The 113672-nt window shown below is 62.1% G+C and carries 104 protein-coding genes and 3 tRNA genes (1 of these 107 running past the window's edge); 64 read left to right on the top strand and 43 right to left on the bottom strand.

The window, feature by feature from the left end; genetic code table 11:
* Positions 1-339, top strand: partial view of a COX15/CtaA family protein gene (locus FHR70_RS12010; RefSeq protein WP_246408182.1) — the 3' end only. 702 nt of this gene lie to the left of the window's left edge; only the last 339 of its 1041 coding nucleotides appear in the window; its start codon lies beyond the left edge, outside the window; it ends in the stop codon at positions 337-339.
* 50 nt (positions 340-389) lie between these two features.
* On the opposite strand, the gene FHR70_RS12005 is transcribed toward FHR70_RS12010, so the two are convergent.
* Positions 390-800 (bottom strand): DUF1236 domain-containing protein, encoded by a 411-nt coding sequence (locus FHR70_RS12005; RefSeq protein WP_183450470.1) that lies wholly within the window; start codon positions 798-800, stop codon positions 390-392.
* Between the two features lie 484 nt (positions 801-1284).
* Between FHR70_RS12005 and FHR70_RS12000 the strand changes: the two genes are divergently transcribed.
* Positions 1285-1956: a ParA family protein gene (locus tag FHR70_RS12000; RefSeq protein WP_183450468.1), complete on the top strand. Its 672-nt coding sequence runs from the start codon at positions 1285-1287 to the stop codon at positions 1954-1956.
* Positions 1957-2075: 119 nt separating this feature from the next.
* On the opposite strand, the gene FHR70_RS11995 is transcribed toward FHR70_RS12000, so the two are convergent.
* The 3 genes from FHR70_RS11995 to FHR70_RS11985 form a co-directional block, all read right to left on the bottom strand.
* Positions 2076-3359: an O-acetylhomoserine aminocarboxypropyltransferase gene (locus FHR70_RS11995; RefSeq protein ID WP_183450466.1), complete on the bottom strand. Its 1284-nt coding sequence runs from the start codon at positions 3357-3359 to the stop codon at positions 2076-2078.
* 148 nt (positions 3360-3507) lie between these two features.
* The gene (locus FHR70_RS11990) at positions 3508-3915 is read right to left on the bottom strand and encodes a VOC family protein (RefSeq protein ID WP_210277599.1); all 408 of its coding nucleotides are present in this window, start codon (positions 3913-3915) and stop codon (positions 3508-3510) included.
* A gap of 155 nt (positions 3916-4070) precedes the next feature.
* Positions 4071-4595 (bottom strand): CoA-binding protein, encoded by a 525-nt coding sequence (locus FHR70_RS11985; RefSeq protein WP_246408118.1) that lies wholly within the window; start codon positions 4593-4595, stop codon positions 4071-4073.
* 51 nt (positions 4596-4646) lie between these two features.
* Between FHR70_RS11985 and FHR70_RS11980 the strand changes: the two genes are divergently transcribed.
* A complete protein-coding gene (locus FHR70_RS11980) occupies positions 4647-5084 on the top strand; it encodes a PaaI family thioesterase (protein ID WP_183450462.1) in 438 nt (145 codons plus the stop codon).
* A gap of 16 nt (positions 5085-5100) precedes the next feature.
* Here the strand turns inward: FHR70_RS11980 and FHR70_RS11975 are convergent, their stop codons facing one another.
* Positions 5101-5727, bottom strand: coding sequence for a glutathione S-transferase family protein (locus FHR70_RS11975; protein WP_183450460.1), 627 nt, complete (start codon positions 5725-5727; stop codon positions 5101-5103).
* Positions 5728-6022: 295 nt separating this feature from the next.
* Here FHR70_RS11975 and rplM point away from each other — a divergent pair, with 295 nt between their 5' ends.
* The 3 genes from rplM to FHR70_RS24330 all read left to right on the top strand — a co-directional run bounded on the left by rplM (position 6023) and on the right by FHR70_RS24330 (position 10363).
* The gene (rplM, locus tag FHR70_RS11970; protein ID WP_183450458.1) at positions 6023-6487 is read left to right on the top strand and encodes a 50S ribosomal protein L13; all 465 of its coding nucleotides are present in this window, start codon (positions 6023-6025) and stop codon (positions 6485-6487) included.
* Between the two features lie 3 nt (positions 6488-6490).
* Complete coding sequence (rpsI, locus tag FHR70_RS11965; RefSeq protein WP_183450456.1) at positions 6491-6967, top strand: 30S ribosomal protein S9; 477 nt, start codon at positions 6491-6493, stop codon at positions 6965-6967.
* 741 nt (positions 6968-7708) lie between these two features.
* Positions 7709-10363 (top strand): calcium-binding protein, encoded by a 2655-nt coding sequence (locus FHR70_RS24330; protein ID WP_343058794.1) that lies wholly within the window; start codon positions 7709-7711, stop codon positions 10361-10363.
* A gap of 162 nt (positions 10364-10525) precedes the next feature.
* Here FHR70_RS24330 and FHR70_RS11945 read toward each other — a convergent pair whose 3' ends face one another.
* Positions 10526-11032 (bottom strand): hypothetical protein, encoded by a 507-nt coding sequence (locus FHR70_RS11945; RefSeq protein WP_183450454.1) that lies wholly within the window; start codon positions 11030-11032, stop codon positions 10526-10528.
* A gap of 299 nt (positions 11033-11331) precedes the next feature.
* On the opposite strand from FHR70_RS11945, the gene argC reads away from it, so the two are divergent.
* Complete coding sequence (gene argC, locus FHR70_RS11940; RefSeq protein ID WP_183450452.1) at positions 11332-12300, top strand: N-acetyl-gamma-glutamyl-phosphate reductase; 969 nt, start codon at positions 11332-11334, stop codon at positions 12298-12300.
* A 132-nt stretch (positions 12301-12432) separates the two neighbouring features.
* Here the strand turns inward: argC and FHR70_RS11935 are convergent, their stop codons facing one another.
* A complete protein-coding gene (locus tag FHR70_RS11935) occupies positions 12433-13323 on the bottom strand; it encodes a fumarylacetoacetate hydrolase family protein (protein WP_183450450.1) in 891 nt (296 codons plus the stop codon).
* A gap of 382 nt (positions 13324-13705) precedes the next feature.
* Between FHR70_RS11935 and FHR70_RS11930 the strand changes: the two genes are divergently transcribed.
* Positions 13706-15007 carry an OmpP1/FadL family transporter gene (locus FHR70_RS11930; protein ID WP_183450449.1) on the top strand — a complete coding sequence of 434 codons (1302 nt, stop codon included), beginning with the start codon at positions 13706-13708 and terminating at the stop codon, positions 15005-15007.
* 76 nt (positions 15008-15083) lie between these two features.
* Here FHR70_RS11930 and FHR70_RS11925 read toward each other — a convergent pair whose 3' ends face one another.
* Positions 15084-16889: a PHA/PHB synthase family protein gene (locus tag FHR70_RS11925; protein WP_183450447.1), complete on the bottom strand. Its 1806-nt coding sequence runs from the start codon at positions 16887-16889 to the stop codon at positions 15084-15086.
* A gap of 118 nt (positions 16890-17007) precedes the next feature.
* Here FHR70_RS11925 and FHR70_RS11920 point away from each other — a divergent pair, with 118 nt between their 5' ends.
* The 10 genes from FHR70_RS11920 (at position 17008) to FHR70_RS11875 (ending at position 26015) form a co-directional block, all read left to right on the top strand.
* On the top strand, positions 17008-17409 hold the full coding sequence (locus FHR70_RS11920) for a hypothetical protein (RefSeq protein WP_183450445.1): 402 nt from the start codon (positions 17008-17010) through the stop codon (positions 17407-17409).
* A 42-nt stretch (positions 17410-17451) separates the two neighbouring features.
* Positions 17452-18672, top strand: coding sequence for an LL-diaminopimelate aminotransferase (locus FHR70_RS11915; protein WP_183450443.1), 1221 nt, complete (start codon positions 17452-17454; stop codon positions 18670-18672).
* Between the two features lie 111 nt (positions 18673-18783).
* Positions 18784-20106 (top strand): homoserine dehydrogenase, encoded by a 1323-nt coding sequence (locus FHR70_RS11910; protein ID WP_183450441.1) that lies wholly within the window; start codon positions 18784-18786, stop codon positions 20104-20106.
* Positions 20107-20162: 56 nt separating this feature from the next.
* Complete coding sequence (gene glpX, locus FHR70_RS11905; RefSeq protein WP_183450439.1) at positions 20163-21161, top strand: class II fructose-bisphosphatase; 999 nt, start codon at positions 20163-20165, stop codon at positions 21159-21161.
* A 197-nt stretch (positions 21162-21358) separates the two neighbouring features.
* On the top strand, positions 21359-21802 hold the full coding sequence (locus FHR70_RS11900; protein ID WP_183450437.1) for a GNAT family N-acetyltransferase: 444 nt from the start codon (positions 21359-21361) through the stop codon (positions 21800-21802).
* Between the two features lie 75 nt (positions 21803-21877).
* Positions 21878-23689 (top strand): single-stranded-DNA-specific exonuclease RecJ, encoded by a 1812-nt coding sequence (recJ, locus tag FHR70_RS11895; protein WP_183450435.1) that lies wholly within the window; start codon positions 21878-21880, stop codon positions 23687-23689.
* Between the two features lie 80 nt (positions 23690-23769).
* Positions 23770-23844 (top strand) — tRNA-Glu (locus FHR70_RS11890).
* A 295-nt stretch (positions 23845-24139) separates the two neighbouring features.
* Positions 24140-24766: a peptidoglycan-binding protein gene (locus FHR70_RS24515; protein ID WP_210277598.1), complete on the top strand. Its 627-nt coding sequence runs from the start codon at positions 24140-24142 to the stop codon at positions 24764-24766.
* A gap of 179 nt (positions 24767-24945) precedes the next feature.
* Positions 24946-25443 carry an invasion associated locus B family protein gene (locus FHR70_RS11880; protein WP_183450432.1) on the top strand — a complete coding sequence of 166 codons (498 nt, stop codon included), beginning with the start codon at positions 24946-24948 and terminating at the stop codon, positions 25441-25443.
* A gap of 50 nt (positions 25444-25493) precedes the next feature.
* Complete coding sequence (locus tag FHR70_RS11875; RefSeq protein ID WP_183450431.1) at positions 25494-26015, top strand: SH3 domain-containing protein; 522 nt, start codon at positions 25494-25496, stop codon at positions 26013-26015.
* A 56-nt stretch (positions 26016-26071) separates the two neighbouring features.
* Here FHR70_RS11875 and FHR70_RS11870 read toward each other — a convergent pair whose 3' ends face one another.
* The 7 genes from FHR70_RS11870 to FHR70_RS11840 all read right to left on the bottom strand — a co-directional run bounded on the left by FHR70_RS11870 (position 26072) and on the right by FHR70_RS11840 (position 33283).
* Positions 26072-27283 (bottom strand): VWA domain-containing protein, encoded by a 1212-nt coding sequence (locus tag FHR70_RS11870; protein ID WP_183450430.1) that lies wholly within the window; start codon positions 27281-27283, stop codon positions 26072-26074.
* Positions 27280-28194 (bottom strand): AAA family ATPase, encoded by a 915-nt coding sequence (locus FHR70_RS11865; RefSeq protein WP_183450429.1) that lies wholly within the window; start codon positions 28192-28194, stop codon positions 27280-27282. The genes FHR70_RS11870 and FHR70_RS11865 overlap by 4 nt, the downstream gene beginning before the upstream one ends.
* Before the next feature lie 78 nt (positions 28195-28272).
* Positions 28273-29079 carry an FAD binding domain-containing protein gene (locus FHR70_RS11860; protein WP_183450428.1) on the bottom strand — a complete coding sequence of 269 codons (807 nt, stop codon included), beginning with the start codon at positions 29077-29079 and terminating at the stop codon, positions 28273-28275.
* Between the two features lie 12 nt (positions 29080-29091).
* Complete coding sequence (locus tag FHR70_RS11855; protein ID WP_183450427.1) at positions 29092-31455, bottom strand: xanthine dehydrogenase family protein molybdopterin-binding subunit; 2364 nt, start codon at positions 31453-31455, stop codon at positions 29092-29094.
* A gap of 138 nt (positions 31456-31593) precedes the next feature.
* The gene (locus FHR70_RS11850; protein WP_183450425.1) at positions 31594-32088 is read right to left on the bottom strand and encodes a (2Fe-2S)-binding protein; all 495 of its coding nucleotides are present in this window, start codon (positions 32086-32088) and stop codon (positions 31594-31596) included.
* A gap of 176 nt (positions 32089-32264) precedes the next feature.
* Positions 32265-32726: an SRPBCC family protein gene (locus FHR70_RS11845; protein ID WP_183450423.1), complete on the bottom strand. Its 462-nt coding sequence runs from the start codon at positions 32724-32726 to the stop codon at positions 32265-32267.
* A gap of 101 nt (positions 32727-32827) precedes the next feature.
* Complete coding sequence (locus tag FHR70_RS11840; protein ID WP_183450420.1) at positions 32828-33283, bottom strand: iron-sulfur cluster assembly scaffold protein; 456 nt, start codon at positions 33281-33283, stop codon at positions 32828-32830.
* A gap of 187 nt (positions 33284-33470) precedes the next feature.
* Between FHR70_RS11840 and FHR70_RS11835 the strand changes: the two genes are divergently transcribed.
* The 4 genes from FHR70_RS11835 to FHR70_RS11820 are packed head-to-tail and all read left to right on the top strand — an operon-like array spanning position 33471 to position 36093.
* On the top strand, positions 33471-33794 hold the full coding sequence (locus FHR70_RS11835) for an XdhC family protein (RefSeq protein ID WP_183451609.1): 324 nt from the start codon (positions 33471-33473) through the stop codon (positions 33792-33794).
* A gap of 6 nt (positions 33795-33800) precedes the next feature.
* Positions 33801-34493: an XdhC family protein gene (locus tag FHR70_RS11830; protein WP_183450418.1), complete on the top strand. Its 693-nt coding sequence runs from the start codon at positions 33801-33803 to the stop codon at positions 34491-34493.
* Complete coding sequence (locus FHR70_RS11825; protein WP_183450416.1) at positions 34490-35509, top strand: molybdopterin-binding domain-containing protein; 1020 nt, start codon at positions 34490-34492, stop codon at positions 35507-35509. The genes FHR70_RS11830 and FHR70_RS11825 overlap by 4 nt, the downstream gene beginning before the upstream one ends.
* Entirely contained in the window at positions 35506-36093 is a 588-nt protein-coding gene (locus tag FHR70_RS11820; RefSeq protein WP_183450414.1) for a nucleotidyltransferase family protein, read from the top strand. Before FHR70_RS11825 ends, FHR70_RS11820 begins: the two co-directional genes overlap by 4 nt.
* A 28-nt stretch (positions 36094-36121) precedes the next feature.
* Here FHR70_RS11820 and FHR70_RS11815 read toward each other — a convergent pair whose 3' ends face one another.
* Positions 36122-36424 (bottom strand): hypothetical protein, encoded by a 303-nt coding sequence (locus FHR70_RS11815; RefSeq protein ID WP_183450412.1) that lies wholly within the window; start codon positions 36422-36424, stop codon positions 36122-36124.
* A gap of 192 nt (positions 36425-36616) precedes the next feature.
* On the opposite strand from FHR70_RS11815, the gene FHR70_RS11810 reads away from it, so the two are divergent.
* Entirely contained in the window at positions 36617-36841 is a 225-nt protein-coding gene (locus tag FHR70_RS11810; RefSeq protein ID WP_183450410.1) for a DUF6894 family protein, read from the top strand.
* Positions 36842-36895: 54 nt separating this feature from the next.
* Here FHR70_RS11810 and FHR70_RS11805 read toward each other — a convergent pair whose 3' ends face one another.
* From FHR70_RS11805 to FHR70_RS11790, 4 genes are all read right to left on the bottom strand, one after another.
* Positions 36896-37153 (bottom strand): hypothetical protein, encoded by a 258-nt coding sequence (locus FHR70_RS11805; RefSeq protein ID WP_036352564.1) that lies wholly within the window; start codon positions 37151-37153, stop codon positions 36896-36898.
* A gap of 95 nt (positions 37154-37248) precedes the next feature.
* Positions 37249-37875 (bottom strand): 2-dehydro-3-deoxy-6-phosphogalactonate aldolase, encoded by a 627-nt coding sequence (locus FHR70_RS11800; RefSeq protein ID WP_183450408.1) that lies wholly within the window; start codon positions 37873-37875, stop codon positions 37249-37251.
* Between the two features lie 91 nt (positions 37876-37966).
* Positions 37967-38242, bottom strand: coding sequence for a hypothetical protein (locus FHR70_RS11795; RefSeq protein WP_183450406.1), 276 nt, complete (start codon positions 38240-38242; stop codon positions 37967-37969).
* Positions 38243-38429: 187 nt separating this feature from the next.
* Complete coding sequence (locus tag FHR70_RS11790; protein ID WP_183450403.1) at positions 38430-39422, bottom strand: acetyltransferase domain-containing protein; 993 nt, start codon at positions 39420-39422, stop codon at positions 38430-38432.
* A gap of 88 nt (positions 39423-39510) precedes the next feature.
* On the opposite strand from FHR70_RS11790, the gene FHR70_RS11785 reads away from it, so the two are divergent.
* The 7 genes from FHR70_RS11785 to FHR70_RS11755 all read left to right on the top strand — a co-directional run bounded on the left by FHR70_RS11785 (position 39511) and on the right by FHR70_RS11755 (position 43169).
* Positions 39511-40224, top strand: a complete 714-nt coding sequence (locus tag FHR70_RS11785) for an SIR2 family NAD-dependent protein deacylase (protein WP_183450401.1) — start codon at positions 39511-39513, stop codon at positions 40222-40224.
* 127 nt (positions 40225-40351) lie between these two features.
* Positions 40352-40972: a cold-shock protein gene (locus FHR70_RS11780; RefSeq protein ID WP_183450399.1), complete on the top strand. Its 621-nt coding sequence runs from the start codon at positions 40352-40354 to the stop codon at positions 40970-40972.
* Positions 40972-41439, top strand: coding sequence for a DUF192 domain-containing protein (locus tag FHR70_RS11775; RefSeq protein WP_183450397.1), 468 nt, complete (start codon positions 40972-40974; stop codon positions 41437-41439). The genes FHR70_RS11780 and FHR70_RS11775 overlap by 1 nt, the downstream gene beginning before the upstream one ends.
* Positions 41440-41444: 5 nt before the next feature.
* On the top strand, positions 41445-41876 hold the full coding sequence (locus tag FHR70_RS11770) for a hypothetical protein (RefSeq protein ID WP_183450395.1): 432 nt from the start codon (positions 41445-41447) through the stop codon (positions 41874-41876).
* 777 nt (positions 41877-42653) lie between these two features.
* Positions 42654-42730 (top strand) — tRNA-Pro (locus FHR70_RS11765).
* Positions 42731-42767: 37 nt separating this feature from the next.
* Positions 42768-43073: an ETC complex I subunit gene (locus tag FHR70_RS11760; RefSeq protein WP_183450393.1), complete on the top strand. Its 306-nt coding sequence runs from the start codon at positions 42768-42770 to the stop codon at positions 43071-43073.
* Between the two features lie 19 nt (positions 43074-43092).
* Positions 43093-43169: transfer RNA gene (locus tag FHR70_RS11755), tRNA-Arg, on the top strand.
* 55 nt (positions 43170-43224) lie between these two features.
* On the opposite strand, the gene FHR70_RS11750 is transcribed toward FHR70_RS11755, so the two are convergent.
* Entirely contained in the window at positions 43225-43944 is a 720-nt protein-coding gene (locus tag FHR70_RS11750; protein WP_183450391.1) for a Crp/Fnr family transcriptional regulator, read from the bottom strand.
* 179 nt (positions 43945-44123) lie between these two features.
* Here FHR70_RS11750 and FHR70_RS11745 point away from each other — a divergent pair, with 179 nt between their 5' ends.
* Positions 44124-44837 (top strand): VTT domain-containing protein, encoded by a 714-nt coding sequence (locus FHR70_RS11745; RefSeq protein ID WP_183450388.1) that lies wholly within the window; start codon positions 44124-44126, stop codon positions 44835-44837.
* Here FHR70_RS11745 and FHR70_RS11740 read toward each other — a convergent pair whose 3' ends face one another.
* Positions 44838-45557: a GntR family transcriptional regulator gene (locus FHR70_RS11740; RefSeq protein ID WP_183450386.1), complete on the bottom strand. Its 720-nt coding sequence runs from the start codon at positions 45555-45557 to the stop codon at positions 44838-44840.
* Positions 45558-45656: 99 nt separating this feature from the next.
* Between FHR70_RS11740 and FHR70_RS11735 the strand changes: the two genes are divergently transcribed.
* From FHR70_RS11735 to FHR70_RS11720, 4 genes are all read left to right on the top strand, one after another.
* Positions 45657-46586, top strand: a complete 930-nt coding sequence (locus tag FHR70_RS11735; protein ID WP_183450384.1) for a dihydrodipicolinate synthase family protein — start codon at positions 45657-45659, stop codon at positions 46584-46586.
* Between the two features lie 71 nt (positions 46587-46657).
* A complete protein-coding gene (locus FHR70_RS11730) occupies positions 46658-47674 on the top strand; it encodes a 4-hydroxyproline epimerase (protein WP_183450381.1) in 1017 nt (338 codons plus the stop codon).
* Positions 47675-47701: 27 nt separating this feature from the next.
* Positions 47702-48937: an NAD(P)/FAD-dependent oxidoreductase gene (locus FHR70_RS11725; RefSeq protein WP_183450379.1), complete on the top strand. Its 1236-nt coding sequence runs from the start codon at positions 47702-47704 to the stop codon at positions 48935-48937.
* A 120-nt stretch (positions 48938-49057) separates the two neighbouring features.
* The gene (locus FHR70_RS11720; protein WP_246408116.1) at positions 49058-49798 is read left to right on the top strand and encodes an SDR family NAD(P)-dependent oxidoreductase; all 741 of its coding nucleotides are present in this window, start codon (positions 49058-49060) and stop codon (positions 49796-49798) included.
* A 196-nt stretch (positions 49799-49994) separates the two neighbouring features.
* Here the strand turns inward: FHR70_RS11720 and FHR70_RS11715 are convergent, their stop codons facing one another.
* Positions 49995-50192 (bottom strand): hypothetical protein, encoded by a 198-nt coding sequence (locus FHR70_RS11715; RefSeq protein ID WP_183450375.1) that lies wholly within the window; start codon positions 50190-50192, stop codon positions 49995-49997.
* Between the two features lie 258 nt (positions 50193-50450).
* On the opposite strand from FHR70_RS11715, the gene FHR70_RS11710 reads away from it, so the two are divergent.
* Positions 50451-51224 carry a DUF2243 domain-containing protein gene (locus FHR70_RS11710; protein ID WP_183450373.1) on the top strand — a complete coding sequence of 258 codons (774 nt, stop codon included), beginning with the start codon at positions 50451-50453 and terminating at the stop codon, positions 51222-51224.
* A gap of 15 nt (positions 51225-51239) precedes the next feature.
* On the opposite strand, the gene FHR70_RS11705 is transcribed toward FHR70_RS11710, so the two are convergent.
* Positions 51240-51614 carry a hypothetical protein gene (locus FHR70_RS11705; protein ID WP_210277597.1) on the bottom strand — a complete coding sequence of 125 codons (375 nt, stop codon included), beginning with the start codon at positions 51612-51614 and terminating at the stop codon, positions 51240-51242.
* 150 nt (positions 51615-51764) lie between these two features.
* On the opposite strand from FHR70_RS11705, the gene FHR70_RS11700 reads away from it, so the two are divergent.
* Together FHR70_RS11700 and FHR70_RS11695 are read left to right on the top strand one after the other, a co-directional pair.
* A complete protein-coding gene (locus tag FHR70_RS11700; protein ID WP_183450369.1) occupies positions 51765-53810 on the top strand; it encodes a prolyl oligopeptidase family serine peptidase in 2046 nt (681 codons plus the stop codon).
* 320 nt (positions 53811-54130) lie between these two features.
* A complete protein-coding gene (locus FHR70_RS11695) occupies positions 54131-56557 on the top strand; it encodes a helicase-related protein (protein ID WP_183450367.1) in 2427 nt (808 codons plus the stop codon).
* On the opposite strand, the gene FHR70_RS11690 is transcribed toward FHR70_RS11695, so the two are convergent.
* The gene (locus tag FHR70_RS11690) at positions 56554-57723 is read right to left on the bottom strand and encodes a M20 aminoacylase family protein (RefSeq protein ID WP_183450365.1); all 1170 of its coding nucleotides are present in this window, start codon (positions 57721-57723) and stop codon (positions 56554-56556) included. The two genes, FHR70_RS11695 and FHR70_RS11690, sit on opposite strands and share 4 nt — an antisense overlap.
* 98 nt (positions 57724-57821) lie before the next feature.
* Between FHR70_RS11690 and FHR70_RS11685 the strand changes: the two genes are divergently transcribed.
* From FHR70_RS11685 to FHR70_RS11660, 6 genes are all read left to right on the top strand, one after another.
* Positions 57822-58511, top strand: a complete 690-nt coding sequence (locus FHR70_RS11685) for a phosphoribosyltransferase (protein ID WP_183450363.1) — start codon at positions 57822-57824, stop codon at positions 58509-58511.
* 164 nt (positions 58512-58675) lie between these two features.
* Positions 58676-59716, top strand: a complete 1041-nt coding sequence (locus tag FHR70_RS11680; protein WP_183450361.1) for an ABC transporter substrate-binding protein — start codon at positions 58676-58678, stop codon at positions 59714-59716.
* A gap of 10 nt (positions 59717-59726) precedes the next feature.
* Positions 59727-60575, top strand: coding sequence for an ABC transporter permease (locus FHR70_RS11675; RefSeq protein ID WP_183450358.1), 849 nt, complete (start codon positions 59727-59729; stop codon positions 60573-60575).
* Positions 60575-61363 carry an ABC transporter permease gene (locus tag FHR70_RS11670; protein WP_210277596.1) on the top strand — a complete coding sequence of 263 codons (789 nt, stop codon included), beginning with the start codon at positions 60575-60577 and terminating at the stop codon, positions 61361-61363. The genes FHR70_RS11675 and FHR70_RS11670 overlap by 1 nt, the downstream gene beginning before the upstream one ends.
* Before the next feature lie 6 nt (positions 61364-61369).
* A complete protein-coding gene (locus FHR70_RS11665; RefSeq protein WP_183450354.1) occupies positions 61370-62437 on the top strand; it encodes an ATP-binding cassette domain-containing protein in 1068 nt (355 codons plus the stop codon).
* Positions 62437-63762 (top strand): amidohydrolase family protein, encoded by a 1326-nt coding sequence (locus FHR70_RS11660; protein WP_183450352.1) that lies wholly within the window; start codon positions 62437-62439, stop codon positions 63760-63762. Before FHR70_RS11665 ends, FHR70_RS11660 begins: the two co-directional genes overlap by 1 nt.
* Before the next feature lie 2 nt (positions 63763-63764).
* Here FHR70_RS11660 and FHR70_RS11655 read toward each other — a convergent pair whose 3' ends face one another.
* Positions 63765-65639 (bottom strand): adenine deaminase C-terminal domain-containing protein, encoded by a 1875-nt coding sequence (locus tag FHR70_RS11655; protein ID WP_183450350.1) that lies wholly within the window; start codon positions 65637-65639, stop codon positions 63765-63767.
* Positions 65640-65740: 101 nt separating this feature from the next.
* On the opposite strand from FHR70_RS11655, the gene FHR70_RS11650 reads away from it, so the two are divergent.
* The gene (locus tag FHR70_RS11650) at positions 65741-66679 is read left to right on the top strand and encodes a nucleoside hydrolase (RefSeq protein WP_246408114.1); all 939 of its coding nucleotides are present in this window, start codon (positions 65741-65743) and stop codon (positions 66677-66679) included.
* A complete protein-coding gene (locus FHR70_RS11645) occupies positions 66676-67206 on the top strand; it encodes an ankyrin repeat domain-containing protein (protein WP_183450346.1) in 531 nt (176 codons plus the stop codon). The genes FHR70_RS11650 and FHR70_RS11645 overlap by 4 nt, the downstream gene beginning before the upstream one ends.
* An 11-nt stretch (positions 67207-67217) precedes the next feature.
* On the opposite strand, the gene FHR70_RS11640 is transcribed toward FHR70_RS11645, so the two are convergent.
* From FHR70_RS11640 to FHR70_RS11615, 6 genes are all read right to left on the bottom strand, one after another.
* Entirely contained in the window at positions 67218-68066 is an 849-nt protein-coding gene (locus FHR70_RS11640) for an SAM-dependent methyltransferase (protein ID WP_183450344.1), read from the bottom strand.
* On the bottom strand, positions 68063-69217 hold the full coding sequence (locus FHR70_RS11635) for an NAD(P)/FAD-dependent oxidoreductase (protein WP_183450342.1): 1155 nt from the start codon (positions 69215-69217) through the stop codon (positions 68063-68065). The genes FHR70_RS11640 and FHR70_RS11635 overlap by 4 nt, the downstream gene beginning before the upstream one ends.
* Positions 69214-69927 carry a methyltransferase domain-containing protein gene (locus FHR70_RS11630; RefSeq protein WP_183450340.1) on the bottom strand — a complete coding sequence of 238 codons (714 nt, stop codon included), beginning with the start codon at positions 69925-69927 and terminating at the stop codon, positions 69214-69216. Before FHR70_RS11630 ends, FHR70_RS11635 begins: the two co-directional genes overlap by 4 nt.
* Before the next feature lie 7 nt (positions 69928-69934).
* A complete protein-coding gene (locus FHR70_RS11625) occupies positions 69935-71026 on the bottom strand; it encodes a 3-oxoacyl-[acyl-carrier-protein] synthase III C-terminal domain-containing protein (protein ID WP_183450338.1) in 1092 nt (363 codons plus the stop codon).
* Between the two features lie 126 nt (positions 71027-71152).
* Positions 71153-72073 carry a DMT family transporter gene (locus FHR70_RS11620; RefSeq protein ID WP_183450336.1) on the bottom strand — a complete coding sequence of 307 codons (921 nt, stop codon included), beginning with the start codon at positions 72071-72073 and terminating at the stop codon, positions 71153-71155.
* Positions 72074-72165: 92 nt separating this feature from the next.
* Complete coding sequence (locus FHR70_RS11615; protein WP_183450334.1) at positions 72166-72477, bottom strand: hypothetical protein; 312 nt, start codon at positions 72475-72477, stop codon at positions 72166-72168.
* 314 nt (positions 72478-72791) lie between these two features.
* On the opposite strand from FHR70_RS11615, the gene purT reads away from it, so the two are divergent.
* Positions 72792-73964 carry a formate-dependent phosphoribosylglycinamide formyltransferase gene (gene purT, locus FHR70_RS11610; RefSeq protein ID WP_183450332.1) on the top strand — a complete coding sequence of 391 codons (1173 nt, stop codon included), beginning with the start codon at positions 72792-72794 and terminating at the stop codon, positions 73962-73964.
* 9 nt (positions 73965-73973) lie between these two features.
* On the opposite strand, the gene FHR70_RS11605 is transcribed toward purT, so the two are convergent.
* The gene (locus FHR70_RS11605) at positions 73974-75344 is read right to left on the bottom strand and encodes a peptide ligase PGM1-related protein (protein WP_343058793.1); all 1371 of its coding nucleotides are present in this window, start codon (positions 75342-75344) and stop codon (positions 73974-73976) included.
* Between the two features lie 407 nt (positions 75345-75751).
* Between FHR70_RS11605 and FHR70_RS11600 the strand changes: the two genes are divergently transcribed.
* From FHR70_RS11600 to FHR70_RS11590, 3 genes are read left to right on the top strand one after another with little or no spacing between them, the layout of a single operon-like run.
* Positions 75752-77830 carry a PAS domain-containing sensor histidine kinase gene (locus FHR70_RS11600; protein WP_183450328.1) on the top strand — a complete coding sequence of 693 codons (2079 nt, stop codon included), beginning with the start codon at positions 75752-75754 and terminating at the stop codon, positions 77828-77830.
* Positions 77831-78262, top strand: a complete 432-nt coding sequence (locus tag FHR70_RS11595; RefSeq protein WP_183450325.1) for a response regulator — start codon at positions 77831-77833, stop codon at positions 78260-78262. It begins immediately after the preceding gene.
* Complete coding sequence (locus tag FHR70_RS11590) at positions 78259-79311, top strand: sensor histidine kinase (RefSeq protein ID WP_183450323.1); 1053 nt, start codon at positions 78259-78261, stop codon at positions 79309-79311. Before FHR70_RS11595 ends, FHR70_RS11590 begins: the two co-directional genes overlap by 4 nt.
* Positions 79312-79399: 88 nt before the next feature.
* On the opposite strand, the gene FHR70_RS11585 is transcribed toward FHR70_RS11590, so the two are convergent.
* Positions 79400-81856 carry an SdrD B-like domain-containing protein gene (locus FHR70_RS11585; RefSeq protein WP_183450321.1) on the bottom strand — a complete coding sequence of 819 codons (2457 nt, stop codon included), beginning with the start codon at positions 81854-81856 and terminating at the stop codon, positions 79400-79402.
* A gap of 958 nt (positions 81857-82814) precedes the next feature.
* Here FHR70_RS11585 and FHR70_RS11580 point away from each other — a divergent pair.
* Positions 82815-84458, top strand: a complete 1644-nt coding sequence (locus FHR70_RS11580; protein ID WP_183450319.1) for a Na/Pi cotransporter family protein — start codon at positions 82815-82817, stop codon at positions 84456-84458.
* A 4-nt stretch (positions 84459-84462) separates the two neighbouring features.
* Here the strand turns inward: FHR70_RS11580 and FHR70_RS11575 are convergent, their stop codons facing one another.
* On the bottom strand, positions 84463-84666 hold the full coding sequence (locus FHR70_RS11575) for a hypothetical protein (RefSeq protein ID WP_183450317.1): 204 nt from the start codon (positions 84664-84666) through the stop codon (positions 84463-84465).
* A 139-nt stretch (positions 84667-84805) separates the two neighbouring features.
* On the opposite strand from FHR70_RS11575, the gene gcvA reads away from it, so the two are divergent.
* Positions 84806-85732 carry a transcriptional regulator GcvA gene (gcvA, locus tag FHR70_RS11570; RefSeq protein WP_425487868.1) on the top strand — a complete coding sequence of 309 codons (927 nt, stop codon included), beginning with the start codon at positions 84806-84808 and terminating at the stop codon, positions 85730-85732.
* A 17-nt stretch (positions 85733-85749) separates the two neighbouring features.
* Here gcvA and mdoH read toward each other — a convergent pair whose 3' ends face one another.
* Entirely contained in the window at positions 85750-87945 is a 2196-nt protein-coding gene (mdoH, locus tag FHR70_RS11565) for a glucans biosynthesis glucosyltransferase MdoH (protein WP_183450313.1), read from the bottom strand.
* Positions 87921-89441, bottom strand: a complete 1521-nt coding sequence (locus tag FHR70_RS11560; protein WP_246408108.1) for an OpgD/OpgG family glucan biosynthesis protein — start codon at positions 89439-89441, stop codon at positions 87921-87923. The genes mdoH and FHR70_RS11560 overlap by 25 nt, the downstream gene beginning before the upstream one ends.
* A gap of 235 nt (positions 89442-89676) precedes the next feature.
* Here FHR70_RS11560 and glmU point away from each other — a divergent pair, with 235 nt between their 5' ends.
* Both glmU and glmS read left to right on the top strand, forming a co-directional pair.
* A complete protein-coding gene (gene glmU, locus FHR70_RS11555) occupies positions 89677-91050 on the top strand; it encodes a bifunctional UDP-N-acetylglucosamine diphosphorylase/glucosamine-1-phosphate N-acetyltransferase GlmU (protein WP_183450311.1) in 1374 nt (457 codons plus the stop codon).
* Positions 91051-91161: 111 nt separating this feature from the next.
* On the top strand, positions 91162-92988 hold the full coding sequence (gene glmS / locus FHR70_RS11550; protein ID WP_183450309.1) for a glutamine--fructose-6-phosphate transaminase (isomerizing): 1827 nt from the start codon (positions 91162-91164) through the stop codon (positions 92986-92988).
* Positions 92989-93096: 108 nt separating this feature from the next.
* On the opposite strand, the gene recG is transcribed toward glmS, so the two are convergent.
* Complete coding sequence (gene recG / locus FHR70_RS11545; RefSeq protein ID WP_183450307.1) at positions 93097-95214, bottom strand: ATP-dependent DNA helicase RecG; 2118 nt, start codon at positions 95212-95214, stop codon at positions 93097-93099.
* 88 nt (positions 95215-95302) lie between these two features.
* Here recG and FHR70_RS11540 point away from each other — a divergent pair, with 88 nt between their 5' ends.
* From FHR70_RS11540 to FHR70_RS11530, 3 genes are all read left to right on the top strand, one after another.
* Positions 95303-95599, top strand: a complete 297-nt coding sequence (locus tag FHR70_RS11540; RefSeq protein WP_183450305.1) for an FAD assembly factor SdhE — start codon at positions 95303-95305, stop codon at positions 95597-95599.
* Positions 95600-95682: 83 nt separating this feature from the next.
* Positions 95683-99204, top strand: a complete 3522-nt coding sequence (gene mfd / locus FHR70_RS11535; protein ID WP_183450303.1) for a transcription-repair coupling factor — start codon at positions 95683-95685, stop codon at positions 99202-99204.
* Complete coding sequence (locus FHR70_RS11530; protein WP_183450300.1) at positions 99204-100079, top strand: serine hydrolase domain-containing protein; 876 nt, start codon at positions 99204-99206, stop codon at positions 100077-100079. The genes mfd and FHR70_RS11530 overlap by 1 nt, the downstream gene beginning before the upstream one ends.
* On the opposite strand, the gene FHR70_RS11525 is transcribed toward FHR70_RS11530, so the two are convergent.
* On the bottom strand, positions 100076-100420 hold the full coding sequence (locus FHR70_RS11525; RefSeq protein WP_183450298.1) for a hypothetical protein: 345 nt from the start codon (positions 100418-100420) through the stop codon (positions 100076-100078). The genes FHR70_RS11530 and FHR70_RS11525 overlap by 4 nt on opposite strands.
* A gap of 127 nt (positions 100421-100547) precedes the next feature.
* A complete protein-coding gene (locus tag FHR70_RS11520; RefSeq protein WP_183450296.1) occupies positions 100548-102356 on the bottom strand; it encodes an extracellular solute-binding protein in 1809 nt (602 codons plus the stop codon).
* A gap of 213 nt (positions 102357-102569) precedes the next feature.
* Between FHR70_RS11520 and FHR70_RS11515 the strand changes: the two genes are divergently transcribed.
* Positions 102570-103382 carry an invasion associated locus B family protein gene (locus FHR70_RS11515; RefSeq protein WP_183450294.1) on the top strand — a complete coding sequence of 271 codons (813 nt, stop codon included), beginning with the start codon at positions 102570-102572 and terminating at the stop codon, positions 103380-103382.
* A gap of 69 nt (positions 103383-103451) precedes the next feature.
* Here FHR70_RS11515 and hspQ read toward each other — a convergent pair whose 3' ends face one another.
* A complete protein-coding gene (gene hspQ, locus FHR70_RS11510; protein ID WP_183450292.1) occupies positions 103452-103781 on the bottom strand; it encodes a heat shock protein HspQ in 330 nt (109 codons plus the stop codon).
* Between the two features lie 207 nt (positions 103782-103988).
* Here hspQ and FHR70_RS11505 point away from each other — a divergent pair, with 207 nt between their 5' ends.
* Positions 103989-104960, top strand: a complete 972-nt coding sequence (locus tag FHR70_RS11505; RefSeq protein ID WP_183450289.1) for an AEC family transporter — start codon at positions 103989-103991, stop codon at positions 104958-104960.
* Here the strand turns inward: FHR70_RS11505 and FHR70_RS11500 are convergent.
* Positions 104957-106183 carry a UbiH/UbiF family hydroxylase gene (locus FHR70_RS11500; protein WP_183451605.1) on the bottom strand — a complete coding sequence of 409 codons (1227 nt, stop codon included), beginning with the start codon at positions 106181-106183 and terminating at the stop codon, positions 104957-104959. The two genes, FHR70_RS11505 and FHR70_RS11500, sit on opposite strands and share 4 nt — an antisense overlap.
* Positions 106184-106367: 184 nt before the next feature.
* Between FHR70_RS11500 and FHR70_RS11495 the strand changes: the two genes are divergently transcribed.
* From FHR70_RS11495 to pncA, 5 genes are all read left to right on the top strand, one after another.
* Positions 106368-107915 carry an ATP-binding cassette domain-containing protein gene (locus tag FHR70_RS11495; protein WP_183450287.1) on the top strand — a complete coding sequence of 516 codons (1548 nt, stop codon included), beginning with the start codon at positions 106368-106370 and terminating at the stop codon, positions 107913-107915.
* Positions 107905-108981: an ABC transporter permease gene (locus FHR70_RS11490; protein ID WP_183450286.1), complete on the top strand. Its 1077-nt coding sequence runs from the start codon at positions 107905-107907 to the stop codon at positions 108979-108981. Before FHR70_RS11495 ends, FHR70_RS11490 begins: the two co-directional genes overlap by 11 nt.
* Positions 108978-109895 carry an ABC transporter permease subunit gene (locus tag FHR70_RS11485; protein WP_183450284.1) on the top strand — a complete coding sequence of 306 codons (918 nt, stop codon included), beginning with the start codon at positions 108978-108980 and terminating at the stop codon, positions 109893-109895. The genes FHR70_RS11490 and FHR70_RS11485 overlap by 4 nt, the downstream gene beginning before the upstream one ends.
* Positions 109896-109998: 103 nt before the next feature.
* Positions 109999-111081, top strand: coding sequence for a BMP family ABC transporter substrate-binding protein (locus FHR70_RS11480; protein WP_183450282.1), 1083 nt, complete (start codon positions 109999-110001; stop codon positions 111079-111081).
* A gap of 107 nt (positions 111082-111188) precedes the next feature.
* Positions 111189-111821 (top strand): bifunctional nicotinamidase/pyrazinamidase, encoded by a 633-nt coding sequence (gene pncA / locus FHR70_RS11475; RefSeq protein ID WP_183450280.1) that lies wholly within the window; start codon positions 111189-111191, stop codon positions 111819-111821.
* Between the two features lie 12 nt (positions 111822-111833).
* On the opposite strand, the gene rimO is transcribed toward pncA, so the two are convergent.
* Positions 111834-113150, bottom strand: a complete 1317-nt coding sequence (gene rimO, locus FHR70_RS11470) for a 30S ribosomal protein S12 methylthiotransferase RimO (protein ID WP_183450278.1) — start codon at positions 113148-113150, stop codon at positions 111834-111836.
* Positions 113151-113672 lie beyond the last annotated feature (522 nt).

Below are 113672 nucleotides of genomic sequence, written 5' to 3'. Positions count from 1 at the left end.
GGCGCCTTGGTGCCGTCGGCTTCCGCTCTGTTCTCCGTGTCGCCCTGGATCGAGAACTTCGTCGACAATGTCGTGCTGGTGCAGTTCAACCACCGCTTGGTCGCCTATGCCATCGTGGCCTTTGCCATATGGCATGCCTGGACCACGCGGCGGAGAGCATCGGGCTCCAAGGCTGCCAGTCGGGCCACGGTTATGGCCGGTCTGACCCTGGCTCAGATGGTGCTCGGCATCGTGACCCTGCTGCTCGTGGTGCCTCTCTGGGCCGGTCTCGCACATCAGGTCTTCGCGATGGCTGTTCTCGCCATGGCTGCGGTTCATGCCCGGGTGAGCGTCGCCTGATATGAAAAGGGCGGCCTTTCGGCCGCCCTGATCTTCAACCGCTTTGGTGATTAGCGAATGACCTGGACGATGCGGCGGGTGCCGGGCTCGACCAGAACCGGGGTGTCGTTGACCACGGTGTAGCGGTAGTTGGTGACGCCGTACTGCTGCGGGACCTCGTAATACTGCACGCCAGAGGCTGGCAGGGTCGCGCCGACGCGAACCTCTTCCTGGTAACGGTAGGACGGAACACCCTGCGTCACAACGTATTGGCGGAACTGCGGCTGCTGCTGCTCGGCAAGGCCGCCCACGATCGCGCCCGTCACGCCGCCGATGGCTGCGCCAACCGGACCGCCCACGATAGCGCCGCCAACCGCGCCGGTGGTCGCACCGGCCGCAGCGCCGCCGCCGGACTGAGCGAAAGCGCCAACCGGCGCAAGAGCCACGAGAACAGCGCCTGCAAACAAGATCTTCTTCGACATTTGTCAGCTCCTCACTGGTGAAGTCTGGAGCTTAACGGCCAAGCACAAGGGTGGTTCCGAGTCTCGAAAGCAGGTTTGAACACAAAATGTGAAAAATTCCCACGCCCTTTCTGCGTAGCCGCGACGTTCAGCGTTCAACGTTAGGGAAGCATGGGCCCTCAGTGAATATCAAGATTCGATGGCTCATATTTCCTGAGGCGTTGCAGGCGCCAACCGGGCTGCCTTCATCGAACGGACTGCTACAGGGTGCAAATCAAACAGCACTTTGTAGTCCTCTTCGGCTGCCAAGCTTCGTGCAGTCACGCTCAATAGTCCCTCGCATAGGAGAAAACGAGCGGCTCCGCCCGAAGACCACTGAAAAATCACAGTGGGAACAGTGCAGGAATTAGGAAATCAGTACTTGCTCTGATACAGGTGAACAATATTAAGATAGCCTCAACCCTCAAGCGCAGTGCTGTAGGAACAGGCTGATAAGGAGTCAGGCATGAACGTGCTGGTCTTTGCTTCGCGAAAAGGCGGCTCGGGTAAGAGCACGCTCGCTGCTCACCTCGCGAGTTATATCGCCAACCCTTCACGCCCCACATTGCTGATCGACAACGACCCGCAGGGGTCCCTGTCCTTGTGGCACAAGATCCGGAACCAGGAATACCTTGGCCTCAGGCACAACGTCCGCAACATTGCGGATGCGATCCGGGATGCCAAGCGCGAGGGCTACGAGTGGATCCTTGTCGATACGCCGCCGAACAAGTCATCCATCGTTGCCGAGGCGATCAAGCAAGCAACCCTCGTGATCATTCCGACCCGGGCGAGCCTGTTCGACATCGCGGCCCTTCAGGATACCGTGGCCATCGCCCGCGAGCATCGCAAGCCCTATGCGGCCGTAATCAACGCCGCCCCGGCCAAGCACGGGGATAACGAGGCCGCCGTCGTGGCTGACGCGCGTGGCGCTCTGAATGCGCTTCAGGTTCCGGTCTGGGCCGGCCAGATCACGCACCGGCCGGAACTGACGCTCTCCCTGGCAACAGGCGAGGGCGCTCGGGAATACGATGCCAATTCACAAGGCGCCGATGAGATCGGACGCCTTTGGACGGCTCTCGAGCGTTCGCTCAACGCGATCCACAACACCTACAAGAAGGCCGGCTCCCGCGCCGCGTAAGTGTTGCTTTCAATTCAATGGAAAAGGCGGCTCTCGGGCCGCCCTTTTTTTGTTTTTGTCCCGCTGTCATTCCGGGGCGCCGGAGGTGAGCCCGGAATGACAGTGGGGGCTAGGTCCAATTAAGCCGCGTCGAGCGCCTGGTTGAGGTCGTCGATCAGGTCTTGCGTATCCTCGAGGCCGATGGACAGGCGCACCACCTCAGGGCCGGCTCCGGCCTGGGTCTTCTGCTCATCCGTGAGCTGGCGGTGCGTGGTCGAGGCCGGGTGGATCACCAGGGAGCGCGTGTCGCCGATATTGGCCAGATGCGAGAACAGCTTGAGGTTCGACACCAGCTTCACACCCGCCTCGTAGCCGCCTTTCAGGCCGAAGGTGAACACGGCACCAGCGCCCTTCGGGCAGTATTGCTTGGCGAGGTTGTGGTATCGGTCCGAGCGCAGGCCCGGATAGCTGACCCAGGAAATCTTGCTGTGGCCTTGCAGATGCTCGGCGACCGCCAGCGCGTTGTCCGAATGACGCTGCATGCGCAGCGGCAGGGTCTCGATACCGTTGAGGATCAGGAAGGCGTTGAACGGTGAGAGGGCCGGGCCGAGGTCACGCAGGCCGAGGACGCGGCAGGCGATGGCGAAGCCGAAATTCCCAAACGTCTCGCCCAGCACCATGCCGGCGTATTCAGGGCGCGGCTTGGAGAGCATCGGGTAGCGGTCATCGCCGGCGAAGTTGAACGTGCCGCCATCCACGATCAGGCCGCCGACGGAGTTGCCGTGGCCGCCGAGAAACTTGGTGGCCGAGTGCACGATGATGTCCGCGCCATGCTCGAACGGGCGGATCAGGTAGGGGGAGGCCATCGTGTTGTCGACGATGAAGGGGATGCGGTGCTTCTTGGCAATCGCCGCAATGGCCTGCAGGTCAACGATCACGCCACCCGGATTGGCAATGGATTCGACGAAGATCGCCTTTGTCTTCGGGGTGATGGCCGCCTCGAAGGAGGATGGATCGTCCGAATCGGCCCAAACCACGTTCCAGCCGAAGTTCTTATAGGCATGGTTGAACTGGTTGATCGAGCCGCCATAGAGCTTGCGCGCGGCCACGAACTCATCGCCCGGCTGGAGCAGGGTATGGAAGGTCAGGAACTCGGCCGCGTGGCCTGAGGCCACCGCCAGTGCCGCCGTGCCGCCTTCAAGCGCCGCAACACGCTCTTCCAAAACTGCGCAGGTCGGGTTACCGATGCGCGAATAGATGTTGCCGAAGGCCTGGAGCCCGAAGAGAGAAGCGGCATGATCCACGTCGTCGAAGACGAAGGAGGTCGTTTGATAGATCGGTGTCGCCCGGGCGCCGGTCGCAGCATCAGGAGCCGCTCCGGCATGAATGGCGAGCGTGTTGAAGCCTGGCAGACGGTCGGTCATGGTCGGAGCCCGTTCCTGTAAAGACATGAATGCGTTCTATTTAAAGAACGTATCGTTCTTCCGTCAAGGCGTTCTTCAATTGCCGAGAGCGTTTGGGATGCCCAGTGTCCTGCCCCGCGAGCGCACCGCGTGAAGCGGAACCATCGCTTTAATCACCCTTTGCGTTGATCTCCACGATATGCCCATCCGGGTCCAGGAGATAGACTTGAGGGAAGCCCGCGGGCCCATGGCGTTTCACCAGCAGCCTCTTCCCGCTGTCTTCAGAGGCGTTTTCGGCATAGCCGTGTCGGTTCAGGTGATCGAGTGCAGCGTCGAAATCCTCCACCTGCAGGGCGAAGTGGCAGTCGTTGTTGTCGATCCCAGAATTGGCCCGGAAGGTGGCCTCCGGGTGAACCACGAGATGGACCTGCGAGGAGCCCATGTCGAGCCAAGCGCCTGCCACGGGGAAATCGGGCCGGGCCGCAGGCATCAGACAGAGGACTCCGCTGTAAAAGGCCAGAGACCGCTCAAGGTCCCGCGTTGCGATGGCGACATGATGAACGGCTTGGATCTTCATCCTCTGCGCCTCCTGAAGAGCATCCGCGTTTTCACAAGGTACAGTAACCCAGCCGGATGCGCATGGGACGTTTCGCGTTTCCAGGTCCTGACCTTAGATCGCCGGCCCCTTCAACAGCGGATCGCTCGACTTGTCCCTGGAACGGGGCACGCCGATCAAGGCCGGTTGAGGCTGAGCTTCTGAAAGCCCTTGCCTGAGAGAACCGGCTTCTTCGCGCTGATCATCCGGGAATTGACGCCCTGCCACGAAATCTCCCCGGAAAGGCGGCCGAACTCGATCTTCGGGCAGCGGTCCATGACCACTTTCAGACCCTTCGCTTCTGCCTTGGCCGCTGCGTCGTCGTTGCGGACGGAGAGCTGCATCCAGAGAACCTTCGGCAGCGGATCGAGTGCGAGGGCCTCGTCCGTGATCGGACCTGCGGCCTCCGAGTTGCGGAAGACCTCGACCATGTCGATCGGGACGGGCACGTCCTTCAGGGAAGCGTAGACCGTCTTGCCCAGAAGCTCGGTGCCGGCCAGTCCCGGATTGATCGGGATCACGTCGTAGCCTCGCTCCAGCAGGTACTTGGTGACGATCCAGCTCGGGCGTGCCGGATTCTGCGAGGCGCCGACCAGCGCGATGGTCTTCACGCTGTTGAGGATGCCGCGGATGTAATCGTTCGGATAATTGTCGTGATTCATGAAGGGAACGTATGGGATAGGGCAGGGCAGTTCAATGAGCATCGCAGATTCATGGCATCGCACCATCCCATCATGACCCGAGACGAGCTCGCGGCGTTCCTCGACCAGGAGTTCCCGCAGATCCACATCGGAGGGCAAACCTATTTCGTGGATGAGGTCGGACCTCTCTCTGCCAGGATGCGGATGGCCTACCACGACCGTCATATCCGACCGGGCGGAACGATCTCGGGGCCGGCCATGATGGCCCTGGCGGATCTCGCCCTCTACGTGGCGATCCTGGCGCATATCGGCCCGGTGGCGCTCGCCGTCACCACGAGCCTGAACTTCAACTTCCTGAGGAAGCCCGAGCAGCGCGACCTCATCGCCGATTGCCGGCTCTTGAAGCTGGGCAAGCGTCTGGCGGTCGGCGACGTATCTATTTACTCGGACGGCAGTTCCGATGTGGTCTGTCACGCGACCGGGACCTATTCGATCCCGGAGCGTCGATGACATCAAAGGCCTGGATCTATGCTTTCGGCGGCAAGAGCGCGTCATCAATCCCGCGAGCGCGGATCGCCGCTGGACGATTGCCGATCCGGTTCCAGTAGGCCTCGAAGGCGGGCCGCTTCTCCAGGGTTCCGAACATCATGCCCCAGCCGATCTGGGAGCCCACATATACATCGGCGGCGCTGAACTGATCACCGGCGATGTATTCGGATTGGGAGACCGCATATTCGAGGGCGCTCAGCACATCGCCGATGGAGCCATAGCCCACCATACGTTGGCGCTCATCTGGCACCTCGAAACCGAGGGACTTGTTGCTGATGGCAGCCTCCACCGGCCCGGCCGCGAAGAACATCCAACGGTAATAGGTGCCCCGGCGGGGATCTCCCGGAGGCGGCGCCAGCCTTGCATTGGGGAAGGCATCGGCCAGATAGGCGCAGATCGCCGCCGCCTCGGTGACCACCACGCCCTCGTGAAGGATCGCCGGCACCTTGCCCATGGGATTGATGGCCCGATAGCCGGGTGCCTTCATGTCGGAGCCGAAACCTAGAATCTCCGCCCGATAGGCGCAGCCCGTTTCCTCCAGCATCCAGCGCACGATACGGCCGCGCGACATGGGATTCGTGAAGAAGATCAGTTCGTTTGCCATGGATGGCCTCTTGTTATCGTTGTGGGCTGATTGTGCCTCAGACTTACAGCCAAGCATAGTCTCTGCCGGTATGAGAGAAGCAGCATGTGGTTTTTTACTACCACATATGTGGTGTCTTATTACCTTTATAGTCCAAGATGCTGGTTTATATGATATTTTCAGTGCTATGAAGCCTGCCGTTTGCGGTTGACTTCTGCATTCGCAGTCACTAAACAGCCCTCACTCGCCGCCGCATCTCGCGGCGGTTTGTCATTTTCAGAACCTGAGCCTTAGGGCTCTAACGGGATACAGCGCAATGAAGACTACAACTTCGCTGAAGCCCGCCGAGGTCGAGAAGAAGTGGGTTGTGATCGACGCGAAGGGCCTCGTTGTAGGCCGTCTTGCGACGATCGTGGCTATGCGCCTGCGCGGTAAGCATAAGCCCAGCTACACGCCCCACGTCGACTGCGGCGATAACGTCATCGTCATCAACGCCGACAAGGTGGTGTTCACCGGCCGCAAGCGCGAGCAGAAGGTGTACTATCACCACACCGGTTACCCGGGCGGCATCAAGGAGCGCACCGCGCGTTTCATTCTCGACGGCCGCTTCCCTGAGCGCGTGGTCGAGAAGGCTGTGGAGCGCATGCTCCCCCGCGGCCCGCTTTTCCGTCAGATCATGGGCAACCTGCGCGTCTATGGCGGCACTGAGCATCCTCATACCGCTCAGCAGCCGGAAGTCCTGGACGTCGCGGCCCTCAACAGCAAGAACGTGAGGGCTTAATCCATGGCGACCCTTCAGTCTCTCGCAGACCTGCGCACTAACGCCCAGACTGCTGCTCCGGAAGCTCCGAAGCACGTCCAGAAACTCGACTCCCTCGGCCGTGCCTATGCCACCGGCAAGCGCAAGGACGCGGTTGCCCGCGTGTGGATCAAGCCCGGCTCCGGCAAGATCGTGATCAACGGCCGCACGGCCGAGGTGTACTTCGCCCGTCCCGTGCTCCGCATGATCCTGGCGCAGCCGCTCCAGATCGCCCAGCGCGAAGGTCAGTACGACATCGTCGTGAACGTCAATGGTGGCGGTCTCTCCGGCCAGGCCGGCGCTGTCCGTCACGGCCTCGCCAAGGCGCTGACCTACTACGAGCCGGAGCTTCGCGGCCCGCTCAAGAAGGAAGGCTTCCTGACCCGCGATCCGCGCGTCGTCGAGCGTAAGAAATACGGCAAGAAGAAAGCCCGCCGCAGCTTCCAGTTCTCGAAGCGCTAAGGCTTATTCAGCCATATGGTTTAGAAAGGGCGGCTCTCGGGCCGCCCTTTGTGTGTTCCGGAAGGATGCATGCGCCTCAGCTTAACCTTCTACGAGGGCTCGAAGTTTGGAATCCGGTCTTTCTGGTGCGGCTTGGCATGGGAATCGTCCGTTGTCGCCAGATTACAAAAGCCGACGTAGATGCGGCTTCCCTCCAACCATCCTGTGGTGCGATTGCGCACGCGGCGGACGCGTAAGCCGATAATCGCGACACGCTCTCGATTGCAACTCTCGGGCGTAAAGAGGGGTTTGAGGGCCTCCGAAGGCTCGCTCCATGGATGGAAAAGTCTTAATGTGAGCCTTGCGCTGGCAGTTATCCCAAAACACTAGTCTGCAACTTGTAATAAAATTTATCGAGTTCGATCAAGGCCGTACCTTTAAGAGGGCTCTATATTCGGAGAGTAGGAATGCCTTCCGAGACCGGTAACAGATATTAGAAATGTTACTATGTGTCGGTAGAGTTCAATGTCCGCTCCAACTCTAGAGGCTTGGTGTTCTTGGCTCGAGAATCGGTATGGCCGCGCCATCTCGTTTTGTTACATCGGGGTCGGCGGCAAAGTCGTCACTGTTGGGACTGGAAACCAGCAAGGGGAGACAATCACGGTCGGAGAAGAAACCGAACTGTCTCAAATTCAACGTATCCCGCCAATGTCTGTAACGGACGCCGCTGGGAACGACATCGCAATCAAGAATGCCACGCTCGTGAAAAACTGGGATGGCACATATACGATGACCTTTGAGTACTATGACGGCTCGAAGGAGATCCAGAATTACAATCCCCTCATGAATTCCGTCAGTGTCGTTCAATATATGGAAGACGGCCGAAAGCTCGTTCAGAGCCATGACGGAAATGGCAGTTACCAGTTCACTGAATTCGACGCGAACGGCGACTTGATCGCATCCGGGAGAGATGACGGACACTGGAGAGAGACCACTTTCTTCCTGCCGGATGGGGTGGCTTATGAATCTTACGACGGCATAGCCGACACGACGACGACCAGAACCCACTACACGGATGGGAGATCTCGCGAAGAGACGACGGATAACGTCACTCGTGTGGTGAATTATGTAGCCCGCGGGGCAGATGGAAAAATCCAAGAGGAAGGAACGCGAAGCCCTCTGGGGAATGCCACGATCAAGATGTACCTCCCCGACGGTCGCTTTGCTACAATGATCTACGAGAATGGGAACATCGTCTCGGGTGAGATGACGTATCCTATAGGCCCCTGGGGCCAAGCTTTCCGAGACATCGGAAGCCGTCTCAGCGCGAATGCATCGAGCGTATGGGACTTCGTCGCCGGCGGCGGGCCGAAGGCGCCGGTAAAAGGCGCGACGGAGGTGAGCGTCGGTACTCACAAGTACCGGGTCGAGACAGCCCTGGGCACGACATCCGGTGAGGTCCTGAGCGGCAACGGAATTATTGCTGGCGCTGGCGGCAATGACGTCCTGGTTGGCGGTTCGCGTTCCGACATGCTGGTTGGTGGCTCCGGTGACGATATCCTGAACGGCGGCGCGGGTGCGGATCATCTGATCGGCGGTTCGGGCGCAGGCGACATGGCGGCCTATAACGGCCTCAATGGCCAAGGCGTGGTGGTGAGCCTCGCTAACAGCGCCGACAACACCGGTGAGGCAGCCGGCGACACTTATGACGGCGTCGAGAACGTCGCGGGCACCGCCTACAACGACGTGCTGATCGGAGATACCGGCAACAACATGCTCTACGGCCAGGGATCTGACGACATTCTGCGCGGTGGGGCAGGCGCCGATGTGCTCGATGGTGGCGCGGGCTTCGACTGGGCTTCGTATCTGGAGGCGAGCGCCGGCGTGGTGGTCGACCTGACCGCGCCAGCGGCCAATGCCGGCGAGGCGCGCGGCGACATCCACTGCAACATCGAGGCGCTGCAGGGCTCCAACCACGCCGACGCGTTCCTCGGCGATGCCATCGGCAACGCGCTGTTCGGCCTCGGCGGCGCCGACTGGCTGGTCGGCCGCGGCGGCAACGATCATCTCGATGGCGGCGAGGGCAACGATACGCTGAACGGCGGGGTCGGGGCCGATGTCCTCGAGGGCGGCGTGGGCTTCGACTGGGCCGTGTACACCGATGCCACGGCCGGAGTGCGGGTGGACCTGCTCAACCGGGCGCTCAACAGCGGTGAAGCGGCCGGCGATACTCTCATTAACATCGAGGCGCTGCAGGGCTCGAACTATGCCGACCAGCTCGCCGGCACGGACGGCGACAACTGGCTCTGGGCCTTGGCCGGCAACGACGTGCTGCACGGCCGCGGCGGCAACGACGTTCTCGACGGCGGGGCCGGCGACGACATCCTCAACGGCGGCGCCGGGGCCGACACCCTGCACGGCAGCGGCGGCTTCGACTGGGCCTCGTACATCGATGCGACTGCGGGCGTGGTGGTGAACCTGAGCGACCGCTCGAAGAACACCGGCGAGGCGGGGGGCGACGTCTATTACGGCATCCGCGGCGTGCAGGGCTCGAACCATGGCGACAGCCTGACCGCCGATACCAGCACGCAGGGCAATGCCCTGTCGGGGCTGGGCGGCAACGACGTGCTGGTCGGGCGCAAGGGCAACGACCATCTCGACGGCGGTACAGGTGATGACATCCTGCAGGGCAACGAGGGCGCCGACGTGCTGAATGGCGGCGCCGACTTTGACTGGGCGTCGTATATCTATGCGACCTCCGGGGTGGTGGCGAGCCTGCTGAACAGCGCGGCCAACACCGGCGAGGCGGCCGGCGACACCTACATCGGCATCGAGGCGCTGCAGGGCTCGGCCTACAACGACGTGCTCACGGCGGCCGATTATCTCGCCGGCAACGCGCTTGTGGGACTGGGCGGCAACGACGTGCTCAACGGCCGCATCGGCAACGACTATCTCGAGGGCGGGGAGGGCCACGACACGCTCTGGGGCCAGGACGGGGCCGACGTGCTCACCGGGGGCAGCGGCAGCGACACGCTTTCGGGCGGGGCGGGCTCCGACCAGCTCACCGGCGGGGTGGGTTCGGACCTGTTCCGCTTCGACACGGCGTTGGGCACCGGCGGCATCGACCGGATCGCCGACTTCACGGTCGGCGAGGACAAGATCGCGCTGTCGCGCAGCGTGTTCGCCGGGCTCGATCTCGGGGGCTACGCTTCACTGTCGGGCACGTCCTCCTCGGTTGCGGCCTCGGTGTTCACGGTGGGCCGCGGCGCGACGAGCCTGGAGCACCGGCTGATCTACAACAGCGGCACCGGCGCGCTGTTCTACGACGCCGACGGCATCGGCGGAGCCGCCCAGGTGCAGTTCGCCACCCTCGCTCCCAACCTGCTCCTCAACCAGAACTCATTCGTGATGATCTGATCCAAGAAGGTTTGGTTTATTGGCGATTACGAAAGGGCGGTCTTTGGACCGCCCTTTTAATGAGCCGCGCCGACGCCGCGCATATGGAAATAATCCACGGCAACCCGCTGGCGCTATTCGATCGTAAACTGGGGATACCACCCGTTCAAATAGTGCCTGTCTTCAGGCCAGAGCGCGCTCAAGCTCGGCCTTCGTCATCCGCGAACGGCCGGGAATGTTGCGCTTGCGGGCGCGTTCCATGAGCTGGACTTTCGTCGTGGCGGTTCGGTGAGCGCTTTTACGGGCTCTGGCGGCTTTCTTCGCGACGTCGCGGGGCTGTTTCGAGAACTGCTTGCCCGTGCGGGTATCTGCCCGCTTCTTGTCGCTTGAGCGCTTGTATTCGCTGTCCGTCAGCTTTTCACGGCTCTTGCGCGGCAGATAGCGCTCACCGGTCTCCTGGCTCTTCCTGCCTGATTTCGTTCCCCAATCCTCGTCCTGCCACTGCTTGAGGTGGTTGTCCGAGGTCTTCCGGCCCTCGTAGCCGCCGCCTTCCTTCTTGTACTCGGCCACAGCCATCTGGGCCTTGCGGGCCGACCATTGGCCTTCCTTGCCGCCTTTGGCGCTCTTTGTGACCTTGGCCTTCACCGTTTCCCAAAGTCTGGAATTTGTCTTCTTCGCCGTGCCTGCCATCAGAGCCGCCTGCCTGTTGTCCAAGAATTCGAGTGCAACCGCGCCGATCCTCAAGGGTTCCGAAACCTTTGGCAGGCTCATTTCTTGACAAGCCAGGCTGTATGGCTGCATAGATCCAGAATGATTATCGTTTCAGACATCCGACGTAGCCTGTCCGCCGCGCCTGCGCGCCTGCGATGACGGCTGCCTGTCCGTTCGTCTGCCAGCCGCGCCCTCTGCGCGGCTTTTCTTTTTCCTGAAACCTTGCAGGTCTTGAACGCTTCGCCCTATCTCAGCCTCGACGACAGATTGGATCGATCATGACCTCGACCCTCGACAGATCAATGGGCCTCAGCCAGCAGACGAAAACCGTCTTCATCGACGGGGAGGCGGGCACCACCGGCCTCGGCATTCGCGAGCGCCTGAAGGACGTGCCCGGCGTTGCGATTCGCAGCATCGATCCGGAACGGCGCAAGGATCCGGCCGCCAAGCGGGCAGTTTTGGCCGAGGTCGATCTCGTGGTGCTCTGCCTCCATGACGATGCGGCTCGGGAGACCGTGAGCCTTGTCGATGACCTGAACGATCATAAGCCCCGGATTCTCGATGCCAGTACGGCACACCGGGTGAGCCCGGGCTGGGTCTATGGCTTTGCCGAACTCGATTCCGCTCAGCGGGAGGCAGTCGCGAAGGCCGACCGGGTCGCCAATCCGGGCTGCTATCCGACCGGTGCCATCGCGCTCATCCGGCCCCTGGTGGATGCCGGACTCATCCCGGCCGATTACCCGGTCAGCGTGAACGCGGTGAGCGGCTACAGCGGCGGCGGACGCTCGATGATCGAGGCTTACGAGGCCGGCACCGCGCCTGCCTTTGAGCTCTATGGCCTTGGCTTCGAGCACAAGCATGTTCCCGAGCTGCAAAAGTATACCGGCCTGACCCGGCGGCCGATCTTCATTCCCTCGGTGGGTAATTTTCGGCAGGGCATGCTGGTGAGCGTACCGCTCCATCTCGACATGCTGCCGGGCGGGCCGAAGGCCGCGGATCTTGAGGCTGCCCTGATGGCGCACTACCAGGGCGGCGGTCTCGTCAGCGTGGTGCCGACGATCCGGGACGGCAAGAAGATCGAACGCATCGAGCCGGAAGCCTTGAATGACACGGACCGGCTGGAACTCTTCGTGTTCCAGCATGACGACTACAAGCATGCGCTTCTGGTCGCCCGCCTCGACAATCTCGGCAAGGGTGCTTCGGGCGCGGCGGTGCAGAACATTCAGCTCATGCTGGGGCTGATCTGAGAGCAGTTCTGTCCTGGTTCGTCATCACCGGCCTAGTGCCGGTGACTTCGATGGAAAATTTGACAGCACTCTTCAAATCAGGATGGCCGGGACAAGCCCGGCCATGACGTGAGAGCGCTTCTCCTGATGGCTTTAGTGTCCCTTCCAGCTCTTGCTGGCGTCCACAGCACCTGGGTTGTCCTCATATGCCACAAAGCGCTGGCGCTGTTCGCCCAGGCCCTCGATGCCGAGCGAAACCACGTCGCCGGCTTTGAGGAAGCGCTGAGGCTTCATGCCCATGCCGACGCCCGGGGGAGTGCCGGTGGTGATTACGTCGCCGGGCTCCAGGATCATGAAGTGCGAGACGTAAGAGACGATCTGCGCGATGTTGAAGATCATGGTCTTGGTCGAACCGTTCTGAACGCGCTCGCCGTTGACGTCGAGCCACATGGAGAGGTTCTGCGGATCCGGGATTTCGTCCTTGGTCACCATCCAGGGACCGAGGGGCCCGAAGGTCGGGCAGCCCTTGCCCTTGGTCCAGGTGCCGCCGCGCTCGATCTGAAACTCACGCTCCGAAACGTCATTGCAGACGCAGTAGCCGGCCACGAAATTCAGTGCCTCGTTGGCGCCGACATAAGACGCCCGCTCGCCGATCACGATGGCCAGTTCGACTTCCCAATCGGTCTTCTGGGACCCACGGGGGATAATCACGTCGTCATTGGGGCCGACGATGCAGGATGGGGCCTTGTTGAAGACGATGGGCTCCGCCGGAATCGCCGCGCCCGTCTCGGCAGCGTGGTCGGCATAGTTCAACCCGATCGCGATGAAGTTGCGGACCTGGCCGACGCAGGCGCCCAGGCGTTGGCCGGCGGGTGCGACCGGAAGGCTGGACGGATCGGCCTGACGGATGCGGTTCAATGACTCTGAGGACAACGTCGCTCCGATGATGTCGGGAACGAGGCTCGATAAGTCACGAACCTGTCCTTGAGCATCAACCAACCCGGGCTTCTCGCGTCCCGCTTCCCCATATCTCACCAGCTTCATCAAACGCTCCTCTCGTTGCGGCATGTGCATAATTGGCGCGAACGCGCTTCGCTACAATGCATTTTCCTAGCGCAAATATGTTGCCGTTTTGCCACGAGTGCTCACAAAGTGCGCGATATCCCTGCTGCCAAAGGTGTTAGAAAAGTGCCTTCCGTTAGGCGTCAATACATTCGTTTATATATGAACCATTGTTCCATACTTACCATTGCTAAAGTTGTCGATGAGTAAGATGTAGTATTAAGCGCTTCATATACGCTGTGTTTATAAGTTATTAACAGCCTAATCCGGTCTCACAATCATATTGCGGCTAAAATTAAGCATTGGCAGATTGTGCTCAAGGCGGGATTCGCCCGCACAAGAAGCAAATGGGCAGGAAATCTCCATGGGTCGTCTCTCTCGTTCTTTGTCGCTGGCTGCAGTCTCCCTGGCAGCCCTGGTCGCCGCGCAAGGCGGTGCTCACGCCGGTGCCTTCGCGCTCCGCGAGCAGAGCGCCACGGCTCAGGGTTACTCATTCGCCGGCGCGGCTTCGGGCTCCGGCTACCTGTCCTCCATGTTCTGGAACCCCGCTGTCATCACCATGATGCCGGGCTGGTGGAGCGAGGGACATGCATCGCTGATCATTCCTCGCGTTGAGATCGATCCCACGACTGGAACCGCGCCGCTCCTGCTTCCTCTCGGGGCCTCCGGCGATATCGGCCAGGATGCGATCGTTCCTGCAGGCTACAGCTCCTATCAGATCAACGACATGCTGTGGGTCGGTCTGTCGTCGACCTCGCCCTACGGGCTTGTCACCGATCCCCGGCAGAACTGGGCCGGCCAGATCTACTCGCGCTCCTCCAGGATCTTCTCGCTGAACATCAATCCGGTGGTTGGTGTGAAGGTGAACGATTGGCTCTCCGTCGCGGTTGGTCCGTCGCTCCAGTACTTCGACATCACCCTCAAGCGCGCCGGAGCCCCCGTGCCGGGCGCTCCGAGCGTCATCCTCGATGGCGATGACATAGGCTATGGCTTCACCGCCGGTGTGACCCTCACGCCGTTTGCCGGCACGACCATCGGTATCGGCTATCGCTCACGGATCGATCACGAGCTTGAAGGGAATGTGGGCAGTTCCGTAACCGGGGCACCCCGGATTCCGATCACTGCGGACCTCACCACCCCGGACCAGCTCACCATCGGTGTCTCGCAGGTCATCACGCCTGCCGTGACCGTGCATGCCGGCTTCGAGTGGACGAACTGGAGCGTTCTTGAGACACCTCTCGTGGTCGGTCCTGGCGGCGTTACGGTCACCGATCTGCCGCTCAACTACAACGACGGCTATTTCTACTCCCTGGGCCTGGACTACAAGCTGACGAACCAGTGGACCCTGCGTGCCGGTCTTGCCTACGAGAAGTCGCCGATCGACACCGAGATCCGTTCGACGCGTCTGCCCGACAGCGACCGCATCTGGGCGTCGCTCGGTGCCAGCTATCAATGGAACGAGAAGCTGTCGTTCGATATCGCCTACACGCACATCTTCTCGAGAGAGGCTGATATCCGCATCGTCGAGGGCCAGCAGGACTTCGAGGGTGCACCCTTCGTGGCCGATGTGGATGCCAGCACGGATATCCTGTCGGTCGGCCTGCGCTATCGCTGGGACGATCCGAAGATTGCCATCCCGGCGGCTCCGATCGTTCGCAAGTACTAAGCTCTTCAACGAGCAGACAACGAAAAGGCCGGCATTTCGCCGGCCTTTTCTTTTGAGCTTCGACCTGCAAGAGATCTTAGGATTTCGCCAGAACATAGGTTCCGGGTGCGTCGCAGAGCGCTTCGAGCTTGCCGCCCCCCGGTTCGCGTGCGGCCACCATCTTCGGTGCCTGTGCCTTGATCCACTCGAACCAGTAGGGCCACCAGGAGCCGGCCGTTTCCGTTGCCTGCTTGACCCAATCCTCCAGTTCACCTTCGACGGCACCGCCGGTCCAGAACTGGTATTTCGGTTTGCTCGGCGGGTTCACGACGCCGGCGATATGCCCGGACCCGGCAAGCACATAATGCACCGGACCGCCAAAGGCCTTCGAGCCGACGAAGACCGAGCGGGCAGGGGCGATGTGATCTTCCTTTGTCGCGAGATTGAAGATCGGCACCTTCACCTTCTTCAGATCCAGCTTCACGCCTGCAAGCTCCATCTCGCCCTGGGCCAGCTTGTTCTCAAGATAGCAGTTGCGCAGATAATAGGCGTGGTTGGCCGCTGGCATGCGGGTCGAGTCGGCGTTCCAATAGAGCAGGTCGAAGGGGAGCGGCGCTTTGCCTTTCATGTAGACATTGACCACGTAGGGCCAGATCAGGTCCGTGGGCCGCAGCATGTTGAAGGCGTTGGCCATGCGCGAGCCTTCGAGATAGCCGCGCTTCTTCATGGAGGCCTCCAAGCTCTGGACCTCCTGCTCGTCGGCGAACACCTTCAGGTCACCCGCATGGGTGAAATCCACCTGCGCGGTGAAGAGCGTCGCGCTGTCGATGCGCTTATCCCGCTTGGCGGCCATGTAGGCCAGCGTTGTGGCGAGCAGGGTGCCGCCGACGCAATAGCCGATTGCCGTCACCTTCTTCTCGCCCGTGGCCTGCTCGATGGCCTCAAGCGCCGAGAAGATGCCATCGCGCATGTAGTGCTCGAAGCCCTTTTCTGCGTGTTGTTCGGCCGGATTGACCCACGAGATACAGAAGACGGTGAGGCCTTGCGCTACGGCCCAGCGGATGAAGCTCTTCTCCGGGTTGAGATCGAGGATGTAAAACTTGTTGATCCAAGGAGGCACGATCAGCAGCGGCCGCTTGAGCACTTTCTCGGTGGTCGGCGCGTATTGAATCAGCTCGATGAGATCATTGCGGAAGATTACCTTGCCGGGAGTGTTGGCGATGTTCACGCCGATCCTGAAGTTGCTGGGATCGGACTGGCGGATCTTCAACTCGCCACCGCCAGCCTCAATGTCCTCTGCCAGCATGGTAACGCCGCGCACGAGGTTTGCGCCGTTCTCGCGCAAGGTCTCGCGGATCAGTTCGGGGTTGGTGAGGAGGAAGTTCGAGGGCGAGAGCGCGCTGGAGAGTTGCTTGAGATAGAATTGCGCCTTGTGGCGCGTGCGCTCGTCGAGGCCTTCCGCATTCTCCACCAGATCCTCGGCCCAGCGGGACGAGATGAGATAGGCCTGCTTCAGGAAATCGAAGATCGGGTTCTCCGACCATTCGGGGTCCTTGAAGCGGTTGTCCTTGGGCTCGGGCTCGGCCACCGGCTCCACAGGCTCTCCCTGGGCGCGCTTGAGGGTCGAGGCCCACAGGTTCATGAACTGGGTGCCGAGGCGGGTCTGGGCCTCCAGGCTTTTCTGCGGATCGGTCATCCAGACTTCGGCCACGCGGCTTAACGACTTGATCGCCTCCGAAGCATCGGCCGGCGGTTCGGACAGGGTTTTGCCTTCCTGAACAGGCTTGAGATAGGCGGCGGCTGCCTTGCCGGCGCCCTCGATGAACTTGGCTACATTATGGGAGAGTGCCTCGAAGTCCGGCGTCGGGCTTTGGGTCTTCTCTTCACCATATGGCTTGTCCATAAGGCGATCTCCCTCTATCGCAGCAACATTGCCCTCAGGCTGCACTTCCGACATCTTAGCGTTCAGAACGCTGGGTTTGCCAGAGTCATGTTGCCATCCTTAGGTATCAGAAATGCGTATGAAGCTCCTTTCGATCCCTCGCGCCCCGGCCTTTGCGCTGACCTTGTTGGCAGCAGGTGGCGCGGCCGGTTGTAACAGCAATCCCGTGCGAGACGTGGCCACGTCCCTCGGAGCTGGCCCTCAGGTGGCGCCGACGCCCGATTTCGTGGCACGTTCGAGGCCGGCCACCCTGGATTACATGCCGATCGGCACACCCGTTCCCGAGCGTCCGACGCCGGCGCGCTCGGCGGCGGAGATCAAGGCTGCGGAAGCGGAGCTAGAAACATTGCGGGCCCGAAACGAGGCTGCCGGTGCTGCGGCGGCGGAACTGGGCAAGACCCCGCCGCCTGAGCCGATCCGGCTCCCGGCCAACACGTCGCAGCAAACGCGCCAGAAGACGAATTCCAACAGAAGGCCTTAGTGCCTATACGGAATCAAGTGATTCCGCTCGGGGACGAGAACAATGTCTGATTTCTACCGGATCAAGCGCCTTCCGCCTTACGTCTTCGAGCAGGTCAACCGGATCAAGGCCGCCGCGCGAGCCAACGGCGCCGACATCATCGACCTCGGCATGGGCAATCCGGACCTCCAGGCCCCGCAGCACGTGATCGACAAGCTCGTCGAGACTGTGGGCAAGCCGCGGACCGACCGCTACTCGGCCTCCAAGGGCATCGGCGGCCTGCGCCGCGCCCAAGCGGGCTATTACGAGCGCCGCTTCGGCGTGAAGCTCAACCCGGACACCCAGGTGGTGGCGACGCTGGGCTCCAAGGAGGGTTTCGCCAACATGGCCCAGGCGATCACGGAGCCGGGCGATGTGATTCTGGTGCCGAACCCGAGCTATCCAATCCACGCCTTCGGCTTCCTCATGGCAGGAGGCGTCATCCGGTCCGTGCCGGCCGAGCCGACCCCCGACTTCTTCATCGCCGCCGAGCGGGCCGTGATGCACTCGATCCCGAAGCCGGTGGCGCTCGTGGTCTGCTATCCGTCGAACCCGACCGCCTATGTGGCATCCCTCGATTTCTACCGGGATCTCGTGGCTTTTGCGAAGAAGCACGAGCTGATTCTGCTCTCGGACCTCGCCTATTCGGAGGTATATTTCGACGAGTCGAACCCGCCGCCATCGATTCTGCAGGTGCCTGGCGCCTTGGACGTGGCGGTCGAGTTCACCTCCATGTCCAAGACCTTTTCCATGGCCGGTTGGCGCATTGGCTTCGCGGTGGGCAACGAGCGGCTCCTGGCGGCTCTGGCCCGCGTGAAATCCTACCTCGATTACGGCGCCTTCACGCCCGTGCAGGTGGCAGCCACCGCGGCTCTGAACGGGCCTGACGACTGCATCCGCGAGATGCGCGCCGTCTACAAGCGGAGGCGCGACGTTATGGTCGATTCCTTTGCCAAGGCCGGCTGGTCCGTCCCTGTGCCCACGGCCTCCATGTTCGCCTGGGTGCAGATTCCTGAGAAATTCCGTGCCATGGGAAGCCTGGAGTTCTCCAAACTGCTGGTGGAGAAGGCCGACGTGGCCGTCGCGCCCGGCATCGGATTCGGCGAGCATGGCGATGACTACGTGCGCATCGCTCTCGTGGAGAACGAGCAGCGCATCCGCCAGGCCGCCCGCAACATCCGCAAGTTCTTCGACAGCGCCGACCAGACCCTCCACAACGTGGTGCCGATGGTTCGGAGGGTCTGAACCCTCCCGCAGGAATCGATGCCGATGCCTGTGACCGGGGCCCTGGTCTGCATGGACATGGAACCCCGGCGGTCGTAAAAGCAGCCCGAGATTTTCAAGGAGCTGCTGTTCGTGACACGTCCCCTTCGGGTCGGTATTGCCGGCCTCGGCACCGTCGGCGCATCGGTTATTCGCATCCTCGATCGCCAGAACGAGGCCATTGCCCAGCGTGGTGGAAAGCCCGTTCAGGTTACTGCCATTTCGGCCCGCGACCGGTCCAAGGACCGTGGGTTCGACCTCTCTCGGTTCACTTGGTTCGATAATCCGGTGGACCTTGCCGGTGCCGATGACGTGGATTGCGTCGTCGAACTCGTAGGCGGCGCAGACGGACCGGCCCTGGAGACTGTGCGCATGGCGCTCTCCAACGGTAAGCACGTAGTCACCGCCAACAAGGCGCTGCTTGCCAAGCACGGGCTCGAATTGGCGAAGCTGGCGGAAGAGAAGGGCGTATCGCTCGCTTTCGAGGCGTCCGTTGCCGGTGGCATCCCGATCATCAAGACCCTGCGTGAGGCCCTGCCGGCCAACCGGATCTCTCGCCTCTACGGCATCCTCAACGGCACCTGCAACTATATCCTCTCCCGGATGGAGCTGGAGGGCCTGACCTTTCAGGAATGCCTGAAGGACGCTCAGCGCCTAGGCTACGCGGAAGCCGATCCGACCTTCGATGTCGAAGGCTTCGACACGGCTCACAAGCTCGCCATTCTCACCAGCCTCGCGTTCGGCACGCAGATCGACGCTGAGGCGATCTACGTGGAGGGCATCTCGTCCATTGCGCCGCTCGATCTCGCCATGGCCAAGGAGCTGGGTTTCCGCATAAAGCTTCTGGGCGTTGCCGAGCGCACGAAGACCGGTATCGAGCAGCGCGTCCACCCGACCATGGTGCCCCGCACGTCCTCCATCGCCCAGGTGATGGGCGTGACGAACGCTGTGACCATCGATGCCGATGCTGTCCGCGAGCTGACCCTCATCGGACCAGGGGCAGGGGGCGATGCCACGGCATCCGCCGTCGTGGCGGACATCGCCGATGTGGCGACCGGCAATGTGCAGCCCCTCTTTGGTGCTCCCATTGACCAGCTGGACAAGGCGGCCCGCGCCCCCATGCAGCGCCACGAGGGCGGCTACTATATCCGCCTGACCGTCCATGATCGTCCTGGCGTTGCCGCTGGCGTGGCGACGCGCATGGCCGAGGCCGATATCTCGCTCGAGAGCATTCTCCAGAAGCGCTCGGAGATCGCCGCGAACAAGGATCCGCACGGGCGTTCGGGCGCTCCGGTTCCGCTGGTGCTGATCACCTATGCGGCTTCGGAAGCTTCGATCCGCTCTGCTCTGGAAAAGATTATGGGGGATGGTCTTATTGCCGAGCCGCCCCAAGTCATTCGCATCGAACGCGAGTAACCCAAGATCGGGCCGCACGGCCCGGCAATGACCACAATAAGGGAGACGACACGTCCATGTCGCAAGGCATTACCGTCCAACCGGGCCAAATCATCGAGCGCATCCTGACCTTGGAGCTCGTCCGCGTCACCGAGCGCGCGGCGGTGGCCTCTGCCAGGCTGCGCGGCCGGGGCAATGAGAAGGCCGCCGACCAGGCGGCCGTGGATGCCATGCGCCGTGAGCTGAACAAGCTTCAGATCGACGGTACGGTGGTGATCGGCGAGGGCGAGCGTGACGAGGCCCCGATGCTCTTCATCGGTGAGAAGGTCGGCAACAAGCAGGGCCCGAAGGTCGACATCGCGGTCGATCCGCTGGAAGGCACCACGCTCTGCGCCAAGGACATGCCGGGCTCCATCGCCGTGATGGCCATGGCCGAAGCCGGCACTCTGCTGGCCGCCCCTGACGTCTACATGCATAAGATTGCCGTCGGTCCCGGCTATCCCACCGGCGTGATTGATCTGGACGCCAGCCCCGAGGAAAACCTTCACAATCTCGCCAAGGCTAAGGGGGTGAAGGTGAACGAGCTCACCGCCCTGGTGCTCGACCGTCCGCGCCATGCCGATCTGATAGCCGCCATCCGCAAGACCGGCGCGGGCGTCCGCCTGATCTCGGACGGCGACGTGGCCGGCGTGATCTTCACCACGAAGCCGGAAGAGACGGGCATCGACATCTATCTCGGCATCGGCGCCGCGCCCGAGGGTGTGCTGGCGGCCGGCGCCTTGCGCTGCATCGGCGGCCAGATGCAGGCGCGGCTGATTCTCGACACGGAGGAGAAGCGCTCCCGCGCCCTCCAGATGGGCGTGACCGATCCCAACAAGAAATACGACATGACGGACCTCGCCCGCGGCGACGTGATCGTGGCGGCCACCGGCGTGACCGACAGTGCGCTCACCCGGGGCGTTCATTTCGGCAAGGACGTGATCACCACTGAGACGGTGGTCTACCGCTCCGCCACGGGCACCGTCCGCCGCATCTACGGCGAGCACCGGGAGCTGTCGAAGTTCCACCTGGATTAATTCTGTTCAGAACCGTCTCACGTCATGGCCGGGCTTGTCCCGGCCATTTACGTTTTAGCTGCAACGACCTCATCCTGGGGAGCAGCCGGCAGGCTGCGTCTCGAAGGACACTCCTGTGCTCTCTAGGACCTCCTTCGAGACGGTCGCGGTGCGACGCCTCAAGATGAGGGCTCTGCCTGTAAAGACTGGAAAATACGATGCTTCAAACCCGCCCCTTCCGCCCCGACGACAGACAGGCCTGGGAGCCGCTCTGGCAGGGCTATCTGGCCTTCTACAAATCCTCGTTGCCCGCGGAGGTGACTAAGGAGACGTGGCGGCGGCTCAACGACCCGGAGGAGCCCATGCATGGCCTCGCGGCCGTACTCGATGGGCGGATCGTCGGCATCGTGCATTACCTCTATCACCGCTCAACCTGGAGCACCGGCAATTACTGCTACCTGCAGGACCTGTTCACGGCCGAGGAGGCGCGGGGGCGCGGAGTCGGCCGCGCCCTGATCGAGGCGGTCTACGAGAAGGCGAGGGCGGATGGGGCAAGCCGCGTCTACTGGCTGACCCACGAGACCAACACGGCAGCCCAGGCGCTCTACGAGAAGGTCGCCTCCCGCAGTGGCTTCATCCAATACCGGCATCTGCTGGGCTGATGCCCATGTCACTCCAGGCGGGGTGACGATGTGGAGAAGGTGCTTTGACCACAATTCGCGGCTAAGACTCCCGGTGTGACCGAATCATCTCCTCTTCTCCTGCCCAAGCCCTTCCTGGGTGTTGCCAATTCCGCCCTCGGGCGCACCTGGGTCGAGCGCTGCGATGCCGCCCAGAGCACCATTGCACTCGCGATTGCCCAGACTCACGGCCTGCCTGATGTCCTTGCCCGGGTGCTTGCAGGGCGGGGGGTCGGCATTCATGAGACGGACGGCTTCCTGAACCCGCGTCTGCGGGATCTCATGCCTGACCCGCACAAACTCACCGACATGGAGGAGGCGGCCTCCCGTCTCGCCGATACGGTGACGCGGGGCGAGAAGGTGGCAATCTTCGGCGATTATGATGTGGACGGCGCCTGCAGCGCAGCACTGCTCGCCGAGTACCTGCGCGCCTGCGGAGTAGAGTACGTGATCCACATTCCCGACCGGATCACCGAAGGTTATGGCCCGAACGTCGATGCCATCCGGGCTCTGAAGGGGCAGGGCGCCGATATTCTGGTCACGGTCGACTGTGGCACCGCCAGCATCGAACCCTTGGCCGAGGCCCGACGCCTCGGCCTCGACCCCATCGTGCTCGACCACCACCAAGCCCCCGAGCAGTTGCCCGAAGCGCTCGCTATCGTGAATCCGAACCGGCAGGACGACCTGTCAGGCCTCGGCCATCTCTGCGCGGCTGGCGTGGTTTTCCTGTTCCTTGTGGCCCTGAACCGTATCCTCCGCTCGCGCGGCTTCTTCAACGGCCGGGCTGAGCCTGACCTGATGGGCAGTCTCGATCTGGTGGCTCTCGCCACGGTGGCCGACGTGGTGCCGCTTCTTGGCCTCAACCGCGCCTTCGTGCGCCAGGGGCTTGCCATCATGCGGAGCCGTCGACGGGTGGGGCTCGCGGCGCTCCTCGACACGGCAGGCCTCGGCGGGGCGCCGGAAAGCTGGCATCTCGGCTATCTGGTCGGGCCGCGTATCAACGCTGGCGGGCGCATTGGCGATGCCGCCTTGGGTTCAAGGCTTCTCCTGACCGAGGATCCCATCCAGGCCGGCAGGCTCGCCGCCGAGCTCGACCGGCTCAACCGGGAACGGCAGGCCATCGAGGTCGTGGCCGTCGCAGAAGCCGAGGCACAGGCCATGATGGCCCTCGAGCGCATGCCGGACCTGCCGGTTCTCGTCACCGCCTCGGCCGAGTGGCATCCCGGCGTGGTTGGGCTGATCTCCGCCCGGACCAAGGAGCGCTTCCGCCGCCCGGCCTTCGCGTTCACCCTCAACCCGGACGGGACCGCCACCGGCTCGGGCCGTTCCGTGCCCGGAGTGGATCTGGGCTATGCCGTCCGGGCAGCTGTGGAGTCCGGCCTGGCCATCAAGGGCGGCGGCCATACCATGGCGGCCGGGGTGACGATCCAAGCCACGGACCTCCAGCGCTTCCTGGACTTCGTGACCGAAAGGCTCTCCGAGCCCGTAAGCGCCATGCGGCTTAGGGACAATTTCGCTATCGACGCGACTCTGACTGCCGCCGGCGCCCAGCCCTCCGTCGTAACGGCTCTGGAGCGGGCAGGGCCGTTCGGTCAGGGGCAGCCCGAGCCGGTCTTCGTCTTCCCGCAGCATCGCGTGGTCGAAGCCAGGGAGGTTGGCAGCGGCGGGCATCTGCGCGTGAAGCTTCGCGGTGGCGACGGCAGCTTCATTGGCGGGATCGCCTTCCGCGCTGCAGGCCAGCCGCTGGGCAACGTCCTGTCCCAGGCGATCGGAAATCCGCTTCATGTGGCGGGAACGCTGTCCATCGACCGCTGGGGCGGCGCGGAAAAAGCCGAGCTTCGCATCATGGATGCCGCAAGCCCCGAATAATTCAAATCGGGTGCTTGCGATGCGTCACGAACCCATCTATAGGTTCGCCCACTTCGGCGGCACTGCCCCGAAAGTCCTGCGCGCCCTTCGTCTATCGGTTAGGACATCTGCCTTTCACGCAGGAAAGAGGGGTTCGACTCCCCTAGGGCGCGCCACTATATCCAAAGGCCCGGAGGTTCGATGCTCCGGAGCTCGGTTCCCTTTGCTAGAAGTTGATCAGTCAAGGCTCAGCGAGGGCAGGGAGCAGTCCCTCTTTATGGTCCTGACGAGCCTGACGTTTCTCGGCTAGGCGATCACCTCCTTTTGACTGCTGTTCCAAGGCATAGGCAGAGTCACGAAGCGTGCCGAGCTCATTTCCCTCAAGGCATGCCATGCTCTGACCACTTTTCCGTTGACCCTAGCAGGACACCAACTCGACCAATTGCACATTGGAAAATCGAAGGGATTGTCGTGCTTCCTACCTCGGAAAAAACGAGCTTCAGGTCCAACCGCATCGCCGTTTCGATCGTCACCCTTGCGGCCATCACAGGGTGGGGCGTCGGTGGCTATTCCTTTCTCAGATCCTCGGAGCTTGAGAAGCAGTTTGCGGGACATACGGCTGCACTCCAGAACTACCAGGCTCAGTTCCTGACGCAGCGCAAAGCGATTGAGGACAAAGAGCGTGATATTACGCAGCTCCATGAGCAGCTCTCTGCCTCCAAGGCTGAAAGTGACAGCCAATCCACCAAGCTCAAGGAGATGGAAGAGGAGCTGACGAAATCCCGAGAGCAGCTCGCTGCGGTTCAGCCACTTCTTCAGCCGCATGTTGTCGGAAGCGCCCCTGCCTTGATGCGCATCACCCCATTGCCCGCGAAGCAGGACGTATTGGCTGCTCAGGAGGCTCTGACTAAACTCCGGTTTGGAGACCTTGAGGCTGATGGCGTCATTGGATCTTCGACCCGCGAGGCGATCGAGAAGTTCCAGCGGACCGTCGGCCTGCCGGTGACCGGTGAACTCCACCCACAGACGCTTACGGCCCTGATGAGATCCGCCAAAGTCATGGCGGCACAGGGGGAGCAGCCTCAGGAACCTCTCTGATCGCTACCGGCGAGCGGCATCAATTTAGCGGGTTCACAATATCTTGAATAGGAGCCATCTCCTTACGTCCTCTTCAAGAAATTTCCTGCGCCAGAACCATACGGCTCATCATTAACGTTTGCATAACCTCGACTTGGAAGGTTGCGGGCTCCGCAACCACCAAGGTGAGTGTCCTGTAGATGAGAGCCATAAGCACTGCCGCTGCAATCGTCATTCTCTCGAGCACCTACGCTTTTGCGCAGAACCCTCAGATGCTTGGATCGAGCGAAAGCTGGAGTGCATGGAAGGTCAAGGAGGGCGGGGGGGTCGTCTGCTACGTCTATTCCGACGCCGCATCGACGAAGCCGAGGCAGCTCGATCATGGAAGAGTGAGCCTGTTCGTGCGTCGCCTCAGATATGGGAAGGTTCGCACGGAAGCCAGCTTGCAGACGGGCTATGAGTTGGCCCCGACTGCAATCCGGGTTTCTGTCGGCGACAGGCAATTCACCATGATCCCGCGCGGCAAAAATGCTTGGCTGCGGCGCACGGAGCGGGAGTCCGAGTTTATTCGCGCTCTCGAGAAGGGGCGGGTTGCAACCGTTGAGGCAGCTTCGAAACGCGGGAATAAAACAACCTACGATTTTCCGCTCAAAGGCTTTACCGCTGCGCTGAAGAAGGCTCGCCAAGGGTGCCGTTGATTGTCTCGTCTTCGATGATGCGAGCTTCCATCGTCGCAATGGGCTGCTTCTTGATCGCTGCATCCTTCGATGCCCATGCTCAGCCTGCCAAAGGACCGAAACGGGTGGTTCCGCGGTTCGCATCGCTCAAGCGCGTGAAAACCAATGTCCGCGTCGGCCCCGGCACACAGTATCCGATCCGGTGGGTTTACCAGAGGCAGGGTCTTCCGGTTGAGATCATCGCCGAGTTCAGCAACTGGCGGCGCATCAGAGGGAGCGACGGATCCGACGGTTGGGTTCACTCGGCGCTCCTGTCCACGAAAAGAACCGCTCTCGTCCAGCCCTGGAGCGAGACAAGCATCAACCTCCAGGCGCGCCCGAGCAAGCGGTCTGGAACCGTCGCAAGGTTTCAGCCGCAGGTTGTCGTTGATGTTCAGCGCTGCGATCAAACTTGGTGCGCGGTGACTGTGCCGAAGCATGATCTCCGAGGCTATGCCCGGCAGGTGAGGCTCTGGGGTGTGTATCCTGACGAGGTCGTTGGAAGCACCCGCGTGGAACCTCTGTCGCACTTATGGAGGGGAGTTGGCGGGTGAAAATGCTGCCGGCCTCTGCCGATGATCAGGAGGACGCAATGCTGCCTGTTGATCGCTCAAGATGCCTGCAGCCAGCGCCGTGGATTGCTTCCATCCGATGACTCGCCTGAAAGAGCGCGGCAAAGCGCCTGCATCGAGGCCAGGCTGTGTATGGGCCTGAACTCATCGACATGAGGCAGCATCGCCCGAATCCCGGTGGACCGGGCCTCGAAGGCATCGAAGCGCAGGAGGGGGTTCAGCCAAATCAGGCGTCGGCAGGAGCGCTTGAGGCGGTCCATCTCGAAGGTCAGATCGCTGGTGACCTCCCGCTCCAGCCCGTCAGTGAAGAGCAGAACAATCGCGCCTTGACCCAGCACCCGGCGGGACCAGTGGCGATTGAAGTCGTGGAGCGCGTGGGCGATGCGCGTTCCGCCCTCCCAATCCTGCACGCGCTTCGCGGCACGGGCGAGCGCCTCGTCCGGATCGCGGCTCGTCAATTCGCGGCTGATATTCGTCAAGCGGGTCGCGAAGACGAAGGAGTGCACCTTTCGCCTTTTCTCAGCAATGGCGTGCAGGAAGTGCAGGAAGAGCCGGGAGTATTCCGCCATCGAACCTGAGATGTCCATAAGGGCGACCACCGGCGCATGACGCACCGCAGGCGAGCGATGAGCCAGATCGATCACAGCCGCACCACCGCGCAGCGAGCGCCGGAACGTCCTGCGCGGATCGATCCGACGGCCTCGAGAATCGGAGATGAATCGGCGCGTGGTCACTTCGTCGTCCGGCAGGGACATCTCAGCGATCAGCCGCTTCGCGACAGCGATCTCGGCGGCCGACATCTGAGCGAAGTCCTTAGCCTTCAGAACCTCACGATCCGACACGGTGAGGCGGGCGGAGAGCTCGGTTTTCTCGACCGGCTCCGGCTTCTCCTGTCGGGACGTCTCCAAAGCTTCGGCCACGCGCAGGGCTCCAGCTTGTGGCTTCTTCTCTTCCTTGGCCCCGCCGGGTGCGATCGGCGACATCTGGGCAATGAGCTTCTCGATCAGAGCTCTGCGCCGCCAGAAGATCCTGAAGGCCTGATCGAACAGGGTGCTGTGCTCGTGCCGCTTCACGAACGTCGCATGAAGCGTCCAGTAGAAATCCTCGCGCGTGCCGATCCGCGCCGCCTCGACAGCTGCGATCGCATCGAGAACCGCGCCGGGGCCGACCGGAAGACCTGCAGCCCGCAAGGCACGGGCAAAATATGCGATGTTGTCTGCAAGACGCCCCTCACCTTGAGGGACGGTCACGTGGGTGCCCTCAGGGCGCTTTGAACCTGATCGAGCATGTCCTTCGCGCGGCTGCCCTGCATCTTCTGGATGTCGTCCTGGTATTTCAGGAGAACGCCGAGGGTGTCGGAGACCAGCGCTGGGTCGAGCGCTACCGCATCAAGCTCCACGAGGGCCGAGGCCCAATCGAGGGTTTCGGCCACACCCGGCGCCTTGAACAGATCTTCCTTCCGGATCGCCTGCACGAAGGCAACGATCTCCTGCGACAGACGCTCGGCGGCCTGCGGCACGCGGCTTTTGAGGATAGCGAGTTCACGCCCGGCGTCGGGATAATCGACCCAGTGATAGAGGCAGCGGCGCTTGAGCGCGTCGTGAATTTCGCGGGTGCGGTTCGACGTGATGATGACGATGGGCGGCTGCTCCGCCTTGACCGTGCCGAGTTCCGGAATGGTGACCTGGAAGTCGGACAGCACCTCCAGAAGAAAAGCCTCGAAGGCCTCGTCCGTGCGGTCGAGCTCGTCGATCAGGAGAACCGGTGCCCCGGCGGTGTCGGGTTCCAGGGCCTGCAGGAGCGGGCGTTTGACCAGATAGCGTTCCGAGAACAGGTCGCTTTCCAGGGTATCACGGTCCACCGTTCCGCCGGCCTCGGCGAGACGGATGGCCATCATCTGCCCGGCATAGTTCCATTCGTAGACCGCCGAGGCGACATCGAGGCCCTCGTAGCATTGCAGGCGGATGAGGCGGCGTCCGAGCGCTGCCGAAAGGACCTTCGCGATCTCCGTCTTGCCAACGCCAGCTTCGCCTTCGAGGAAAAGCGGGCGTCCGAGCTTCAGGGCCAGAAAGAGCACCGTCGCAAGCGGGCGGTCGGCCACATAGCCGGCGCTCTCAAGAAGCGCCAAAGTGCTGTCGATGGAACCGGGTTTGTCGGCCACGGGCTTTGCTGCTCCTGGAGGGAGTAATGCCCGGGCAGGACCCGGGCATGGTTATCAACGTCGTTCTGGTTTGGCTGTTCAGCCCCGCGCAGCAGCCTCCTGGACGGCGCGGCGGGCCATGACGCCGACGAGATGCGACCGATAGGCAGAATCCGCATGGATGTCGCTGTTCATCTCGTCTTCCGAAACGGATACGCCGTTCAGAGCTTCGGAGGTGAAACTCCCACTCAGCGCCTGCTCCATCTCGGCTGCCCGGAACACGCCATTCGAACCGGCCCCTGTCACAGCCACGCGGACGCGGTCCGCATGCTTTGCTACGAACACGCCGACAAGCGCATAGCGCGAGGCCGGGTTCCGGAACTTGGCATAAGCTGCCTGGGACGGGACCTTGAACGAGACCTGGGTGATGATCTCGCCTTCCTCCAGAGCCGTCGTGAAGATGCCCTGAAAGAAATCGTCCGCCGCGATCTTCCGCTGGTTGGTGATGATCGTGGCGTTAAGGGCAAGGCAGGCGGCCGGATAATCTGCGGAGGGGTCATTGTTGGCGATGGATCCGCCGATGGTGCCGCGATTGCGCACATGCGGGTCGCCGATGAGTTCGGCCATCTCGGCGAGCGCCGGAATGGCCTGTTTCACTTCGGCGGAGCTGGCGACCTCGGCGTGCTTCATCATGGCCCCGATGGTGATGGTATCACCGGAGCGCTCGATCCCGCGCAGTTCCGCAATCTGGCCGAGATCGATCAGGTTTGCGGGACCTGCGAGCCGAAGCTTCATGGTCGGCAGCAGCGTGTGCCCGCCGGCGAGGAACTTGGCGTCCTCGGCCTGACCCGCGAGGCTGGCAGCCTCCTTGAGGCTCGCGGGACGGTGGTATTCGAAAGCGTACATTTTCGTCCTCCCTTATTCCGCCGCCATGGGCATACGTGCCTTCTGGGCCGCTCGCCATACCGCCTGAGGCGTTGCCGGCATGGCAATGTCTTCATGGCCCAGCGCGTCGGTGATCGCGTTGATGACGGCCGGCGGTGCCGCGATGGCGCCGGCCTCGCCACAGCCCTTGATCCCGAGCGGGTTCGAAGGGCAGGGAGTCACTGTCATGCCGACCTGGAAAGACGGCAGGTCGATGGCGCGAGGCATGCAGTAATCATTGAAGCTCGCCGTGATGAGCTGACCGCTCTGGTCGTAAACGGCGCCTTCGAGCAGCGCCTGGCCGACGCCCTGCGCGATGCCGCCATGAACCTGGCCTTCCACGATCATCGGGTTGATGATGACCCCGAAATCGTCCACCGCCGTCCAGCGCTCGATCTTTGTCACGCCCGTATCTGGGTCGATCTCCACCTCGCAGATATGGACGCCGGCCGGGAAGGTGAAGTTGGTGGGATCGTAGAACGCTCCCTCCTTCAGGCCGGGCTCCAGGTCCTGGCCCGAGAATTTGTGGGCGATGTAGGCCTGGAGGGCGATCTCGCCGAAGGCCATCGAACGGTCGGTGCCGGCGACGCCGAACCGGCCGTCCTTGAACTCGATGTCGCCTTCGGAGGCTTCAAGCACATGGGCCGCCACCTTCTTGCCCTTGGCGATCACCTTATCGATGGCTTTGGCGATGGCCGACATGCCGACCGCGCCGGAGCGCGAGCCGTAGGTGCCCATGCCGAACTGCACCTTGTCGGTGTCGCCATGGACGATGCTGACCTGATCGATGGGGATGCCGAGCCGGTCGGAGACCAACTGGGCGAAGGTGGTCTCGTGGCCTTGGCCGTGGCTATGCGAACCGGTCAGCACCTCGACGGAGCCGGTCGGGTTCACGCGCACCTCGGCGGATTCCCACAAGCCCACGCCGGCACCGAGGGATCCGACCGCCTGAGAGGGAGCGATGCCGCAGGCCTCGATATAGCTTGAGAAGCCGATGCCCCGCAGCTTGCCGCGACGGGCGCTTTCCTGCTTGCGCTGCTCGAAGTTCTTATAGTCGGCAATCTCAAGCGCCTTGTCGAGGGAAGCGGCATAATCGCCCGTGTCGTAGGTCATGATGACCGGAGTCGCGTGCGGGAACTGCGTGATATAGTTCCTGCGGCGGAACTCGGCCGGGTTCTGGCCCAATTCCCGTGCGGTTTTCTCGACGAGGCGCTCGACCACGAAGGTGGCTTCGGGCCGTCCCGCGCCGCGATAGGCATCGACCGGCGCCGTGTTCGTATATACCCCGTCGACCTCACAGTAGATGGCCGGAATATCGTACTGGCCCGACAGGAGCGGAGCGTAGAGATAGGTCGGCACGGACGAGGAGAAGGTGGAGAGATAGGCGCCGAGATTGGCCGTGGTGTGAACCCGAAGGCCGATGATCTTCCCGTTCTCGTCGGTTGCCATCTCCGCATGGGTGACGTGGTCGCGGCCATGCGCATCCGAAAGGAAGGCTTCCGAGCGATCCGAGGTCCACTTCACCGGCCGCTTGACCTTCTTCGCCGCCCAGACACAGACCGTTTCTTCCGCATAGATGAAGATCTTGGATCCAAACCCGCCGCCGACATCGGGCGCGATGACACGCAGCTTGTGCTCGGGTGCGACGCCGATGAAGGCCGAGAGCACGAGCCGGGCCACGTGCGGGTTCTGGCTCGTGGTGTAGAGTGTGTAGTTGTCGGTCCCGAAATCGTATTCGCCCACGGCCGCGCGGGGCTCGATGGGGTTCGGCACCAGCCGGTTGTTGACGAGGTCGATCTTGGTCACGTGCTTCGCCCGCGCGAACGCCGCTTCCGTCTCGTCCTTGTTGCCCAGATGCCAGTTGAAAACGGTGTTGTCAGGCGAAACATCGTGCACCTGGACGGGCGTCTTCGTGGCCTGTGCGGTATCGACGACCGCCGGGAGCACGTCATAGTCAACCACGATAGCTTCTGCCGCATCCTTGGCCTGAGCGAGCGTTTCGGCAATTACAACCGCCAGGTGGTCGCCCACATAGCGCACCTTGCCCTGGGCGAGCGCCGGATGCGGGCCTGCCTTCATGGGGGAACCGTCCTTGGAATGGATCATCCAGCCGCAGATGAGCCCGCCGATCTTGTCGGCCGCAAGGTCGTCGCCGGTAAAAACGGCGATCACGCCCGGCATGATCATGGCCGGTCCCGTGTCGATGGATCGGATGGCCGCATGGGCATGCGGCGAGCGGAGGAAGTAGGCGTAGGCCTGGCCAGGTCGGTTGAAGTCGTCCACGTAGCGCCCCTGGCCGGTGACGAAACGTTGATCTTCTTTGCGGCGAACGGGTGCGCCAATCCCTGTTGCAGTCATGAAATCCTCCCTGGTCTTCGTTGGCCCTAATCGGGAAGCGAAGCGGACACCGCGAAGAAGGCGGAGAGAAAAGTGCCTGCTCCGAGGCTCACCTGCAGCTTGCGCCTGTTCGGGCCGCGCCGTGACGAGCGTTTCGCCTTACTCAGCCGCCTGCTGCACGGGCGCCTGGGCCATGCCCTGAGCGCCGGCTGCAACGGCCTTGACGATGTTGTGATAGCCCGTGCAACGGCACAGATTGCCCTCGAGCTCGGCCCGGATGGTCCGCTCGTCGAGGGTGTTCCCCTTGCGGTTCACGATATCGATGGCCGACATGATCATGCCGGGCGTGCAGTACCCACATTGAAGGCCGTGATGCTCGCGGAAGGCCGCCTGCATCGGGTGCAACTCGCCGCCTTGGGAAATGCCCTCGATGGTGGTGACGACGCTGGCATTGGCCTGGACGGCGAGGGTGGTGCAGGCCTTCACGGCCTGTCCGTTCAGGTGCACGACGCAGGCACCGCACTGGCTGGTGTCGCAGCCCACATGGGTTCCGGTCAGTCTCAGGTTTTCGCGCAGGAATTGAACGAGCAGGGTGCGGGGATCGACATCTGCGGTGACGGATTGACCGTTCACCGTCAGGGAGACGGTGGTCATGCGTGACTTCCTCCTCGAAAGCCGGGAGTCAGGCCAACCTTCAGGTGGTCTCAGACACCGGCAGGTATTGTTGTTGGACGACCGCACGTATGCGATCCATCGAAGCTGAGTGTGGCCCGCTCAGATGGAGCGGTCAAGCATTGGAATGATTCAAAGAACCGCCACTGAGATTCCTGTTAGGCGGTCGTTTCGGCGGGCGAGAGGATCTTGGCGAAGTTCGCGAAGAACTCGTCGGCATATTTCTTGGCCACTCCATTGATGAGGCGCCCGCCGAGCTGGGCAATCTTGCCGCCCACATTGGCCTCGACGTCGTAGATCAGCTTGGTGCCGCCATCGATGTCTTCGAGCCGCACCTTCGCGCCGCCCTTAGCCCAGCCGGCAACGCCTCCCTGTCCCTCGCCGCTGATCGTGTAGCCGTTCGGCGGATCGAGGTCGGTGAGGTTCACCCCGCCCTTGAAGGTCGCCTTCACGGGTCCGACCGACACCTTGGCGGTGGCCTGGAATTCCGTGTCGCTGATCTTCTCCAGTTCCTGGCATCCAGGGATTGCCGCCTTCAGCACCTCGGGGTCGTTGAGGGCCGCCCACACGGTCGCCCGGTCAGCCGGAAGTGGGACTTCGCCCTGCATCGTCATCGCCATGCTGCGTTCTCCTCCTGTCACCAGCCCGATAGCAGAGTAAGGGCAAATCAGGGGGCGCGTCACCTGCCAAGCATTGCTGCAATGCACGCTTGGTATGGTGATCATATGCCGGTGATGGCTCCTCCCTTCTCAGCGGCCTCAGCCTTGGCCAGAGCATCAACGACGGCGTCGAAGGTGAGGAGGATGGAGGCATGACGGGCTTTCAGATTTCGCGCCGGTTCTAGGAGCCCCAAATCGGCCCACTTGCCGGAAGGCGGATCCCCTCCGGCCTTCAGCATGCGATGCATGGTCTCTCGGAGCGCCCGAAGCTCCTCGGCGGTCGAGCCGACCACATGCCGCCCCATGATCGACGAGGAGGCCTGACCCAGGGCACAGGCCTTTACCTCATGGGCAAAGGCGCTGACGACGTCGCCGTCGAGTTTCAGATGAACCGTGACCGTCGACCCGCACAGTTTCGAATGGGCTTTCGCGCTTCCATGCGCATCCGGCAGTGTCCCCTGAAGCGGGATGTCGGCCGCGAGCTCCAGAATGCGGCGGCTGTAGATGTCGTTCAGCATCCTGCGGGCGGTCCATCCGACGGAGGTGCTTGTTCGAAACGGATGAGACGCCGCAACGCCGGGACTGTCAATGCTCCGGAATGTCAGGCCAAAGGCAGCGTGCATCCCGGTTGCGGTTAGAGGTGCGGTGGTGGCAGTATCGATCACCGAGCGGATGCGGAAGCCGCTCGTTGTACCGGGAAATCTTATGCTCTCGACTGACACGGACATCCTGAAGACGGCGGAAACCTGGAGGCGCCAGGGCCGGGGTGTCGCGGTTGCGACCGTGGTCGAAACCTGGGGATCGGCGCCCCGGCCCGTGGGAAGCCACTTGGTGATCGATGAGAACACGAACTTTCTCGGGTCGGTGTCCGGCGGCTGCGTCGAAGGTGCGGTGATTACGGAAGCAATGGATGTGATCGCCGATGGCAAGCCGCGCATGATCGAGTTCGGGGTTGCCGACGAGACCGCCTGGCAGGTCGGACTCTCCTGCGGCGGACGGATCAAGGTCTATGTCGAGCGAGTGGATTGAAACAGCATGCGCCTGAGCCTCCTGTCGGATCTGAATACAGAGCGTGCCGCCCGGCGAGCCGCCGTCCTTGTGACGGATGTCAGGTCCGGCGAGCAGCGTCTCGTTAGAGAGATAGAGGTTGAAGGCGACGCGCTGACCCATGAGCTTCAGGACGCTCTCCGTCGAGGCAAGAGCGGGCTGATCGAGCAGGAGGGTCGCCATTTCTTCCTCACGGTGCAGACGCCGCCAGTACGGGTGGTGGTCATCGGCGCCGTCCATATCAGTCAGGCCCTTGCGCCCATGGCCAAAGGACTGGACCTCGATGTCACCATCGTCGACCCCCGCACGGCTTTCGCAACACCCGAACGTTTTCCCGATGTGCCGGTGCTGGCGGAGTGGCCCGATGCCGTCCTGCCGGACCTCGGCATCGACCGGTATACGGCCGTCGTGGCGCTCACCCATGATCCGAAGATCGACGATCCCGCACTGACGGCCGCCCTGCGCTCGGAGTGCTTCTATATCGGCGCGCTCGGCTCTCGGAAAACCCATGAACGCCGCGTCCTGCGCCTGACGGAAGCCGGTTTCACGGAAGCGGATCTCGCCCGTATCCATGCACCCATAGGCCTCGACATCGGAGCCGTTTCGCCTGCGGAGATCGCGGTCTCGATTCTGGCCGAGATCGTCGCGAGCCTGCGCAAGGAGCGGAGGCGCTCGGCGTGAAGTTCGGGCAGGTTCCAGTCGAGGAGGCTGTCGGGGCCCTGGCGGCCCACAGCGTCCGGGCCGGCGAAATGGTTGTCAGGAAGGGAACCCTCATCACGGCAGACATCGCAACACGCCTCAAACAGGAGGGCGTAGACACCGTCATCGCAGCCAGGTTTGAGCCCGGCGACATCGCCGAGGATGAAGCGGCCTTCCAGCTGGCCAAGATTCTCGCGGGCGAAAATATTGCCGTCGAGAAACCCTTTACGGGGCGCTCCAATCTCTACGCTGAAACAGCGGGCGTTCTCATCATCGATGTCGATGAGATCGACCGTCTCAATGCTGTCGACGAGACGATGACGGCCGCTACCCTGCCAGCCTACAAGCCTGTCGTCGCAGGGGAGATGGTAGGAACGATCAAGATCATTCCCTATGCTATCCCGGAGATCCTGCTTCAGCAGGGGATCGAAAGCGCTGGCAGGAGCGCCTTGCAGGTCGCGCCTTATACGCGGCGCACGGTCGGGGTTGTCTCAACCACACTTCCAGGCCTGAAGCCAAGCGTGATCGACAAGACTCTTGCCGTGCTCGGCAGACGGCTGGAGCCGACAGGTGCAAGGATCGTGCAGGATTGCCGGGTGCCTCACGAGGCGTCGGCCCTGTCACGGGAATTGGCTTCGCAGGCCGGTGGTGACGCCGAACTCCTTGTCATCTTCGGAGCCTCGGCCATCGCTGACCGACGCGACGTCATCCCATCGGCCATCGAGATGGCTGGAGGGCGGGTGGAACATTTCGGCATGCCGGTCGATCCGGGAAACCTGCTTCTTGTGGGCTCCATCGCCGGCACGCCCGTTATCGGCGCTCCCGGCTGTGCCCGGTCCCCGAAGGAAAACGGTTTCGACTGGATCCTGCACCGACTTCTGGCGGACGTGCCCGTGACACGGGCCGATATCATGTCCCTGGGCGTCGGAGGGCTTCTCATGGAGATCGTCTCCCGGCCGCAGCCGCGCGGGGGCGGCGAAAGCGAGGGTGAGGAATGAGCAATGTGGCGGCCATTCTCCTGGCTGCCGGGCGCGGCACCCGTTTCGGCGAGGAGCCGAAGCTGCTGGCCCGGGTTAGTGGGAAGGCCCTGGTTCGCCATGTGGCGGAGGCTGCGGTGTGTTCCACGGCCCATCCCGTCATCGTTGTCACCGGTTACCGGGCTGAAGCTGTTGAGGCGGAGCTGGAGGGGCTTCCGGTCCGGATCGTTCACAATCCCATTTATGCGGATGGTCTCTCGACGTCCCTGAAAGCCGGCTTTGCGGCATTGCCGCCAGAGGCGAGGGGCGCGATCATTCTTTTGGGGGACATGCCGCTCGTAGGAGGCGATCTCATCGATGGTCTCGCGGCCGGCTGGCATGATCGGGGAGAGCCAGCCGCTTTGATTCCCACCTTAGATGGGCGGCGTGGCAATCCTGTCGTGATCTCGCGCGCTCTTCAGGCTGCGATCGAGGGGCTTTCCGGAGACGTCGGCGCAGGACCCATTCTTCGCGGAAGGCCGGATGTTGTGGAATGGCCGACAGCTGACAACGCCATCATCCAGGATATCGACACCCAAGAGGAATTCGGCCAGCTCCGGATCTAGAGCGTCTTGCCCGAAACATGACCATCCATCAGATCGGGCTGCCCTTCACCTTGGTCACCATTTCCCAGTTGTCGCCGGCGGCGATCATGCAGGCTTTTCCGTCCGGCATGGTCATGACCATCGTCCAAGAGCCGTTTGATGAGGCGAAGACTTCCAGAATTTGACCCGGCTGAGACAGGCCCATGCCGACGGGATCTTCCTTGTACTGATCGGCCAGCAGTTTGACGAGCTGTTCGCGGGGGCCACAGGCCGACTGGGCGCTGGCCGGAGATGTGGCCGCACTGGCCAAAGCGGCCGAGGCCAAGAGTGGGGCAAGGGAGAAACGGATCATGGTATTCCCTCTACGGTTGCCCCGCACGAGCCCTTGGCGTGCCGATCAACGCTCCATTGCGAAAAAAGCTCCATGATCCGGATCCCGGCTGTTGCCGGCGGCAGGAATGTGTATAGAGGCGGAAGGTTCTCGGTTGAACCCGGCCGGCGGCGGAGGCGTTTCTCCCGCCACACATTGAATGAAGCTGGAACCATGCCCCGCTATTTCTTCAACATCCGGGATGGCTACGATGTCGATGAGGACGAGGAGGGCATCGAACTTCCCGATCTCGAAGCCGCCAAGGCTGAGGCGTTAGCGACGGTCGAGGAGCTTCGCGACGAGTTGGCCGATGCCGGCAATATCGAGCTTGAGATCACCGACGAGACGGGTCGGCGCCTCCTGACGGTCCCGTTCTTTCGGGGCGGACGCCGCCGATAAAGGAAAGGCCCGGCGTGAGATGCCGGGCCCTGCCGAGGAAGGCACGAGAGCGATTTAGCACTCGACCTTCTTCTTGGTCGTCGTATCACCGAACTCGTCGGTTTTCTGCTTGGTCTCGGAGGTGCAGCCGACGCTGCCCGTCGTGGAGGTCGTCACCGAGGTTGAGGATGTCGTGCTCGGCTCGGTGGAGCGCTCGATGGTGGTCTTGCTGCCCAGGAGGCCCTCTTCCTTCTTGATGGTCGTCGTGGTGTCCTGAGCGAACGCGGCCGTGCTCAGAAGCGAAGCTGCAAGGATCAAAGCCGTCTTTTTCATGGTCAAACTCCGATAATAGGGCATCTCTTCCTGAGAACGGCTTTCGCTCTCAGCGGTTCCTGCCCAGGTGTTCCAGTTTGACCTTCTCGCGAGATTCAAGCGGCGCTGAGTGCCTGCCATGCGGCGGCGAAATCGCGGGCCTTCCGGCCGATCTCCTCTACTGCCATGGCCGGCGTGAACAGCGCCGATCCGAGCCCGAACCCGTTGGCCCCGGCGTCCACATAGGGCTTCATGGTGTCGGGCTTGATGCCGCCGACCGGCACGACGAGAGCGTCTTTCGGCAGCACGGCCCGCCAGGCTTTCACGACCGCAGGCGGGATGGCCTCGGCGGGAAAGATCTTGATTGCGTCCGCTCCGGCGTTGAGGGCCGCAAAGGCCTCGGTGGGTGTCGCCACCCCGGGGGTGCAGATGAGGTCCTGCTCCTTGGCCCTCTTGATAACCTCGAGATCAGCGTGAGGCATGACGATCAGCTTGCCGCCCACGTCTCGGATGCCGTTCACCTGTTGCGGGTCGAGAACCGTTCCAGCGCCTACCAAGACGTTCCGTGGCATGGTTTTCGCAAGGATTTCGATGCTGCGGAAGGGTTCGGGCGAGTTGAGCGGTACTTCGATGATGCGAAAGCCCGCCTCGACCAGGGCATGACCCACAGCCTCCGCGTTTTCAGGTTTCAGACCGCGCAGGATCGCGATGAGAGGGAGCTCAGCCAGATAATCGCGCAGCACAATTCACCTCCCATGAGTGGGCCGGGTCGCAGGACATCGGTAGTGGGCCGGCCGCTACTAGGTGGACAGGCGCGGCGCCCGTTTCAACCTGTCAGGGATTTGGTGCAAGAAATCGCGTCATGTAGGCGACAGCGCTGTCGAGCGTGTCCCGTCCATCGGTGCTGTGTTCGACGAACCAGTCCTCAAGTGCAATGCCGGGATAGAGCTGCTCGATCCCTGCAAAAAACTGCATGAGCTTGAGGGAATCGAAGGCAAGGGTGCGCGTCAGAGAGACGTCTATGGCGATGTGGGGCGTCTTATCCGCATCGATTGACCGGCAGAGCGCTATAACGTGTTTGGCGACATCTGCCTTCAAGGAAAAGGTCACTGGTTAGGTCCTTGATTCTAACGCAACGGAAATTTGCGCTTATTCTTCACCGATACCGATATGATATAAACATGCAATAATTGTCTAAGCAGAAAAACAAAAATCATTGTGGAATATGGTTACGGCCTCAGGAAATTCCGTAGAGGAAATAGCCAGGGGGGTGCTTCGATTGCCACCATGGGTTCCGCTATGACGGTGGGCGCTGACGCAGGCATTGCTGCGCGGTCCTTGAAATACGCGTCTGATCCTCGGCCGTCGTGGTATTGGTGAGCACCTTCTGCCAGAGGTCGCTCTGGCGGAGCGTTTCGACCGTGCAGGAGCAGAGGGAACGGCAGGTCTGGGGCTGCGCGTTCTGCAGGCAGGTGGCCTCGCACTGGATCATGAAGGGCTGGGCCTCGGCCATGCGGTTGGGGCCTACGATCTGCAGAATCACATAGAGAATGCCTAACAGGATGATCTGGTGGGTGAGGTAGATCGGCAGGCTCTTGCGCCCTGCCCAGATCAGAAGCCCCGAGAGACGATCTCTGGAGCGCCAGCCGGCAAGGCTCATGGTCTCTTGCCGCGCCAGCAGAACCCGGCCTGCCGCCACACCGATCAGCACGAGGCCGAACCAGGGAAAGATCGGCACATAATCGTTGGTGACCGGATCGGTCGAGCCGAGGCCGAGCCAGTCGAGCCAAGGAGCATCCAGGGCAGCATTAGTCAGGACCCACGGCGCTGCAAGGCACAGAGCCGCAGCGGCCAGGGTAACGACGGGGGGCAGTCTTAGAAAGGGCAGGGCCAGCACGCCTGAGACCGCAATGCAGTGAAGAATGCCGAAGAAGATGTAGCTTTCGGGGAAGGCAACGTATGTCGCGACCGTGACTGCAAGCGCCGCACCGCCCACTTTAATCAGACGCGTCAGGAAGCTCTTGCCGTTAAACCCCTTTGCGTGAGCCAGGACGAGGCCAACGCCCGAGAGTATCAGGAAGGAACCAGCGATGCCACGCGCGAACCAGCGCCAGGCCGGAACCTGAAGAATGTTCGTTGCGATCAGCTGCAGGAAGCTCAGGTCCCAGCTGAAATGGTAGACGATCATCGCCAGGATCGCGACACCGCGGGCAACGTCGATGGCATCCCACCGTCGAACTGCAATCGGCTCAGGCGGAAAGGGATCGGCCTTCACATCTGAATGTCTCATAAGCAGAGGCGTTCCTTCCTGGTCTTCCGGCCTTACATGAACAGACATGACCGAAAGCCTTAACCCTTCAATCGCCACATTGCAGGACATGATTCAAGATGCCCGGATCGTGGCAGGCTTCACCGGAGCCGGAATCTCGACGGAGAGCGGCATCCCCGACTTCCGCTCACCGGACAGCCCATGGATGCGCAACAAGCCCATCCCATTCGAGCTGTTTCTCCAGAGCCCGAAGGCGCGCAGGGAGGCATGGCGGCGCAAGTTCAACTTGGACGATCTCTATCGCGGAGCGCGCCCGAGTGCCGGTCATAGGGGCTTTGCGTCGCTCGTCTCATCGGGGCGCATGCCTGGGGTGATCACCCAGAACATCGACGGGCTGCATCAAGCATCCGGCCTGGCTGAGGATCAGGTCATCGAGCTGCATGGCAACGGCACCTATGCCAAGTGCCTGTCCTGCGGTCGCCGGCATGAGCTTGACTGGGTGAGATATCATTTCGACAGGACCGGCGACCCGCCGGAATGCGCCGCATGCGGGGGCATCCTCAAATCGGCGACTATTTCGTTCGGGCAGGCCATGCCGGAGGAGCCCATGCGGCGGGCACAGAGGCTTGCGGCTATCTGTGACCTGTTCCTGGTGGCCGGATCCTCGCTGATGGTCTTTCCTGCGGCTGCGTTTCCAGCCTTCGCCAAGGAGAACGGGGCGCGCCTCGTCATCGTCAACCGGGAGCCGACACCCCTTGATGAGGCCGCAGATCTGGCGATTCATGGGGAAATAGGCGAAGTCTTTTCAAAATTTATTGCGTAAGTTCAAGAACATGCAGCGTGCCGAAAATTTCATCGGCCGTGGAGGTGTGTTTCTGGCTTCCCCTGATTCAGGACGATGTTATCCTCTTATTAAGAATCGGGTTCATGATTCGAGTTTGGGTTATTTCATGACTAGCGATTACGGCTCCAATTCTTTCAGTCTCCGAGAGGAGAATCCTTCCTTAGATCAAGGGCGCCGCGAGGTTTCTCAGACGGGCTCGGAGGAGGGCGCTCTCGACCTTGTCCAGGTCAGCGGCCGTATCAAGTGGTTCGATGTGGCCAAGGGTTTCGGCTTCATCGTCCCAGATAACGGGATGCCCGATGTTCTGCTTCATGTGACCTGCCTGCGGCGCGATGGCTATCAGGCTGCCAATGAAGGAGCCAGGATCGTCGTCGAGGCTGTTCAGCGCCCCCGTGGCCTGCAGGCCTTCCGCATCCTGTCGCTCGACGAATCCACGGCACTCCATCCGTCCGAGCTCCCCCTGCCGCGCACCCATGTCCAAGTGGTGCCGACCAGTGGCCTCGAGCCAGCGATCGTGAAGTGGTTCAATCGCCTGCGCGGCTTCGGTTTCCTCACGCAAGGCGAGGGCAAGCCGGATATCTTCGTCCATATGGAAACTCTGCGCCGCTATGGTATTGCCGAGTTGAAGCCTGGCGAGCGGGTCTTCGTGCGGTTCGGCGACGGCTCGAAGGGGCTGATGGCCGCCGAGGTTCGTCTGGCCGATATGGCCCTGCCGCACTCCCATTGATGAGACAATCCGTGCTGCAGCGGTTCCGACCGGTTCTTCCGGCTCTGGGCTTTGTCGCCCTCATGGCCAGTGCCGTTTACGCACAGGCGCTTGAAACCCTGTCGATTGCCACTCAGGGGGGGCAGAAGCAATCCTTCCGGGTCGAGGTGGCACGCAACGACGCGGATCGGGCGCAGGGATTGATGTTCCGGCGCTCCATGCCGGCGGATCAGGGCATGCTGTTCGACTTCGGGCGTGTCGAACCTGTCTCCATGTGGATGCAGAACACTTACCTGTCGCTCGACATGCTGTTCATCCGGCCCGATGGAACGATCGCCCGCATCGCGGCCAATACTGAGCCCCTGTCCACGCGCACCATCCCGTCCGGCGAGCCCGTACTGGCTGTTCTCGAGTTGAACGCCGGCACGACGGCCAAGCTTGGGATCAAGCCGGGTGACCGGGTGGAGCATTCCATCTTCAGACGCTGAGACAGATGCAGGCAGAGTGGTCCGGCAAGCTCAAAAGAGCGGTCGCCGTTCTGACAGGGCTGTTCCTGACGAATACGGTTTTAGCTCAGGTCGGACCTCATGCCATGATCAATGTCTCCCGAGAGCTTCTGCGCGTCTATAATATGAGGGATGCGGTGGCGCTTCGCGACCTTCTGACCTCATCCCTGCGGGAGAAGTACTCGGTTGAGGATCTGCGTGCAGTCCTGGCCCGCTGCCATGGCCTGACCCATGAGATCAACCGCTTCAGCCTTCCCTCCTGGGGGACGCGCCGCTACGGCTTCTTTGGCGTCTATGCGGAAAACACGGTTTTCGAAATGGTGCTGGAGATCGATGAGGTCGAGAAGATTGTCCATTGGGTAATCACCGATGATGTCACAGCCAAGGACCAGCAATGTTCGCTCAGCATTCTGCCTTAAGGCTTAATGAGTGACGGGGTGAAGCGTAACCGTAACGCCAGAGATCGCTGCTGCAACTATATGCCCGGTGACATTCGCGCTTGCTCCGCGTTGGCAAGGCAGATTCTGAACCACCGAGGAGACTCCCCATGGACCGCCGAGACCGGAACAATGCCCTGACTGTCGCAGGCTTCGCCGGAGGCGTTGTTGTCCTCGGGGCGCTGATCACGGTCATGTTGGCACTAGGGTGAGCTGCGCCAAAAAGAAAGCGCCCATGGTTTGCATGGACGCTGAGTGTCCGGCCCGTAGGGGCAAAGAAGGCCGGTTCCTGTCTATATCTTCTACAATCGTGTCATCATTGCGGCAATTCTGAAAATTGTAAGACATGTCAATAGTTTAATGCAATATCGTACCGCTTATAAAAGTTTATCTCTAAACGGAAACATGTTGATCGAGCGTAAACATTGTCCTAGGGATGGCGCTCCCGTAGGGGCAATACGGGCCGGAAGGGTCGCGGACACTGTCGATCAATGACAGGGCGCGGCCCTTTTTACTGGGGCATTGGCATGAATACTTTCTTGTGTCTAGGAATGTGCTTGCTGCTCGGCTTGCCTGAAGGAGAGGTCTGTTGATTCTTGTAAGGCATGCAGTCCTTCTGAATAAATCCTTCTGAAAGCAGTTTCTGAGGCTGGCGCATCGATGCGCTGGTGCCGCCGGTTCACAGGGAACCGGTGGAGGAACTGGAGGGCTTGCACAGGGGTTCTCAAATCGATAGAGAAACCAAGCTGTTGAAGATATCGGGGTGTAGCGCAGTCTGGTAGCGCATCTGCTTTGGGAGCAGAGGGTCGCGGGTTCAAATCCTGCCGCCCCGACCATCATCACAGCAAGAGTCTTGGAGAGAGTCCAAAACCGATGCCTGCACGGATTTACAAGCCTGCCAAATCTGCAACCCAGTCCGGGATGGCCCGGACGAAGCAGTGGCTTCTCGTTTTCGAGCAGGACAAGCCCCGCGAGATCGAGCCCCTGATGGGCTGGACGAGCTCGGGGGACACCCGCCAGCAGCTTCGCCTTTGGTTCGATTCGAAGGAAGAGGCCATGGCTTACGCCGAGCGCGAGGGCATCGCCTATCGGGTCGAGGAGCCGCATGAGATCAAGCGGCGGACAATCTCCTACTCCGACAATTTCAAGTTCAATCGCGTCGGCCCCTGGACCCATTGAGGTCAAGGCCCCGCCGGACGGCTCCGTAGCTCAGCTGGATAGAGCAGCCGCCTTCTAAGCGGCAGGTCGTAGGTTCGAGCCCTACCGGAGTCGCCATTTTTGTTGGAGCCTCCGGCCGGCACTTCTCCTGCCGATTGGCCTTCCGACCTCGCTAGGAATGAGCGGTGCCTCCCACAACCGGCAGCAGTTTCTCGTATTTCTCACGCAAGGCGCCATAGCACTCACAGGCCGCCTGCTGGAGGCCGGGCCGGTCGACGACGGTAATGCTTCCGCGCCCCTGGTGAATGAGCCCTCTGCTCTGGAAGCCATGCAGAACCATGCTGACCGTCGAGCGTTGGACGCCGAGCATTTCTGCCAAAAACTCATGCGTGAGGGGAATATTCTGGCGGTTGACGCGATCACAGGTCGCAATGATCCACCGGCCGGCCCTCGCTTCGACGCTGTGGGCTGCATTGCAAGCCGCCGATCGCAAGGTCAGGGACATGAGGAGCTCAGTATAGCGAAGGATCATGCTCCTGATAGCAGGCCGTACAAGACTTGCCTTGTGCAAGCCCATGGTATCGATGCGTAGCGCCGCGCCTGGAATTTGCACGGTATAGCGCCCGAAGGATTGAAGCGGGATACCTTCGAACGCCAAGCCTACCAATCCCTCGCGGCCAAACGTGGCCATTTCGGCAACTTGGCCGTCTTTCAATGTCCGAACGAGGGAGACAACAGCGGATTGGGGGAAATAGGTGTGTTGGAGAAGCTCACCCTCTTCAGCAAGCACTTCGCCCCGTGAGAGCTGTGTGCATTCGAGTTGGGCTTCCAGCCACCGAAGGTCTTCAGGAGGCAGGATCGTCAGAAGCCGATTGGGAGGATCACCTGTCATCGTCGAGTCGCATCTCCGTTCGGAAACAGGATGGTACCGCTCTCCATATCGACAAAGGAAGCCATGATCGGCAGCAATTCGAAGGGAGCGAGCAATAGCGTTCCATCTCCAACTTAACCTTCGCTGTCCTGGAACGGCAGGAACAATCGAGCGTTTGGCTTCGGCCAACCGAGAAGCCCGTGTCCTCACCACCCGCATCCACCAACCGAAAATTCATCTGGCTTGCTGCCGCATCCGTGATCGGCTTCGTTGCCCTCATCGCCGCCTGGTTCCTGCTGCCCGTGGACCAGTGGCTGCAGGGCTTCAGCCGTTGGGCGCAGGGGATGGGAGCGTTGGGCGTGGTAGTGGTCAGCATCGCCTATGTGATCTGCACCGTTCTGCTCGTCCCAGGTGTGCCGCTGACGCTGGCCGTGGCGGTCGCCTATGGCTGGTGGGCTCTGGCCATCTGCTTCCTCGGTGGCATGACGGCAGCCCTGATCTCTTTCCTGATCAGCCGCTATCTTGCCCGGAAGAGGGTCAAACGGTTCCTCGATCGGCACCCGGCCATGAAGGCCGTCGACACTGTCGCCCATGAGGAGACCTTCAAGACCATCGTGCTGGCTCGGCTGACGCCGGTTACGCCCTTCGCTGTCGAGAATTATGCCTTCGGGGTTACCGGCGTTCGCCTCGGCTCCTTCCTGCTGGCGACTGCCATCGGGATCGTGCCTGGGACGGTTCAGAACGTCTGGATCGGCGTGATCGGTCGAACTGCCGCGGAAGGGAGCGCCAGCTTGATAAACTGGGTTTTGCTGACCGTCGGGCTTGTGGCAACCATAGTGCTCACCGTCTGGATGACCCGTCAGGCGAAGATCCGCATGAAGCAGCAGGCCGAGCCCGCCTTTCAGGGTTCGTAGCTAGACCGGTTCCGCGGTCCTGCCGTCCTGCTGATGCTCGTGGATGTATTTCAGGAGCGACTTGCCGGCGCCTTCAATATGCGATTTCAGGAGCTTGCAGGCTTGCTCGATCTGCCCTTCGACGCAGAGGCGAAGCAGCTCGTCGTGTTCGGCCTCAGCTCGTGCGCGTCCATCGGTCAGAGTGAGCTGAAGGCGGGTATGTCGGTCGCATTCCTGCAGGAGATTTGCCACGATGGCGAGCGAGCGGGGCTGGACCGCATGCTGGTACAGGACCATGTGGAATTCCCGGTTCAGCTCGCCCCAGCGGCTCACCTGCATGGCATGAAGCTCCGAGCTGTATTCCCGCAGGATGTCTGTCAACCGTTGGTAGTCCGCTTCCGCTAGGTGCGGAGCCGAAGCCTCGAGGAGGCGCGGCTCGAGCAGTGCTCGGAGCTCGAACAGCTCCTCGACTTCCTCCGGCGAGAGCGCCGAGACGATAGCGCCCCGGTGGGGATGGATCTTCACAAGCCCCTCGGCCTCGAGCTGCATCAAAGCCTCGCGAACTGGGATCCGGCTGATACCGAACTCCACAGCGAGCGCCTCCTGCCGGAGCTGGAAGCCGGCCTGGAATTCGCCGTCCACAATACGCCGGCGCAGTTCCTCCGCCACCGAAGCTGAAATCGTCCGGTGCTGGAGAGGCTTCAGCGGAGGCTTTGGTGCAGTTGCAGCTCGGTTCGTCATCAAACTCACGTCGTAGGAGAGCAGGGTTACGCTTGACAGTGTAGATTTTATACAATCTACAATAACGAAGTTCAATCGACCATCGGAAGCAGGTGCGCAATGGCGAACAAGATTGGTTGGGAAGGTGTATTTCCCGCGGTCACCACCCAGTTCAGGCCGAACTATGATCTTGATCTCGATGCAACGGCCAAAGTGCTGGATGGCTTAATCCGGGACGGTGTCTCCGGCCTCATCGTCTGCGGCACTGTCGGTGAGAATACCTCGCTGAGCCGTTCCGAAAAGGTGGCCGTCATGGAGACTGCCAAGAGCGTGGCCCGCGGCCGGGTGCCGGTGATCGCCGGCATCGCCGAGTTCACCACTCAGTTCGCTTCCGAAGTGGCCAAGGAGGCCGCGCGCGTCGGTGTCGATGGCGTGATGGTCATGCCGGCCCTGGTCTATTCCTCCAAGCCGCACGAGACCGCCGCCCATTTCCGAGGCGTCGCCAAGGCCACCGACTTGCCGGTCATGGTCTACAACAACCCGCCGATCTACAAGAACGACGTAACACCCGATATTCTGGCCTCGCTCGCCGATTGCGAGACCATCGTGTGCTTCAAGGATTCCTCCGGCGACACCCGCCGTTTCATCGACACCAAGAACATGGTCGGCGACCGCTTCGTCCTGTTCGCAGGGCTCGACGATGTGGTGGTCGAGAGCGTAATGCTCGGCGCTGCGGGCTGGATCTCCGGCATGTCGAATGCCTTCCCGCAGGAGGGCGAGACCCTGTTCCGTCTGGCAAAGGCCGGACGCTACGAGGAGGCGAGGGCGCTCTACGAGTGGTTCATGCCGCTCCTGCATCTCGATGCGCGGCCCGATCTCGTGCAGTGCATCAAGCTGTGCGAACACATCATGGGACGCGGTTCTGCGCTTACCCGTCCGCCGCGTCTTCCGCTCGAAGGCCAGGATCGCGCTCACGTTGAAGACGTCATGGCCAAGGCACTGGAGAACCGTCCAAAGCTGCCGGATGTCGGCCTGAGGCCTGCCGCCTGATAAGCCGTGGCGGGGCATGTGAGCCCCGCCTTCGCCTTCAATGAAAACTTTGTGAAAATGCGAGTGAGGCCATGGCGCGCCACACCTTCTTCTGCATCGATGGTCATACCTGCGGCAACCCGGTTCGCGTGGTGGGTGGCGGCAGCATTCCCCAGCTTAAAGGGGACACGATGTTCGACAGGCGCCAGCACTTCCTGGCGGAGTATGACTGGATCCGCACCGGCTTGATGTTCGAGCCGCGCGGCCACGACATGATGTCCGGCTCGATTCTCTACCCGCCGACGCGGCCCGATTGCGACGTGGGCATCCTGTTCATCGAGACCTCGGGCTGTCTGCCCATGTGCGGCCATGGCACGATCGGCACGGTGACCATCGCGCTTGAGAACGGCCTGATCCATCCCAAGACCCCGGGCCTGCTGCGGCTGGACACGCCGGCAGGCGTGGTCGAGGCGCGCTACGAGCAGAACGGCCCCTTCGTGGAGCGGGTGCGCATCACCAACATCCCGTCGTTCCTCTACGGCACCGGCTACGAAGTCGAGGTCGAAGGGCTTGGGCACCTCATGGTCGATGTGGCCTATGGCGGCAACTTCTACGCTATCGTGGAGCCGCAGACGCTCTATTCGGATCTGGCAAACGTCGATCCGTCAGACATCCTGCGCTGGAGCCCGAAGCTGCGTGAGGCCTTCAATGCGCGCTACCAGATCGCTCATCCCGAGAACCCGGCCATCAATCGCCTGACACACGTTCTCTGGACTGGGAAGGCCCAGAATCCCGGCAGCACGGCGCGCAATGCCGTATTCTATGGCGACAAGGCCATCGACCGCTCGCCCTGCGGCACAGGCACCTCCGCCCGCATGGCGCATCTGGCCGCCCGCGGAGCCTTGAAAGAGGGCGATGCCTTCGTGCACGAGAGCATCATCGGCTCGACCTTCACGGGACGCATCGAGGGGCGAACCAAGGTGGGCGACCGGGATGCGATCATCCCGTCCATCGAGGGCTGGGCGCGGGTGACCGGGTTCAACACCATCTTCATCGACGACCGGGATCCCTTCGCCAATGGCTTCCAGGTCGTCGACCAGAGCCGCTAGACCTTAAGCCTGCTTCAGGGACAAACCATGCGGATCGCGATTATCGGAGCCGGTGTCGTCGGGCTTGCCACCGCGCATGCCTTGCTCGACAGAGGCCATGAGGTCGTGCTGATCGAGCCGGGCGGCATGCAGGGGCGCCCGACGGACGGCAATGCAGGTTGGATCGCCCATACCGACATCATGCCGCTCGCCTCGCCAAAGGCGTGGCGCAACCTGCCGCGCTGGCTCATGGATCCGCTCGGGCCCCTAACCATCCGGCCAGGCTACCTGCCGCATCTCACACCATGGCTCATGCGCTTCCTGCTGGCCTCGTCGCCCTCCCGCATCAAGGCCAGCATCGGGGCGATCCGCTCGATCAATGCAGAATCGCTGCCGGCCTGGAAGAACCTTCTGGCATCCCTGAATCTGAATGGGCACCTCAGGGAGAACGGGATTCTCTCCGTATGGAGGCATCAAGGCGACTTTCTTCGCTCGCAGGACATTATTGAGCGTCAGCGTGGTTTCGGGGTCGAGGCGCACGCCCTGAACCCTGCGGCGCTCGGCGATCTGGAGCCCGCGCTCCGCAATGTGGAAGCCGCCGTGCTCTATCCCGATGCATGCCATGTGTCCGATCCGGCCATTCTGGCCGGTGATCTCTTGCGGCTCGCGTTGGACCGCGGTGCTGTCCATGTCGCGGCGAACGCCCTGCAGATCGAGCCGAAGGGCGAGTTCATCCATGTTCGGACGGACGGCGCCGACCAGCGAGTGGCCGTCGACCAAGTCGTGATCTCGGCTGGTATCTGGTCGCGGGCCTTGGCCGCTCAACTCGGCGACCGAATCCCGCTTGATACGGAGCGGGGCTACAATGCGACATACACGAAGGGCAGGTTCGGGATCGGCCGGCCCATCATGTTCGAGGGCGAGGGCTTCGTCACGACGCCTCTCGACACCGGCGACCGGGTTGGTGGCGCGGTGGAGTTCGCCGGGCTTGAGGCCGCGCCCAACCACAGCCGAACCGATGCCATGGTGCAGCGCCTGACACGCTTCCTGCCTCATCTCAAGGCCGGGCCGGCCGCAAAGCGATGGATGGGCTTCCGGCCCTCGATTCCGGATTCGCTGCCGGTGATCGGACCTGCCGGACGGGACCGACGCGTGATCTATGCCTTCGGCCACGGGCATTATGGCCTAACCCAGGCTGCGGTGACTGCCCAGATGGTAGCGGTCATGATCGAGGGGCGGCCGGGGCCCATCGACCCGAGTCCGTTCTCCGCTCAGCGCTTCTGATCCGCCTGCTTTCCTCACAAGTGTGGGAGCAGGACGCAGATCGGGGTGAAAGGCCTTTCCCTTCATAAGAAGCGCCGCACATAATCGAGCGTCATTCCTGTTTGGTTTCCAATGGATCCATTGAACCTGCTAGCTAGCCTTGAGCATCCCTCGCGAGCCGCTGTCATCGGTGCGTCTGGCGGGATTGGAGGGGCCGTCACTCAGCTGCTGGCGAATGCAGACTTTGAAGCAGTCCATGCCCTGTCGCGAAGAGGGTTGGGCAGCGAGGACCCAGGCGTACGAGCAGATATTATCGACATCGAGAACGAGCCCAGTATTGCCGCCGCGGCCGAGGGACTTCGGGACGGTGCTCCCCTGCGTCTTGTTCTTGTGGCAACAGGATTGCTCCATGCCGCAGATTATCAGCCCGAGAAAACCTATCGCAGTCTCGACCCCGAACTTCTGGCCAAGAGCTTTCGCGTCAATGCCATCGGGCCGGCGCTGGTCGCCAAGCACATGTTGCCGCTGTTGCCAAAAGGCGGGAAGAGCATTTTCGCCGTGATGTCTGCTCGTGTCGGCAGCATCGAGGACAACCGGCTCGGCGGATGGTACGGCTATCGCGCGTCAAAAGCTGCTCTCAACCAGCTCATGCGCACGCTCGCAGTCGAACTCCGGCGCCAGAAGCCAGACGCCATCTGTGTCGCCCTCCATCCTGGCACCGTCGACACGGCTTTGAGCCAGCCCTTTCAAAGCGGAGTCGAGAGCGGAAAGCTCTTCACCCCTGCCTATGCAGCCGAGCGCCTGCTCAATGTGCTGAATGGCCTCTCGCCGGCAGACAGCGGAGGGTTCTTTGCTTGGGATGGACAGCACATCCCATTCTGACGTCTCATCGGAGCAGACTGAAGATGTGGCAGATTGCTCCATGACGATGCGCAATATTTCTGCGTCACAAAGGGGATGATGCCCCTCGTCCTGATCGCCTTCATCTTGGCCACCGTGGCGTTATAGCCCCAACGCTGGACGGCAGCGCTCAACCGGCTCTATCGGTCTCGATAAGATAGATTGAGCAGATTGAGTATCAGTGCTGAACTCCAATCGGCCAGGGTGCAAACAAGTTGGGACGCCTCCACAACGTGAAGTGATCCTGCACGGCGAGTTTGAGCTCTGCATCCTTCTCGATAAGGGCAATCTGCGCCTCGACGGCTTTAAGTTCCCGCTCAAGCTTTGCAAAGCGGCGTGCGTCGGCGGCGAAAGGCTTTCTTTTCCTGCTCTTCATCTGGCACCTCATGGACCGACAAGCAGCCTTCGCTCTCCCTGCTGAGGAAGAGGACGACCGACATTCGGATGGCCATGGTTGCGCCCCCTGGAAATCGTTCGTTGTGTTGTTGATTCGAATCCTACCTGAGCGAGCTTTCGCTCGTCTGTCAGGAACCCGACACAGACACTACATTCGTTAACTTGGATTAACCTTTGAAACTTCAGATCATCACCGGCGGTTGAAAGAATTGAACTCCTCTCGAACCGAGGCTGCATCGTGGCTCCCACCGCATCCCGACGTTCCCAGCCCTGGCCAGGCTATGTCCTTGGCTTTGCTCTCGGCGGATTTTTCGACGGTATTTTGCTCCACCAGATCCTCCAGTGGCATCATCTCCTAAGCGCCATCAACGGCGGGGATATCCGGTTCCAGGTCGCGGCCGATGGATATTTCCATGCCCTGATGTATGGGGTTGCCGCAGCAGGACTCTGGATGCTGTGGAGATCGCGCGGTTCGCCCGCAGGGATGTCGGGCCGCAGTCTCTTTGCAGGCATCCTGATCGGCTTTGGAGCTTGGCACATCGTCGATGCTCTCCTGTCCCATTGGTTGCTCGGAATCCACCGCATCCGAATGGACAGCATCAACCGGCTTTTCTGGGATCTCCTCTGGGTGGGCCTCTTCGGCCTCGTGCCGGTGGTTTTCGGATGGATCCTGAAGGGGCCCAAGGATGGCACCCCCCAGTTTGTCCGGTCGGCCGACCCGGCCCGCACATTGGTGGTTCTTCTGGTTCTCGGCGCGGGAGCTTTGGGGATTTGGCCGTTGAGAGGTAACGAGTTCGCCACTGTGCTGTTTGCCCCAGGCGCCGGACAGGACCACGCCGTCAGATCGCTAGCGTCAGCTGGTGCGCAACTGGTCTGGATGGACGCCAGCGGAGAGCTTGCGGTCGTCCGGCTGGCCAGAGGGCAGTCGGGATGGTGGCTGTTTCGGCACGGCGCCATCCTCGTGACCGGAGCCGGACTGCCCGCAGGTTGCCTCAACTTTCTACGCACCTGACCTTTGCCATCGGATTCAGCGCCGGCGCAGCCGCTCGATGGCATCCTTGTGTGCGGCGGGATCCACGTCGTATTCGGCCGCGAGACGCTCGATCTCAGCCTGTCTGTCTTCGGCGCTCAGCTTTGGGTTGAGGCTTGCGATTGCAGCCAGAAACGAAGCGCCGGCAAAAACCGGATCACGGCGGCGGGCGGTCTGCTCGCGCTCCTTCTTCAGCTCTGCCTGGCGCTGCTTGTAGGTTTCTAGCGGCCCAAATGCCCGGATGGCCCGATTGCGCAAGGCCGGGGCCGGCAGGTTGTGCTCCTGAGCGATGTCCTGCAATGCGCCTTTCGGATCCTCTCCCGCGAGCAGGGCTTCCGCGAGTTCTTCCAGTGCCGAAACGAACGGATCCATCATGGGCCCCTTTATGAATGGTTTGACCTTCAACGGATGGTGACCGGTTCGGTTCTCCATCAAATGTTGTCGAAGGCTCCGGCTGACCAATAATCCTTCCTGTCGATTCTCCTCCGCATGTCATCCCCACTTGAACGGAATCCACACGATATGGCCGAACAGCTGCAGGAACGGACCGATCCCTATCTCTGGCTGGAAGACGTGGAGGGCCAGGAGGCGCTGACCTGGGTGCGTGGCCAGAACGAGGCGACCAAGGTAGCCCTGTGCGATCCGGCCTTTGAGGCTGACAAGAAGGCGCTCTACGAGATCTCGACCCGGGCGGACAACATTCCGTTCATCACCCGACGGCGGGGGCAGCTCTATAATTTCTGGCAGGACACCTCCTACGTGCGCGGCCTGTGGCGCCGCACCACCATGGAGGATTACCGCAAGCTGGAGACCCGTTGGGAGACAGTGCTCGACATCGATGCGCTCGCGCGGGCCGAGGGGGAGGACTGGGTCTGGAAAGGCTGCGAAGCGCTACAACCGGAACAGCGCTACGGCCTCGTGAGCCTGTCGCGGGGTGGTGCTGATGCCGTAGTGGTCAGGGAGTTCGATCTTATCGAGAAGCGGTTCGTGGAGGACGGCTTTGCGTTGCCGGAGGCAAAGGGCGGAGCGGCCTGGCTCGACCGGGATACGCTTCTCGTCTCGACGACCCTGGGGGCGAACGCCGCCACCGCTTCCGGCTATCCGCGCACTGTGCGCCTCTGGCGCCGAGGCTCAGATTTCATGCAAGCCCCCTTGGCATTCGAGGGCGAGGCCAGCGACATCTACATCTCGGCCTCGGTCGATCGCGAGCCTGGCTTCGAGCGCGTCTTCTACCGGCGACAGATTACCTTCGAGGAGGGGTTCACCTATCTCGCACGGGAGGGCGGCGAGCCCCTGCTGATCGACCTGCCGCTCGATGCCCGCTTCGATGTGGAAAAGGATTGGCTCGTCGTGAAGCTGAAAAGCGACTGGGCCCTGCCAGAGCGCACCTATCCGGCCGACGCGCTCCTGGCAATCAGCTTCTCGCAATTTCTTAAGGGAGAGCGCAGGTTCGAGGTGCTGTTCGAACCCGGGCCCCGGCGGGTCCTCTCCGGGTTCTGGTGGACCAAGTCCCGGCTGGTGCTCACGGTCCTCGACAATCTCGCCAGCCAGATCTGGCTGGCGACACCGGGCTCGCCGTGGAGCTTGGAGCAACTGCAGGGGCTGCCGGACACGGCCTCTGTCTATGCCATGTCGCTTGATGCAGGCCAGCTCGAGCGGACCGACGAGTTTCTCCTGACGATCTCGAGCTATATCGAGCCGACGAAGCTCGCGCTGGTAACCGAGAACAAGCGGATCGAGGTTCTGAAGGAAGCGCCTGCCGCCTTCGACGCCTCTGGCCTGGAGGTGACGCGCCATGAGGCCGTCTCGGTGGATGGGGAACGGATCCCCTACTACCAGATCGGACCGAAGGATCAGCACGAGCCGCGCCCGACGGTGCTCTACGGCTATGGCGGGTTTTCAGTCTCCCTGACACCGGGCTACCTCGGCGGCATCGGCAAGGCGTGGCTTGAGCCCGACAATGTCTGGGTGGTGGCCAATATCCGCGGCGGAGGCGAGTTCGGGGCAGCTTGGCACAAAGCCGGCATGCGCGAGGGCAAACGGCTGTCCCATGACGATTTCGCCGCTGTCGCCAAGGATCTCGCAGAAAGGGGAGTGACAACTCCCGCCCAGCTTGCAGCCTATGGCGGTTCGAACGGCGGTCTCCTCGTGGGCAACATGCTGACCCGTTACCCTGAGCGCTTCGGAGCGATCTGGTGCACCGTGCCCCTCCTAGACATGCAGCGCTATACGCGCCTGCTAGCGGGCCCGAGCTGGGTGGCGGAATACGGCGATCCGGAAAGGCCCGAGGACTGGGCCTATATGGCGGGGTTTTCCGCCTACCAGAATTTGGAGGAGGGCCGCGCCTATCCTCCCGTCCTGCTCGTCACCTCCAGGCGGGATGACCGTGTCCACCCCGGCCATGCCCGCAAGATGGCGGCCAAGCTTGAAGCCATGGAGCAGCCGGTCTTCTTCTACGAGCCTGATGATGGCGGCCATGGCGCCGCCAACAAGGAGCAGGCGGCTTTTCTCTCGGCTTTGGGGTTGTCCTTCCTGCGAAGAACGTTGACCCGCACGGCGGGAGTATAGGCTGGCGCAAGATCTATTCGGCAGGTGATAAATCCAATGCGAACGGGAGCCGCCCATAGCCAGCGGCTCCCTTGATATTGCACTCTGCAATGGTCACATTGGAGCAGAGGAAAAGCGCGGCGCCTCAATATCTTAAATCCTGCCAGCGATCGCCAAAGGGACGGCCGTCGTAGCGGGATCATCGTCGCTTCACCGCGACTCCCGAAAACATCTGCAGCCTTCTGGAGTTTACCCCGACGCGCAGCGCAAGCTGCGACGACAGGCTGTCCAATGAAAGAGGCAGGAGCCGCCCAGGCGCGCTCCGCCTTCCGGAACTCTGAATGTCCAAGAAATCGAAGAACCTTGTCAGCCTCAATCACCTGCCGGGCATCCTGCTCGCCAGCCAGACCGAATGTGAGCGCTGGATCGAGGGCGGGCTGATCCCGGTGGCAGAGCGCCGGACTGTGCATCGGCGCGGGCGCAGCGTCGAGGAGCCGATGTTCGATCCGGAGGTCATTGCGCAGCTTGCCGCAGAGGTTCCGACGTGGCGGGAGCAGGGCGACGGGATGGGATCAGCGCAGCGTTCCCGTGGTAGCAGAAGGGACAGCGACCCGTCACACGATGATGCGGCCCATCGTCGGCGTCAGAGTATTCTCGCACCCGTTCGCAGAAACACGGGCATCTACATCGCCGAGGACATCCGCCGGATCGAGAGCGGCCGATGGAAGCCCGAGCGCGTTTTCGCCGGCTACCGTGCCGTGTTCAGCCGCCCCATGCAGGTCCTGCCAGAGAGCGATCCCATCGAGATCGCGGTCGAGTTTGCCTTCGCAGAACCGGTAGAGGTTGCAGCGGTGACCCTGGCGCCAGCGCGCGTGGAGCGTGCGGAGCTTACGGCTGCCTCGGAAGCCCTGGAGGCCCGGCTGATCGAGTTGCGCGATGCAACCTTCGAAGCCTGCGAGCAGGAACTGGCGGGCTGGCGCGACGAGCTCGAGACCTATCTCGACGCCTTTGAGGATGCTGACGAGCGGCAGGCGATTCTTGGCGGTATCCGTGCCGCTCTCGACAAGCTCGATCGGGTCCATGCATCCGACAAGGGCGGCCCTGCCGGTGCCGCGCGCAAGCTGCGCCAGAAGCTCGACGACTACCGTTCGAAAGCTGCGGCCCGCAGGCTCCGGCACCTGCGCGAGGCCCAGATCCGCGAAGCTTCCGGCTATGAGCGCTACGCGGCGATCTTCCCCGTGGCCCGCTCCCTGGACCGCCGCTTCCTGTTCCTGGCCGGGCCGACCAACTCAGGCAAGACCTATGAGGCGCTGAAGCTCGCGCGAGAAGCCGAGACCGCCGAGATCCTTTCGCCCCTGCGGCTCCTGGCTCTTGAGCATTTCGAGCGCATGAGCGAGGAGGGGCTTCCAGCCGGCATGGTGACGGGTGAGGAGCGCGTGCTGCCGGAGGGCGCGACTCACATCGCCCGGACCATCGAGACCCTTGATCTGCATCGCATGGTGGATGTCTGCGTCATTGATGAGGTGCAGATGCTTGGGGATCCAAGCCGCGGCTGGGCTTGGACCCAGGCGATGGTTGGCGCTCCCGCCCGGCTTGTGGTCCTCACTGGCGCCCCGGAAGCGATTCCACTCGTCGAGCACCTGCTCGCCATGACCGGCGAGCCGCTCGAGGTGAAGATCCTCAAGCGCAAGGGCAGGCTGCGCGTGGAGGGCGTGCCGGCCAATCTCAACAAGCTGATGCGCGGCGATGCCGTCGTGGCCTTCACCCGCCGGGACGTGCACGACCTGCGCACGCGCCTCGTGCAATCAGGGCGTACAGTGGCGACCGTCTATGGCGCGCTGGGTCCTGAGGTTCGCCGGGCCGAGGCCGCGCGCTTCCGCAATGGCGAGGCCGAGATTCTTGTGGCGACCGATGCCATCGGCATGGGGCTGAACATCGGGCCGTTGCGGCGTGTCGTGTTCTCGACTCTGCGCAAATTCGACGGCGTGCGCGATCGCCAGCTCACCGCCATGGAAATCAAGCAGATCGCCGGCCGGGCAGGGCGCTTCGGCCACCACGACGAGGGCTTGGTGACGGCTCTGCCGGAGGTCGGCGGGTATGCGCAGGTGGAGAAAATCATCGGCAGCGCGCTGTCCGGCGATGCCGGCAAGATGCGCGGCAAGGCCTATGTTCGGCCGAACCAGGAAACGGTGCTTTCGGCCAGCGAGGTGCTGCAGACCGATCGGCTCGGCCGCGTGCTGCAGCATCTGAATGATACCCTTGTCGCAGGCCACCCGGATCTGCGGATGGCCGACATGGAGGAGATGATCGAGCTGGCAACGCTTCTCGATACTGTGGACATGCCGATTCTCGACCGGTTGTCCTACTCGATGGCGCCAGTCGATGGACGTGAGCAGCTGGCCGTCGAGCTGCTCCTCGATTGGGCCCGGCAGCATGCCCGCGGCGGGCGTGTGCAGGCGCCTGATTTCGGCATCAACACGGATCTCCTGAAGCTGGAGGCCCGGGTGAAGATCGCGACATCCTGGCTCTGGCTCGCCCAGCGCTATCCGGATGTCTTCGAGGATGTGGAAGTGGTCGTCGATTTGCGCGCAAGCCTCAACGCCAAGATCGAGGAGAAGCTCGTCTCGACTTCCGTTTCTCATCGCCGGAAACCCGAGGACAAGGCGCGGCGGGACAGGGGCAAGGCTCCACAGAAGCAAAGGAAAAACCGGCGGCGGTCTGAAGCCGAAGCCGGCGAAATGGAGCAGTACCGGGCTAGGCGGCGTTAGGCTTTGAGTTCCTGCTCGACAAGCGCGACCCAAAAAGCGACGCCGGTCGGGATCGCCTCGTCATTGAAATCGTAAGCGGTGTTGTGATGGAGCGCTCCGTCGACGGCTGGGCCGTTTCCAAGCCACACATAGGCACCCGGGGCGGCCTCACCGAAGAACGCGAAGTCGTCGCCTGCGGTCGAAGGCTCGAAATTTGTCACGACCTTGGAGCCGCAGACGGCCTGCGCCGCCTTCAGCGCACGGGTCGTCACATTGGCATGGTTAATCACGGGCGGGATTCGCCTGCGGAACTCATATGACATCTCCATGTCGAACATCGCCGCGATGCCCTTGGCGAGGCGCCCGATCTCGGCCTCAAGCTGATCGCGCACCTGGGCAGAATAAGCCCGCGCCGTGCCGCCGATCTCGACCACATCTGGAATGACATTGAGCGCCCGTGGGTCACCAGCCTGCACGGAGCAGGCGCTCACCACGGCTGGTTGTAACGGGTTGACCACGCGCCCCACAATGGTTTGCAAGGCTGCGAGGAAGTGGCCGCTCGCCGTGATCGGATCCTTGCCGAGATGCGGTTTGGCCCCATGGGTGCCAACGCCCTTGAAGGTCACGAACCAGCTGTCCGAGGAAGCAAGCTGCGGGCCAGCGGTGACGGCCATCTCGTCGATGGCCAGCCCCGGCATGTTGTGCAGGCCATAGACCGCATTACAGGGAAAGAGATCGAAGAGCCCGTCTTCCACCATCTTCTTCGCGCCGCCCCGGCCTTCCTCAGCCGGCTGGAAGATGAAATGCACCGTGCCTGAGAAGTTGCGCGTTTTGGCCAGATGGCGAGCCGCTCCCAGCAGAAGCGTCGTGTGCCCGTCGTGGCCGCAGGCATGCATCTTGCCGGGGAACTTCGACTTGTATGGACGCTCCGCCTGCTCAGGCATGGCCAGGGCATCCATGTCTGCGCGGAGCCCGAGTGCGCGCGTGCTATCTCCGACCTGGAGGGTGCCGATCACTCCTGTCTTCCCCAATCCCCGATGGACACGCAGACCTGCTTCTTCCAGCAGGGTGGCGACGATGCCGCTCGTCCGCTCCTCTTCGAAACCCAGTTCCGGATGAGCATGGAGATCCTGGCGGAGGCTGCGCAGGAATGGTAGGTCCGCCTGGATGAGGTCCTGAAGGGGCATCGAGCTGTCGTCCTGGAGGTGCCGTTGGGCGTGTTCGATAGCGTGGTGGAGATCAGGCCACAATCATCCTTCTCGCAACCAAGATACAGAGACGAACGATGCAGCCCCACGATTTCTGGCAGGAAATTCACCCGCCGTCGACCTTCGAGCGGCAACCTGCGGAGGGGCATCGCGGCTTCTATCCGGCGGAGTTCGAGGATGGGCGTCAGCTGCGCCTGCCGATCCGCGAGCTGGTGGATGGGGAGCATGCCTTGGCATCCCTCATCATCAATCAGGCCGGTTTCGCCGTGGAGGACGCGCTCTGCGCCAGTCTTGCCGAAAAGGTCCGCGTGTTTGAGCCGGAGGTGGTGGTTGGGCTCCCAACGTTAGGGCTTACCCTGGCAAGCGGCACGGCCAGGAAGCTGGGGCAAAGCCGCTATGTTCCCCTCGGGACCTCCCGCAAGTTCTGGTATCGGGAGGATCTGTCGGTGCCGCTGACCTCCATCACCAGCCCGGAGCAGCTCAAGCGGCTCTATCTCGATCCGCGCATGCTGCCCGTCATCGAGAACCGGCGGGTTCTGCTGGTGGACGATGTGATCAGTAGCGGACGATCAATGGCGGCCGCCTTGGAACTCCTCGCCGCATGCGGCGTCAGGCCGGTCGCGATCGGCGCGGCGATGCTACAGACCGATGCCTGGCGGGAAAAGCTCGCCGCCATCAGTCCCGAATGGCCGGAACGGGCCGTCGGTGTGCTGCGAACGCCGCGGCTCAAGCGGACAGCCACTGGCGGCTGGGCACCAGCGTTTTGAATTGCAAGCCTTTTGAGCAGAATGGCTGTAACGTGGGCAATGTCCGTATGGGGCAGGGGTTTCCCATGGCCATGGTTGTGTTAATGCCTATGCGACCGGGGCAGGGGTCCGAAATCTGGAACGGCCCTTCGGCAGCGAAACATTGGAACCTAGGAGAAACTGAGATGGCAGGGCGTTGGTACAAACCGCTTGTAGGCACGGCCTTTCTTCTGGCGGCGCTGTCTTCAGCTCCGGCCATGGCTCAGAACAAGACCCTGACGATCTCCTGGTGGGGTTTCAACGGCGACAAGCTGGAAGAGATCGTCCTGAAGCCGTTCCGTGCCCAGTGCGGTTGCGAGCTGGTCTTCGAGACCGGCAATAACGCCGACCGCCTGAACAAGATCAAGATTCGCGGCGGCAGCGGCGTCGACGTGGTTTATTTGACCGACAGCTACTCCCAGATCGGTATCCAGGAAGGTCTGTTCCAGCCGGTCGACCGCTCCAAGATTCCCAATCTCAACGGCATCTATGAGCTGGCGCGCGCGCCTCAGGGTCAGTTCGGCCCGGCCTACACCATCGGCCGCGTCGGCATCATCTACGACAGCGCCAAGGTCAGCGCGCCGATCACCTCCTGGAATGACCTGTGGCGAGAGGATCTCAAGCGCCGGGTTTCGCTGCCGGGCATCACCACCACGGCCGGCCCGATGACGGTTCTGGTGGCCGCGAACAAGGCAGGGGTCGATCCCTACAAGGACGAGAAGGCGGCGTTCAAGGCTCTCGAGCAGTTGAAGCCCAACGTGGTCAAGAACTACAACACCGGCTCCGAGCTCGTGAACCTGTTCTCGACCGGCGAGGTTTCCGTCGCCATGGCGCAGGACTTCACCCTGGCCCAGATTCAGGCGGCGGTGCCGACCGTCCGCTGGGCGGAACTGAAGGAGGGCGATTATGCCACCCTCAACACGGTGAACATCGCCAAGGGTGCGGCGAACCCGGACCTTGCGCACCAGTTCATCAACTTCGTCCTCGATCCCAAGATCCAGCAGACGCTGGCCGAGCGGGGCGTCGATGCTCCCGTGGCCACTGCGGTGCAGCTGAAGCCCGAAGAGGCCGCTCGCTGGACCTATGGCCAGAAGATGATCTCGTCACTCAAGCGCCTCGACTACGAGAAGCTCAACGCGGCCAAGACCGACTGGCTCGATGCCTGGAGCGAGGTCTTCGGGAAATAATCCAGCCATCATGACCTCAAGACGTTTCTGGCGCCGCAACGGCGCAACCGGGTGGGCGCTGACCGCGCCCGCCACACTCGCCGTGGTCGGATTCCTGATCGTGCCGATCGCGGCCGTGATCGCCGGCACCTTCACGGATCCGCGCGGGGTCTTTGCTCCCTACATTTCTTATTTCAACAGCGGCTTCCGCACGACCGTCCTGTTCCGGACGCTGCAGATCTCGGCGTTGACGACGATCATCTCGCTGATCTTCGGCTTCATGACTGCCTATGTGGTCTCCCGCGCACCGGGGAAGCTGAAGAGTCTGCTTATCGTGGCAGCCGTGTTTCCGCTGCTGACGGGTGTCGTGGTCCGCGCCTTCGCCTGGCTTATCATCCTAGGCCGCAACGGCATTCTGAACCAGACCCTGCTGGGGCTCGGCGTCATCAATGAACCGCTTGAGATGCTCTACACGCAGGGAGCAGTCGTCGTCGGCATGGTCTATCTGTTCGTGCCGCTGATGGTTCTTTCCCTGGTCGGTGTCCTGGAGAACATCCCCAAGGACGTGCTGCAGGCCTCTTCTTCGCTCGGAGCCTCCCCGATGGCGACGTTCTGGCAGGTGCTGCTCCCGCTGGCCGTGCCAGGGCTTATCGTCGGCGCCGTGCTTGTCTTCACCGGCAGCTTCACGGCTTATGCGACACCGCAACTGCTCGGTGGCGAGCGCCAGACCGTGTTGGCAACCCTGCTTCAGCAGCGCGCCATGGTATCCTTCGACTGGGTTGGCGCCTCGACCATCGCGGCCATCATGACGGTGATCACCATCACCATTGTTCTCGCGATGAGCCATATCGCCCGCCGCATCAACCCCATGGCCACGTGATGTCCGACAGACCTCATTTCCTCCTGATCGCCGTCGCAGCGCTGGTCTACCTGTTCCTGATGCTGCCGCTGGTCATCGTGGTCGGCGCGGCATTGAGCGACACCACCTACCTGACCTTCCCGCCGCAGGGACTGTCCCTGCGCTGGTTCGAAAACATCTTCGAGATCAGCGCCTTCCGGCGGACAATCATCACCAGCCTGCAGATCGCGCTTCTCGGAACGCTCATCGCTCTCCTGATCGGCATTCCGGCGGCATACGCGCTCAACCGCTTCCGGATCGAGCTGCCGAAATGGCTCGGGACATTGTTCGTGCTGCCGATCCTTGTGCCCGAGATCGTGTTCGGCTTCGCCCTGCTGAAGTCGTTCACGGTGGGGACCGGGGCGCCGATCTTCCTGTCTCTCCTCATCGGCCACACGCTGATCGTGCTGCCCTACGTGGTGCGGGTGATCAGCGCGAGCCTAGCCTCCTTTGACTTCTCCATCGAGGAGGCGGCGATCAGCCTCGGCAGCGCCCCGGTCAAAACTTTCTTCACCATCGTGCTGCCGAATGTCAGGGCAGGGGTGATCGCCGCGTTCATCCTCGCCTTCATCACCTCCCTCAATGACGTGTCGGTGTCGCTCTTCCTGACCGGTCCGGGGATCAGCACCCTGCCGATCCAGATCCTCGCCCATGTGGAGCAGTTCTTCGACCCGACTGTCGCGTCCGTTTCCGTCCTGTTGATGTTCCTCACCGTGGCCGTCATGGCCGTGGTGGAGCGAACCCTCGGCCTCACCTTTCTTGCGAAGTAGCTTTCCGTGACACAGCCCCTCGATCTCCAAGCCGTCTCCGCCCATTACGGAACGACCAAGGTTCTGGAAGACCTCTCGCTCTCGGTCCAGGCCGGCGAACTCGTGTCTCTTCTCGGAGCCAGCGGCTGCGGCAAGACCACGACCCTGCGCCTGATCGCAGGCTTTCTGACGCCGACCACCGGCTCGATTCAGCTCGGAGGACGCGACCTGACACGGCTGCCGACACACAAGCGTGATATCGGTCTCGTTTTCCAGAACTATGCCTTGTTCCCGCATCTCTCCGTGCTCGACAATGTCGCCTTCGGGTTGAAGCAGCGCGGCATGACTCCGGCCGAGCGCCGCAAGCGTGCCATGGCCATGCTGGAGCGCGTGGGTCTTGCTCCGCTGGCCGACCGTGCTCCAGGCGCTCTGTCAGGCGGCCAGAAGCAGCGCGTCGCCTTGGCGCGAGCTCTTGTCATCGAGCCGCCGCTCCTGATGTTCGATGAGCCGCTTTCGAATCTCGATGCCAAGCTTAGGGTCGATATGCGTGTGGAGATCCGCCAGCTGCAGCGGTCGAACGGCACCACCTCGGTCTATGTGACGCACGACCAGGAGGAGGCCTTCTCGATCTCCGACCGTGTCGCGATCATGAATGCCGGGCGTCTCATGCAGTTCGACCGGCCGGAGGTGCTCTACCGGCGCCCTGCCAACACCTTCGTAGCGCGCTTCGTCGGGTTCGAGAACATCCTCCCGTTCAAAGTCATCGCGCGCGACGGCGACATGGTCACCGCGGAAACAGCCGGAATGACCCTCCGGCTGTCGCAAGCTGTTTATGGCGCAATCCCCGACACCTTCCTCCTGGCCACGCGGCCCGACGGCCTGGTGGTATCCACCGATCCCACCGCCGAGGGGCTTCCGGCCCAATTGGGCCTGCGGACTTACCTCGGCCGCGCCTACCAGTACCAGTGCGAGACGGCGGCCGGTCACCTGATCGCCAACGGCAGCCTCACGACGCCGCTGGAGGCGGGAACGAATGTGAAGCTTGTGCCCATGCCGGAGCAATGCACCATTCTCGCCAGCGAAGGAGGCCGGTAATGGCGTCTATCCTGATCAGGAACGCCTGTCTGCTCCCTATCGATGAGAGTATGAGCGTCATCGAAGGTGGGTGGATCCATATCGAGGGTTCAACAATCCGGGCGGTCGGCTCCGGTGAGCCGCCGCAGACGGAGGGAGCCGAGCTTGTTGACGTTGGCGGCGACGTGATAATGCCTGGCATGGTCAATCCCCATGCGCATCTGGCCATGACGCTGTTCCGCGGTCTCGGCGAAGACGTGGACGATCGGCTGTTCCGCTATGTACTCCCCATGGAGCGCAAATTCGTCACGCCGGAGATGGTGCGCGTGGGCACGCTCCTCGGCGCGCTGGAGTCCATCGAGGCGGGCGTCACCACCATCGCGGACATGTACTATTACGAAACGGAGGTCGGGCGAGCCCTCGATCAGGCAGAGTTGCGCGGTGTGGTCGGCCAGACGCTGGCCACTTTCGATCCGCCGGATCACAAGACCGTTGATGAGGGATTTGCGCTGGTCGAGGAACTCGTGTCGGAGTTCTCGGGGCACGAGCGGATCACTCCCTCCATTGCACCTCATGCGCCCTATTCGACCGATATCGAGGTAATGGCGCGAGTCGCTCAATGGGCCGAAGCGCATCGCGATGTGCCGGTGCAGATCCATCTCGCCGAGATGGACAGCGAAATGGAATGGTGCCGCAAGAACCATGGATTGCGACCGTTGGCGGTGGTGGAGAAAGCAGGGCTCCTCATCCCCGGCCTGATCGCGGCCCATTGCCTGCATATCGACCCGTTCGAGATCGAGCGCATGGCGAAAGCGGATGTGCGCGTCGCCCACAACGCCCGCTCGAACGCAAAGGCCGGGCGCGGGATTGCGCCCATCGAGGCCATGCGGGCTGCCGGCATAAAGGTCGGCATCGCCACCGATGGTCCCATGAGCGGCAACACGCTCGACCTGTTAAGCCAATTCGGGCCAGTTTCGATGTTCCAGAAGATTCTCGGCCACAGCCGCAAGCCGATGCCGGCTGCCCAGGTGATCCGCATGGCGACGTTGGAAGGCGCTCAGGTGCTGGGTCTCGACAGCCGCATCGGCTCGCTCGAACCCGGCAAGCAGGCCGACCTCATCCGCATCGACCTGTCAGCGCCTCGCCTGCAGCCGGTCTACGACATCTATGCCACGCTGGTGTTCTCAGCCATGCCCGTGGACGTGCGGGACGTGATGGTCGGCGGCCGCTGGCTCATGCGGGGCCGCAATGTCGAGAGCCTGGAGCGCAAGAAGATCCTGCGCGATGCAGGCCAGATCGCGACGGCGTTCAAGGCCGAAATGGCCCGGATCGACGCGGCCGGCTGAACTTACCAGACGACCGGGTGCGTTTGCCCGGTCGCCACGTTCACGAAACCCTGCGGCGCCGCCTCGCAGGGCGCGACCAGAACCCAGCGCCATGGCGCGCAGGTCAGCGTCGCGAATTGCAGCCGCTCGGGAAAGCCAGGATACCAGCGCGGCGAGAAGGTCGGCTCGTAAAGCCACTCAATGGTTTCCGCCGCCGCGTAAAGGCGCTGCATGTCGGTATCGAGCTCCTCCGCCGGTCGCTGCGTCATCAGCCCGCCGATCTCGTAGCGTACCTCTGCCAGAACCTTGCCGCCGCTCACCAGAACCCAGCCCCCGCCGATCTCCGCCACGCGATTGGCCACCATCGCCATGGCTTCATCCGACGATCCGACGATCCAGAGATTGTGCTTGTCGTGTGCGACCGTGCAGCCGACGGCAGTGTCGGGCGTCTTCGGTCCGCAGCCGAGCCAGAACATGCGTGAGATTTTCGCCTCGCCCGAGAAGCGATCGACGATAGAAAATTTGGTGACGTTTCGATCGGGGTCGCCCTGGACCTCCCCGTTCTCGACCTGCAACTCCATGGTGATGAACTCGTCGTGCCAGTGGAAAGGCCGCAGCAGGGCCGCCTGCATGGTGGTGCGGCCGGGTTCGGCTGCAATGGCGAAGTCCTTTGGCTTGATGGTGCGCTTGATGTTCACCGTCTTGGAGGCCCAATCGGGCCAGTTGATGGAGGGCAGGGCGCCAAGATATTCCGTTCCCTTGGAGACAGGCTTCCCGTCGGCCCACACCTCGGCGATGGAAAGCTGTTCAACATCGTCGAGCAGCACGATATCGGAGAAACGCCCTGGCGCGATGCTGCCGACCCAAGGCGTTAGGCGCATATGGCGCGCCGGGTTGATCGTCACGCATTGGATGGCGATCTCCGGCGAGAGACCAGACTGAATGGCGAGGCGTACATTGTAATCAGTTGCGTCCATGCGCAACGTGTCCGAGGCGCTACGGTCATCGGTGGCGAAGGCGATCTGAGACCAGTCGGACAGACCCCGCTGGAGCAGTCCCTGGATGATCTCCGGCATGGAGTGCGGCCTGATTTCGATGAAGATGCCGTGGCGCAGCTTGTCCCATACCTCCTCCGCGGTCCAACCTTCGTGATCGGAAGCGAGACCCGCTGCCGCAAAGGCGTTGATAGAGTTGAGATCGCGCAGACCTGCACCATGCCCTTCCACGACGCCGCGCTTCTCGAACGTTGCTTGGATCATGCCCCAAAGCCGCTTGTGCGACGGATTCTCAGGATTCCAGACAGCAGGCCAGTCCATCACCTCGTCGAGGCCCGCGACCATGAGGCTCTGCCTCAGAAACTCCGCTTGCTCATCGTATCCGTAATAACCTCCACCCCATTCATAGGCGGTGGGCGGCACCGCCGAACCGGGAAGGGGGAAGATCTTCATGGGCGAGCCGTGCCGGCGCGCGGTCAACCAGAATTCCAGGTTGTGGGGACCATCGACATTCGAGAATTCATGGCTTGCCTCGCACGTCCAGGTATTGCCACGCGGGAGGACCAGCGCGGCCTCGTATTCCGGCGTGATGTGTGAGCTTTCGATGTGCTTGTGGACCTCGCCGAAACCCGGAACGGCGGCGAGGTTCGAACGATCCTTCCGGGCGAGAGCGGTTCCCGGGAACGTACCCGCGGGTCCGGTCCAGGCAATGCGCCGGCCGCGAATGGCGATCTCCTGATCCTCGAGCCATGTGCGTGTATGAACATCGAGCAGCCGTCCGACGCGCAGGAGCCTGTCCGCCGGCTGTTTGCCGAGCGCGACCAGAACGAGATCCTGGCGGATTGTCACTTCATCCGCGGCATTCACCAGAAGGTCGTTGGGAAGTGAAGCGGAACGGGTCACAGCGCACCTGTAGCTATGGTCAAACGCGGTCCGCTGTCGGATAAGAAGCCATACGGACCTGGAAAGCTTCTACCCCGATCATGAATCTCGCAAAACCCCGCTTGACTGTCATCGACACCGATCCCGGCATTGACGATGCCATCGGGATCCTCCTGGCATTCGCCTCGCCCAATTTCACCATTGCCGGAATCACAACTGTGGCTGGCAACATCGGCATCGAAACCACGACGCGCAACGCAAGCCGCCTTCTCGCGTTCGCAGGCCGGGAAGATATTCCAGTAGTTCGAGGAGCAGCTGCGCCGCTGTCGCGGGTCGGACCTGAGCCGTTGAACCTGCATGGCACAGACGGTATCGGCGGTGTTGCCTTGCCTCATCCCGTGCGTCTCCCTGACGATCGGCAGGCCGTGAAATGGCTGGCGGATTTCCTGATGGAGCAGCCGGCGGGTATTGTCGATGTGCTCGCCCTCGGACCACTGACGAACCTGGCGCGTCTCGTTCTGGAGCAGCCTGAGGCTGCAAGGCGCATTGGCCGGATTATCGCCATGGGCGGAGCAATCCATGAACATGGCAATGTCGGACCGCGTTCCGAGTTCAATCTCTGGGCGGATCCAGAAGCCGCAGCGGTTGTCGTCGCATCCGGTCTGCCGCTCGTGCTCATTCCCCTCGACGTTACACGCCGCGTGCGCGCCACGCGCGAGTTCGTGGAGGCGTTGTCCGCGAGCGGAAAACCCATGCCCGCCAAGGTGGCGAACCTCATCGAATCTTATTTCGAAGGGGAGGCAAACCGGGAGAGCCGTCCGCTCCATGATCCTTGCGTGATGTTATACGCCTTATCACCCCAACTCTTCCGGATCGAGGAGCTTCGCTTGAGCGTCGATACGGGAAACGGTGAGTTGGCTGGAGCGCTTACGATCAGTCCTGAAGGAACTCCCGTGCAGGTTGCCCTCGGCGTCGATGGTCCCGCCGCGCTCGATCTTCTCGCTCGGCACCTCACCACCATCGAGGCAAGTGCCTCAAGAAGAGAGTCGAGCACGTCATGACGAACGATCCACCGAAACCGGCCCAAGAACTGGACGAGGAGACCATTGCCTTCGCTCAGCGTGTCTTCCAGCATGCCAGGGCGGGGCAGGTGCAGGAGCTGGGCGATCTCCTCCAGATGGGATTGCCGCCCAACCTGCGCAACGAGAAGGGCGACTCGCTCCTGATGCTGGCAAGCTATCACGGGCATGCCGAAGCCGTACGGCTTCTGCTGGACCATGGGGCCGATCCGGACCTCTCCAACGATCGCGGCCAGACGCCTCTCGCCGGAGCGGCCTTCAAGGGCGATATGGCATCGGTCGAAAGCCTTCTCGATGGAGGTGCCGACGTGAATGGCCGAGGCGAGGGCGGAAAGACCGCAGTCATGATCGCAGCCATGTTCAACCGGGTCGAAATCGTCGAAACGCTGCTGGCGCGTGGAGCGGATGCTCAGGCGCGTGATGCCGGCGGCCTCACGGCCGAGGCCCTGGCTGGTGCCATGGGTGCGTCGGACACGGCGGAATTGCTCGCGCGCTCGGCCCAGTCGTAGGAAACCTAGGGCTAGCTAAGTTTGTGCGCCGTGAGAAGACCGTAGCGCATCGAGCCGGTCAGATAGGCGATCCAGATGCGCGGGACGCTCAGGGCGAAAATGCGGTTTTTGGCGCGGGCATTCAGCAGGTAGCGCCTGTATTGCGAATGGGTCAGGAGTTTCCTTGCAACCCGCCCCGTGCAGAGCGCCCAGGTACGCCGAACCCTGTCGCTCAGGTCTTCGAACTCATCGACCAGAAAGCCGGCTTTGCTGGCCCATGCGCGATACTCTATCTCGCTGCCCATACCCGGTAAGCGCCCTTCGCGGCAGATCGGCTCCAGCAGATAGCGTTCCTCCCACGGGCGGACGCCGTCGCGTGCCAGCCAGGCATAAACGGCCAATTTCCCTCCGGGGCGAAGGGTGCGGAAGGCCTCGTCGAAGAAAAATTGCTTGTCGGGCATGTGCTCGGAACTCTCGATGGCGATCACATGATCGAAGGTCTCGTCTTTGAACGTGTTCGTAAGCCAGTCCTGTTGCCTGAAGTGCAGGAGTGGCGATGCGGCGCTGCGCATTTGTGTCTGCCGAAGCTGCGCGGATGAGAGCGTGACCCCCGTCACATGGACATCATGATGATGCGCAAGCCACTCCGCCGTCGCGCCATAGCCGCAGCCGACATCGCAGACGCGCTGGCCGGGCTGAAGATCCATGGTTCCTGCAAGATGGGCGATGAGAGCTTCGACCGCCTCGTCCGGGCTCTCCTGGCCGCTTGTCCAGAGGCCATGATGGACATGCTCGCCCCAGATCTCGCGGTAGAACGGGTCCAACTCGTCATAATGCTCCGCGACGGCGGCGGATGTCTGAACCTCCCGCGGCACGATCATGGCAGGGCCAGGGCTCTCTGCATGGAGCCCTCCCGCAGGCGGGTGAAGGTCGCAACCTGCTGCATCAGGGAAGGCCATGTCTGACAGAGATGAAAGACAGCTGTCTGGCTAGGTCCATAGCGCGCAGCCTTGTTGATCAAGAATGCAAGCCGGACCTGACGCTGGACGTCGGATGACATCTGTCGGTGAAAATCCGTGCTGGCACGACCGCCGCGAAGAAATATCGAGGCAGCGAGACACCCACTGTGTAGCGCCATCGACATGCCCTCGCCGGTGAAGGAGGGGATTACGCCTATTTGATCGCCAAGGCGGAAGAGTCCTTGAGGCTCGCTCCGGGCGGGGCGATGCACGAACCCATAGGGGATCTGGAAGATGGAAAGAGGTTTGTCGAAAAGCGCCAGCGCGCCACCTAGCCGGTCGGCCAGGGAAGGGCACTCGTGCATGATCTGGTCGATCATACTTTCCCACCTCTTGCCGACCTGCTCGAAACGCTCCTGGGTGATGACCAGGCACAGATTGGCAATGCCTCCCTCGATCAGCTGGAGCCCGGCATAGCCCAGCTCAAACAGAACGATCTCAACGGCCCCTTCGAGGGCTGAATGCTGCTCCTCCGAGAACCGGTAGTGCATCTTGAACCCGATGAGATCGTTGATGGATCCTGAGGCTGCCCGTTTCATGCCCCTGACATCATGCTTGCCGCTGGCCAGGAAGAGGGTCTCCGCCCGGATGGGGCCAAATGAGCCTGCATCGATCCGAGCGCCTGTTTCATCAAAGGTAAGGGAGCGAACGGTTACTCCACGTGCAACCCGAGCACCAAGCGTCGCGGCTTTTTCCAGCAGCGCCTCATCCAGAACCTTGCGAGAGAGGCCGCGGGCGGTGAACGGCAAATCCGCCACGGCCTGCCTTCCGCGATGATATATACGCAGGCGTGAAATCCGGCTCGCACCTAGCTCGTCAAGGTCGATGCCGAGATGAGCAAGATATGTTTGAGCCTCGACACTGAGGAACTCGCCGCAGACCTTGTGCCGGGGCTCGGGATCGCGTTCAAGGAGCAGCGCCGAGCGTCCTCCTCTCCCCAGGACGCTGGCGGCAGCAGCGCCTGCGAGCCCTCCGCCTACGATCACGATTGCCTCGGCACGGCACCCGCTCATTTCAACCGGCTCACGCAGAGACGGAACGGAACATGCCAGTGGATCTCCGCCGTTCCGGGCGCAAGGCTTGCCGCAAGCAGGATTTTATCCCAATCGTCCTTCCGGAAGCTGCGGGCAATGGACACGGGTCCGTCATGCTGAACGAAGCGGTGCCAACGGGCGACGCGGGCGAGCGTGCCGAAGGCATGGTAGGGAATGGGATGGCGGTGGAGATCGGCGATATACCAGCCGCGTGCCGCCACCTGCTCCATCCAGCGGATGAAGATCGCCAGTTCCTCATCCGACATGTGATGCGTCGTCTGGGAGCTGATTACGAAGTCGATGGGACGTTCCGGCTTGTAGTCGAAGACATTACCGGTCAGATACTCGATGGGAACATCAGGAGGTGTTGCGGCTCGGGCAATCGGTTCGCTCATGGGATTGAGGTCAACTCCGACGAGATCGACGGCACGGCCCTTGCGGCGGCTCCAGGCATGGATCTTGCGCAGGAGATCGCCATAGCCGTAGCCCACATCCAGAACTGTCACACGCTCGCCCGGGGTCAAGCTGCGGGTGGCGCGGTCGATCCAAGTCAGGATCGGCCTGTGGGTCAGGGTCAAAGCATTGACGGTGGAGAGGTCCTTGAGACAGGCCCGGTAGTCTTCAAAGCTGACGGTCTCAGTATCCATCAGCTCCGTTTCATGGCTGCGCTCGGCGAAGCTCCGGCCCATGGCGGCATTACCCTGCGATGTCGAACCGGAAGGTTTCGGCGACCAGTCCGGGTCCGAAGGCCATACCGAAACCTTTCGAATTCGGTGGGGCCTGCTGCATCATGCGGTCGAGCACGAACATCAGCGTGGCGGACGACATGTTGCCGAACTCCCGCAGGACGCCGCGGGACCAGCGCAGAGCCTCTGGCTGAAGCTCAAGCCCCTGCTCGACGGCATCGAGAATCGTACGGCCGCCGGCGTGAACTGCCCACAGGTCGAAGTCATCCTTGTGCTGGCCACGCAGGATGCCGCCATCATCGTTGCGGGTCACCTCATGGCGGAGCGCTTTCGCGATCTGCTGCGGCACCTCACCGGACAGGCTCATCTGAAAGCCGGCATTGCCGATGCGCCAGGTGATGAGATCCCGCGTGTCTGGAATGGTCGCGACGCGAAAATCCTTGAGGGCGATGCCTCGTGGTTCGGCCGAGAGCAGGCTCGCGGCGCAGCCATCGCCGAACAGCAGGGCGCTCAGGATCACCTCGAGGTCAGAGGTCTCCTGAAGATGAAGCGTGCAGAGCTCGAGATTAACGACCAGCACCTTCGCTGAGGGCTCCGACCGGACAATGTGGTGCGCCACCTTCAACGCATTAACCGCCGCCGCGCAGCCCATAAACCCGACCATGGTGCGTTCGATCGAAGGGTCAAGGTCTAGCCGTTCCATCAGCTGCTGATCGAGCCCTGGAGCGGTGAAGCCGGTGCACGAGGCAACGACCAGGTGAGTGAGAGAGGAGAGCTCCTCGCCCAGTTTAAGAGCCTCAACAGCCCTCTCGGCTAAATCGACCGCATGGGTTTCGAAGCGGTCCATGCGGGCTGCCGTCCCGGCAAACTGGCCCGGTTGGAAGAGACCTTCCTGGTCGGCTGAAGCCTCCAGGTTCTCACTCGGCGTAAGGGTGGAATAACGATGCTCGATGCCGGATCGCTGCACCATGCGCCTGAAGAGAAGCTTATCCTTTCGCTCGGGCAGGAGGTTGTCGACAAAGCCGATGAAGGTCTGATGGACGTCATGCTCCGGCACAGCCGTGCCAATCTGGTTGATATACGCGCCAGTCACGAATTCCACCCTGCCTTCATGAGCCTTAGGCTGCGGCCTAAGCCTCGAAGATTGACGCTCAAGCACATAGGGCGCGGGGCAGGCGAGGGAACGCAGGTGCGGCAGAAGTCGCAGCTCTGTGAAGGCGGCGCAGCTTCAGTTCTGGGTGGATACCGACGTCGGGGAGGCAGGCATTGTTTCCGGCAACGGGTCTGCCTGCTGCCGGCTCCGCTTGAGCGTCTGCTCCCGGGCGAAGATGAAAAGGCCGGCTGCGACCACGATGACAATGCCGAGCAGCGCCAGGGCGTCAGGCCATTCGTCGAAGAAGAGGGCGCCGATCGCCAGGGCCCAGAGGATCTGGCTGTACTGGGCCGCCCCCAGACGATCGGCCGGGGCGTAGATGGTCGCCACAATGAACAGAGCCTGCGCAGCGAAGGCTGTTGCCGCGAAGGCGAGGAGCAGGATCCATTGATGGCCTATGGGCCAGGCAAAGCCCGGGATCATAAGCACTCCGGCAAGAACGGTCGTCGCCAGGAACACCGTGCTGATCAGGGTGAATCGTTTCTCCGTCCGGCCGATCATACGACCGGCAATGACCCCTCCGGCCGCGCAGAATGCGGCCGAGAGGGCTGCAAAGTGGCCGGGAAGAAGCTCCTTGAACCCGGGGCGCACGATGACCAGAACCCCGATGAAGGCGGCGCAGACAGCGAGGCCCCGTCGCCAGCGGACATGCTCCTTCAGGATAAAAATGGAGAGAACCGTCACCAGGCTTGGCATGAGGAACAAGAGCGCAAAGGCCTCCGCAAAGGGCAGGCTGCGGAACGCCATGACGCTCAGCGGCGTGGTGGCCGCAATCAGAAAGACCCTGAGCCCCATGAGCCAGGGCCTGTTCCAGCGCACGATATCGAGCACGTGGTCGCCCGGCTTCATGAAGACAGGTGAGAGGACCAGCGGGATCAGATAGCCGAAGAAAGTCACCTCGAACGGGTCGAGGTCATGGCCGATCTCCTTCACGATGGCATCGCCCCAGGCGAAGACCGCAAAGGCTAGGAAGGCGAGAATGATACCTTTGACCATGTTCGGACGATCCCGCAGGAGAGGCGGCTAGAAATGGCAAAGGCGCCAGCCGATCGGGCCAGCGCCACCGAAGGGGGAACAGGATAACAGTCTTACCGTGGCATGACGAGGCGAGGGCGCTTGCGCTCGACCACCACGACCTTCGGCCCCTCATTGCGCTCAGTCATGGAGTAACGGTCTGCCAAGTGCACAGGTCGACGGACCGGGGGCGGAACTGCGGCCTTCAGAACGGCGGGCCTAACCTCGTCCTCAGACATACCCATGAGTTGCGCTGCGATTTCGATCTGGCTCTCGACATCGTCGGTCAGACCCTGGGCGGCCACAATGGCTTCCTCAAGGGCAGGAGGGTCGATACGGGTCACACGCCGGTTCTGGGTTCCCGAAGATTTCTTCTTGGCTAGCATAAGGCTTCTCCTGCGCAGACCATTAACTCACGACATTCAGGTTTGCGTAATGCATGGTTGAGACGGCAGGGCTGCACTCAGCGCAAGCGAGGCTGGAACTCCCTCGATGCTCTTGAAGCCCCTCGATGAAGGCGGATCCATGGCCGATCCTTAAAGGTGGCGAGGAACAAAGCGTTTTCAGGCTTATCTTGCCCGTTAAAGGTGGCATTGAGTTGGCTTGGCGATTTCACTTTCCGTCTGGCACGGACTCGGCCATATCGCTCGGCGAAGACATCCGGCGTCATCCCCGCTGGAACAACACGAAAGGCATTCCCGTGTTCACTGCCAAAATTCTCCTTCTCGGATCCGGCGAACTCGGCAAGGAGTTCGTGATTTCGGCGAAACGATACGGCTGCCATGTCGTCGCCTGCGACAGCTATGCGAACGCACCGGCCATGCAGGTCTCGGATGAAGCCGAGGTGTTCTCCATGCTGGATGCTGATGCCCTGAGGCAGGCCATCGAGAAGCACCGGCCGGATTTCATCGTACCCGAGATCGAGGCAATCCGCACCGAGGTGCTGCAGGAGTTCGAGGATAAGGGTTTCACGGTCGTTCCCTCCGCTCGTGCTGCCTCGCTGACCATGAATAGGGATCGGATCCGCGAGCTTGCCGCCACCGAGCTAGGGCTGCGCACGTCCAAGTACCGCTACGCCGAGAGCCTGGAAGAGGTGAGGACCGGGGCCGCGCATACGGGCCTCCCCTGCGTCATCAAGCCGGTCATGTCCTCCTCAGGCAAGGGACAGAGCACCGTGCGGACGGCCGCTCAGCTGGAGCAGGCCTGGAAGGACGCCGTGGCCAATATGCGGGGCGACCGCAAGAAGGTGATCGTCGAGGAGTTCGTTGCTTTTGAGTATGAGATCACCCTGCTGACCATCCGCTCCCGTGAGGGCATATCCTTCTGCGAGCCTATCGGGCACCGGCAGGAGCGGGGGGACTATCAGGAATCATGGCAGCCGACGCCGATGACCGAGAAGCTGCTTGCCGACGCCAAGGCGATGGCCACCAAGGTCGTCGATAACCTGGGTGGCTATGGGATCTTCGGGGTGGAGTTCTTCGTCACCCGCGACGAGGTGATCTTCTCGGAGCTTTCGCCCCGTCCCCATGACACGGGTCTCGTCACCCTGCTGTCCCAGAATCTTTCCGAGTTTGATCTCCATGCCCGTGCTGTCCTAGGGCTGCCGATCCCGCCCGTCCGGCTCCATGGGCCGACCGCCTCGGCCGTGATCCTAGCCGACCGTGAAGCCGAGCGGTTTTCGATCCAGGGATTGCGGGAAGCTTTGGAGCTTGCTTCCGAGAATGCGGACGTGGAGGTCCGGCTGTTCGGCAAGCCGACGACCCGCAAGCACCGCCGCATGGGCGTCGCTCTGGCCTCCGGGAATTCAGTGGAGAAGGCTCGCGAGCGGGCGCGTCAGGCTGCGGAGCGGATCGAGATCACGTACGAGAGCTGAGCCTGCGGGTCAGGCGTCGGCGCTCTCCCGATCCAGGACCTCGGTCGTGCGCCGGTAGAGCGCGTTCGCCTCCTCGTGGGAGGGAGCGATGCACAGGACCCCGAGCTTCCCGAACTCCGACAAGGCGCCGATCAGGTGAAAGACGACGCCTTTCTGGGAGGCTCCATCGAAGTGCAGCCTGTTGATCGCAGCTATATCGATAAGGTCGTCGGGAGCGAGGCCACGATAGAGGGGCGATTCCAGATTGTCGGACGCGTAGTAGCAACGAGGCTGGCCGGCCGGCGTGAGGAAGTTGCCGGTGTCCGGGTCGTAGCAGCCGTCCGTGAGGAACTCGAGCATCATGAACGGATGCGTCGTTCCCCCACGCCTCAGGTTGATCTCGATGGCGTAGTGCCGCCATTCATTGCCTTCGAGGACCGAAAGGAAGTCGATGGCAAACCGCCCACAGACGCCCTTCTCGGCAAGCGCCCTTGCCGCCTTCAGGCCATCCCCCTGTATGGCGAGGCGATAGTGCGCGTCGGCCGGGAAGGTGCAGCCGAGGAAGACCTGCCCGCTCTCTCCGCCGAGAACCTGATCATGGGTCGAGACCGGCTCCAGTTGCCCAAGCGGATCGACGCGAAACTGAGCAGAGGGGGAGCGTTTGACCTCACCTTCAATGAACTCCTCCACGATGCCGCCCATGGTGGAAAGCTTTTCCTCGAACAGTTCCCAGGTCATGTCCTTGGCCTCGAAAGCCAAGTGATGAAGACGCTCGCGAAGCCACCCCCGCAGATTGGATCCTTCAGGAGCTCCCTCGTAGGCGAAGACCGCATTGCCCTCGCCTGAGAAGCCCTCATTGAGCTTCACGACAGCCCGCCGGATCGCGGGCCGGCGCTGCTTCAGCCCCATGAGCGCATCCACGATCTGATCCGGCGTGAAGAGATCCTCGAAGCCCTCGGGCATCGCTATTCCAGCCTCGCGGAAGATCTTCCGCGAACCGCTCTTGGAGCCGAGAGACAGCAAATCCGGATCGCAGCCATAGATCGGCAGGTCGAGGCTGAGCGCCAGGTCGCGCTCCAGTTCCGTGACGTTGAAGCAGATCATATAGGCGGAGGACAGATCGGAAATGGCGTCCCTGATCCGCTGCTGCAGGCGCGGGCGCTCGATGATCTTTTCGGTCAGGGAGGTGCGCGATCCATCGTGGCAAGAGAGAAGGGTCAGGCGTTCTCTGGCGTGCTGTGCTGGGATCCCCGGCATCAGGTGCAGGTAATAGTCGATAATGGGCTCTGGGACCGGGTGGCTCGTCACATAGACGATCTGCGTCCGGGGCAGCCGTAGGAGCATCAGGTAGCAGAGCATCCGCTCTTCGTAATGGTGAACGCCCGAAATGTTCGCCAACACCTCCCGATCCATGCTCAGGCTGGGGACTATGACGACCGTCCGAGGTGTGTCCTGATCGGAAAACCCGCGGAACATGGACGTCAGGCGGGCCTTCAGCTGGGCGAATGCTCCCGGCTCTAGGGAAACCGCGGAGGTGCACGCTCCATTTGTCATCGACCCTGCATCCCCTTCGTCACGCTTATGGCCCAAACCCCGGCAGCGGAACGCTTGTGGCCAAGGTTTTGTTGCACTGCGGTCGGGCTATGGGACGGGCGCCAATCGACGGGAGCTGACACGAGGAGTGTCGGATCGGCCACAGGTACGATTGCTTTTGTCGCGCCCATGGCTCTGGGCAGAACAGTACCTAAATACGCATAAGCTTTGCCCGGCATGACACAGGGAGGCTGGCGGCTGTCCAGCGCAAGTTCTTGAAGACGATCAATTTCGAGGCGCTGTTCAGCGCCTCTCCCAATCCCTATGTTCTGGTGGATCTCTCGCTCAATATCGTCGGACTGAACGACGCCTATCTCAAAGTCACCATGCGTGAGCGGGACGATCTGGTCGGGCGCAACATGTTCGATGCCTTTCCGAGCGATCCGGACTCGCCAAGCCATCGCCAACTGCGAAATTCCTTCGATAAAGTGATCCGCGAAAAGGCGGCAGATCATATACCCATCATCGAATACGCCATCCCTCTGCCCAACGGCCAAGGTTTCGAGGAGCGCTTCTGGAGTGCGACCCACACGCCCCTCTTCAATCATGCGGGCGAGATGATCTTCATCCTCCAGCATACGGTGGATGTGACCGAGCTTCATCGTTTGAGGGCTCTTGCGCGAAGCTCGGTTCTGCCCTCCGGTCCCTCCGCCCTGATCGAAACGGACATGTTCCGCCGGGCCCAGGCGGTGCAGGAGGCCAACCAGGTGCTGACGGAGGAGCGGCAGCATCTGCGCGGCCTGTTCGAGCAGGCTCCCGGCTTCATGGCGGCTCTCAGCGGCCCGGACCATGTTTTCACGATGGCGAATGCCGCTTACCTGCGGCTGATCGGCCGTGAGAACATTATCGGCAAGAGTGTTCGGGAGGCCTTGCCCGAGGTCGTCGAGCAGGGATTCCTGGCGCTTCTCGATCGCGTGTATCAGAATGGTCAGCCCTTCGTCGGCCGGAGCATCAGGATTGTTCTGGAGCCTGATGCCAGTGGTGCTTCCGAAGAGCGCTTTCTCGATTTCGTCTACCAACCGATCTTCGATCCGGATGGCAAGGTATCTGGCATCTTCGTCCAGGGCCATGACGTGACCGAGCAGAAGCGGAACGAGGAGGCCCTCCGCGAGAGCGAAGAACGCTTCCGGGTCATCGCCAATTCCATCGACCAGATGATCTGGGCAACCCAGCCGAACGGCTTCCATGACTACTACAATCAGCGCTGGTACGAGTACACCGGCGTACCCGAAGGGACGACCGACGGGGAAGGATGGAACGATATGTTCCATCCGGAGGATCAAGACAGGGCTTGGAGGGTCTGGCGCCGATGCCTGGAAACTGGCGAGCCCTATCACATCGAATACCGACTTCGGCACCGGTCAGGCGAGTATCGCTGGGTTCTGGGCCGGGCGCAGCCGCTTCGTGACAGCTCAGGACGCATTGTGCGGTGGTACGGCAGCTGCACGGACATCCACGACCTCAAGCACGCCCAGGAGGAGACGCGCCGTCTTGCGGCCATGCTAGCCGAGCGGGTGGCTGAACTGGATGAAGCGAACGAAGAAATCCAGCGCTTCGCCTACATCGTCAGCCACGATCTCAGAGCGCCCCTCGTCAATGTCATGGGGTTTACGAGCGAGCTTGAAGCCGCCCAGACGGAAGTGGAGCGGTTCTACCAACACGTTCTTGGGCGGGATCCTCAGTTGGTCACACCAGCTGCCCGCATGGCCGTCGAGACGGATCTACCGGAGGCCATCGGGTTCATCCGCTCCTCGACTGTCAAGATGGACAAGCTGATCAACGCCATCCTGAAGCTCTCCCGCGAGGGCAGGCGCGTGCTGATGCCTGAGCCGCTCAGCATCGGACAGCTGCTTGAGGCCCAGTGCCAAAGCGTCGCACATCAACTTCAGGAGCGTGGGGCGGAACTGATTGTCGAAACTGTCCCAGACCTCACCAGCGATCGGCTCGCGATCGAGCAGGTCTTCGGGAATTTGGTCGATAATGCGGTCAAATATCTGGATCCCAGCCGCCCTGGGCGGATTGTGGTGCGGGGCAGAGACCTTGGAGCGAATGTCCAGCTCGAAATCCAGGATAATGGTCGGGGGATCGACCCCAAGGACTTCGAACGGATCTTCGACCTGTTCCGCCGATCCGGCGTGCAGGATCAGCAGGGGGAGGGCATTGGGCTTGCACATGTCCGTGCGCTTGTGCGAAGGCTAGGCGGGACAATAACTGTGTCGTCGCGGCTGGGGGAAGGCTCGACCTTCACGGTCGTTCTGCCGAAATATATCAGCCTGAACTCGGAAGCCGCCTAAATGCCCCAGCAACAAACGGTCACCATCATCATGATCGAGGATGATGAGGGCCATGCCCGCCTGATCGAGAAGAACATTCGCCGCGCGGGCGTCTGTAACGAGATCCGGACCTTCGCAAGCGGGACGAGTGCCCTGGAGCACCTTTTCAGCGAAGACGTGCGCAATGCGGGACCGTTCCTGGTTCTGCTGGACTTGAACCTGCCAGACATGAACGGGGTGGATATTCTCGCCAAGCTGAAAAGCGACGAGAAGTTGAAGCGTGCACCGGTGGTCGTGCTCACAACCACCGATGACCAGCGCGAAATCCAGCGCTGCTACGACCTCGGCGCCAATGTCTATATCACGAAGCCTGTTGAATACGAATCGTTCTCCCAGGCCATCCGTCAGCTGGGATTGTTCCTGTCCGTCATCCAGGTTCCCGAGACGCTATGATCGAAGGGGAGATAAACAGCCCGCCGATCCGGCTCCTGTACATCGATGACGACCATGGCCTTGGCCGCCTCGTCGAGCGTACCCTTTCACGTCACGGCTTTCATGTCAGGCACGCGTTGAGCGGCGACGAGGGTCTGAACGAGCTTGCGGCCGAGCGCTTCGACGTGATTGCCTTGGATCACTTCATGCCAGGTAAGGAGGGGCTGGAAGTCCTCTCTGAGATCCACAAGCTCCCTGACCCTCCACCTGTCGTCTATGTGACTGGTGCCGATGAAGGCAGGATCGCCGTTGCCGCTCTCAAGGCCGGTGCCGCGGACTATGTGATCAAGGATGTTGGCGGTGTATTCCTTGATCTCCTCCGAACGGCTGCCGAGCAGGCACTTGCCGCCGCCCGTCTCCGACGCGAGAAAGAGGCGGCTGAACGGGAAATGCGCGAGGCCCGGGAACGCGCGGAGATGCTCCTCCGCGAAGTCAATCACCGGGTTGCCAACAGCCTGCAGCTTGTTGCCTCCCTTGTGGCCATGCAGCAGAGGGCGTTGGGAAGCGATACGGTCGCCAGGGATACCCTGGCCGAAACCCAGAGCCGCATCACGGCCATCTCGCAGATTCACCGTCGTCTCTATACCTCGAACGACATTCGCTTCGTGGAGATGGACACTTACCTGCAAGGGCTGATCGAGGAGCTGGAAGGGGCCATGAGGGCTGCCGGTCGCGTCCATACGATCACCGTTTTGGCGGAACCGGTTTCGATACCCACTGACAAGGCGGTCTCTGTCGGGGTTATTGTGACGGAGCTTGTCACCAATGCCTTCAAGTACGCTTATCCGGAGGGCACATCCGGTGACATCCGCGTTGCCCTGTCGTCTGCCGGCGAGCAGGCCGTTCTTGTCGTTGAGGATGACGGCATCGGCTGGAAGGGCGACGGAGAAGTGCAAGGCAGTGGACTTGGCACGAAGATTGTGAAGGCTATGGCGTCCAACTTGCACTCCGCCATTCAGTTTGACCAGCAGCACCCGGGAACCCGCGCGGTGCTGCCCTTTACAATCTAGCAAACATTTCTTTCGTCTGAGCTTTCCTACGTCAAGAGGCGCCCCGTGGCGCCTCTTGGGGAACAGCTTCAATGAATCTGTCGGTGCTTCAGATCAAGTAGATGTGGCTGTATTTCAGATTGATGCCAGCATCGATCTTGGCGAACTCGATGGCCTTGACCTTTGTGCCCGAGCCGTCCGCATCATAGGAGAGGACGCCGGTCTGCTTGTTGTAGATCAGATAGTCGTTCTTGTCCTTGGCCTGCGTCCCGACCGTGAAGAAATTCTTGTTCAGCTGAGATGGCTTATCCAGCGATCCCTTGCCAAGCTTCTTGAACACGGCATTGTCGAGGTAGAACTTGTCGTCTTTCACCTTGAAGTCGGTGATCGTATCGAAGTTTACCTTCCTGTCGGTCGTAGACGTTCCCAGCTTCTGGTCGAAGACGAACTTGTCCCTGCCGGTGCCTCCGGACAACGTGTCGTTACCATAGCCACCGAAGACCATGTCGTCGCCCTCGGCGGCCGTGATCGCGTTCTTGCCGGCGTTGCCGATCATCACGTTGTTCAATTTGTTGCCGGTGAGGCTGAGGGCAGCTTTGCCAGCAGCGGTGATGTTGAGGGCGTCGCTCGCGAGCGTCATGCTGGAAGAAGTGACGAGTGTCTTCTCTTCATGCAGCCAAGCGAGATCACTGGCGAATGCGGATGGCAGAACGAAATCTTCAGGCATCTCGTCGCCGAAGATGTAGTCCACGCCGCCTGTGCCATAGAGCCTGTCGGACCCAGCTCCGCCGACGATCAGGTCGTCGCCACCATTGCCGTAGCCGATATCGTCGCCATTCCCGCCGATCATCACATCACGGCTGTTGCCGCCATAGAGTTGGTCGTTGCCCTCTTTGCCGTTCAGGCCGTTGACACCCTCGTTTCCGTAAAGATTGTCGTCACCGCCTGCGCCAATCAGCTTGTCGCGGTCGTTGCCGCCATAGCCGTTCTGACCCTTGCCGAGATCCCGCCATTCGTAGTTGCGAGGAGCAACCTGCCGATCATCGTTGACTTCGATATCAACCGGCTTGCGGCCCGCCATTGCGACCAGATCCGCGAACTTGACGACAGCGCCGTCACCGAGTTTGAGGGCCGTGGCAGTGCTGCTGTCTAGCCCCGAGTAGTCGTTGAAGACGATTGCGCCGCCGTCGCTGAAGACCAGAGCGAGCTTGTTGTGCTTCGGCGTATCGATCCAGTTCGCAACCTTGCCGACCCATGTCGCCTTAATGTCCTTGAGCGCATAGCCTGAAAGCTCGATGACATCGTCGCCGGGCCTAAAGTCCCAGATCATGTCGACGCCGTCACCCTTGGCGTACCGATAGGTATCCTGACCGTCATTGCCGTAGAGGTTGTCGCCGATGAGAACCTTGTTCAGCTTTCCATTGCCCGGGTTGCGGGCAATCTCGCCACGATCCGTGCCGCCGTAGATCGTGTCGTTGCCGCCTTCACCCTGCATCTCGTCGTTGCCGCTGCCGCCATGGATGAAGTCGTCATGGTCGCCGGCTTCGATGAGATCGTCATTTCCGATCTCCTGTGGAGGAGTAACGACGGGAGGTTGGCTTTCAACCTTGGACAGCCCGGCATCGACGGCCGTGACATGCCTCGTGGTTTCATCGATCGTGTAGGAACCTGTGCGGCCGGTACTCGCATCGGCGTCGCTGTCTCGGGTGTCGTCAGTGCCGGCATCCGACAGGGTGAAACGGTAGGCTCCCTCCGGACCCTTGCCGAACTGAACGTCGTAGGTGCCGAAAGATAGATTACTGAACCGATACTCGCCCTTGTCGTCCGTGGTTACGGTCGACAGAATCGTGCCGTTAGCATCAATGAGCCTGACCTCAATGCCGGGCAGGCCGGTTTCCTGGCCATCATCCTGAATGCCATCCTGGTCGAGATCGAGCCAGACCTGCCCTGAAAGAGAGCCGGTTGGCGCAATCATTGGAGCTGCGGGCGCCAAACCCCATAGCTTGAGGCTGTCATTGCGCTTGGTCCCGTCCGCTCCGACGCTCGTGAGACGCGCGCCAAAGCCCTGTAGCGCCAAGTGCTCAAGGGTCAGGGTGTCAGTGGCATGATCCAGAATAAGGGAGACTGTCTTGATATCATCGCGCCCGATACCCGACGTTCCAATTCCAATTCCCACATCATAGGGGGTGAGGGGGCGGCCGTTCATGTTGTCGCTGTTGCCGTCACCTGGCACGGCGTCGACGCCATCGGCGTCAAATATGCGCCCATTGATCAGCGAGTCGGAACCGGGCGCCCCAGTGACCGAGAGATCCTTCAGCCAGTTCTCGTCCTTGAGATTGTTCTCGATGCCTGCAAGATGAAAGAAAATACCGCGCAGATCGGCAGTATCCTTATCCCCATCGCCGTCGTTATCGACGATGGTCGCAGTCAACCGCAGGGTGCCGTCCGACAATTGTTCAATGAGAAACTGAACCGCGGGAGTTCCGATTTCATAGACGGAACCGGTGTTACCGATCCGCTCATCCTTGTTGATGATGAACTCGATCGCCCGAACCACGCCAGACATGCAGCTTGCCCCTAGACGAGAGTGAGCCGACGCAGTGAGGTCAGAGCGAGCCACTCCTATTTTGGGACCTATCAACGCCTTCTATGACGTAAAGTCAATTGCTGCTTAGGTTTCTGAGTGGGAATTTATAGGAGACCGGGATCGGAGCATAAGCTTATTTCAAGAATATAGATGCCAATCTTTCCCGGTTGTGTTGCAAGTTTGTTGCGGAAAGTAGAGGTTTATCGGTGTGGATGTCTCCTTGAGGAAGAGGCATTCAATCTTGCCCTGATCTCCCCGATCAAGGTGTTCAACTCCCTCTGCAGGCGGTTTAAGCGTGACAGGAGTTCGTTGTCCGGCATTTGGGAGGCAGAGGCGGTTTCTTCCCCGTTGAGAGGCTGCTGCGTCATGCTGCGCAACTCCTCCAGGGTCGTAGGGCCGATATTAGGCACGGTCAGCCACTGGGAATCGGAGATGCTGGCTACTTCACGGATCGTAGGGCAGCGGCCCTGGAATTCGGCCAGAATGGCTCCCCGGACGCGCCCGGAGCACTTTTCGATCGGAAATGGATCATCCAAACCCATCTCACACCCTCGCACGCTCACCAGAGAGATACTGTCCATCAAGAATGCGACCCTCAAGACTTGGCCGTGTCGATAATCATGCGTACCGGCTAATTGTGGAAAAGAGCAGACGTCATTTCGGGGATTGTGGAATGCGTTGGGAGTAGCCAAATTGTTCCGCATCTACATTCGGTTGTCCCTGGGAGGGTAGCCAGGGTCAAATCTTTGAACCGATTAGATAAATGGGATTAGAGTTCACTCTCGGCCAAAATCCCTGCCAATTCGTCTCTTCCACGGCAATTTCTTGGCTTTCCTACGGTGGGAAAACCATTATTAGCCGGCAACCTTATTGCCGTCCTGGCTCTTGGCGGATAAGCAGATCGATTGTGCCATCCTTTCCGGCTTTTGAGGGCTGAATGTCTGCAACGTCCGTCTTGATCCACCTGTTCGGTGAGATTGCTCTGCTTCTCTGGGGCATCACCATGGTCAACAGCGGGGTGCAGCGCGCTTTCGGCAGTGATCTGCGCTGGATTCTCGGGATGGCGCTGAGAACCCGCCTTCAGGCTTTTCTGGCAGGCGTTGGCGTCACGACCGTTCTTCAGAGCAGTACCGCCACAGCGCTGATGGTGTCGTCCTTCACAGCCGGAGGAGCGGTGGACATTGTTCCGGCGCTTGCTGTGATGCTGGGTGCCAATGTGGGCACGACACTGATCGTGCAGGTACTTTCCTTTGACGTATCCCTGATCTTTCCGGTGCTTATCTTCGGAGGCTTCATGGCCTTCCGGCGTGGAAAGACCAGCCGGACGAAGGACCTCGGGCGCGTCGCCATTGGTCTCGGACTGATGCTGCTGTCGCTCCACCTGCTGAGCGAGACGATCCACCTGATCGAGAATTCAGCCGTCCTGAAGGAGCTTCTCGCTTCCATTGCGTCCGATCCATTGATCCTGGTGCTTTTGTCGGCGATCTTTGCCTGGATTGCCCATTCCAGTGTGGCTGCCATGCTGCTGATCATGTCCCTGGCGGCAGCTGGCGTGATTGGACCATCTGCTGCCCTTGTCATGGTTCTCGGCGCCAATCTCGGCAGCGCATTCAACCCATTCCTCGAAGCTATGGGGGGCGACCCCGCCAAGATCCGAGTACCGGTCGGCAACTTGGCCACCCGGGTCATCGGCTGTGCCGTGGCGCTGCCTCTGATCGATCCAATTCTGACGGCGATGGCGCTCATCGACCCGAATCCGTCGCGCCTCGCGGCGAACTTCCACACGATCTTCAATGTAGCGCTGGCGGTCCTCTTCATCCTGCCGCTGCCCTGGATCGCAAAGCTGCTCGTCAGGCTGTTCCCGGAAAAGCTACAAGCCTCTGATCCGGGAGTGCCTCAATATCTGGACAAGGATGCACTGGACACGCCTTCGGTCGCGTTGTCCAACGCAGCCCGCGAGGTTCTGCGGATGGTCGACACGGTCGAAGCGATGCTGCGCAGCTCGCAGGATCTCTTCCGGGAGGACGATATCAGCCGTGTCGATCAGGTCAGCCGCACGGACGACGTACTGGACCGGCTGTTCAGCGCCATCCGGCGCTATCTGAGCTCCATCAACCATGAGGCCTTGAGCGAAGCGGAGGCAAAGCGCCTCTCGGATATCCTCGCCTTCGCCATCAACCTGGAGCATATCGGCGACATCATCGACAAGAACCTGATGGAATTGGCCGCCAAGCGCATCAAGAACCACATGCGACTGCCGAAGGACAGTCTGGAGGACATCACCAGCATGCATGCCAAGCTGCTGGAGCACCTTCAGCTGGCGGCCTCCGTTCTCATGTTCCAGGATATCGGCTCGGCTCGTCGGCTCGTCTCCGAGAAGGAGCGGTTCCGGGATCTTGAGCGTGCGGTGGCTCAGAAGCACCTCGACCAGCTCCGGTCCGGCAGGACAGCAGGGGATACCAGCGCGATCCAGCTCGATATCGTGCGAGATCTCAAGCGTATCGAGGCTCACATCGCCTCCACAGGGCATTCCCTTCTGGAACAGAGCGGAGAGCTCAAGCCGAGCCGCCTGACATCCTGACGGCTTATTGCTTCTGATCCTTCAGGGTTCGCCAATCCATGTAGCGGACAGGATCAGGCAGACCGATGTCGCGCCGCTCATAATCGGACAGGTGGCTCAGATCGGAGATGACCGTATTTGTCCTGAGATAATGCGGGCGGAGCCAGAGTTTCAGGCGCAGCCAAGCGCTCTCGATACCGCGCAGGCGGCGAGTCTCTTCGTACCTCATGATAGCCTACCGATTGTTTCGTCAGAGGGCCTCAGCGCCCTCGATCAAGCATCCATAAGGTGCTCCTGTCGCAGGAGCTTGACAAAGCAAATGCCAATGGGCTGGCATAAGGCAGCCTTATGGATGATCCATGCCCAAGATGCCGTCTAAACTACCTCCCATGAGTGCCGTCAGAGTCTTTGAGGCGGCGGCGCGGCACCAGAGCTTCACCCGTGCTGCGGTGGAACTGGGCATGACCCAGGCTGCCGTGAGCTACCAGATCAAGATCCTCGAGGACCGGATCGGCGCCCCTTTGTTCACCCGCTTGCCGCGGCAGGTCACCCTGACGGCCAAGGGGAAGCAACTCGCTCCTGCCGTAACAGAGGCCTTTGAAGCCTTGCGCACGGCCTTTGCCGGCATTGAAGCCACGGCTCAGACCGTTCTCTCGATCTCGACACTCACCACCTTCGCGGCCAATTGGCTCGTTCCTCGGCTGGGCCGCTTTCAGCAGCTTCATCCGAACATTGCGGTTCAGATCAATATCTCAGGGCAGGTGGTTGATTTCGGTCAGAGCGACTTCGACCTGGGGATCCGGAGCGGGAACGGGAACTGGCCAGGACTGGAGGCGCATCTCCTGTTTCCGAACCTGTTCACGCCGGTCTGTAGCCCTGAGCTGATCCAGGGTGTCACACTCAAAGAGCCATCCGATGTCCTGAGGTTCCCGATCATCTCACCCGGTGATCCGTGGTGGCAGGATTGGTTTGCCGCGGCAGGGGTGCGCGACTTCGATCCCTCGCAACGCCCCGACAACAACCTTGGGGCTCAGCAATTCGAGGGCATGGCCGCCATGGCAGGGCAGGGTTTTGCCCTGATCAACCCCTATTTCTTTCGAGTGGATCTCGCGGCCGGTCGCCTCGTTCAGCCCTTCGACCTGCTCGCCACTTCTGAACGCGGGTACTGGCTCGTCTACCCGAAAGCCCGGCGTCGCTCCCACAAAATCGAGGCCTTCCGCGACTGGGTCTTGAGCGAGGTCGCTGGAGATGCGGAAAGGACGGCTGGTCTCACGTCAATGGAAACAGGAGCCTGAGAGGCACCGGCTCCCGTTCACTCGGCTGCCTGTGCCTCTGCTGATTTGGGCTTCAGTTGCACCAGCATATCGATGAGTGCACGGTCGTGGAGAACGACCATGCGCTCCTTGTTGTGGAGCCAGCTCACCGCATCGTCGATGGTTTCGGCATCGACGAGCTTCGCCTCCGCTAGAGCGCGTTCCGTTTCGATGATCCCGCGCTTCCGAGGCAGCGCAGATGGAAGCATCTCGATATGGCGCTCCCGCAAAGCCGGATCCTCATAGATGGCCTTGAGGCTGTCGGCGTCGTCAAAACCGAAGGACACGTTGCGGGCCTGGAGCTCGTTGGCGCGGGTTGCGATGGCCGGAGGCTGATGCTCCTCAGGGGTCATGAGGAGCCCGAGCCGTTTAAGGGCAAGACCTGCTCCCAACTGGCCGCTGAGCCAGGAGAGAGGGATCGCCAGCAGCAAACCGATGATCGTCGGGGACATCCAGAGGAAGAGGGACGTGGCGATCATGAACGCGGAGAGACCGGCGAGCGCTCCAAGCACCGTGTGGGCCCGATGGCGGCGGACGATGTCCTTGAACGGAATGGAGCCGTCGTCGCGACGCTGCGGCTGCCAGCCCGTGTCCCGCCCGAGCAGGATCTGGAATACCGAACCCGACTGGATGAGCATCAGGATCGGGGCCAGGAGGGCCGACAGGATAATTTCCAGCGTCGAGGAGATGATCAGCCGAATGCCGCCGCCGGATGCGCGCCGGTCGCTGCCGCGGATGAGCATCAGGATCAGGCCGAAGAGCTTCGGCGCGAGCAGGATCCCCATGGTCACCGCGAACAGTGTGAGGGCTCGCTCGGGGTCGAACCGGGGCCAGATCGGGTACAGGCGGAAATCACGGGCGAAATATTCCGGCCGGATATAGGTGGTCTGCAGGACCAGCGCGATACCGACGATCAGTTGGAACAGCCAGAAAGGCGAGGCCAGATAAGACATAATGCCGGTGGCGAAGTGCTGGCGCGTGGGCAGCTTCAGGCCTTTGGCTCCGATGACTCGCATGTGCTGCAGATTGCCCTGGCACCAGCGCCGGTCGCGGGCTGACAGGTCGATGAGAGAGGGCGGGCTTTCCTCATAGGATCCTTGGAGGTCCGCGAGCATGTAGACGGACCAGCCGGCACGGCGCAGGAGAGCCGCCTCAACAAAGTCATGGCTGAGGATGTGGCCGCCGAAGGGTGGTTTACCTTTGAGGTCCGGCAATCCGCCATGGGCGGCGAAAGCCTTGGTGCGGATGATTGCGTTGTGACCCCAGTAATTGCCGTCGCGTCCCATCCAGACTGCAAGGCCCATGGCGATAACCGGCCCGGTCACCCGGGCGGCATATTGCTGAAGCCGCGCGAAAAGGGTGTTCCGGTTGATGATCAGCGGCAGCGACTGAATGATGCCGGCATCCGGATCGGCCTCCATGGCAGCCGCCAGACGCACGATGCACTCGCCGGTCATGAGACTGTCGGCGTCGAGCACCAGCATGTGCTCGTAATGCCCCCCCCAGCGGGAGACGAAATCGGCGATGTTGCCGGCCTTGCGGTGATGGTTTTTCTGGCGATGACGATAATAGAACCGCGCGCCGGGTCCGAGACGCTCCCTCAGGGCGAGGAACGCGCGTTCCTCGGCAACCCAGGCATCCGGGTGGGTGGTGTCGGAAAGAATGAAATAATCGAAACTGCCCCCGAGACCGGTCGCCTGAACGGATTCATAGATCGCTTCCAGGGCCGCGAAGGTGCGGTCGGTCTGCTCGTTATAGACCGGCATGACGATCGCGGTCTTATGCTGGAGCGTCGAGGGCAGGGGGCCGCGATGTCCCGGGCGGCGGAGCAGGGCGAGAAAGCCCAGGAGCGCGCTGGTGAACGCAACGGCGATCCACGAAAAGTTGACGGTGAACAGGCCGACGAGCACCCACTGGAGCGCTGTGGTACGGCTAACCGACACGACCTGATACATCTCCCACGTGCCATAGGCCGTGAGGAGGAGGCCACCGCCGAACACGAAAAGGCGCGCGAGCCACGTTCCCAGCTTCGGATGCTGCAGAACAGGCCTGCGCTCCTCCGAAGACGACCACCGCCGGAGCGACTGGGTCGGCATGTCGACGTGTTTTTCAGGAGGCATAGCGGCTGCAGGCCGCTCGAGAGCAGCAACGTTCGGGTTTGAGTCGTGACTTACGGTGTCCAACGATACAGCCATGTCTCGCTAATCGGTTTCCCGCCTGCCTCAAGGATCAGGCGCATCTCACACGCGTTTTCGTTGCCCGGGTCAAGCTCGAATGCGACACGTACCGTCTTTCTCTCAGGATATGGCAAAAGTTTGAGGTTCTGGAACGTTCCAGGGCCAACGGTTAAGACGGATTTTAGGTCCGCCGGTAAAGTGTCGCCGAATGCGTCACCTGCGAAATCGACCGTGAAGCGCCGCCGCCGCCCCCCGCTTCCCCGGCCCGAGCGGGTCTGCGTCACCGTAGCGAGCGGCGGACGTTCGGGCGAGTTCCAGCCCCAGTATTGCCGGTAGGCAAGCGCCACCTCGGATCCTGCTGCCATAGGGGCTTTCGGACGCCAATAGGTGAGAATGTTGTCGTTGATCTCCGCATCGGTCGGGATCTCGAGGAGTTGCACACTGCCCTGAGCCCAATCCCCGAGGGGCTCGATCCAGACACTCGGCCGCCGCTCAAAACGCTGGTCATCATCCTGGAAAGCCTCGAAGGATCGCTCCCGCTGAAGCAGACCGAAGCCGCGAGGAGAGTTGTCCACGAAGGCAGATATCTGGAGCGTCTCGGGGTTGTGAAGCGGGCGCCAGAGCCATTCCCCGGAGCCGTTTAACATCTGAAGGCCTGAAGATTCATACACAGCGGGCCGGATATCGTCAGAATTGAGCAAGTCGTTCGGTCCGTAGAGGTAGGTCGATGCAAGCCCGCCCAGGCCCACGTGCTCCAGATTGACGCGCGGGAACAGGGTCGTCTCGACGTCAACGATGGTCATGTCGCCGGGGCGGAAGGTCATGCGGACCGCACCGGTGGTCGATTCCGAATCGAGGACCCCGTGAACTGTGATGCTGTTGCTGCCCACAGCCGGGCGCTCCAGCCAGAAAGCCCGGAAGGCCGGGAATTCTTCGCCACGAGCTTCCGCCGGACGTAGCGTCAGCGCCCGCGCGATTGCGCCGAAGCTCTGCCCTCGGGCGAGGGCGCGGAAGAAAGTGCCACCTTGCACCACGGCGAAATCGAATGGCTTGCCGTTGCCGACCTGGGCGATCAACTTGAAACCGGAATAGCGGATATCCGTGAGATTGTTGGGCAGGTTGATCCGGCCGAAATCGAACTGGGACGGATTGTAGCCGATCCGGCGAACCGCCCCATCCTCGACGATGAAGAGATCAACCGCGTCCCGGAACACGAACCCACGATGCAACGGCTCGACGGCGATCCCACGGGCCTCCGAACCCCAGGTTGGCGGCTGCGTGTAGCGGATCGCGGCATACTGCTCCGGATTCAGGTTGGCGAAGACGTCCGGCAGGTCGTTCGGAGGAGCGGCGAACGGCTTCTTGGCGAGCTGACGTGCGATATCAACAACCACCGCAGGATCGAACCGCTGATTCTCTCCCATCCTGGTGGAAATCGTCTCCTGGGGAGTCTGCGCCTTGAGGGTCGGCGCGTATGCAAGCCCGGCGACCGAGGCGCCGAGGTAAGCCAGCATGTCGCGCCGGCGAGGATAAAAGGGGGATGGACCCCTTGGCGGAACCGGCACAGTAATACTCTTGCGTGTACGAAGGCTCTTCAGCCAGACAAGTGGAATGCTTTATACATATCGTCAATCGTGAGCACGAAGTAAACGCAGCCGTTGGGCAAACTGCCTGATTGCTCATGAAACGATTGCCGATTTACCCCTTCTGATTTAGCTGCACGGCAGTGCCTCACCGGATTGAAACTGTATGACCTCGTCACCCACCTCCCAACCCTCGTCTCGGAACTGCCTGGCTATCGTGCTCGCAGCAGGCGAGGGCACCCGGATGAAGTCCGCGAAGCCCAAGGTTCTGCATCAGGTCGCCAACCGCTCCATGCTGGGGCACGTTCTGGCGACCCTTGCCCAGGCGGGTGCCACAAGGATCGCTGTCGTCATCGGACCTGACCGGGAGGATGTGGCCAAGGAGGTTCAGAAGATCTCAGGGGAAGCCAGGATCTTCGTTCAGACGGACCGGCTCGGGACTGCCCATGCGGTCTTGAGTGCCCGTGAGTCGCTGGCGCAGCCCGTCGACGATGTGATCATCGCCTTCGGCGATACGCCGCTTATCCTGCCCGAGACCTTCACCAAGCTTAGGGCACCTCTCGCAGAGGGTGCGGGTGTGGTCGCCATGGGCTTCGAGGCGAAGGATCCGACCGGCTATGGTCGCTTCATCACATCCGGCAACCAGCTCATGGCCATCCGCGAGCACAGGGATGCCACCGAAGCCGAACGAGCCATTGCCCTGTGCAATGGCGGGCTCATGGCGATCCGAGGCGATCTGGCACTCCCCCTTCTCGACCGGGTGGAGAACAAAAACGCGAAGGGCGAGTACTATCTTACCGACATCGTCGAAATTGCCCGAAGCCTCGGCCATAGGACGGCCATCGCGGTCGTGCCGGAGGAGGAGGTGCATGGGGTCAACGATCGGGCTCAGCTCGCGGCCGCCGAGCGCATGATCCAAGATCGCCTGCGCGGCGCTGCTATGGCGGCCGGTGTCACGTTGGTCGCTCCGGAGACGGTCTTTTTCAGCCACGATACTCGGCTGGAGCAGGATGTCGTGGTCGCGCCGCACGTGGTCTTCGGTCCGGGCGTCGTGGTGGAGCATGGAGCCGTCATCCACAGCTTCAGCCATCTGGAAGGAGCGCGGATCGCTTCCGGCGCAGGCGTCGGCCCCTTTGCTCGCCTGCGTCCCGGCGCGGTGATCGGCCCCAAGGCCAAGGTCGGCAACTTCGTCGAGATCAAGAACGCTGACCTCGGAGCAGGCGCCAAGGTCAGCCACCTGACTTATCTCGGTGATGCGAGCGTGGGCGCTGAGGCGAATATCGGGGCAGGCACCATCACCTGCAATTACGATGGCTTCGGCAAGTACCGGACCGAGATCGGCGAGGGGGCTTTCATCGGCTCCAACTCGTCTCTCGTCGCTCCTGTTACCATTGGAAAAGGAGCCTTCGTGGGTTCCGGCTCCGTCATTACAGACAGCATTCCGGACGATTCCCTCGGTCTTGGCCGCGGGCGTCAGACGACCAAGGAAGGCTGGGCCATCTCGTTTAGGGAAAAAGCCCAGGCGGCGAAACGGAAATAAGTGCGTCTGTCACAATAAGTTACGCAAGTTGATTCTGCCCTTGAAGCCTCACTTTGTAAGAGAGTTCTCAAGCGTAGCGTTGGTCGCGTTTTCAAAAGGAAGCTCTTCATCATGTGCGGAATTGTTGGAATCATTGGGAAAACGCCCGTGGCGCCACAGATCGTGGAGGCGCTCAAGCGGCTGGAATACCGGGGTTACGATTCCGCCGGCGTGGCAACCTTGGAGGAGGGGCGGCTGGACCGCCGGCGCGCCGAGGGCAAGCTGCGCAACCTTGAGACCAAGCTCTCCCAGGCGCCGCTCACAGGCGTCATCGGAATCGGCCATACCCGTTGGGCGACCCACGGCAAACCCAATGAGACCAACGCCCACCCGCATGCCACCGACAAGCTGGCGGTGGTCCATAACGGCATCATCGAGAATTTCCGCGAGCTGAAGACCGGGCTCGAGGCCAAGGGTATTCGTTTCGAGACGGAGACCGACACCGAGGTGGTGGCCCAACTTGTCACCTATGAAATCCGCCAGGGACGCGGGCCCATTGAAGCCGTAGCCGTGACCCTGCCGCGCCTGCGTGGGGCTTTCGCGCTCGGGTTCCTCTTTTCGGGCGAGGAGGATCTTCTGATCGGGGCGCGCCATGGCGCACCTCTCGCCATCGGTTACGGTCAGGGCGAGATGTACCTCGGTTCCGATGCGTTGGCGCTGGCCCCGTTCACGGATGAAGTCGCCTATCTCGATGATGGCGACTGGGCGATCCTGAGCCACAAGGGCGCCGACATCCGTGACGAGAGCGGAAAGTCAGTCCAGCGGGTCCGCCACAAGATCCCGGCTGGGTCCTTCATGGCCGACAAGGGCAACTATCGCCACTTCATGGCCAAGGAAATCCACGAGCAGGCGGAAGTGGTGGGGCGCACGCTCGCGCACTACGTCAATTTCTCGGGCGAACGCGTTGAGCTGCCGTTCGAACTGCCCTTCGACTTCAAGGATCTGAACCGGATCTCGATCTCCGCCTGCGGCACGGCCTACTTGGCGGGCCTGATCTCGAAATACTGGTTCGAGCGCTTGGCGCGCATCCCCGTCGAGATCGATGTGGCGTCCGAATTCCGCTATCGGGAGGCTCCTCTCGAGCCTGGCGGCTTGGCTCTCTTCGTCTCGCAATCGGGGGAGACGGCCGACACCCTGGCGTCCCTTCGCTACGCCACTGCCGAGAAACAGCACACCCTCTCTGTAGTGAACGTGCCGACCTCGACCATGGCGCGCGAGAGCAACGTGGTTGCGCAGACCCTTGCGGGCGTCGAGGTGGGCGTGGCCTCGACCAAGGCTTTTACGTGCCAGCTCACCGTGCTGTTATCGCTTGCGATCGCGGCCGGCCGGGCACGGGGAACGCTGAGCGCGGAAGACGAGAAGGAACTGGTGAATGCGTTGATTGCTGTGCCGGGTCAGATGACCGAAGCGATCAAGCGGGAGCATCAGATCGAGGTTCTCTCCCGGGAACTCTCCAAAGCCAAGGATGTGCTTTATCTCGGGCGTGGCACCTCCTATCCGCTGGCGATGGAGGGCGCCCTCAAACTCAAGGAAATCTCCTATATCCACGCGGAAGGTTATGCGGCGGGCGAACTGAAGCACGGACCTATCGCGCTTATCGACGAGACGATGCCGGTCATCGTCATCGCACCTCATGACAATATCTTCGAAAAGACCGTCTCCAACATGCAGGAAGTGGCCGCCCGTGGCGGTCGTATCATCTTGATCACGGACGAGAAGGGTGCCCTGGAGGCAGGCCTCGACACCATGGCCACCATCGTGATGCCGTCTGTGCATCCCATCGTGGCGCCGATCATCAACGCGATCCCGATCCAGTTGCTTGCCTATCATACAGCCGTTTTCATGGGCAAAGACGTGGACCAGCCCCGCAACCTCGCGAAATCCGTGACGGTTGAATAGGAGCTCTCATGTCATCACCGGCCTTGTGCCGGTGATACCGATCGGAAAAGTGCAGCGCCTTACAGAATCGAGATGGCCGGGACGAGAAGAGCCTTCAACCCTTCAAGTCTACCCAGCGCGCAGCAGCCGGATCGCGGAATCGCGCTCGAACAGGTAGAGCAGCACCCTTAGGGCCTGCCCGCGCTCGCTCACGAGGTCGGGATCGCGGTCCACGATCAGGCGTGCGTCGTCGCGGGCCGCTCCGAGGAGATCGCCATCCACCTCGAGGCGGGCGATCTTGAAACCGGGCGTGCCCGATTGGCGGGTGCCCAGCACCTCACCTTCGCCGCGCAGGCGCAGGTCTTCTTCCGCAATGCGGAAGCCGTCCTCGGTCTGGCGCATCATCTCGAGCCGAGCCTGGGCGACCTGACCCAACGGACCCTTGTAGATCAGAAGACACGTGGAGGATTTTGAGCCGCGTCCGATGCGCCCGCGCAGCTGGTGCAATTGCGCGAGCCCGAAGCGTTCCGCGTGCTCGATGACCATGATGGTGGCATTCGGCACGTCGACGCCGACCTCGATCACCGTTGTGGAGACCAGGATCTTCGTCTCGCCGCCGGAGAACCGCTCCATGGCGGCATCCTTGTCCTTGCCGGCCATTTTGCCATGAACGAGGCCAACCTGATCGCCGAAGAAGCCCTTCAACATCTCGAAGCGCTCTTCGGCAGCCGCAAGGTCGATGGATTCGGATTCGCCGACGAGCGGGCAGACCCAATAGACCTGATCACCATTGGTGATGGCCCGCCCAATGCCGCCGATCACCTCGTCCAGCCGGTCGATGGAGATGAGCTTGGTTCCAATGGGCTTCCGGCCGGCGGGCTTTTCGCTGAGCACCGATACGTCCATGTCGCCGAAATAGGTGAGGGCCAGGGTGCGTGGGATCGGGGTCGCCGTCATGACGAGGATGTCGACGGCCTCACCCTTGGAGCCGAGCGCAAGCCGCTGGTGCACGCCGAAACGGTGCTGCTCGTCGACGACCGCCACGCCGAGATCGTGGAACGCGACGCCTTCCTGAAACAGGGCATGGGTGCCGACCGCAATCTGAACGCTGCCGTCGGCAAGTCCGGCGAGGATGGTCCTGCGTGCGACGCCCTTCTCGCGCCCGGTCAGGAGGGCGATGGTCAGCCCGGCCTGTTCCGCCATGGGCGCAAGCCGCTCGTAATGCTGGCGGGCGAGGATTTCCGTCGGCGCCATCATGGCGGCCTGACGTCCCGCCTCGATGGCGCTCGCCATGGTAAGCAGGCCGACCACGGTCTTCCCGGAGCCCACATCGCCCTGGAGCAGGCGCAGCATCTTCTTGTCGGACACGAGGTCGTGGCGAATGTCCTCTACGGCCTTTTGCTGCGATCTGGTGAGGCCGAAGGGCAGGGCAGCCTTCAGGCGCTCGACCAGATGCCCGTCACCAGCATTCACCCGACCCGGCAGCCGCCGCATGCGGCTTCGCACGAGCGCCAGGGCCAGTTGGGAGGCCAGCAGCTCGTCATAGGCAAGGCGCCGGCGCGGAGCGGATTTGGCGAGCGCATCCTCCGACAGTTGAGCGGCATTGTCAGGCCTGTGGAGAGCAAAAAGCGCCTGTCGGAAGTCGGGCAGGGCGTTGCGATCCAACCAAGCGGGGTCCTGCCATTCGGGCAGCTGAGGGATATTTTCGAGGGCCGTGCCGATGTACTTGCTCACCATGCGCGAGGAGAGCCCCTCGGTCAGGCCGTACACGGCCTCGACCGCAGGCAAGTTCTCGATCCCGCGGTCGTCGAGAATCCGGTCCGGATGGACCATCTGGCGCCGGCCATCCCATAGCTCGATCTTGCCGGAGATGTAACGGCGCTCGCCCACCGGCAGGATCTTTTCAAGTCGCGCCTTCTGGCCGTTGAAGAAGATCAGCGTCACATCCCCGGTCTCGTCCTCCACCAGGATCCGGTACGGCGCCCGGCGGCCGGGCGGGGGCGGGCGGTGCGCGACGACGCTCACAGAAATGGTGACAGGTTCGCCAACCGGGGCATCGGCGACGGAACCCTTCATTTCCCGCGAAATGCCGCTGCTCGGAAGGTGAAACAGAAGATCCGCGACGCGGGTAGGCTTCCCCGGTTCGCCGAGCAACCGGTCGAGCAGGGGGGCGATCTTCGGGCCGACCCCAGGCAATGTGTTGGCCGGGGCGAAGAGCGGATCGAGAATGGAAGGACGCAATGACATTCAAATGGGTAGCAACTGGAAGGGAGATGGTTATATAGCGGCCAAGCAGGCCGGAGGCGACGGCAACTTATCGGATCGGAGCATTCTCATGAGCGGAACGACACGCAGCAGCGCCGGCCTCGACGTTCGCCGCAGGCAAATCCTGTACCGCTCCTGGCACCGGGGCATGCGTGAGATGGACCTGATCATGGGCCGCTTTGCCGATGCGGAGATCGGGGAACTCTCCGAGGACGATCTTGCCGAGTTCGAGCGCCTGATCGAGGTGACCGACCGGGATTTGCTGGGCTGGATCACCGGCGAGATCGAAACGCCGCAGAACTACGATACGCCCCTGTTCCGGCGCCTGAAGGCCTTCCACACCCATACGGCGCCGATCCACACCTGACGCCAAACCGTCTCCTGCTCTTTTCCTGTCGAACCGGGCGGAAACGCCCGCGTTCCCTTTGATCTCTGACCTGATATTTCACCATGAAGCCTGCCCTGACCCGCGCCCTCGATGCCCTCAAGAAGGGCCAAAGCCTGACCTTGTCCGGTGCACCGGACGGCTTCGATGCCTTGGCCGTGGCCGATCTCGCACGCGGCCTCTCGGGTCAGGTCGAGGGACCGGCCGTTCTGGTTCATGTGGCCCGGGACGGGCAGCGGCAGCAGAACTTCGCCAACAGCCTCGGCTTCATCGCGCCGGAGATCGAGATTCTGACCTTCCCGGCCTGGGATTGCCAGCCCTACGACCGCGTGTCGCCCAATGCGGCGATCACAGCCCAGCGTATGACGACCCTGGCGCGGCTCGCCCGCTCCAAGACCTCCGAGGACAAGCCGCGCATCCTCTCGACAACCGTGAACGCCCTCGTCCAGCGCGTGCCACCCAGAGCGAGGATCGCAGCGGAGACTTTCTCGGCTGCGCCGGGCAACGTGGTCGACACGACCCAGTTGGTCAATTGGCTGGAAGCCAACGGCTTTCTCCGCACCGGCACCGTGCGCGAGACGGGCGAATACGCCGTCCGCGGTGGTATCATCGATCTCTTCCCGGCAGGTCTCCCGAACCCGGTTCGCCTCGACTTCTTCGGCGATGCGCTTGAATCGATCCGTGCCTTCGATCCGGAGAACCAGCGGACAGTCGGAACCCTGCGCGCCCTCGATCTCGTCCCCATGAGCGAGGTGCAACTGACCACCGAGAGCATCAAGCGTTTCCGGCAGGCCTATGTGGCGGCCTTCGGCGCGCCGACCCGCGACGACCGGCTCTACGAGGCAATCAGCGAGGGACGTCGCTATCCCGGTCTCGAGCACTGGATGCCGCTCTTCCACGATCATCTCGACACTCTTTTCGATTACCTGCCCGGCATTCCCGTGGTGTTCGACGCGCTGGCAGATGATGCGGCGGCCGAGAGGCTCGCACAGGTCAAGGATTACTACGATGCCCGGCGTGAGGGCATGGGCCAGAACCAGGCGGGCGTCGCACCTTATCGCCCGCTGCCCCCGGACGCGCTTTATTTCAAGCCTGAGGAGTGGTCGGAGCGCACGGCTGCCCTTCCGCTCGCTCGCCTGACGCCCTTCGCATTGCCCGAATCCTCAGGTCGGCTCGTCATCGACTGCGAGGCGCGGCAGGGCCGCAACTTCATCGCCGAACGGGCGGACGAGAACGCCAATGTGTTCGAGGCGGTCATCCGTCATATCCGCGATCTTCAGGCAGCCAAGAAGCGCGTCATGCTGGGCGCCTGGTCCGAGGGCTCGCGGGAGCGCCTGTGCCATGTGCTGCAGGATCACGACCTGCGCCAGACGAAACCGATTGGCCGGTTCTCGGAGGCGTTGGCTTATCCGCGCAATGAGATCCCGGTCGGTATCTGGCCCCTGGAATCGGGCTTCGAGACCGCGGACCTTGTGGTCATAAGCGAGCAGGATATCCTGGGCGACCGCTTAGTGCGCCAGAAGCGCAAGTCGAAGCGGCCGCAGGATTTCCTCACCGAGGTTGCAGCGCTCACGCCGGGCGATCTCGTGGTCCACGTGGATCACGGTATCGGGCGCTTCGAAGGGTTGAAGACCATCGAGGCGGCGGGCGCGCCGCACGACTGCTTGGAACTCCATTACGCCGGCGGCGACCGACTCTTCCTGCCGGTGGAGAACATCGAACTCCTGACCCGCTACGGGTCGGAGGAGACGGAGGTCCAGCTCGACAAGCTCGGCGGCGGAGCTTGGCAGGCGCGCAAGGCCCGGATGAAGCAGCGCATCCGCGAGATGGCGGGCGCATTAATGAAGATCGCCGCCGCCCGCATTCTCAAGGATGCGCCGCGCCTGACGCCTCCGGAAGGGCTCTACGACGAATTTGCTGCCCGCTTCCCCTACGACGAGACAGAAGACCAGCTCAATGCCATCGAGGCGGTCCTGGACGACATGGGCTCCGGCCGTCCCATGGACCGCCTCGTCTGCGGCGACGTGGGCTTCGGCAAGACGGAAGTTGCGCTGCGTGCCGCCTTCGTGGCTGCCATGAGCGGCAAGCAGGTGGCGGTCGTCGTCCCCACGACCCTTCTGGCCCGTCAGCACTACCGGACATTCTGCGACCGATTCCGCGGCCTGCCACTCAATGTAGCGCAGGCCTCCCGCTTCGTGCCCGCAGCCGAGATGAAGAAGACGAAGGAGGGGCTGGCCGACGGGTCGGTCGACATCGTCATCGGGACCCATGCACTTCTCGGAAAGGCCATCAAGTTCAAGGACATCGGCCTCATCATCATCGACGAGGAGCAGCATTTCGGCGTGACCCATAAGGAGCGCCTGAAGGAGCTGCGCGCCGAGGTCCATGTGCTGACCCTCTCGGCCACCCCGATCCCGCGCACGCTCCAGTTGGCACTCACGGGCGTGCGGGAGCTTTCGCTGATCACGACGCCTCCGGTAGACCGCCTGGCGGTTCGCACCTTCATCACGCCCTTCGATCCGCTGTTGATCCGTGAGGCACTGCTGCGCGAGCGCTATCGCGGAGGCCAAGCCTTCTACGTGGTGCCGCGCCTGGACGATCTCGGCGACGTGAAGGCCTTCCTCGACAAGGAGGTGCCCGAGGCTAAGGTGGCTGTCGCCCACGGCCAGATGGCGGCGGGCCAGCTCGAGGACGTCATGACGGCCTTCTACGAGGGCAAGTACGACATCCTGCTCTCCACCACCATCGTGGAATCGGGCCTCGACATCCCAACCGCCAACACGCTCATCGTCCACCGGGCCGACATGTTCGGCCTGTCGCAACTCTACCAGCTGCGCGGCCGAGTCGGACGCTCCAAGACGCGAGCCTATGCCTTGTTCACGGTGCCGGCGAACAAGTCCCTGACCGTGCAGGCCGAGCGCCGGCTCAAGGTGCTGCAAACCCTCGATACCCTGGGCGCCGGCTTCCAGCTCGCCTCGCACGACCTCGATATCCGGGGCGCCGGAAACCTGCTCGGCGAGGAGCAGTCGGGCCATATCAAGGAAGTGGGCTACGAGCTTTACCAGCAAATGCTGGAAGAGGCGGTGGCGCAGCTCAAGGCCGGTATCGAGGAGCCGGCGGAGGACCAGTGGTCGCCCACCATCGCGGTCGGCGCGCCCGTCATGATCCCGGAGAGCTATATCGCCGATCTGCAGCTGCGCCTCGGCCTCTATCGCCGCCTTTCGACCTTCGAGACCGACCAGGAAATCGATGGCTTCCGGGCGGAGATGGTCGATCGCTTCGGACCGGTCCCATCGGAGGTCGATCAGCTTCTCAAGATCATGGCCATCAAGGTGCTCTGCCGCCGGGCCAACGTGGAGAAGGTGGACGGCGGGCCGAAGGGCATCATCATCTCGTTCCGCGACAACTCCTTCGCCAATCCGAACGGGCTCATCTCCTATGTCGCCGAGCAGGCTTCGTTCGCGAAGGTGCGCCCCGACATGAAGATCGTGTTCATCCGGGACATCGAGACCCCGGACGAGCGCATCAAGGCCGCCACCACGATCCTGCGCAGCCTTGCCCGGATTGCGGAGAAGAAGGCCGCCTGATGGTCGAAGCCTGGGCCCTGGTTGAGAACGGCACCGTGGTCGACAGCCACCGCGCTGACCGCCTCGTTCCCTGGTGGAGTTTCACGAAGACCGTTCTTGCGGCTGCAGCGCTGGTGCTCGTTCGCGATGGCCTCATCGGCCTGGATGAACCGGTCGAAGACAAGCCTTATACCCTCAGGCACCTGCTTCAGCACCGCTCCGGATTGGCGAACTACGGCGGCCTTCGCGCCTACCACGAGGCTGTCGAACGTGGCGAAGATCCATGGCCGGTTCCGGAACTGCTCAACCGGCTTGATGCGGCGCGACTGCGGTATCCGGCAGGCGAGGGATGGGACTACTCCAATATCGGCTACCTGGTCGTCGGTCAGCTGATCGAGACGATCGTTGGTTCCGACCTGGATGCGACTCTGCAGCGCCTCGTGTTGGAGCCCCTTAGAATTGGAACAGCGCGGCTTGCCAGGGAACGGGCGGAGCTCGATCATGTCGCCATGGACAGCGCCGAGGGTTACCATCCGGGCTGGGTCTATCACGGGCTGCTGTTGGGGAGCGTCGCGGATGCGGCGTTTTTACTGGACCGATTGCTGGAGGGCAGCCTCCTGACGCCCGAGCTGTCGCGGGAGATGTTCACTCCATTGGTGCTTCCTGGGCCAATACCGGAGCGGCCCTGGCAGAGCCCCGGTTATGGACTTGGGACCATGATCGGCGAGACGACATCAGGTCTCGTGGTAGGAGGGCATACGGGCGGAGGGCCGGGCAGCACGATCGCGGTCTACCGGAGCCTCACAGGAGCAAAATCGCGAACAGCCGCCTTCTTCAGGACCAGCCAGGATGAGGCGAAAACGGAAGAAGGAGCCTTCCGGCTCCTAAAAGGCTAGAGATCCGGCGCGGCGGCGACGCGAACGCTGAGCTGGTTCTGGAGCATCGTGGCGGCTCCGCTCACACCACCCGTGATGATGACTGGGGTTCCGCTCTCACCTAGGTTCTTGCGCAGCCGGCGGGCGAGGTCGAGGAAGCGCTTGCGCTCGGCCCAATCGGCATGGCGGGGCATCTGCAGCACCACTGCAGCCGGGCTCGGAATCAGGGCCAGGACGTCATCAGCGGCTTCGAAGGGGGTGGTCACGCTCGCATAGCCCATGCCGGCCAGTTCGGCGGATAGAGCGCCATCGGGGGCGCGCTCGCCGCTATCGACAACGAGGACCTTCGGCATTGCGTTCATGACGATACCCTGCATTTAGACGCGACAGTGGGACAGGAGGTACTCACCTAACGTCGAAGCACGGCATTAGTTTCATGATCTACATGAATGGAAGCTCAACAATGGTCGCCTTGAGCGATCATGCGGCTCAGGGCGCCCGCCGCCACCAAGTGTCGATGTTGGTCCCCATGAGCGGAACGATCCCAGGCTTGGCAAGGTCGCTGCTGTAGGCAAGCCATTGATCCTTCAGGTAAAACAATGGAACCACGTAGAAGCCTGACAGCAGGGTGCGGTCGAGCGCCCGGACGGCGGAGACGAAGTCCTCCCGACTCTTGGCTTCGAGAAGTGCGTCAATGAGGCGGTCAATCGCTGGGGATTTTACCCCGGCGTGATTATGGGACCCACTCCTTTGCGCCGCGGCTGAGCCCCAGCGGTTGCGCTGCTCGTTTCCGGGTGAGAGCGAGGCGGGCCAGAGCCACTGGACCATTTCGAAGTCGAATCGGGCCAGACGCCGCCAATACTGCACGTCATCGACGAGCCGCACCCGCGCCTGAACGCCGATCCGGCTCAAAGATTGCGAGAAGTTCAGGGCGAGCCGCTCCTGCTGGCGCGAATTGACCAGCAATTCGAAGGTGAAGGCCTCACCGGTCGCCTTCTTACGCAGGACATCGCCATCTAGCACCCAACCGGCGTCGCCCAAAAGGGCGAGCGCCTTGCGCGCCATGTCCCGGTCTCGGCCCGAACCGTCACCCGCCGGCGGCTCCCAGCGACCTTCGAGGATGTCTTCCCGGACAGGCGCTTGAAGTTCCGCCAGCAAAATACGCTCGTGTGCATCGGCGGGGCTACCCGTGGAGGCAAGATCCGAACCGGAAAAGTAGCTGTTGGACCGAGTGAGCTGCCCGAAGAAGAGGTTGCGGTTCACCCAGTCGAAGTCGAACATATAGCTCAAGGCCTCGCGCACCCTTACATCGGTGAAGAGGGGCTTGCGGGTATTGAAGACGAAACCGTTCATACCCTTGGGCAGCCGTGTCGCTATCGTTTCGCGCAGAACGCGGCCGCTTCTGACAGCGGGGATGTCGTAGCCGGTTGCCCATTGACCCGGATCGCCCTCGATCCTGAAATCGTAAAGCCCTGCCTTAAAAGCCTCGAACAACGTGTTGGCATCACGGTAGAAATCGTAACGGATCTCGTCGAAGTTATAGAGGCCCTTGGTAATGGCCAGGTCCTCGCCCCAGTAATCCTTGCGCCGGGTCAGGACGACGCGCTCGCCGGGCCTGACCTCGGTCAGCGCATAAGGGCCAGAGCCGATCGGCGGCGTGAGACTGGTCTTGTCGAAGGTGTCTGAATTGGTCGCGTGAGCCGGAAACACCGTCATCATCCCGATCAGCAGGGGCAGTTCCCGGTCGTTCGAACCAGAAAGGTCGAACCTGATGCTGTGGGGATCCAGGATCTCGACCGCCTTCACTTGGCCGAAGCTCGACCGGTGGAAAGGCTTGCCGTGCTTCTTCAGCATCTCGAACGAGAAGCGCACATCCTCGGTCGTGAGCGGATGCCCGTCCGAGAAGCGCGCGCGGGGATCGAGGTGGAAGGTGATAAAGCTCCGATCCTCGGGCATCTCTATGGCACGGGCGAGAAGGCCATAGATCGTGAAGGGCTCATCGGCGGAGCGCATCATGAGGGGCTGGAGCACGTAGCGCGGCACCACATCCGGCGCGACACCCAGGACGATCAGGGGATTCAGGCTGTCGAAGGTCCCCTGAAGGGCCAACGTGATTCGTCCGCCCTTCGGCGCCTGCGGACTGGCATAGGGCAGGTGCTCGAAGTCGGGCGCGAGCGCTGGCTCCCCGTGCATCGCGATGCCATGCCGCAGTGGCAGCGCCTCTTGGCCGACGGCGCTGTAGGTCATTAGGACAAGAGCAGCCGAAAGGAGCAGATTTCTCATAAGCCAGCGGCCCATGGCTTTCCCGGTACGAGTTATAGCCGGAGCAATGTTGTACAGAATTTTGCCCCGGGTGACTGGAAACCTACCACATGAAAGGTTAAAGGAGCGCCATGCGTCTTGTCTTCGCCACATTGGGCAAGGATTTGACCCCATCATCACAGGTTAAGAATGCGCCGGATAAACGGCCACTTCGAAAGCCGACCTTTCGACTGAAGAGGATCTAACGTTATGTCTTTCGCGACACGCTTCGCGAGCCTGGGGGGGACCCGTGGCCTGGCAACAGCTCTGGCCGTTCTGGTGAGTGCACCCGTACTGGCTCAAACCGCTCCGGCTCAGCAGCCGGCCCGTCCTTCCGCTCCCGCCCAGCAGCCAGCCCGTCCCGCCGCTCCGGCTCCTGCCCAGCAGCCGGCGCAGGGTGCCGCTCAGGCACAGCAGAATGCCGGTCCGACCGTCGTGCAGGTGAAGGCCGAGCCGTCCCAGCCCGAGTGGACGAAGGTCTGCGGCAAGGATCAGAACACCAACACCGAGATCTGCTACACCACGCGCGACTTCGTGTCGGATCAGGGCCAGCCGGTTCTCGCTCTTGCCGTCTATGACGTGAAGGGCCAGCAGGCGCAGAAGGTCGTCCGCTTCGTGATGCCGCTCGGCCTGCTCCTGCAGCCGGGCCTGCGCTTCACTGTGGACCAGGGCCAGGCGGTCGCCGGCCGTTATGTGATGTGCCTTCCGAACGGCTGCTTTGCCGAGGCGGCCGTGAAGGACGACTTCATCGCCTCCCTCAAGAAGGGCGCCAATTTGAACGTCAGCGTCCAGAACCAGATGGGCCGCGAGATCACCTTCGCTGTTCCGGCTGCCGGTTTCGGCAAGTCCTTCGACGGTCCTCCGATCGACCCGAAGGTACTCGAGGAACAGCAGAAGAAGCTGCAGGAAGAGCTGCAGAAGAAGAGCGAAGAGATGCGTCAGCGCATGCTCCAGGGGCAGGGCGCCGCACCTGCCGCCCCGGGTGCCGCCGCTCCGGCCGCGCAGGCTGCTCCGAAGCCGTAAGCTTCGTCGATCCAAGAAACAAAAACGCCGGGCTCGTAGCCCGGCGTTTTTGTTTGATTCGCCTCAATGTCAGTGGGCGAGCATCGGCTTGGCCTTGTAGGTGCCGTTCTTCTGTCGCGTGAACATCTCTCCGATCATCGGGTTGCGCAGCGGCTCGCCGGTCTCGTCGGGCAAAAGGTTCTGCTCGGACACATAAGCAATGTACTCGGTCTCCCCGTTCTCGGCGAAGAGGTGGTAGAACGGCTGGTCCTTACTGGGTCTGACGTCTTCGGGAATGGAGAGCCACCATTCCTCGGTATTGTCGAATTCGGGGTCGACATCGAAGATCAGTCCCCGGAAGTCAAACACCCTGTGCCGGACCACCTGGCCGATTGCGAATTTGGCTAAGCGCGCCTTCATGGTCTTAACTCCTGGTCCCTCATATAAAGGTCCAGGCGGGAATCTTCAAATTTACCTCTCCTCACAATCGGGAGAGCGCGCTTTCCTCGGTCAGCCCTGCATTCCAGGACTATGGGCCTTCCCAAAGATGGGATTGCCGCAAGGTTGGAACCTTGCCAGAAGGGGCTGGCACTTCAGGCCTGTCATCCCTTCCTTTTGGAGACGCCGATGTCCGACCTGATCGGGCTCTTCAACCTGCTCGCACCATTCTTTGGCCTCATCGGGCTCGGCTTCTTCTGTGGCAAGGTCGTCAAGCAGCCGGAGGCTGGCTTGGCGTGGATGCAGTTCTTCCTCATCTATGTAGCGCTGCCCTGCCTGTTCTACCGCCTCATTGCCGACAAGCCGCTGGACGAGCTTGCAAACTGGCCCTTCATCCTGGCGACGACGTTTTCGACCTTCTGCGCCTTCGCACTCTCCTTCGCCACAGGGTGGCGGTACACGAGGGATCTCCCGCAATCGGTCATGCAGGGTGTCGCTGGGTCCTATTCCAACATCGGCTATATGGGGCCACCCCTCATTCTCGCAGCAATCGGCGCTTCCGCCAGCGCCCCGGTGGTGCTGATCTTCGTCTTCGACAACCTGTTCCTGTTCTCGGTCGTGCCGCTCCTCATGTCCCTGGCAGGGATCGAGAGGCTGAGTCTCTCGGCCACGATCCGCAAGATCGTCTGGCGAGTGGTGACCCACCCGTTCAATGTCGCGACCGCCATCGGGGTCGCGGCGAGCTACATGCATCTTCGGCTTCCGCAGGCTGCCGACCAGATCGTCACCTGGCTGTCGGGAGCCGCCGCGCCCTGCGCCCTGTTCATCCTGGGCGTCACCGTGGCCTTAAGGCCCCTGCGGCAGATGCCCGGGGAGGTGCCAGTTCTGGTCTTCATCAAGCTGATCCTCCACCCCCTTCTCGTCTGGGTGGTGCTCTCGGCCGTTAGTGACTTCGGCCCGGCCTGGACCTATGCAGCGATCATCATGGCGGCGTTGCCGCCCGCCCTGAACATCTTCGTCATCTCGACCCAGTACAACGTAGGCGTTGAGCGTGCCTCGGCCTGCGTGCTCATCGGCACGCTGGTCTCGATGCTGACGCTGACCGGCATCCTCTATATCACGACGAAGACCGGTGCCGTGCCGTACGACCTCTTCCCCTAAGCCCCCGGGGCGCCCTGCATCAGGCGTGGCGCACCCACCTGTGGCAGGACGCCTTCGCGCATGACGATCCGGCGCAAGGGACCGATGTTGCTGAGCGCCAGGAGACCTGCGCCGCGAAGGAAGTCGGTCGGGATCATGCCGGTGAGGAGGGTGCGGTTCAGCCCGTCCACGGCGGCCGTGCGCAGGCGAACGTCGAGATCGCGGCTGCGCTGGTAGCGGATCAGGGTCTCCTCCGACCCGAGATCCCAGCCCGCTTTCTGCCCATCGATTACCGCGTCCCTTAGGGAAGCCGCATCGCGGAAACCAAGATTGAGCCCCTGCGCTCCGATGGGCGGGAACACATGGGCGGCCTCGCCCACGAGGGCGACGCGCGGAGCCCAGTAGCGGTTCACCGACAGGCCGGTCATCGGCACGAGCCCGCGCGGGCCGTCGATGCGCATGGCACCAAGATGGGACTGGGCCTGCCGCTCAATGGCAAGCGCGAGGGCCGGATCGTCAAGCTGCGACAGGCGCTCCGCCTCGGCCTTGCTCGTCACCCAGACGAGGCTTGAGCGCCGGCCGGGCAGGGGCACAAGAGTGAAAGGCCCATGCCGGGTGTGAAACTCGGTCGATGTCTCCCGATGATCCCTGTTATGGGCCAGGATCACGGTCACGGCGGATTGGGGGTAGGACCAGGTCTGGGTGCCGATTCCCGCAATCTGACGCAGCTTGGAATTGCGCCCATCCGCGGCAACCACAAGGCTTGCCTTGATTGATCCGCCACCGGCCAGCGTCAGGATGGCTCCGGTCTCGCTCGCTTCGAAACCGGTCGCGAATTCCGGCACATGGGTCAGGTTCTCGCAAGCCTGCGCGGCTTCGGCCAGCTTCTCGACCAGGGTGGCGTTCTCCACGTTCCAGCCGAAGGCATCCAGGCCGATCTCACCAGCCCGAAAGGAGGCCGGCGGGGGGCGGAACAGGCTGCCCGTATCGTCGACGATCCGCATGGTCTCGAGCGGTGCTGCTTCCTTGGCGATCAAATGCCAAGCGCCTAGCGCCTCCAGAAAGCGGACCGAGCCGTTGAGCAGGGCGACGGTGCGGCCATCTCGGCGCGTATCGAGCCCGCCGACCAGAACGGTCCTGAATCCGTCGCGGGCGAAAGCCAGGGCAGCGGCCAAGCCCACGGCTCCGGCACCGACGACGGCAATGTTATAGGTGCTCTCGGTCAAGGCTTGCCTCTTCACCATGCTGTGGACGGGGCGCGGACTCACAATAAACGAAGCTTTCTCCATTGCCGACCGGTGCGCCGCATCCCTATGATCGCCTCACAAAGGAGTGACGAACCGGTACGGCGCTTGCCAGGTTCCGTACGGACGGTCATTCATGTGCAGATTCCGACCCGGCTTCAACCTTTAAGTCAGAGACGCTTGTGTGAAGGCAGACGTACCACCCTCGGGGACGCCCCTCGTCGAACTTAAAGGGATCAGTAAACGTTACGGCGATCTTCTCGCGAATGACGGGATCGATCTCTCGATCGAGCCGGGCGAGATCCACGCACTCCTGGGTGAGAACGGGGCCGGGAAGTCCACCCTGGTCAAGATCCTCTACGGGGTGATCGAGCCGAGCGCCGGCGAGATCCGCTGGGAGGGCCGCCCCGTCACCATCGGTTCGCCGGTCGAGGCGCGGGCTCTCGGCCTCGGCATGGTGTTCCAGCACTTCTCGCTCTTCGACGAACTGAGCGTGGCCGAGAACATCGCCGTGGCGCTTTCCAGCGACTGGAGTCTCTCCACCGTCCGGGAGAAGCTCGGGGAGATCAGCCGGACCTACGGACTGGCGCTCGACGCGGACCGGGCTGTCTGGACGCTTTCCGCCGGCGAGCGCCAGCGCATCGAGATCGTCCGGTGCCTGCTCCAGAATCCGCGCCTGCTCATCCTAGACGAACCCACCTCCGTGCTCACGCCGCAGGAGGCCGAGCATCTCTTCACGACCCTCGACAGGCTTTCGTCCGAGGGTTGTGCGATCCTGTACATCTCCCACAAGCTGGAGGAGGTGCGCCGCCTCTGCCGCCGCGCCACCATCCTGCGGGCAGGGCGGGTCGTGGCGACCATCGATCCACGGGCGAGCAGCGCTCGCGAAATCGCGGCCTTGATGGTCGGCAACGCCGTGGGCGAGGTCCGCACCGATGCACCGCATCACCCCCAAGGCGAGACGCTCAAGGTGTCGAACCTGTCCATGCCGCCGGCCGGCCTGCATGGGCAGGCCCTGCGCGACATCAACCTCGTGGCGCGGGCCGGCGAGGTTGTCGGCATCGCCGGGGTCGCCGGCAACGGCCAGAGCGAGCTCTTTGCAGCGCTATCGGGCGAACGCCTGGCGGATCGCCCTGAAGCGCTCGCCATCAACGGCAAGCCTTCGGGCACCATGGGCATTGATGCACGCAGACGTCTTGGCGCCGCCTTCGTGCCGGAGGAGCGGCTGGGTCATGCAGCAGCCCCAAGCCACCGCCTGAGCGAGAACACCCTGATCTCCCACGCGGCCACCGAGGTGAGCCGTTCCGGCTTCATCCTGATGAACGCAGCCAAGCGTGTTGCCCGCTCGATCATCCAGAGCTTTGACGTGCGCGCACCCGAAGGAGACCCACAGGCACGCAAGCTCTCGGGCGGAAACCTCCAGAAGTTCGTCATCGGCCGCGAGATCATCCGCAAACCCAAGCTCCTCATCGTCGATCAGCCGACCTGGGGCGTCGATGCAGGCGCGGCCCGCCTCATTCGCCAGGCTTTGGTCGATCTGGCACGGGAGGGTAGCGCCGTGGTGATCGTCAGCCAGGATCTCGACGAATTGTTCGAGGTTGCGGACCGGATGGCCGTGATCCACCAGGGTATTTTAAGCCCGCTGAAACCCATCGGCGAATGGACCAAGGAAGCCGTAGGGCTTGAAATGCTCGGCGTTGCTCAAGCCCAAGGAGGCGTTCATGCGGTTTGAGCTGACGCCTCGCACCAATGCGTCCACAATGATGCGCGTCTTCGCCTCGGTCGCGGCCTTCATCACGGCCTTCCTGATCGCGGGTTTCGTCATCTGGCTCATGGGTCGATCGCCCATCGCGGCCTTCGACGTCTATGTTCTCCAGCCCTTGAGCGATCCCTGGTCGCTGCAGGAGTTGATCGTCAAAGCCACTCCGATGGCGCTGATCGCCATCGGACTCTCCTATTGCTTTCGCGCCAATCTCTGGAATATCGGCGCAGAGGGGCAGTATGTGATCGGGGCGGTTCTTGGCAGCTGGATTGCGCTGAAAACTCATGGCATGGATGCCGGCTTCTGGGTTCTGCCGCTCATGCTGCTGCTCGGCATCATCGGCGGGGCCCTCTGGGGGCTGATTCCGGCCTTCCTGAAAACCCGCTTCGGCGTGAACGAGATTCTGACCAGCCTCATGCTGGTCTATGTGGCGCAGCTGACGCTCGACTATCTGGTGCGGGGCCCCTGGCGCGATCCGAAGGGCTTCAACTTCCCGCAATCCGTGACCTTCGATCCCGCCGCGACCCTGCCGCCGATCCTGGAGGCCGGTCGCGTCCATTACGGCGCCGTGTTCGCTGCCATTGCTGTCCTGGTCACGGCCGTCATCCTTGGCCGAACCCTGTTCGGTTACCGTCTCAAGCTCACCGGAGACGCTCCCAGGGCGGCCCGCTTTGCCGGTTTCAGCTCCAAGGCCACGACGCTGGCCGTCTTCGCGATCTCCGGAGGACTGGCCGGATTGGCCGGCATCTCGGAGGTCTCGGGGCAGATCGGCCAGCTGCAACCCTCGATCTCACCGGGCTACGGCTTCACGGCCATTACGGTCGCGTTCCTCGGACGTCTCAATCCCATCGGAATCCTGGTCGCTTCGCTTGTCGTGGCACTCACCTTCATCGGCGGCGAGAGCGCGCAGATCATGCTGAAGCTGCCGCTCGATCTCACTCAGGCGTTCCAGGGCATTCTGCTCATGTGCGTGCTCGCGGCCGACGCCATGGTCAGCTACCGGATTCGGTTGGCAGCACGGGGAGGGGGCCAGTGACCACTTTCGAAGCCATTCTCCTCACCATCGTCACCGCCTCGACACCTCTGCTGATCGCGGCCCTGGGTGAACTCGTGACCGAGCGCTCGGGCGTTCTCAACCTTGGCGTCGAGGGAATGATGGCCATGGGAGCCGCCTGCAGCTTCGCCGCTGCCGTCACGTTCGACTCCACCCTCCTCGGCGTGGCTGCCGGCATGATGGCCGGAGCCCTGATGGCGGCTTTGTTCGCGCTGCTCGTGCTCGGCTTTGCCGCGAACCAGACCGGCTCGGGCCTTGCGCTCACCATCCTGGGGCTTGGCCTCTCCGGCCTGATCGGGGCGCCTTTTGTGGGCGCGAGGCGCGACCCGATAGCTCCCGTCGACATACCGGGCCTGAGCGACATTCCCGTCGTCGGCCGCCTGTTCTTTGAGCAGGACCTTTTCGTCTATGCCTCGCTCGCGCTGACGATCCTGGTCGCAATCTACCTTGTCAAAACCCGCTCGGGGCTCACCCTTCGCTCCATTGGCGAGAACCACACCTCTGCGAACGCCCTGGGCCTTCCAGTGCGGCAGGTGCGCTTCTGGGCCATTCTGTTCGGGGGCGCCTGCGCAGGCTTGGCCGGCGCTTATCTTGCCCTCGTATACACCCGGTTCTGGTCGCCCGGCATGACGGCCGGGCGTGGCTGGATCGCCCTGGCACTCGTGGTCTTCGCCGCCTGGCGACCGGCCTGGGTGCTGGTCGGGGCCTATATCTTCGGTGCCGCCACGGTGCTGCAACTGCACGCTCAGGCGGCTCAGTTCGGGGTGCCGTCGCAGGTGTTGTCGGCGGTGCCTTATCTGGCCACGATCATCGCCTTGCTTCTGCTGTCCATTCGGCATGGCCGGGCGATTGGTGCCCCCGGATCCTTAGGCGTGCCCTTCGTGCCCGACCGGTGAGCAAAGTGGTGTTAATCTGACCAAAGTGTAGGCAGGGGAATTCTTGCCAGAACGCTTCAGACCTGCGACGGAATATTGGAAATCCAACCTCGAGGGAACGAGCATGTTTTCAGGGAAAGTCTTCGGAGCCTTGGCGGGAGCAACGGTCCTGGCTCTGTCGGCCAGCGGCGCGGTCGCCCAGCCGAAAGAGAAGGTCAAGGTCGGCTTCATCTATGTGGGCCCGGTGGGCGACCACGGCTGGAGCTACCAGCACGACCAAGGCCGTCAGGCCATCGAGAAGGCCTTTCCGGGCAAGGTGACGACCACCTTCGTGGAAAGCGTGCCGGAAGCCGATTCCGAGCGCGCCATCGAGCAGCTCGCCCGCACCGGCCACGATCTGATCTTCACCACCTCCTTCGGCTTCATGGAGCCGACCCTGAAGGTCGCGAAGAAGTACCCGAACATCAAGTTTGAGCACGCCACAGGCTTCAAGCGCGCTCCGAACCTCTCGACCTATGCGGCGAAATTCCACGAGGGCCGCTACATCATCGGCCAGATCGCCGGCAAGATGACCAAGTCGAACACCATCGGGTATGTGGGCGCCTTCCCGATTCCGGAAGTGATCGCCGGCATCAATGCCTTCTACCTTGGCGCACAATCGGTTAACCCGAACGTCAAGATCAAGATCGTGTTCGCCAACACCTGGTATGATCCGGCCAAGGAAGGCGATGCCGCCAAGGCGCTCCTCGATCAGGGTGTCGACATGCTGGCCCAGCACACGGACAGCCCGGCTCCGATCCAGGCCGCCGAGCAGCGCGGCAAGTTCGGCTTCGGCCAAGCCTCCGACATGGAGCGCTTTGCCCCGAAGGCCCAGCTCACCGCAATCGTCGACAACTGGTCCGACTATTACGTCGCCCGCACCAAGGCCGTTCTCGACGGCACCTGGAAGTCGGAGGACACCTGGGGCGGCATCAACGCCCACATGGTCGTCATGTCGCCCTACAAGAACATGCCCGACGACGTGAAGAAGCTGGCGCAGGATACCGAAGCCGCCATCAAGTCCGGCCAGCTCAACCCCTTCAAGTGCCCGATCGTCGGCCAGGACGGCAAGGAGATCGAGTGCAAGGGCCAGGGTGCTCTCTCGGACGAGCAGGTGCTCGGCATGAACTTCTACGTGAAGGGCATCGAGGACAAGATTCCGCAATAAGCCTACGTGAGTTTCGACCAAAAGGGCAGCCGGGAGACCGGCTGCCCTTTTCGTTTGGATCGCTATACTCGTTGAGTCAGGATCAACGATCGGAAGGATCGGATACCTTGAAGCCGGGCGAGCAAGACATTCTCATCGTGGTCGATGTTCAGTACGACTTCTTGCCAGGCGGTGCACTCGCCGTGCCCGATGGCGGCGGCGTCATTGCGCCGGTCAACCGCCTCGCCAGAGCTTTCCGCCATGTGGTGCTGACGCAGGATTGGCACCCAAAGGGACATGCCTCCTTCGCCTCGAGCCATCCTGGCAAGCAGCCCTTCGAAATGATCGATTTGCACTATGGATCCCAGGCGCTCTGGCCGGACCATTGCGTGCAGGGCACGCCCGGTGCCGAGATCTCGCGTGACCTCGACATCCCACATGTACAGCTCGTCATCCGCAAAGGCTACAATGCTGAAATCGACAGTTATTCCGGCTTCAAGGAGGCGGACCGGCGGACTTCCACAGGCCTGGAAGGCTACCTGAAGGAGCGTGGATTCCAGCGCGTCTTCTGCGCAGGACTGGCTCTGGATTTCTGCGTGGCCTGGACGGCGCTGGATGCAGCCGCTGCGGGGTTCGAAACTTATGTGATCGAGGATGCCTCGAGGGCCATCGACACGAATGGCTCGCTTGCCAAGGCTCGAAACGACATGAACGCTGCCGGCATTAGGGTCATCGGCAGCGCTCACATCGAAGCGAAATAAGGGGAGGGTGGTTCAGGCCACCGTCCCGTGAAGGTCGTACTCATCTGAACTTTCGATCTTCACATTGACGATCTCGCCAGGCTTGAGCGCCGTCTTTGAGGCCACATAGACGACACCGTCGATCTCAGGCGCGTCGTACTGGGTGCGGCCGGTCGCGACCGTCGCGCCCTGTTCGTCGATGATGACCGGCAGGGTCCTGCCGACCTTGCTCTTGAGGATCCTGGCGCTGACCTTCTGCTGGGTCTGCATGAAGCGATGCCAGCGCTCCTCCTTCACCTCGTCCGGAACCGCGCCTTCGATGTCGTTGGCTGGCGCGCCCTGGACGGGCTCGTACTGGAAGCAGCCGGCGCGGTCGATTTTCGCCTCCTTCAACCACTGCATCAGGACGTCCATATCCTCCTCGGTCTCCCCGGGGAAGCCGACGATGAAGGTCGAGCGGATGGCCAGATCCGGGCAGATCTCGCGCCATTTGTGAATGCGCTCCAGGGTCCTCTCCTGGTTGCCAGGGCGGCGCATGGATTTCAGGACCTGCGGGGAGGCGTGCTGGAAGGGGACGTCGAGATAAGGAAGGATCTTACCCTCAGCCATCAGCGGGATGACCTCATCCACATGCGGATAGGGGTAGACGTAGTGCATGCGCACCCACATGCCGAGTTCGCCCAGCTCCTTGGCGAGCTCGAAGAACCGGGTGCGGACCTCCCGGTCCTTCCACATGCTGGGCTGGTATTTGATATCGAGACCATAGGCGCTGGTATCCTGCGAGATCACCAGGAGCTCCTTGACGCCGGCCTTGGCGAGCTTCTCCGCTTCGCGCAGCACGTCGGCGATGGGCCGGCTGACGAGGTCACCGCGCAGCTTCGGGATGATGCAGAAGGAGCAGCGGTTGTTGCAGCCCTCGGAAATCTTCAGGTAGGCGTAATGGCGCGGCGTCAGCTTCACGCCCTGGGGCGGCACCAAGTCGACGAAGGGGTCATGGGCCGGCGGCACGGCCTGATGCACGGCCGAGACCACGGACTCATAGGCCTGCGGGCCTGTGATGGCGAGAACATTCGGAAACTGGTCGCGAATCTGCTCGGGCTCGGCCCCCATGCAGCCGGTCACGATGACCTTACCGTTCTCGGCCATAGCTTCGCCGATGGCCTCCAGGGACTCGGCCTTGGCGCTGTCGAGGAAGCCGCAGGTGTTGACGATGACAACATCTGCCCCGTCATGCTCCTTGGTCAGCTGGTACCCTTGCGCGCGGAGCTGGGTGATGATGCGCTCAGAGTCGACCAGGGCCTTGGGGCAGCCGAGGGAAACGAACGAGACTTTGGGCGCGGGAGCATTCATCCGCCTAATCCACTTAATTTAAACGAAACTGACATTTGTGAAGCGCCTGCTGGAAGCCGCAACACTGCAACCTCATAGCGAGGGCCTGTTTTACCGGAGGCAGGAAGACCTTGCAGATTAGGCTTTATCGCGCATCGACCCGCAAAAAATCCCTCAACCGACCTCGTCCTCCGTACAGGCGTTCCGCAGGTCCGGGAACGCGCTCCTGAAGACAGGCCTGTGCCTTTACAACACTGAGTCGGCCTTTACAACATTCGGAATTGACGCAAGAGGGACAGGGTTCAGGAGCAGGGCTTAGAGCGCCGGGTGCCTGCAAGGAGGCGTCACCGCCCCCCTGAGATGGTTCCAGCATTCCTATGGCCGGCGCAACCCGTCGATATGACTGGTTCCGCGATCTCCCGCAGATGCTTAGCCGTGATACTCTTTGTACCACGCGACGAAGCGCCGAATGCCCTCGTCCAGGGGTGTGGCGGGGGCAAAGCCCACGTCGCGGCGCAGGTCCGTGACGTCGGCGCGGGTCTC

The sequence above is a fragment of the Microvirga lupini genome, from assembly GCF_014191055.1.
GTDB lineage: Bacteria > Pseudomonadota > Alphaproteobacteria > Rhizobiales > Beijerinckiaceae > Microvirga > Microvirga lupini_A.
The sequence above is the reverse complement of the archived record's forward strand: the minus strand, read 5'-3'. Positions and strand labels throughout refer to the sequence as shown.

Coding starts and splice junctions, on each gene's coding strand:
- FHR70_RS11590 (WP_183450323.1), top strand. CDS start 78,259: ATGATCGAAGGGGAGATAAACAGCCCGCCGATCCGGCTCCTGTACATC.
- FHR70_RS11930 (WP_183450449.1), top strand. CDS start 13,706: ATGGGTCGTCTCTCTCGTTCTTTGTCGCTGGCTGCAGTCTCCCTGGCA.
- gcvA (WP_425487868.1), top strand. CDS start 84,806: ATGCCGTCTAAACTACCTCCCATGAGTGCCGTCAGAGTCTTTGAGGCG.
- FHR70_RS11995 (WP_183450466.1), bottom strand. CDS start 3,359: ATGACCGACCGTCTGCCAGGCTTCAACACGCTCGCCATTCATGCCGGA.
- glmU (WP_183450311.1), top strand. CDS start 89,677: ATGACCTCGTCACCCACCTCCCAACCCTCGTCTCGGAACTGCCTGGCT.
- FHR70_RS11785 (WP_183450401.1), top strand. CDS start 39,511: ATGATTCAAGATGCCCGGATCGTGGCAGGCTTCACCGGAGCCGGAATC.
- FHR70_RS11920 (WP_183450445.1), top strand. CDS start 17,008: ATGAAGCTCCTTTCGATCCCTCGCGCCCCGGCCTTTGCGCTGACCTTG.
- FHR70_RS11520 (WP_183450296.1), bottom strand. CDS start 102,356: ATGGGCCGCTGGCTTATGAGAAATCTGCTCCTTTCGGCTGCTCTTGTC.
- FHR70_RS11645 (WP_183450346.1), top strand. CDS start 66,676: ATGACGAACGATCCACCGAAACCGGCCCAAGAACTGGACGAGGAGACC.
- rimO (WP_183450278.1), bottom strand. CDS start 113,150: ATGAATGCTCCCGCGCCCAAAGTCTCGTTCGTTTCCCTCGGCTGCCCC.
- rpsI (WP_183450456.1), top strand. CDS start 6,491: ATGGCGACCCTTCAGTCTCTCGCAGACCTGCGCACTAACGCCCAGACT.
- FHR70_RS11670 (WP_210277596.1), top strand. CDS start 60,575: ATGTCCGACAGACCTCATTTCCTCCTGATCGCCGTCGCAGCGCTGGTC.
- FHR70_RS11820 (WP_183450414.1), top strand. CDS start 35,506: ATGAGCAATGTGGCGGCCATTCTCCTGGCTGCCGGGCGCGGCACCCGT.
- glpX (WP_183450439.1), top strand. CDS start 20,163: ATGTCGCAAGGCATTACCGTCCAACCGGGCCAAATCATCGAGCGCATC.
- FHR70_RS11790 (WP_183450403.1), bottom strand. CDS start 39,422: ATGAGACATTCAGATGTGAAGGCCGATCCCTTTCCGCCTGAGCCGATT.
- FHR70_RS11830 (WP_183450418.1), top strand. CDS start 33,801: ATGCGCCTGAGCCTCCTGTCGGATCTGAATACAGAGCGTGCCGCCCGG.
- FHR70_RS11740 (WP_183450386.1), bottom strand. CDS start 45,557: ATGACGAACCGAGCTGCAACTGCACCAAAGCCTCCGCTGAAGCCTCTC.
- FHR70_RS11985 (WP_246408118.1), bottom strand. CDS start 4,595: ATGAATCACGACAATTATCCGAACGATTACATCCGCGGCATCCTCAAC.
- FHR70_RS11935 (WP_183450450.1), bottom strand. CDS start 13,323: ATGAAGCTGGTGAGATATGGGGAAGCGGGACGCGAGAAGCCCGGGTTG.
- FHR70_RS11730 (WP_183450381.1), top strand. CDS start 46,658: ATGGCGCGCCACACCTTCTTCTGCATCGATGGTCATACCTGCGGCAAC.
- FHR70_RS11900 (WP_183450437.1), top strand. CDS start 21,359: ATGCTTCAAACCCGCCCCTTCCGCCCCGACGACAGACAGGCCTGGGAG.
- FHR70_RS11525 (WP_183450298.1), bottom strand. CDS start 100,420: ATGAACGCAATGCCGAAGGTCCTCGTTGTCGATAGCGGCGAGCGCGCC.
- FHR70_RS11760 (WP_183450393.1), top strand. CDS start 42,768: ATGCCTGCACGGATTTACAAGCCTGCCAAATCTGCAACCCAGTCCGGG.
- FHR70_RS11530 (WP_183450300.1), top strand. CDS start 99,204: ATGGTCGAAGCCTGGGCCCTGGTTGAGAACGGCACCGTGGTCGACAGC.
- FHR70_RS11735 (WP_183450384.1), top strand. CDS start 45,657: ATGGCGAACAAGATTGGTTGGGAAGGTGTATTTCCCGCGGTCACCACC.
- FHR70_RS11630 (WP_183450340.1), bottom strand. CDS start 69,927: ATGGGCCGGAGCTTCGCCGAGCGCAGCCATGAAACGGAGCTGATGGAT.
- FHR70_RS11635 (WP_183450342.1), bottom strand. CDS start 69,217: ATGAGCGGGTGCCGTGCCGAGGCAATCGTGATCGTAGGCGGAGGGCTC.
- argC (WP_183450452.1), top strand. CDS start 11,332: ATGACCTCGACCCTCGACAGATCAATGGGCCTCAGCCAGCAGACGAAA.
- FHR70_RS11675 (WP_183450358.1), top strand. CDS start 59,727: ATGACCTCAAGACGTTTCTGGCGCCGCAACGGCGCAACCGGGTGGGCG.
- FHR70_RS11480 (WP_183450282.1), top strand. CDS start 109,999: ATGTTTTCAGGGAAAGTCTTCGGAGCCTTGGCGGGAGCAACGGTCCTG.
- FHR70_RS11840 (WP_183450420.1), bottom strand. CDS start 33,283: ATGCTGAACGACATCTACAGCCGCCGCATTCTGGAGCTCGCGGCCGAC.
- FHR70_RS11505 (WP_183450289.1), top strand. CDS start 103,989: ATGTCCGACCTGATCGGGCTCTTCAACCTGCTCGCACCATTCTTTGGC.
- FHR70_RS11860 (WP_183450428.1), bottom strand. CDS start 29,079: ATGTACGCTTTCGAATACCACCGTCCCGCGAGCCTCAAGGAGGCTGCC.
- FHR70_RS11585 (WP_183450321.1), bottom strand. CDS start 81,856: ATGTCTGGCGTGGTTCGGGCGATCGAGTTCATCATCAACAAGGATGAG.
- FHR70_RS11580 (WP_183450319.1), top strand. CDS start 82,815: ATGTCTGCAACGTCCGTCTTGATCCACCTGTTCGGTGAGATTGCTCTG.
- FHR70_RS11575 (WP_183450317.1), bottom strand. CDS start 84,666: ATGAGGTACGAAGAGACTCGCCGCCTGCGCGGTATCGAGAGCGCTTGG.
- FHR70_RS11845 (WP_183450423.1), bottom strand. CDS start 32,726: ATGGCGATGACGATGCAGGGCGAAGTCCCACTTCCGGCTGACCGGGCG.
- glmS (WP_183450309.1), top strand. CDS start 91,162: ATGTGCGGAATTGTTGGAATCATTGGGAAAACGCCCGTGGCGCCACAG.
- FHR70_RS11945 (WP_183450454.1), bottom strand. CDS start 11,032: ATGGCAGGCACGGCGAAGAAGACAAATTCCAGACTTTGGGAAACGGTG.
- FHR70_RS11680 (WP_183450361.1), top strand. CDS start 58,676: ATGGCAGGGCGTTGGTACAAACCGCTTGTAGGCACGGCCTTTCTTCTG.
- FHR70_RS11615 (WP_183450334.1), bottom strand. CDS start 72,477: ATGCTAGCCAAGAAGAAATCTTCGGGAACCCAGAACCGGCGTGTGACC.
- FHR70_RS11775 (WP_183450397.1), top strand. CDS start 40,972: ATGAGACAATCCGTGCTGCAGCGGTTCCGACCGGTTCTTCCGGCTCTG.
- FHR70_RS11490 (WP_183450286.1), top strand. CDS start 107,905: ATGCGGTTTGAGCTGACGCCTCGCACCAATGCGTCCACAATGATGCGC.
- FHR70_RS11660 (WP_183450352.1), top strand. CDS start 62,437: ATGGCGTCTATCCTGATCAGGAACGCCTGTCTGCTCCCTATCGATGAG.
- FHR70_RS11915 (WP_183450443.1), top strand. CDS start 17,452: ATGTCTGATTTCTACCGGATCAAGCGCCTTCCGCCTTACGTCTTCGAG.
- recG (WP_183450307.1), bottom strand. CDS start 95,214: ATGTCATTGCGTCCTTCCATTCTCGATCCGCTCTTCGCCCCGGCCAAC.
- FHR70_RS11850 (WP_183450425.1), bottom strand. CDS start 32,088: ATGACCACCGTCTCCCTGACGGTGAACGGTCAATCCGTCACCGCAGAT.
- FHR70_RS11620 (WP_183450336.1), bottom strand. CDS start 72,073: ATGGTCAAAGGTATCATTCTCGCCTTCCTAGCCTTTGCGGTCTTCGCC.
- hspQ (WP_183450292.1), bottom strand. CDS start 103,781: ATGAAGGCGCGCTTAGCCAAATTCGCAATCGGCCAGGTGGTCCGGCAC.
- FHR70_RS11770 (WP_183450395.1), top strand. CDS start 41,445: ATGCAGGCAGAGTGGTCCGGCAAGCTCAAAAGAGCGGTCGCCGTTCTG.
- FHR70_RS11990 (WP_210277599.1), bottom strand. CDS start 3,915: ATGAAGATCCAAGCCGTTCATCATGTCGCCATCGCAACGCGGGACCTT.
- FHR70_RS11810 (WP_183450410.1), top strand. CDS start 36,617: ATGCCCCGCTATTTCTTCAACATCCGGGATGGCTACGATGTCGATGAG.
- FHR70_RS11685 (WP_183450363.1), top strand. CDS start 57,822: ATGCAGCCCCACGATTTCTGGCAGGAAATTCACCCGCCGTCGACCTTC.
- mdoH (WP_183450313.1), bottom strand. CDS start 87,945: ATGGCTGTATCGTTGGACACCGTAAGTCACGACTCAAACCCGAACGTT.
- FHR70_RS11640 (WP_183450344.1), bottom strand. CDS start 68,066: ATGATCGTGCCGCGGGAGGTTCAGACATCCGCCGCCGTCGCGGAGCAT.
- FHR70_RS12005 (WP_183450470.1), bottom strand. CDS start 800: ATGTCGAAGAAGATCTTGTTTGCAGGCGCTGTTCTCGTGGCTCTTGCG.
- FHR70_RS11750 (WP_183450391.1), bottom strand. CDS start 43,944: ATGACAGGTGATCCTCCCAATCGGCTTCTGACGATCCTGCCTCCTGAA.
- FHR70_RS11595 (WP_183450325.1), top strand. CDS start 77,831: ATGCCCCAGCAACAAACGGTCACCATCATCATGATCGAGGATGATGAG.
- FHR70_RS11690 (WP_183450365.1), bottom strand. CDS start 57,723: ATGCCCCTTCAGGACCTCATCCAGGCGGACCTACCATTCCTGCGCAGC.
- FHR70_RS11715 (WP_183450375.1), bottom strand. CDS start 50,192: ATGAAGAGCAGGAAAAGAAAGCCTTTCGCCGCCGACGCACGCCGCTTT.
- FHR70_RS11980 (WP_183450462.1), top strand. CDS start 4,647: ATGGCATCGCACCATCCCATCATGACCCGAGACGAGCTCGCGGCGTTC.
- FHR70_RS11855 (WP_183450427.1), bottom strand. CDS start 31,455: ATGACTGCAACAGGGATTGGCGCACCCGTTCGCCGCAAAGAAGATCAA.
- FHR70_RS11925 (WP_183450447.1), bottom strand. CDS start 16,889: ATGGACAAGCCATATGGTGAAGAGAAGACCCAAAGCCCGACGCCGGAC.
- FHR70_RS11700 (WP_183450369.1), top strand. CDS start 51,765: ATGGCCGAACAGCTGCAGGAACGGACCGATCCCTATCTCTGGCTGGAA.
- FHR70_RS11695 (WP_183450367.1), top strand. CDS start 54,131: ATGTCCAAGAAATCGAAGAACCTTGTCAGCCTCAATCACCTGCCGGGC.
- mfd (WP_183450303.1), top strand. CDS start 95,683: ATGAAGCCTGCCCTGACCCGCGCCCTCGATGCCCTCAAGAAGGGCCAA.
- FHR70_RS11560 (WP_246408108.1), bottom strand. CDS start 89,441: ATGCTGGCTTACCTCGGCGCCTCGGTCGCCGGGCTTGCATACGCGCCG.
- FHR70_RS11780 (WP_183450399.1), top strand. CDS start 40,352: ATGACTAGCGATTACGGCTCCAATTCTTTCAGTCTCCGAGAGGAGAAT.
- FHR70_RS11805 (WP_036352564.1), bottom strand. CDS start 37,153: ATGAAAAAGACGGCTTTGATCCTTGCAGCTTCGCTTCTGAGCACGGCC.
- FHR70_RS11540 (WP_183450305.1), top strand. CDS start 95,303: ATGAGCGGAACGACACGCAGCAGCGCCGGCCTCGACGTTCGCCGCAGG.
- FHR70_RS12000 (WP_183450468.1), top strand. CDS start 1,285: ATGAACGTGCTGGTCTTTGCTTCGCGAAAAGGCGGCTCGGGTAAGAGC.
- FHR70_RS11515 (WP_183450294.1), top strand. CDS start 102,570: ATGTCTTTCGCGACACGCTTCGCGAGCCTGGGGGGGACCCGTGGCCTG.
- FHR70_RS11880 (WP_183450432.1), top strand. CDS start 24,946: ATGAGAGCCATAAGCACTGCCGCTGCAATCGTCATTCTCTCGAGCACC.
- FHR70_RS11835 (WP_183451609.1), top strand. CDS start 33,471: ATGCTCTCGACTGACACGGACATCCTGAAGACGGCGGAAACCTGGAGG.
- FHR70_RS11815 (WP_183450412.1), bottom strand. CDS start 36,424: ATGATCCGTTTCTCCCTTGCCCCACTCTTGGCCTCGGCCGCTTTGGCC.
- FHR70_RS11500 (WP_183451605.1), bottom strand. CDS start 106,183: ATGGTGAAGAGGCAAGCCTTGACCGAGAGCACCTATAACATTGCCGTC.
- FHR70_RS11725 (WP_183450379.1), top strand. CDS start 47,702: ATGCGGATCGCGATTATCGGAGCCGGTGTCGTCGGGCTTGCCACCGCG.
- FHR70_RS11705 (WP_210277597.1), bottom strand. CDS start 51,614: ATGGATCCGTTCGTTTCGGCACTGGAAGAACTCGCGGAAGCCCTGCTC.
- rplM (WP_183450458.1), top strand. CDS start 6,023: ATGAAGACTACAACTTCGCTGAAGCCCGCCGAGGTCGAGAAGAAGTGG.
- FHR70_RS11975 (WP_183450460.1), bottom strand. CDS start 5,727: ATGGCAAACGAACTGATCTTCTTCACGAATCCCATGTCGCGCGGCCGT.